The organism is Streptomyces sp. NPDC048171 (genome assembly GCF_043202655.1).
Taxonomy (GTDB): domain Bacteria; phylum Actinomycetota; class Actinomycetes; order Streptomycetales; family Streptomycetaceae; genus Streptomyces.
Genome location: NZ_JBIDAU010000016.1, coordinates 55,352 through 142,316, shown reverse-complemented (window position 1 = coordinate 142,316; position 86,965 = coordinate 55,352). Strand labels below are relative to the sequence as shown.

Below are 86,965 nucleotides of genomic sequence, written 5' to 3'. Positions count from 1 at the left end.
TCCGACTCTATCAGATCTTTCCGACCCGATTTCCTCGGTGCTTTCCAGGTTCCCGCTTTCGCGTTTCCCTTTCCGGCGGTTCCGACTTTATCAGAGATTCTGAGTCGGAATTCCCGCCCTCCAGGGGCGGATCCGATCCACGAAGTGGTCGGGTGCCCGTCCGAGCGGAGTTGTAAACGTACTGGAGCGGGGCGCCCCGATGCAAATCGAGGCGCCCCGCTCCAGGTTGACGTCGCCGGAGATCCGACGGGCCGTCAGACCTCCACCACGACAGGCAGGATCATCGGCCGGCGCCGGTACGTGTCCGAGACCCACTTGCCGAGCGTCCGGCGCACCAGCTGCTGGAGCTGGTGGGGCTCGACGACCCCGTCCTGGGCCGAGCGCTCCAGTGCTTCGGTCACCTTGGGGAGCACCGCGGCGAACGCGGAGTCCTCGATGCCCGAGCCGCGGGCCTGGACGTGCGGACCCGCGGTGATCTTGCCGGTGGACGAGTCGATGACCACGAAGACCGAGATGATGCCCTCGTCGCCGAGGATCTTGCGGTCCTTGAGGGCGGGCTCGCCGACGTCACCGACGGAGAGGCCGTCGACGTAGACGTATCCCGCCTGGACCTTGCCGGAGATCTTCGCCTTGCCCTCGACGAGGTCGACGACGACGCCGTCCTCGGCGATGACGATGCGGTCGTGCGGGACGCCGGTGAGGGCGCCCAGTTCGGCGTTGGCGCGCAGGTGGCGCCATTCGCCGTGGACCGGCATCAGGTTCTTCGGGCGGCAGATGTTGTAGAAGTACAGCAGCTCGCCGGCCGAGGCGTGGCCCGAGACGTGGACCTTGGCGTTGCCCTTGTGGACGACGTTGGCCCCCCAGCGGGTCAGGCCGTTGATCACGCGGTACACCGCGTTCTCGTTGCCCGGGATGAGGGACGAGGCCAGGATCACCGTGTCGCCGTTGACGATGCGGATCTGGTGGTCCCGGTTGGCCATGCGGGACAGCGCGGCCATCGGTTCGCCCTGGGACCCGGTGCAGACCAGGACCACTTCGCTGTCCGGCAGGTCGTCGAGGGTCTTGACGTCCACGACGAGGCCTGGCGGCACCTTGAGGTAGCCGAGGTCCCGGGCGATGCCCATGTTGCGGACCATGGAGCGGCCGACGAAGGCGACCCGGCGGCCGTACTCGTGCGCGGCGTCCAGGATCTGCTGGATGCGGTGGACGTGGCTGGCGAAGCTCGCCACGATGATCCGCTTGCGGGCGCCGGCGAAGACCTGGCGCAGGACGTTGGAGATGTCCCGCTCCGGCGGGACGAAGCCCGGGACCTCGGCGTTCGTCGAGTCGGACAGGAGGAGGTCGATGCCCTCCTCGCTGAGGCGCGCGAACGCGTGCAGGTCCGTGAGGCGGCCGTCCAGCGGGAGCTGGTCCATCTTGAAGTCGCCGGTGTGGACGACCATGCCCGCGGGGGTGCGGATGGCGACGGCCAGCGCGTCCGGGATGGAGTGGTTGACTGCCACGAACTCGCAGTCGAAGGGGCCGACGCGTTCGCGGTGCCCCTCCGCCACCTCGAGGGTGTACGGGCGGATGCGGTGTTCCTGGAGCTTGGCCTCGATGAGGGCGAGGGTCAGCTTGGAGCCGATCAGCGGGATGTCCGGCTTCTCGCGCAGGAGGAAGGGGACGCCGCCGATGTGGTCCTCGTGCCCGTGGGTCAGGACGATGCCCTCGATGTCGTCGAGGCGGTCCCGGATGGACGAGAAGTCCGGCAGGATCAGGTCGATTCCGGGCTGCTCCTCCTCGGGGAAGAGCACTCCGCAGTCGACGATCAGCAGACGGCCGCCGTACTCGAAGACCGTCATGTTGCGGCCGATTTCGCCCAGGCCGCCGAGCGGGGTGACCCGGAGGCCGCCCTTCGCGAGCGCCGGGGGCCGGCCCAGTTCAGGATGCGGATGACTCAAAAGACTCTCCTCACCACACGCGCCACGTACCGGTGGGCACGTGGCGCGCGTGACGTTCGTGCAGAAGCAGTTGTCGTGTGGGGTGCGGGCACCGGTGGCCCGCCTATTCAGTTGTGAAGTCCGTGCGGCCGTGCGGTGGTGCGAAGTCTGTTGTCAGAGCTGTACCCCGCCGGCGGCAAGATCGATCTTGAGCTGGTCGGTCTCCTCGGGCGTGAGACCGACCATCGGCGCGCGCAGCGGTCCGGCGGGCAGTCCCTGGAGGGCGAGCGCGGCCTTGGCGGTCATGACGCCCTGGGTGCGGAACATGCCGGTGAAGACCGGGAGCAGCTTCTGGTGGATCTCCAGTGCCTTCTGTACGTCACCGGCGACGTGCGCGTCCACCATGGCGCGCAGTTCCGGGGTGACGACGTGGCCGACGACGGAGACGAAGCCGACCGCGCCCACGGAGAGCAGCGGCAGGTTCAGCATGTCGTCGCCGGAGTACCAGGCGAGGCCGGAGCGTGCGATGGCCCAGCTGGCGCGGCCGAGGTCGCCCTTGGCGTCCTTGTTGGCGACGATCCGGGGGTGCTCCGCGAGGCGGACCAGGGTCTCCGTGTTGATCGGGACGCCGCTGCGGCCGGGGATGTCGTAGAGCATGACCGGCAGCTCGGCGGCGTCGGTGATCGCCGTGAAGTGCAGGTAGAGGCCCTCCTGCGGGGGCTTGTTGTAGTACGGCGTGACCAGCAGGAGGCCGTGTGCTCCGGCGCGCTCGGCGGCGCGGGCCAGCTCGATGCTGTGCTGGGTGTTGTTGGTGCCGACGCCGGCGACGACGTGGGCCCGGTCTCCGACGGCCTCCAGTACGGCTCGTACGAGGTCCGCTTTCTCCGCGTCGCTGGTGGTGGGGGACTCGCCGGTGGTGCCGTTGACGATCAGGCCGTCGTTGCCTGCGTCCACCAGGTGGGCGGCGAGCCGCTGGGCGCCGTCGAGGTCGAGTGCGCCGTCCGCCGTGAAGGGCGTGACCATGGCGGTGAGGACCCGCCCGAAGGGGGTCTGCGGAGTGGAGGTCGGAGCCATGGGTTACACGCTACTCGTTGCTCAGGGCGGGGTCTGCCTTAGGGCCTGTCGAGAGGAATGTGGAGCCCGGCACTGCCTGCTCGGGGGTTCAAGCAGTGCCGGGTCCCTTTGATCAGGCTAGATGAACTTCTCCAAACGCCGCAATACGGACACTTCGCACGGCTGATGCGCACATGTGTGCCCGGCTTCGGGACGCCCTACGGCGCCACGCGGCCGTTGGCGTTGAAGGCGGCGTGCGTGAGGGGCATGAGCCGGGCCCACTCCGCCTCCATCTTCTCGCCGACCATCTCGATCTCCCGCTGCGGGAAGGAGGGCACCTTCGCCAGCTCGTGCTGGGTGCGCAGGCCCAGGAAGTGCATCAGCGAGCGGGCGTTGCAGGTGGCGTACATCGAGGAGTACAGGCCGACGGGGAGCACCGCGCGGGCCACCTCGCGGGCGACGCCGGCGGCGAGCATCCGCTGGTACGTGGCGTACGCCTGGCGGTAGGAGTCCTCCATGGCGCCGCCCACCAGCTCGTACTGCTCCGGGCTGCCCTCGACGAAGACGTACTTGCCGGGCCGGCCCTGCTGGACCAGCTTGCGGGAGGTGTCCGGGACGTAGAAGACCGGCTGGAGCTCCCGGTAGCGGCCTGATTCCTCGTTGTACGACCAGCCGACGCGGTGCCGCATGAACTCGCGGAAGACGAAGATCGGGGCGCTGATGAAGAAGGTCATCGAGTTGTGCTCGAACGGGCTGCCGTGCCGGTCCCGCATGAGGTAGTTGATCAGGCCCTTGGAGCGCTCCGGGTCCTTGTCCAGCTCCGCGAGGGACTGCTCCCCGACGGTGGAGACCCGGGCGGCGAACAGCACGTCGGAGTCGGTCGCGCTGCTCTTGACCAGCTCGACGGTGACGTCGCTGCGGAGTTCGATCTTGGAGTCGTCGGGGGGTGTGTCGGTCACGGTGTGGAGGGCCTTCCCAGCTCGTCGTTTGGCGGGGCCACTCTACGGCCACCGCTGAATCGGGCTTTCACTGCCGTGCCGCAATGAAGTCGGTGAAACAGGGCACCTGCAGGGGCGTTCGTTCGTCTGTATGAGTAACAGCGAAGCAGTAAGTCCCCGAAGGGAGACGCAGCTCCATGATCCGCCGGCGTGAACCCGTGCCGTTCGCCTTCGTCGCCGAAGCCGACAGGTTCCGCAGCAATGTCACACCCCCTCCCCGCGAGCGGGCGTCCTTCGGCCAGCAGGCCGGACGCTGGCTGCTCGGTCTCACCGTCGTCGCCGGGATCGCGGGCTCCCTGCTGATCGGGATGCCCGCCCTGTCGACCGACCAGCCCTCGCCGCACAAGCAGCCGTCGCAGGCGTCCGAGGGACGCTAGACGGGCCGGGGGACGGCCGGGGGCACCTCCCGTCCGGACCCCCGAGAGTGGTGACCGCAGACACAGGTCGGTAGCCTCACCGGGCACAGCACATGCCATGTGCCATGGAACGAGTGAGGACCAGCCGTGCCCCTGCCCTTCCTGACGGCCGACCGCGCCTTCGACGCGGCCGACGACGTCGCGCTGCCGTACGACGACCGCGACCAGTGGCGCCGGCCCTACCGGCCGGGGCCCTGGCGGGTGGGTGCGGCGGCGGTGATGCTGCTGCTCGCCTCGTTCGTGCTGTTCGCAGCGGTGATCATCGCAGCTACGGGCACGTTGTCCTCGGCCGGCGTGGTCTTCGGCATCGCGGCCGTCGTCATCGCCTGCGCCCTGCGGATGCTGCGCATGGGCGTGTGGGTGAGCGCGCACGGAGTGCGGCAGGTGAGTTTCCTCAGCACCCGCACGGTGGCCTGGCAGCAGGTCGCCAGCATGCGCACGGTGCAGCAGCCGGTGCGCTGGCTCGGGCTGCCGCGCACGGTGCAGGGGCAGGCGCTGCTCCTCGTCCGGCAGGGCCGGTCCACGGACCCGCTGCCGCCCCTGCTGACCACGCACAACTCCGACTTCCTCGCCCGCGAGGGAGCCTTCGACCGGGCGGCCGACGCCGTGGAGGCGTGGGCCGCCGAGTACCGGCGGGCCTGAGCCGCGCAGCGGTCAGGCCGCCTCGGCGGGCTTGCCGTCGTGGAGGGCGATCGCCCGCTGCATCGCCTTGCGGGCCCGCGGGGTGTCGCGGGCGTCGTGGTAGGCGACGGCCAGGCGGAACCAGCTGCGCCAGTCGTCCGGTGCGTCCTCCGTCTCGGCCTTGCGCAGGGCGAAGACCTCGTCGGCCGACTCCCGGTCGACGCGGCCGCTGTGGGTGCGCTTCAGGTCGTCCACGGGCAGTCCGCCCTCGGCGTCGAGTTCCGCGGCGAGCTGGTTGGCCCTGCGGACGAACTGGGTGTTCTTCCACAGGAACCAGAGGCCGATGACCGGCAGGATCAGCACCGCGACGCCGAACGTGACGGTGAGGGGTGTGCCGGCCTCGATGAGCATCACGCCGCGGCCGCCGGCCAGGACGAAGTAGAAGACCAGGACGGCGGCCGTGACGAGGTAGGAGATCTTCGCGCGCATGGGGTCAGGGGCTCTGTTCGGGGTCCGGGCCGGGTCTCAGTTCAGGTCCAGGAAGTGTTCCAGGCCGAAGGTGAGGCCCGGGGTGGTGACCACCCGGCGGGCGCCCAGCAGGATGCCCGGCATGAAGCTGCTGTGGTGCAGGGAGTCGTGCCGGACGGTGAGGGTCTCGCCCTCGCCGCCGAGGAGGACCTCCTGGTGGGCGAGGAGGCCGCGCAGGCGGATCGCGTGGACCGGGACACCGTCGACGTCCGCGCCGCGGGCGCCGTCCAGGGCGGTGGCAGTGGCGTCGGGCGCCGGAGCGGAGCCTGCCTTCTGCCGCGCCTCGGCGATCAGCTGGGCGGTGCGGGTGGCGGTGCCGCTGGGGGCGTCCACCTTGTTCGGGTGGTGCAGCTCGACGACCTCGACGGACTCGAAGTACGGGGCGGCGAGCTGCGCGAACCTCATGGTGAGCACGGCGCCGATGGAGAAGTTGGGCGCGATGAGCACGCCCGTCTCCGGGGAGGCGTCGAGCCAGGAGTTCAGCCGCGCGAGGCGTTCGTCGGTCCAGCCGGTGGTGCCGACGACGGCGTGGATGCCGTGGCGTACGCAGTAGTCGAGGTTGTCCATCACCGAGGCGGGGGTGGTCAGCTCGACGGCGACCTGGGCGCCGGTGCCGGCCAGCGTGTCCAGGCTGTCGCCCCGGCCCAGGGCGGCGACCAGCTCCATGTCCTCGGCGGCCTCGACCGCCCGTACCGCCTCGGAGCCGATCCGGCCCTTGGCACCGAGGACGGCCACGCGCAGCTTGCTCATGTCTCTTGCTTCCTTACCGGGGATCGTTAGGCGACGGCGTCGTGCAGCCGGGACGCCTGCTTGTCCTTGAGCGGGCCGATGACCGACAGCGAGGGCCGCCGGCCCAGGACGTCGCGGGCGACCGCGCGGACGTCGTCCGGCGTGACCGAGGCTATCCGGGCCAGCATGTCGTCGACCGACATCTGCTCGCCCCAGCACAGCTCGCTCTTGCCGATGCGGTTCATCAGCGCGCCGGTGTCCTCCAGGCCGAGGACCGTGGAGCCCTGGAGCTGGCCGACGGCGCGGCCGATCTCGTCGTCGGTCAGGCCGTGCTCGGCGACGTGGTCCAGTTCGTCGCGGCAGATCTTCAGCACGTCGTGCACCTGCGAGGGCCGGCAGCCCGCGTAGACGCCGAAGAGGCCGCAGTCGGCGAAGCCCGAGGTGTACGAGTACACGCTGTAGGCGAGGCCGCGCTTCTCGCGGACCTCCTGGAACAGGCGCGAGGACATGCCGCCGCCCAGGGCGGTGTTGAGCACGCCCATCGCCCAGCGCCGGTCGTCGGTACGGGCCAGGCCCGGCATGCCCAGGATGACGTGGGCCTGCTCGGTCCTGCGGCCGATCAGCTCCATCCGCCCGGCGGCCCGGACGGTGCGCCGTCCGTCGCGCGGGGCGACGGGCGCGGCCACCGGCTCCCGGAAGGCGCCGGCCTTCTCGAAGGCGGCGCGGACCTGGCGTACGACCTTGTTGTGGTCGACGTTGCCGGCGCAGGCGACCACGAGGTGGGTGGGGTCGTAGTGCTTCTTGTAGAAGCGGCGGATGCGGTCGGCGGTGAGGGCGTTGACCGTGTCGACCGTGCCGAGGACGGGGCGGCCGAGGGCGCTGTCGCCGAACATGGTGTGCGCGAAGAGGTCGTGCACGCAGTCGCCGGGGTCGTCCTCGGTCATCGCGATCTCTTCGAGGATGGCGCCGCGTTCGACGTCGACGTCCTCCTCCTGGATCAGGGAGCCGGTCAGCATGTCGCAGACGACGTCGATGGCGAGCGGCAGGTCGGTGTCGAGCACGCGTGCGTAGTAGCACGTGTACTCCTTCGCCGTGAACGCGTTCATCTCGCCGCCGACGGCGTCGAGGGCGGCGGAGATGTCCAGGGCGCTGCGCTTGCGGGTGCCCTTGAAGAGCAGGTGCTCCAGGTAGTGGGTGGCGCCGTTCAGCGCCGGGGTCTCGTCGCGGGAGCCGACGTGGGCCCAGATGCCGAAGGTCGCCGAGCGGACCGAGGGCAGGGTCTCGGTGACGATCCGCAGGCCGCCCGGGAGGGTGGTCCGGCGGACCGTGCCGGTGCCGTGCTCGCCCTTGATCAGGGTTTGGGTACGGGCGACGGCCCGCGCCTCCGAGGAGGTGCGGGCCGTCGCCTTGGAGCCACGGGGCGTCACTTGTCGCCGTCGTCCTTCTTCTCTTCGCCGTCTTCGCCCTCGACCACGGGGATCAGGGAGAGCTTGCCGCGCGAGTCGATCTCGGCGATCTCGACCTGGACCTTCTGGCCCACACCGAGGACGTCCTCGACGTTCTCCACGCGCTTGCCGCCGGCCAGCTTGCGGATCTGCGAGATGTGCAGCAGTCCGTCCTTGCCGGGCAGCAGGGAGACGAACGCGCCGAAGGTGGTCGTCTTCACGACCGTGCCCAGGTAGCGCTCGCCGACCTCGGGCATGGTCGGGTTGGCGATGCCGTTGATCGTGGCGCGGGCGGCCTCGGCGGCCGGGCCGTCGGCGGCACCGATGTAGATGGTGCCGTCGTCCTCGATCGTGATGTCGGCGCCCGTGTCCTCCTGGATCTGGTTGATCATCTTGCCCTTGGGGCCGATGACCTCGCCGATCTTGTCGACCGGGATCTTCACGGTGATGATCCGCGGCGCGTTCGGGGACATCTCGTCCGGCGTGTCGATCGCTTCCATCATCACGTCGAGGATGTGGAGGCGGGCGTCACGGGCCTGCTTGAGGGCGGCGGCCAGGACGGAGGCGGGGATGCCGTCCAGCTTGGTGTCGAGCTGGAGGGCGGTGACGAACTCCTTGGTGCCGGCGACCTTGAAGTCCATGTCGCCGAAGGCGTCCTCCGCACCGAGGATGTCGGTGAGGGCGACGTAGTGCGTCTCGCCGTTGATCTCCTGGGAGATCAGGCCCATGGCGATACCGGCGACGGGGGCCTTCAGCGGCACACCGGCGTTCAGCAGCGACATGGTGGAGGCGCAGACCGAGCCCATGGACGTCGAGCCGTTGGAGCCGAGGGCCTCGGACACCTGGCGGATCGCGTAGGGGAACTCCTCGCGCGTCGGCAGCACCGGCACGATGGCGCGCTCGGCGAGCGCGCCGTGGCCGATCTCGCGGCGCTTCGGGGAGCCGACGCGGCCGGTCTCGCCGACGGAGTACGGCGGGAAGTTGTAGTTGTGCATGTAGCGCTTGCGGGTCACCGGGGAGAGGGTGTCCAGCTGCTGCTCCATGCGGAGCATGTTGAGGGTGGTGACGCCCAGGATCTGGGTCTCGCCACGCTCGAACAGCGCGGAACCGTGCACGCGCGGGATGGCCTCGACCTCGGCGGCCAGGGTGCGGATGTCGGTGACACCGCGGCCGTCGATGCGCTTCTTCTCCTTGATGACGCGCTCACGGACCAGGGACTTGGTCAGCGAGCGGTACGCGGCGGAGATCTCCTTCTCGCGGCCCTCGAACTCCGGGAGGAGCTTCTCGGCGGCGAGCGTCTTGACGCGGTCCAGCTCGGCCTCGCGCTCCTGCTTGCCGGCGATGGTGAGCGCCTGGGAGAGCTCGGGCTTGACGGCCCCGGTGAGCGCCTCGAGGACGTCGTCCTGGTAGTCCAGGAAGACCGGGAACTCGCCGGTCGGCTTGGCGGCCTTCGCGGCGAGGTCGGCCTGGGCGCGGCACAGCACCTTGATGAAGGGCTTCGCGGCCTCGAGACCGGCGGCGACGACCTCTTCGGTGGGGGCCTCGGCGCCGCCCTCGACCAGCTTGACGGTCTTCTCGGTGGCCTCGGCCTCGACCATCATGATCGCGACGTCGCCGTCCTCCAGGGCGCGGCCCGCGACGACCATGTCGAAGACGGCGTCCTCGAGCTCGGTGTGCGTCGGGAAGGCCACCCACTGGCCGCGGATCAGCGCGACGCGGACGCCGCCGATCGGGCCGGAGAAGGGCAGGCCGGCCAGCTGCGTGGACGCGGAGGCGGCGTTGATCGCCACGACGTCGTACAGGTGGTCGGGGTTGAGGGCCATGATCGTGGCGACGACCTGGATCTCGTTGCGCAGGCCCTTCTTGAAGGACGGGCGCAGCGGGCGGTCGATCAGGCGGCAGGTGAGGATGGCGTCCTCGGAGGGGCGGCCCTCACGGCGGAAGAAGCTGCCGGGGATCTTGCCGGCGGCGTACATCCGCTCCTCGACGTCCACCGTGAGCGGGAAGAAGTCGAGCTGGTCCTTGGGGTTCTTGGAGGCGCTCGTGGCCGACAGCACCATGGTGTCGTCGTCCAGGTACGCCACGGCGGAACCGGCGGCCTGCCTGGCCAGCCGTCCCGTCTCGAAGCGGATGGTGCGGGTGCCGAACGCGCCGTTGTCGATCACGGCTTCGGCGTAGTGGGTCTCGTTCTCCACTAGTGTCTTCTCCGTTACTTGTCGTCTTTCGTCCCGCCTCGCCCGTGTGGCGGGGGGACGGTCGCGGAGAAGCGCTCCGTGCAATGCGGGCCGGTCTTCGATCGAAGCACCCGGGGTTCTGCTCCCGGGGGCCACTACCGAGGACCGGCGGCGGCGAAGCGCGCTTCTCCTCGTTTCGTTCCTTGGGTCCTACGTCGTACGTGCGGTGTCCGTAGGTGTTGTGTCCGATACCACACTACAAAGGGACGGCGACACCGCGCACGTACAGCAAAGGGAGCGGCCCCCGAACGAATGGGAACCGCTCCCTTCACGGCGTCCTACTTGGCGCCCGCCGCACCGCGGCGGATGCCGAGGCGCTCGACCAGCGCGCGGAAGCGCTGGATGTCCTTCTTGGCGAGGTACTGCAGCAGCCGGCGGCGCTGGCCGACCAGGATCAGCAGACCACGACGGGAGTGGTGGTCGTGCTTGTGGGTCTTGAGGTGCTCGGTCAGGTCGGAGATCCGACGGGACAGGAGCGCGACCTGGACCTCGGGGGAGCCGGTGTCGCCCTCCTTGGTACCGAACTCGGAGACGATCTGCTTCTTCACTGCGGCGTCGAGCGACACGCGTACTCCTCTTAGTCTGTGTGTGGCCACCGAGTGCCCCCGGTCTACGTCTCGGGGGATCTTCCGTAACTCGGAAGGCGGGGATCCGCTGGGCGCGGCCTCCAGGGCTGAGGCAGGGCTCGGGCTCCGGGGGCGCGTACACATACGGCCGTCACACAGCGTACCAGTCCGGGCGGATGCCCTTGTCCCCGGCCCGGGCGGCCGCCTGGGAGGGCCTCATGGGGGGGGCCGTGGAGGCCGTCACCCGTGCCGGGGACGTACATGGGCGAACCGCTGACCTGGCGTAACACGGACAAGTAGGGTGACGGCACAGCTCGTTGGCACAGCAGGAAGGACCGGACCGCGATGACCGAGGCCGAGGACCAGGAACTCAGGGCACGCAAGGATCGGGAGCGGGACGAGCTCTACGCCCTGGACATCTCCGGCGTCGAATGGCACAGCGCGCCCGGCACCGAGGAGCACGAGGAGCGGGTGGAGATCGCCTACCTGCCCGAGGGTGCCGTGGCCATGCGGTCGTCGCTGGACCCGAGCACCGTGCTCCGTTACACGGAGGCGGAGTGGCGGGCCTTCGTGCTCGGCGCCCGGGACGGCGAGTTCGACCTGGAGCCGACGGCACGGGACGTGGAGGCCGCCGAGTAAAGGCGCGACGAGGGGCGGTACCGGGATTCGCGCGGCGGGGATCGGGCAGATTCGGAAACGAGTAGTGCCGGATTCCGTCCGCATTGTTCACCGGTATCGCCCGCTTTGTTCATTGACAGGGGCCGCCCTTGTCATTTTCCGTCGCACTGTGACGCGAGGGGCTGACGTCGACGGGTGGACGGGCCTGCCGTGGTGGGGCTTGCGGTGATTAGGCTGGGACCGGCGCGACGCCAGAACCCGTGGACCGGGCGTCGGCGTCTCAGGGGGAAGAGCCGGTTCATCGGACGACCTCGAACGGCCTTGGACAACTTCGAATGACAAGCAAGGGTCGCCCCAGCACGGCTTGAGGGTGCTCGACCACACCAGGAGGAACTGTGAGCAGCGACCGGGACGGGAACCGCGGGGGCTGGGCTACACCCGGCGATGACCAGCCCGACGCGGAGTCCTCAGTCGAGACGACCGGCGAGTTCACCATCGACTACGCGCCGCCCGCCTGGTACACGCAGAACGCGTCCGGTGAGAGCGGATCGGGGCAGGAGGACGAGGGGGCGGGGGCCGGTTCGTCGTCCCGTCCTTCCGGCGATTCCGGTGCCTCCGACTCCGCCGCTCCGGCCTCGCCCCCCGCTCCGCCTGCTCCCCGTGGTCCGGTTCCGCCGTTGCCGGGGCTGACGCCTCCGCCGCACGCGGCGCCGGCCGGCGGGCCTTCCGCCGTTCCGGCTCCCGCGCCGGGCGCGCCCTTCACGCCGCCGCCCCCCGCGCCCGCGCCGGGTGCCCCGTACACGCCGCCTCCGCCGCCCGGGCCCGGGGCGCCCTTCACGCCGCCCGCGCCGCCTGCCGGAGGGCCGACCGGGGTGCCGCGGCTGCCGGTCGGGAGCGGGTTCGAGCCGCAGCCGCCGCAGCCCGCGTCGGCGCGGCCCGAGGCCGAGCCTGCCCCGGAGCCCGAGGCGGAGGTGCGGGAGCCGGAAGCAACGGCCGCGCCCGGGACGGACTTCAGCTCTCCGAGCGCCGTGCCGGCCTTCCCCGCGGGAGGGTTCCAGCTTCAGGCGCCCGCTTCCCCCGCGGCCCGGGAGCCCGAGCCGGAACCCCAGCCGGAGCCGGAGCCGCCGACCGAGCCCGAGCCTCAGCCGGAACCCGAGCCGCAGCACGAGCCGGAGCCGCCGACCGAACCCGAGCCCGAGCCCGAGCCCGAGCCCGCCAATGGTGACCTCGAGAGTGGCGCGACCATGCGCTTCTCCGCCGCCGCCCTTCGGCGGGAGGTCGCCGAGCGGGCGGCCGCGGACGCCGGTGCGGACACCGAGGAAGACGCCGAGGACCGGTCCACGACCGGGTCCGACGACGAGGCCCGTGAGGAGGCGCCGGACCAGCCGTTCCCGGTGGCCGAGAATGCCGGAGCGCCGGACGACGCCGCGGAGGGCGCGGACGTCGAGGACGTCGACGACGCGGCCGAGACGCCCGGGGCCCAGCCCGCGCCGGTCGCCCTGAGGGTCGTACCCGAGCAGGAGCCCGAGCCCGAGGACGCCGTTCCGGCGGTGGACGAGCCCCAGGACGCCGTGCCGGGCGACGCCGAGCCCGTGGACGACGCCCCGCAGGACGCCGCCCCGCAGGAGTCGCCGCCCGCGCCGCAGGGCGGGACGCCGCCGCTGCCCCCGTCGTACCCGCCGGCCGCACCAGCGCCCGCCCACCAGTGGCCCGCGCAGCCGGCCCCCGGCGCCCCGGAGCAGCCCCCCGCGCCGGCCCAGCAGCCGCCGTTCCAGCAGCCGCAGGCCCCGCAGCCGGCGCCCGCCGCCTGGAACCCGCCGCCGCCCGCCCCCACCGCGCCGGTGCCGCCGTTCCCGGGGCCGGTGCAGCCCGGATCGGGTCAGGGCTACGGGTTCCCACAGCCGGGCGCGCAGCAGCCTCCGCAGCCGCACTCCCCCGCCCGGCCCGGTGCGTACGGGTTCCCGCACACCCCGCCGCCGGTGCAGCCGCAGCCCGAGGCGGCTCAGGCCCCGCAGCCCGCCCCGCCGCAGCCGGCCCCTCAGGACTTCGCCCCGCAGGTCCCTCCGGTCCAGCAGATGCCGCAGCCGGGCCAGGCACATCAGCCGCCGCAGGCGTCCCAGCACCCGCACCAGCCCCAGCCTCCGCAGGCGATGCAGCCCCCGCAGGCGATGCAGACGGGTGCACCCGTCCAGCAGCCGGAGCAGCCGGGATCGCCCGACGGCCGGCCGCAGCAGCACCAGGCGCCCCAGCCCCCTCAGGCACCACAGCAGCAGCCTCACATCCCCCAGCAGCCCCAGGCGCCTCAGGCGCCTCAGGCACCCCAGCCGCAGCACCAGTACCCGCAGCAGCCGGACGCCCCGCAACCCCCGCAGCAGCCCGTCGACCCCCGGCTCGGGGCCGCCTGGCCGCAGCCCATGCAGCACGACCAGCGTCAGCCCACCAACCCGGGGGCCGCGCCGCTCGGATACACCGCGGCCGTGGAGCTGTCGTCCGACCGGCTGCTCAACAACAAGCGGCAGAAGGCGAAGAGCAGCCGCCCGGCGGCCGGCGGTTCGCGGTTCAAGCTGGGCGGCAAGAAGGAGGAGGCCGAGCGGCAGCGGAAGCTGGATCTGATCCGCACCCCGGTGCTCTCCTGCTACCGCATCGCGGTCATCAGCCTCAAGGGCGGTGTCGGCAAGACGACCACCACCACCGCCCTCGGCTCCACGCTCGCCACCGAGCGGCAGGACAAGATCCTCGCGATCGACGCCAACCCGGACGCCGGCACGCTCGGCCGCCGCGTGCGCCGTGAGACCGGGGCCACCATCCGTGACCTCGTGCAGGCGATCCCGCACCTCAACTCGTACATGGACATCCGGCGGTTCACCTCGCAGGCCTCGTCCGGTCTCGAGATCATCGCCAATGACGTCGACCCGGCCGTGTCCACGACGTTCAACGACGAGGACTACCGGCGCGCGATCGACGTGCTCGGCAAGCAGTACCCGATCATCCTCACCGACTCGGGCACCGGGCTCCTGTACAGCGCGATGCGCGGCGTGCTGGACCTCGCCGACCAGCTGATCATCATCTCCACCCCCTCCGTGGACGGTGCGAGCAGCGCCAGTACGACACTGGACTGGCTGTCCGCGCACGGGTACGCCGACCTGGTGTCGCGCTCGATCACGGTCATCTCGGGAGTCCGCGAGACCGGCAAGATGATCAAGGTCGACGACATCGTGGGGCACTTCCAGACGCGGTGCCGGGGCGTCGTCGTGGTCCCCTTCGACGAGCACCTGTCCGCCGGCGCCGAGGTCGACCTCGACATGATGCGGCCGAAGGTGCGGGAGGCGTACTTCAACCTGGCGGCGATGGTCGCCGAGGACTTCGTCCGCCACCAGCAGTCGCACGGCCTGTGGACGTCCGACGGCAACCCGCCGCCGGTCGCCGCCCCGCCGATGCCGGGCCGGCAGCAGCCGATGCCGGGTCACCCCCAGCCGGGCCAGGCCTATCCGCAGCAGCCCGGCCAGCCCTACCCGCAGCAGCCGGGGCAGGTGCCGCCGCAGCCCGGCCAGCCCTACCCGCACCAGCCGGGCCAGGTGCCGCCGCAGCAGCCGGGGCAGCCCTACCCCCAGCCCGGGCAGCCCCATGCCCAGCCCGGGTACGGGTATCCGCAGCAGGGGCAGACGCCCCCGCCCCCACCGCAGCAGTAGCCCGCCGGAGTCCAGAAGGCCCGCGTCGTCCCGGACGGCGCGGGCCTTCGCGTGTGCGCGGGCAGAACCGGTGAAACACCGGCGCCAGGCTCTCACCAGGGAGGCGCCAGAGGTCTGTGCCAATGAGAGTGACGGGTTGGTCAACTCGCCGTTTCCGCAGGCCACATGGGGTTTGACGGACCGTTGACGGGCGCAGACTGCCGCTGGTAGACACACACTTCATTCCGCGTTCACCACTGTTCAAGCCCGCCTCACACGGGGACGTCCCGCGTTCCCGCGTGCGATGACGCGAGGTCAGGTAGTCATGAGCACACACGATCAGCACGGCAGTGGACGTACCGCCCCCGGCCGGTTCAGAGCCCGGCTCGTCGCCGCGGCGGGCGCCTGCGCGCTGCTCCTCACGTCGGGGGCGGTCGCTCCCGCGGCCACGGCGGCGGACGGCGACGGGGGCGGCGACAAGACGCTCACCGTCGCCGTGGCGCAGAGCGTCGACTCGCTCAGCCCCTTCCTGGCGGTACGCCTGCTCAGCACGAGCATCCACAAGCTGACGTACGAGTACCTGACCAACTACGACGCCAAGGACAACCACGTCATACCGGGTCTGGCGACCGAGTGGAAGGCGTCGACCGACAAGCTGACCTGGACGTACACGATCCGCTCCGACTCCAAGTGGTCGGACGGGCAGCAGGCCACCGCCGAGGACGCGGCGTGGACGTTCAACAAGATGATGACCGACCAGGGCGCCGCCACCGCCAACGGCAGCTTCGTCGGCAACTTCGAGAAGGTGACCGCGCCCAGCCCGACCCAGCTGGTGATCCGGCTGAAGAAGCCGCAGGCCACGATGACCGCGCTGGACGTGCCGATCGTGCCCAAGCACGTCTGGGAGAAGGTCGGGGACTTCTCGAAGTTCAACAACGACAAGGACTTCCCGGTCGTCGGCAACGGGCCGTTCATCCTCACGGACTACAAGCCGGACAGCTATGTGCAGCTCAAGGCCAACAAGGACTTCTGGCGGGGCGCCCCGAAGTTCGACAACCTGGTCTTCCGCTACTACAAGGACCAGGACGCCGCCGTCGCCGCCCTGCGCAAGGGCGAGGTGTCGTTCGTGGCCGGGTCGCCGTCCCTGACGCCCGCCCAGGCCGACTCCCTCAAGGGCGAGGAGAACATCCGCGTCAACGACGCCCCCGGCCGCCGCTTCTACGCCCTCGCCACCAACCCGGGTGCCCGGGCGAAGGACGGCACGAAGTTCGGTGACGGCGATCCCTCGCTCCTCGACCAGCGGGTGCGCAACGCGCTGTTCATGGCGGTGGACCGCAAGGCCATCGTCGACAAGGTGTTCCAGGGTCACGCGGTCGAGGGTGCGGGCTACATCCCGCCGCGCTTCTCGCCGTACTTCTACGAGCCGACGACCGACCAGGAGCTGGCGTACGACCCGGCCGGGGCGGCGAAGCTGCTGGACGAGGCGGGCTACAAGACGAACGCCGACGGCAAGCGCGTCGGCGAGGACGGCAAGCCGCTGAACTACCGCGTCCTGTGCCACGCCACCGACCCGAACGACAAGGCGGTCGGCAAGTACCTCCAGGAGTGGTGGGGCGAACTCGGCATCTCGATCACCCTCGACTGCCTCGACAACGTGACCGACCCGTGGCTGGCCGGCAAGTACGACCTCGCCTTCGACGGCTGGTCCGTCAACCCCGACCCGGACTTCGTGCTCTCCATCCACACCTGCGCGGCGCTCCCGGCGACGCCCAAGGACACCGGCGCCACCGACAACTTCATCTGCGACAAGAAGTACGACGACCTGTACGCCCAGCAGTTGGGCGAGTACGACGCCGGCAAGCGCGCGGACCTCGTCAAGCAGATGCAGTCCCGGCTCTACGACACCGGCTACATGAACGTCATGGCGTATCCGAACGCGGTCGAGGCCTACCGCACGGACCAGATCGAGTCGATCACCACCATGCCGTCCGACGCGGGCAACATCTACGGCCAGGACGGGTACTGGAGCTGGTGGTCGGCCGTCCCCGCGGACTCCGGCGACTCCTCGGGCGGTTCGTCGTCGACGGGCATGGTGATCGGGATCGTCGCGGGTGTCGTCGTCCTCGCCGGCCTCGGGGTGCTCTTCGCCGTCCGCCGCCGGGCGACGGCGGACGACCGTGAGTAGCGCGACGGATTCCGCGCCACTGGCCGCGACCGGCGCCGCGCTCGGCAAGCGGCCGTCCGGGCCGTCGCGGCGCGGGGGCAGCGGCTATCCGCGGTACGTGGCGGGGAAGCTGGGCGGAGCGGTCGTCTCCCTCTTCGCCGTCCTGGTCACGAGCTTCTTCCTCTTCAGGCTGATCCCCGGCGATCCGGTGAAGTTCATGACCGGCGGCCGTCCGGTCTCGGCCGAGCAGCTCGCCGTCTACCGTGAGGAGTTCGGGCTCGACCTGCCGCTGTGGCAGCAGTTCACGGACTACTGCCTCAAGGCGCTGAGCGGGGACCTCGGCACGTCGTACCAGTTCCACGCGCCGGTCACCGACAAGATCGTCGAGGCGCTGCCGAACACCCTGCTGCTCACCGGCACGGCCTTCGTGATCTACACCGCGCTGGGTGCCTTCCTCGGCACCCGGTCGGCGTGGCGGCACGGCGGGCTGGGCGACCGGCTCAACACCGGTCTGGCGCTGACGCTCTACTCCATCCCGTCGTTCTGGCTGGGTCTGCTGCTCATCATCGTCCTGTCGGTCGGCGTGGACCCGATTCCGGGCCTGTTCCCGACCGGCGGCATGGAGTCGGGCAGCGAGGAGGGCTTCGCCCACGTGCTCGACGTCGCCCACCATCTCGTCCTCCCCGTGGTGACCCTGGTCGCCGTGGAGTACGGGCAGACACTACTGGTCACCCGGTCGGCGCTGCTGGACGAGATGGGCGGCGACTACCTGACGACCGCGCGGGCCAAGGGGCTCAGGGATGACCTCGTGCGGCGCCGGCACGCCGTGCCCAACGCGTTGCTGCCGACCGTGACGCTGGTCTTCGTCAACCTCGGCCGGACGGTGGCGGGTGTCATCCTGGTCGAGACCGTCTTCTCCTGGCCGGGGCTCGGCGGGCTGTTCTACCAGGCGCTGAGCGTGCCCGATCTGCCGTTGGTGCAGGGGCTGTTCTTCGTCTTCGCCGCGGCGGTGATCCTGATGAACACGCTGGCCGACCTCCTGTATCCGCTGCTCGACCCGAGGGTGGGCCGATGACCGCCGAGACCACTGAGACCCCTGCGGAGCCTCCCGGGAAGGAGCCCGCCGGGAAAGAGCCCGCCGGGAAGCCGGGTGCGCCGAGTCCGCGTACGCTCGCCCGGCGGCGGCGCCGCGCCTCCGTCGCGCGCTTCTGGAAGGAGTACCGCAGACACCGGGCCGGCCTCTTCGGGCTGGCCGCGCTGACGCTGTTCGTGCTGGTCGCGCTCACCGCGCCGCTGACGGTCGGGTCGGACGTGGACAGCGTGACGGACGCGCCGGGGCAGCCGCTGGAGAGCCCGAGCGGCCGGTTCCCCCTGGGCACCGACCAGTTCGGACGGAACCTGCTCGGCCTGCTGATCTGGGGCTCACGCGTGTCCCTGCTCGTCGGGCTGCTCGCGGCCGCGCTGTCGGTGGCGATCGGCGCGGTCATCGGGATCACCGCCGGGCACTTCCGCGGCTGGTACGCCACGGTGATGATGCGGATCACGGACTGGTTCCTGGTGATGCCGACGCTGGTCCTTGCGATCGTGCTGGCGACGGTCATGTCCCGTTCCCTCGCCACGATCGTGCTGGCGATCGGGGTGACCACGTGGCCGACCACGGCGCGGCTGGTGCGGGCGCAGACGCTGGCGGTGGAGTCACGGCCGTACATCGAACGCGCGAAGGCGCTCGGGGGCGGGCACTGGCACATCATGTCCCGGCACGTGCTGCCCAACGTCATGCCGCTGGTCCTCGCGCAGACCACCCTGATCATCTCCTCCGCCATCCTGGCCGAGGCGACGCTGGCCTTCCTCGGGCTCGGCGACCCGACGGTGGTGTCCTGGGGCGGGCTGCTTCAGGACGCGCGGGAGGCGGGGTCGGTGAGTTCCGGCGACTGGTGGTACCTGGTGCCGCCGGGCGTCGGGATCGCGGTCGTGGCGCTGGCGTTCACGCTGTGCGGGCGTGCGGTGGAGGCCGTTCTCAATCCCAGGCTGGGGGTGTCCCGTTGAGTCTCCTGGAGGTACGGGACCTGAAGGTGACGTACGCCGGTGGCGCGGCCGCCGTGCGCGGGGTCGACCTGCGCCTCGACGCGGGCGAGAAGCTCGGCATCGCGGGCGAGTCCGGCTGCGGCAAGTCCACGCTGGCGCTCGCGCTGCTGCGGCTGCTGCCGGCCGGTGCCCGGACCGGCGGGGAGATCCTGCTGGACGGCGAGGACGTGCTGACCATGAAGTGGGGCCGGCTGCGGGCGGTGCGCTGGGCGGGGGCGTCGATCGTCTTCCAGGGCGCGATGCACTCCCTGAACGCCGTGCACCGCATCGGTGACCAGATCGCCGAGCCCGTCCTGCTGCACCGCGGGGCGACGGCGGCCGGCGCGCGCAGGAAGACGGGCGAGCTGCTGGAACAGGTGGGGCTGCCCGCCTCGCGGGCGAGCGCCTACCCGCACGAGCTGTCGGGCGGGCAGCGGCAGCGCGTGATGATCGCGATGGCGCTGGCCTGCGACCCGCGTCTGATCGTCGCCGACGAGCCGACCACGGCGCTCGACGTGATGATCCAGGCGCAGATCCTGCGGCTGATCGAGGGCCTGGTCGGCGAGCAGAACGTCGGCCTGATCATGATCAGCCACGACCTCGCGGTGCTGGCCGACACCTGCGACCGCCTGGCGGTGATGTACGCGGGCCGGGTGGTCGAGGAGGGACCGGCCCGGCAGGTCTACGAGGACGCCCGGCATCCCTACGGCCGGGCGCTGTCGGCGGCCTTCCCGACGATCGGCGACCCGGCCTCGCGGTTCGCGCCCCGCGGCCTGCCCGGCGACCCGCCCGACCCGACGGCGGTGCCCTCCGGCTGCGCGTTCCACCCGAGGTGCCCGGTCGCCCTGGACCTCTGCGCCACCGAGGACCAGGCACTGCGCGAGGCGGGAGCCGGCCGGCGGGCGGCCTGCGTCCACGTGGGGGCGGGGGACGGCGGAGCGCCCGGCGGCACCGAGGCGGCCGCCGGTCCCTTCGGCGGTGCCGTGACGAACGACGGAGTGAGGAGCAGCAGCCCATGACGAGCACCACACCCCCGTTGCTGAGCGTCCAGGGGCTGCACGTCACCTTTCCCGGCCGGCGCGGGGCGGCCGACGCGCGGGCGGTGGACGGGGTCGATCTCGACATCCGGCGGGGCGAGATCGTCGCGCTGGTCGGCGAGTCGGGCTGCGGCAAGACCACCCTCGCGCGTTCCCTGCTCGGCCTGGTCCCGCCGACCGGGGGCCGCGTCACCTTCGACGGCGCCCCGCTCGCCCGCTCGGGCCGCGCGCTGAAGGCGTACCGCAAGCGGGCCCAGCTGGTCCTCCAGGACCCGAGCGGCTCGCTCAACCCGCGGCACACGGTGTACGACATCGTCGCCGAGGGCCTGCGCATCCACGGTCACGCGGGGGACGAGCGGGCGGCGGTCGCGGGGGCCCTGTCCCGGGCCGGACTGCGGCCACCCGAGCGGTTCTTCCTTCGCTACCCGCACGAGCTGTCCGGCGGCCAGCGGCAGCGGGTCGTCATCGCCGGCGCGCTGGTCCTGGAGCCGGAACTCCTCGTCGCGGACGAACCGGTGGCCTCCCTCGACGCGTCGGTACGCGGCGAGATCCTCGCGCTGCTGCTGCGGCTGCGCACCGAACTGGGCCTGTCGGCGCTGGTCGTCACCCACGACCTGGGCCTGGCCTGGAACATCGCCGACCGGGTGGCGGTGATGTACCTCGGCCGGATCGTCGAGACGGGCCCGGTGGAACAGGTGCTGACGGCACCCCGGCATCCGTACACGCAGGCGCTGCTGTCGGTGCTGCCGGAGGCGCCGGGCACGCCGGTCGTGCTCACCGGCGAGCCCCCGGACCCGTCGTTCATCCCGTCCGGCTGCCGCTTCCACGTCCGCTGCCAGGTGCTGGCCGGCGGTGCGGCGGAGCGGGCCGGGGTGGCCGACGCGTGCCGGCACGGGGAGCTGGAGGTGCTGTCCGGCGGCGACGAGGCCCAGGTCGCCTGCCACTGGGCCCGGTCGCGGGCGGAGCGGCCCACGGCCGGAGCGGGCGACGAGGCGACCGTCCGGCCGGGCTGAACGTCAGGGGCGGTAGACGTCCGAGGCCGCGATGATCTCGCGGCACCTCTGGACGTCCTGGCCCATCTGCTCGAGCAGCGCGTCCAGGGTCTCGAACCTGGCCTGGCCGCGTACGAAGGCGAGGAAGTCGACGGCGACGTGCAGGCCGTACAGGTCGAGGTCCACGCGGTCGATGGCGTACGCCTCCACCGTGCGCTCGGTGCCCTCGAACTGCGGGTTGGTGCCGACCGAGATCGCGGCCGGCATCGCCTCGCCCTGGGCGTGCAGCCAGCCGGCGTAGACGCCGTCGGCCGGGATCGCGGTGTGCGGGAGGGTCTCGACGTTGGCCGTGGGGAAGCCCATCTCGCGCCCCCGCTGGGCGCCGCGCACGACCACGCCCTCCACGCGGTGCGGGCGGCCCAGGATCTCCGCGGCGCCCTCGACGTCGCCCTCGGCGACCAGGCGGCGGGTCAGGGTGGAGGAGAACGGCTCGCCGCCGCCCGCGTCACCGGTCACGTACAGGTCGACGACCTCGACCTCGAAGTCGTAGACCTTGCCCTGCTCGGTGAGGAAGTCCACGTTGCCCGCGGCCTTGTGGCCGAAGCGGAAGTTGGGGCCCTCGACGACCGCCTTGGCGCGCAGCCGGTCGACCAGGACCTTCACCACGAAGTCCGCCGCGGAGAGCTTCGAGAACTCCTTCGTGAACGGCAGGATCAGCACCGCGTCCACGCCCAGCTCCGCCATCAGTTCGGCACGGCGGTGGTGCGCGGCGAGCAGGGGCGGGTGGCTGCCGGGGCGGACGACCTCGCTGGGGTGCGGGTCGAAGGTGACGACGACGGCGGGGACGCCCAGCTCGCGGGCGCGGTCCACGGCGTGCTTGATGATCAGCTGGTGTCCGCGGTGGACGCCGTCGTAGGAGCCGATGGTGACGACGCTGCGTCCCCAGTCCTCGGGGATGTCCTCCAAGCCACGCCAGCGCTGCACTGTGTCTGCTCCTTGGTGGTTTCCGTGATCTCGGTGGGTCCGGTGGTGACCCTTGCGCAGGTCTAAGGGTGCCATGCCGTCCGGGCCGGGGTCAGGCGGGGACCCGGGCTCCCGCGAGGTTCTCGATCGTGCGGCGGGCGCTGGGGCCGACCAGCGCGGCCCAGTCCGGCGGCGCGTCGGCCAGCCAGCCGGTCAGCCGGGTGGCGAAGCCCGGGAGGTGACGGGCCAGGTCGACCAGCCCGCGGTCGAAGCGGGTGGCTCCGTCGGCGGTGCGGACGAGGAGGAGACCGGTGCGGTGGACGAGGGCGCGCTGGTCCTCACCGGCGCACCGGGCGGCCGCGTACAGCAGCGCTTCCAGGACGGCGGGGGCCTGCTCGTGGGCGAGGAGGCGCTCGCGCAGTTCCCGGCGGAGCGGGCCGGCCGCGGCGGTGCTGTCGGCGGGGAGGACACCGGCGAGGGCGGCCCGCGCCGGCTCGGGTCCGTCGTCCAGGAGAAGGGTGACGAAGGGGAGGAGTACGGCGCGGTCGGCGGGGTCCCGGTCCAGGCGCCGGTCGACGTAGGCGGCCAGGTGTCCGGCGGTCTCGGGGCGGTCCGCGACGGCCCACGCCACCAGGGCGGCCACCCGGCGGGCCAGAGCGGGGGTGGCGGCGTCGGCGAGCACGCGCAGCGCCTCCCCCGCGTCCGGGCCGCGCAGCCGGGCCCGGAATGCTTCGAGGACCGCTTCCGGATGGGTGGGCAGGGCGGTGGCCACCGCGCTCGGCGGCAGGTGGGGGTCGCCGGCCGCGAAGTGGTCCAGCGCTCTCGGGAGGTGGCGTTCACGGCTGTCCGGGTCGTGCACGAGCAGGGCGAGCGCGCCGCCGTGCAGCGGGCTGTCGGCGGGCCCGGCGAGCAGGACGAGGGCGGCGTGCCGGAGCAGGGTGCGGTCGGCGGCGGTGCGGGTGTGCGGGGCGGTGCGCAGGCCGTGGGTGACGGCGGCGCTCCGCCGCTCGGGGCGCTCGTCGCGCGCCCACCTCTCGACGGCGCGGCACAGGGCCGAGGGTTCCTCCTCGGCCAGGACGGCGAGCAGTTCGTCGGCCCGCCGGTGGGTGCTGTCGACGAGGACCTCGGTGAGTCCGTCGAGGCCGCGGTGGCGGTGGGTGTGCAGCAGCGCCTGCGCGGCCGTCGCGACGGTGGCGTGCGGGGTGGCGGGCAGCGGCCGGTCGTCGTCGAACCAGCGGACCAGGAGCGGTTGTACGGCCCCGGGTGCTGCGGTGAGCAGTGCCGCGACGGTGTCGAGGTGCCGGGGGCCCGGTTCGCCCGGGGGACCGTCGGCGAGGACCAGGCGGCGCAGCAGGTCCAGCCGGAGGGCCTCGGGCAGCCGCAGGCCCGTCCAGAAGGCGGGCCCGAACTCCGCCGGCGCGGGCCGTCCCTCTCCGCGCCGTTCCGCGAGGCCGTCGGCGAGGAGCCGCAGCACCTCCGTGTACGGCGTCGCGTCGGGCACGCGCGTGAGGACGCGGGTGAGCAGCCGGGGTGCCCACCAGGAGTGGGGGTCGGCGTCCAGGGCGTGCACCAGCTCCTCGAGGGTCAGGGCGAGTTGGAGGACGCCGTGCTGCCGGGCGAGGAGCAGGACGGCCTCGACCACGGGGCCGATGCGGTGGTGGGGTGCCGGGAGGGTGTGCGTGTCGTGCGGGGTGCCGCGGCGGTGGACGAGGGCGCGCAGGGCCTCGTCCAGGTCGAGGTGGACGCCCTGGATCCAGTCGGCCAGCTCCTCGTGCGCGAACCGGTAGCCGGGGCCCGCGGGGACGAGGAGGCCCTCGGCGAGCACGGCCGACGCCCAGCCGGTGCCGCCGCCCAGCCCGGCCGGGGCGGGCCCCCACGGGAACAGCGCCTCGAAGGACTCCCGGTCCAGAGCGCCCTGTCCGGGGCCGAGACTGCGCCGGGCGGCCTCGTGGACCTGCCCGGAGACCTTCGCGACGAGACGGCGTACGGCGGTGCCGTGCAGCCCGTTCTCCCGGGCCAGGCGGGTCGCGACGCGCAGGCACGCGAGGTCCAGGTACGCCTGGAAGACCTCGTCCCGGTCGACGGGTGCCGCGGGCAGGTCGAGGCCGGCGTGGACCTCACCGAGCAGGCGCAGGGTGAGGGGGTGCCGGTCGTCGGGGGCGCCCAGGGCGCCGTCCGGGACGCCATGGCGGGCGCGCGCCTCCCGGGCCTCCTCGTCGCCCAGGTCGCCGAGCGGAACGCAGGGCGGCAGCACCGGCCCGGGAGCCCCCGGTTCCCCGCCGTCGAACCCCGGCCGTGGTACGCCGGCCGCCGTCCCGGCCCCCACCGCCCCGGCCGACGCGCGTGTCCCGGCAGACGCCCAGGACGGCACGGGTACGGCGGCTCCGCCCCGGGCGACCGCCGACCCGGCCGACGACACGACACCGGCCGGCCCGCGTCCCCCGGCCGGCGACAGGGCACCGGCCGGCGGGCGCCCTCCGGCAACCGCCCAGGACGGCACCGGTACGGCGGCACCGCGCCGGCGTGCCGCCCCAGGCGTCGCCCACAGCGTCCTCCCGGCGCCGTCCGCCGCGAAGGGCGCGGGGGCGCGCTCCTCGGGCACCGGGCCGTACAGCAGGTCCCGGGGGAACTCCGCCCCCGTGTGCTCCCAGTACTCCGCCCGGCAGGCGATGACCAGCCGGATGCCCGTCTCCCCCAGCCAGGCCGCGGTGCCCTCGGTCCACTCGGGGAGGCGGTGGGCGAGGACCGGCGGCATCTCCTCGGGGCCGTCCAGCACCAGGAGGATGGGCCTTCCGGCGGTGCGGGCCAGGCGGGCGAGGCGTTCGGGCGCGATGTCTCCGAGGTCGTCGGGGCGGGCGCGGTCCGAGGCGGCGAGGATGCGGGCGGCCCGGTCCAGCGTCCGGCGCACGGCGTCCGCCAGCGACATGTCCTCGTCGCACAGGTCGGCGCCGCGCAGCCACAGCGTGGGCGCCGGTGCGGGGCCCCGGGAGCGGCGGGCGGCGAGGGCCGTCAGCTCGGTCGTACGGCCGCTGCCCGGCGCGCCGACCAGGCCCAGTACTCCGGCGCGGCCGGCGGTGAAGGCGGTGAACGCGCGGGTCACGGCGGGCCGTTCGACCGGCTTCACCACGCGCTCCACCGAGGGTGCGCCGCCCGACGGCCCCGAGCCCTCGACCGCACGGGCGCCCCCGCACTCCCCCGAGGCGCCCCGCGGACCGTCCTGCCCGACCGAGGTCGCGGTGAGGGCGAGGACACCCGCGAGGTTGAGGTCGGCTCCGTAGGCCGGGACCGTCGCGGCGTTCTCGGCGAGGAGGGCGGCGAGCGGGCCCCTGCCCGTGCGGCGCAGCGGTACGGCGAAGCCGACGTCGCTGTGCCCGGAGCTGAGCGCGGTGCCGAGGACCCCGAGGACGGCACCGGTCGCGATGTCGAGGACGGGACCGCCGGCCGCCCCGCCGCCGAGCCGCAGCGCGTCCCGCCCGGAGGTGCCGCAGGCCAGTTCCAGCGCGTCGCCGAGGAGGTGGAAGCGGTCGGTGGCCGTGTAGGTCACGTCGGTGGTGCCCAGGACGCGGGCCTCGCGCCAGCCGCCGGCGGCGATGCGCACGTAGGTGCCGGCCTCGACGCGCTCCCGCGTGGTGACGGGCAGCGGGCGGACGCCCAGGCCCTCGGTGCGGACCAGGGCCAGGCCGTGGGCGGGCAGCGGGGTGACGTCGGCGGCGGCGACCACGCGGCGCCTGTCCCCGGCGGTGCGCAGGACCAGCCGGGAGAGGCCGTCGACCGCTTCGTGGCTGGTGAGCACGGTGCCGTGGTGGTCGGCGACGAATCCCGTGCCGCGGGGGCGTCCGGCGAGGTCGTACACCTGGACCAGGGCGCCGTCGGGCGCGCGCCGGGCCGGATCGGCCACCCGGGCCGGGGGCCCGCCGCGCGCGTCCCGGGCTCCGTCCCGCGGCCCCGGTCCCGCCCTGCCGCCCGCCGTCTCCCGGGACCGGTTCCTCGACGCCATCGCCGAACCTCCCCGCCGTACACCCGTGCTGTGTGGTCGACGGTAGGGGCGTGATGATCAGCGGGACAGATCCCCCGGCGAAAGCGCCCCCTTCCACTCCCCCGGTTCACTCCGAGCGCCTGCCCGGACGGGTGAACAGGAGGGGTCGGTTGGATACACCCTGGGAGGCGGGGGAACCGAGGGGGACCGTGGAGCGGCGACAGTGAAGTCCCCGTGATCGCCGCTCCACGGGCGGATGCCGACGGCGCGTCGGCTCAGCCGAAGACGGCCAGGCTCTTCGCCTTGCCCTTGTGCTCCTCGACGAGCGCGAGGAGTCCGCCCTCGGGCCCGTAGACGGCGACGGCACCGGCGCCCGCGTAGACCTCGGGCATGTCCAGGCGGACCCCGTTGAGGAGCAGCCTGGCCCGTCTGGTGTCGACGTCCCAGCGCGGGAAGGCGGCGCCGGCCGCGTCCGCGACGGGCATGACGGTCAGCTCCTGCTGGAGCTGGTCCAGCGTCCGGGCGGTGTCCAATTTGTAGGGCCCTACCCGGGTGCGGCGCAGCGCGGTGAGGTGGCCGCCGACGCCGAGGCCGGCGCCCAGGTCGCGCGCCAGGGCCCGGATGTAGGTACCGGAGGAGCAGACCACGGACACCACCAGGTCCAGCACCGGGGTGCCGTCCTCGGCGACGGCGTCGCGGACGTCGTACACGGAGAACGAGGAGACGGTGACGGGACGGGCGGGGATCTCGAACTCCTCGCCCTCGCGCGCCCGCTTGTAGGAGCGCACGCCCTTGATCTTGATGGCGCTCACCTTGGACGGCACCTGCATGATCTCGCCGCTCAGTTCGGCGATCCCGGCGTCGATCGCCTCCCGGGTGACCTTCGAGGCGTCGGCGCACCCCGTGATCTCGCCCTCGGCGTCGTCGGTCAGGGTGGTCTGCCCGAGCCGGACGGTGCCCAGGTACTCCTTCTCGGTGAGGGCGAGGTGCCCGAGGAGCTTGGTCGCCCGCTCCACACCGAGGACCAGGACGCCCGTCGCCATCGGGTCGAGCGTGCCGGCGTGCCCGACCCGCCGCGTCCGGGCGATGCCCCGCATCTTGGCGACGACGTCGTGCGAAGTGAAGCCCGACGGCTTGTCGACGATGACAAGGCCGTCGGGCGTGGTGTGCTTCTCGGTCATTTAGCGGTGTCGTCCGTCTCGTCGCCCTCGGCGGCTTCGTCGTCGGCCTCTTCCGGCTTGCGGTAGGGGTCGGCCTCACCGGCGTACGCGGCGCCCGCGGAGGCCTCGCGCACCTTGGCGTCGGACTGGCGCGCCTTGTCGAGGAGGTCCTCGATGTTGCGGGCGGTGTCCGGGAGGGCGTCCATGACGAAGGCCAGGGTCGGTGTGAACTTCACGCCCGCCGCCTTGCCGACCTCGGAGCGCAGGATGCCCTTGGCGCTCTCCAGGCCCGCCGCGGCGGCGTTGCGCTCCTCTTCGTCCCCGTACACCGTGTAGAAGACGGTCGCCTCCCGCAGGTCACCCGTGACCCGGGTGTCCGTGATGGTGACGTGCGAGCCGAGCCGCGGGTCCTTGATCCCGCGCTGCAGCTTCTGGGCCACCACCTCTCGGATGAGGTCCGCCAGCCTTTTCGCCCGCGCGTTGTCGGCCACTGGTCCGTCTCCCGTTCTTTCTTCTCTTCGTGATCTTGCGTGGTCCGGCGTGATCCGGCCCGGTGTCATCCGGTCAGTCGTCGTCGCCGTGGAGGCGCCGTCGTACCGACAGCAGTTCCACCTCGGGCCGGCCTGCCACCAGGCGTTCGCACCGGTCGAGTACGTCGCTGAGGTGGCCGGCGTCGCCGGACACCACGGCCAGGCCGACGACCGCCCGGCGGTGGAGGTTCATGTGCTCCACCTCGGCCGCGCTCACCGCGTACTTCCGCTGGAGTTCGGCGACGATCGGGCGGACCACGGAGCGCTTCTCCTTCAGCGAATGTACGTCGCCGAGGAGGAGGTCGAAGGACAGCGTCCCCACATACATGTATGCAACCGGTTCACCCGCCGGTTCGGGATCGATGGCCCCGCCGTTCACCGGCGGGGACATCAGAACCGTACAACGAACGGCCGGGGCCGATCGACGGATATTGTGCTCCGCCGACCGGCCCCGGGCCGCACCGTCTCGGAAGTCGCGGTGGTTACACCCGCGGCTTCTCGCGCATCTCGTACGTCGCGATGACGTCGTCGACCTTGATGTCGTTGAAGTTTCCGAGGTTGATACCGCCCTCGAAGCCTTCGCGGATCTCGGTGACGTCGTCCTTGAAGCGACGCAGGCCCACGATGTTGAGGCTCTCCGCGATGACCTTGCCATCGCGCAGCAGGCGCGCCTTGGTGTTGCGCTTGACCTCGCCGGAGCGGATGAGAACACCCGCGATGTTGCCCAGCTTGGACGAGCGGAAGACCTCGCGGATCTCCGCCGTACCCAGCTCGACCTCTTCGTACTCCGGCTTGAGCATGCCCTTGAGGGCCGCCTCGATCTCCTCGATCGCCTGGTAGATGACCGAGTAGTACCGGACGTCCACACCCTCGCGCTCGGCCATCTGCGCGGCACGCCCGGCGGCGCGCACGTTGAAGCCGATCACGATGGCGTCGGAGCCCATCGCCAGGTCGATGTCGGACTCCGTGACCGCACCGACGCCGCGGTGCAGGACGCGGATGTCGACCTCTTCGCCGACGTCCAGCTGGAGCAGGGAGGACTCCAGGGCCTCGACGGATCCGGAAGCGTCACCCTTGATGATCAGGTTCAGCTGCTGGACCTCGCCGGCCTTGAGCACCTTGTCCAGGTCCTCCAGCGACACGCGGCGCGTGCGCTTGGCGAACGCGGCGTTCCGCTCGCGGGCGGCACGCTTCTCCGCAATCTGGCGGGCCGTACGGTCCTCCTCGACCACGATGAAGTTGTCGCCGGCGCCCGGGACGTTGGTCAGACCCAGCACCTGGACCGGGGTCGACGGACCCGCCTCGGCGACGTTGTTGCCGTTGTCGTCGAGCATGGCGCGGACGCGGCCGTAGGCGTCGCCCACCACCATCGTGTCGCCGACCCGCAGGGTGCCTCGCTGCACGAGGACCGTCGCCACGGCACCGCGGCCGCGGTCGAGACGGGACTCGATCGAGATGCCCTGCGCGTCCTGGACCGGGTTGGCCCGCAGGTCGAGCGAGGCGTCCGCGGTGAGGACCACGGCCTCCAGCAGGGAGTCGATGTGCAGACCCTGCTTGGCGGAGATGTCGACGAACATGGTGTCGCCGCCGTACTCCTCGGCCACCAGGCCGTACTCGGTCAGCTGACCGCGCACCTTGCTCGGGTCGGCACCCTCGACGTCGATCTTGTTGACCGCGACGACGATCGGGACCTCGGCCGCCTTGGCGTGGTTGAGCGCCTCGACCGTCTGCGGCATGACGCCGTCGTTGGCCGCGACGACCAGGATCGCGATGTCGGTCGACCGGGCACCACGGGCACGCATGGCGGTGAACGCCTCGTGACCCGGGGTGTCGATGAAGGTGATCTTGCGCTCTTCGTCGTTGACCTCGGTCGCGACCTGGTAGGCACCGATGTGCTGGGTGATGCCGCCGGCCTCGCCCGCGATGACGTTCGTCTTGCGGATGGCGTCGAGGAGCCGGGTCTTACCGTGGTCGACGTGACCCATGACGGTCACGACCGGCGGACGGACGACCAGGTCCTCCTCGGAGCCCTCGTCCTCGCCGAACTCCAGGTCGAAGGACTCGAGCAGCTCGCGGTCCTCCTCCTCCGGGCTGACGATCTGAACCGTGTAGTTCATCTCGCCGGCGAGGAGCTGGAGCGTCTCGTCGGAGACGGACTGGGTCGCGGTGACCATCTCGCCGAGGTTCATCATGACCGCGACGAGCGACGCCGGGTTGGCGTTGATCTTCTCCGCGAAGTCGGTGAGCGACGCACCGCGCGACAGGCGAATGGCTTCGCCGTTGCCGCGAGGCAGCATCACGCCGCCGACCGACGGGGCCTGCATGGCCTCGTACTCCTGGCGCCTCTGCCGCTTCGACTTGCGACCGCGACGCGCGGGACCGCCGGGACGGCCGAAGGCGCCCTGCGTGCCACCACGGCCACCGGGACCGCCGGGACGACCGCCGAAGCCGGGACGGCCACCGCCGCCACCGAAGCCACCGCCGCCGGGACGACCGGCGAAACCGCCACCGCCACCGGGACGACCGCCGCCGCCACCGCCACCGGGACGACCGGCGAAGCCGCCGCCGCCACCGGGACGACCGCCGCCGCCGGGACGACCGGCACCGCCGGGACCGCGACCGCCGCCGCCGGGGCCCGGACGCGGGCCGGCAGCGGGACGCTGCGGCATCATGCCGGGGTTCGGACGCGGACCGCCGCCGGGACGGGGACCGCCCTGGCCGCCGCCCTGCGGACGCGGCATCGAGCCGGGGCTCGGACGGTTGCCGCCCGGAGCCTGGGGACGGGGACCGCCGCCCTGGCCGCCGGGGGCCTGCGGGCGCGGGCCTGCGCCGGGGGCACCGGGGCCGCCGGGGCGCGGACCGCCCTGCGGACGGGGTGCCTGCGGGCGCGCCATACCGGCGTTGCCGCCGGAGGTGAAGGGGTTGTTGCCCGGACGCGGACCGCCGGGGCGGCCGCCGGGACGCTGCGCGGGGGCGCCGGGACGCTGGCCACCGGGACGGCCCTGGCCGCCCTGCTGACCACGGTCCTGACCCGGGCCGGACGGACGACCGCCGGGCTTGGGGGCACCGGGACGCGCACCGCCGGGCTTCGGGCCGGCCGGAGCGGGCGTCGAGGCGGCGGGGGCGGCCGGAGCGGCCGGCGGAGCGGTGAACTCCGGCGCGGCGGGAGCCGGACGCGGCGCGGGCTTGGGGCCCGGCGTCGGACGCGGACCCTGGGACGGCGCCGGAGCGGGGGCCGCCGGGGCCTCGGGCTGCTGGGCAGCCGCGGGCTTCGGGGCGGCCGGACGCGGCGCGGCCGGACGATCCCCCGCCTGATCGGCGCGGGAGGGGCCCGCAGCCTGCGCCGGAGACGGCGCGGCGGGCCTGGGGGCGGCCTTCTTCGGGGCGGCGGGGCGACCGGCTGCCCGGCCGTTGCCACCACCCTGCTGGAAGGCGTCTGTCAGCTTGCGTACTACGGGCGCTTCGATGGTCGAAGACGCCGAACGGACGAATTCACCGAGCTCCTGGAGCTTGGCCATGACGACCTTGCTCTCAACGCCGAACTCCTTGGCGAGTTCGTAGACCCGGACCTTAGCCACTTCGCTCCTCTGAGGTCCGGGTTGCGTCCGGACCGTCGCTAGTTCATGGGCGTACTCATCGCGTACTCATCGAGTGCTCATCGCAATCTCGACCTGCTTTCGACTCGCGAGGTACCGGGCCGCGCGGTGGGTTCCGCACGGCTCGTCTTCCTTACCACGTTGCTTACATGCTGCTTTCAGCAACCTTGTGCCTGCTCGACGTAGTGGCGCAACGCCTTTACGTCGAGCGGACCCGGGACGCGGAGCGCCCGCGGGAACGCCTTGCGGCGCACCGCCTGGTCGACACAGACCGGTACGGGGTGTACGTACGCACCCCGGCCGGGCAGCGTACCGCGTGGATCAGGGGTGCAATGACCCTCGTCCGCCACGATGCGCAGCAGCTCGCTCTTGACCGCTCGCTCCCGGCACCCCACGCAGGTGCGCTCAGGGCATGCTCGGGTACGTGTCCGGCCAGACACTCCTAAGTCTACCTCCCCGGGCCGACCTCACCCCTTCGGGGCAAGAATCGAACACGTGCCGCACGCAAAGCTGACGTGATCTCAGCGCCGTGCGGCTTGGATCTATTCCCCTTGCTCGCCCGAGGGCTGCTCGGAGGGCTGTCCGGACGGCTGCTCGGTGTCCGGGCGGATGTCGATGCGCCAGCCGGTCAGCCGGGCCGCGAGGCGGGCGTTCTGGCCCTCCTTGCCGATGGCCAGAGACAGCTGGTAGTCCGGCACGATCACCCGCGCGGAGCGGGCGGCCAGGTCCACGACCTCCACCTTGGAGACGCGGGCCGGGGAGAGCGCGTTCGCCACCATCTCGGCCGGGTCGTCCGACCAGTCGACGATGTCGATCTTCTCGCCGTTCAGCTCCCCCATGACATTGCGCACCCGGCCGCCCATGGGGCCGATGCAGGCGCCCTTGGCGTTCAGGCCCGAGCGGGTGGAGCGGACGGCGATCTTGGTGCGGTGGCCGGCCTCGCGGGCGATCGCGGAGATCTCGACGGACCCGTCGGCGATCTCCGGCACTTCCAGCGCGAAGAGCTTCTTCACCAGGTTGGGGTGGGTGCGGGACAGCGTCACGGAGGGACCGCGCACGCCCTTGGCCACCCGGACCACGTAGGACCGCAGCCGCATGCCGTGCGGGTAGGTCTCGCCGGGCACCTGCTCCTGCACCGGCAGGATGGCCTCCAGCTTGCCGATGTCGACCAGCACGTTCTTCGGGTCGCGGCCCTGCTGGACCACGCCGGTGACGATGTCGCCCTCGCGGCCGGCGTACTCGCCGAGCGTCGCGTCGTCCTCGGCGTCGCGCAGCCGCTGCAGGATGACCTGCTTGGCGGTGGTGGCGGCGATGCGGCCGAAGTCGGACGGGGTGTCGTCGAACTCGCGGGCCGCCTGGCCCTCTTCGAGGTCGTCGGGGTCCTCCTTCGCCCACACGGTCACGTGTCCGGTGTCCCGCTTGAGTTCCACGCGCGCGTGGCGGCGGCTTCCCTCGGTGCGGTGATAGGCGATGAGGAGGGCCGACTCGATCGCTTCGACCAGCAGGTCGAAGGAGATCTCCTTCTCCCGTACCAAGCCCCGCAGGGCGCTCATGTCGATGTCCACGGCTACGCCTCCTCTTCCGTCGTGTCGCTGTTCTGGGTGTGCTCGGTGTTCTTGGTGTCCTTGCGGTTGAACTCGACCTGGACGCGTGCCTTGTCGATGTCACCGAAGGCGAGTCTGCGGGCGGTGGCCTTGCGTCCCTTGACGCCGGGCACCTCGAGGTCGATGCCGTCCTCGTCCACGGCCACGATGCGGGCGACCAGTTCGCCGCCCTCGTGCAGCTGGAAGCGGACCAGCCGGTCCGTGGCGCGCACGTAGTGGCGGTGCTCGGTCAGGGAGCGCTCCGCGCCCGGGGTGCCCACTTCGAGGGTGTACTCCGCGTCGCCCATCGCGTCGCTCTCGTCCAGCTTCGCCGAGAGCACGCGGCTCACATCGGCAATCCGGTCCAGGTCGGCACCGGTGTCGGAGTCGACGACCACTCTGAGCACACGCTTGCGGCCGACCGAGTCCACCGCGATCTCCTCGAGGTCCAGTCCCTGGGAGGCGACGAGCGGCTCGAGCAGCTCTCGCAGCCTCTCGCTCTGGGTGGTGCTCATCCGGGTGACTCCTCGGCCGCGTGTGCTGTTGTGGGATGGGGCGCGTGTCTGGTCAAAGGGTATCGGGTCCCGGGGGGTGTTGCCGTCCACCCCGGCTCGGCGGTGCCGATGACCGGTGCCCGGCCGGGGCCCGGGTACCGTGATCACGGGCCGGCCGCACCGTGGGTCGCCGCCGCGTCGCCGGTCGCTCCGCCCGTCACCGTGTCCGTCGCTTTGCCGCCGCTTCCGTACGAGCCTGTCGAGGACGTCTGCCGTGTCGCTTTCCGCATCGCCGCGCCCGCCGGGGCCGCGCAGAAGGAGTCTGCTCGTGTCGGCTGCCGGGGCCGCCGGGGCCGTCCTGCTCGTCGGGTGCTCCGGCGACCCGGAGTCCGGGGAACCGGCCGCCGAACGGTCCGCGGCCGACGCGGCACGTGCGCGTGCGGGCCGGGACAGCGAGGCGCTGGCCGCGCGGTACGCGGCGGTGATCGCCGCTCATCCCGGGCTGGCGGAGCGGTTGCGTCCGCTGCGGGAGGAGGTGCTGCGGCACGCGAAGGCGTTCGGCGCGAAGGGCACGGGCAGTACGGCCTCGCCGGGGGCGTCGGCGCCGTCGGGGGCCTCGCCTTCGGTGTCCGCGCGGGCCGCCGGGCCGGGGGACGACGTCGGGCGGGTGCCCGCGGACGAGAAGGACGCGGTGGCCCTGCTGGCCGGCGCCGAGCGGAAGCTGGCCGACCGGCGGGCGGAGGCCCTGCTGGATGTCCCGGGTGAGCTGGCGCGGCTGCTGGCCTCGGTGGCGGCGGCCGGGGCGGCGCACGTGTATCTGCTGACGGACGGAGGGTGACGGTGAGCGAGGCGGAGGACCGGGAGCTGGACGCCCTCCAGGCGGCGCTTTCGGCCGAACACGCGGCCGTGTACGGCTACGGGGTCGTCGGCGGGCGGATCGGTGAGGAACGGCGCGGCGAGGCGCGGACCGCGTACGACGCGCACCGGGCTCGGCGGGACGCGCTGGTGCGCGACGTGCGGGGCCTGGGCGGGCGGCCGGTGGCGGCGTCCGCCGGGTACGCGCTGCCCTTCTCCGTGCCGGACGCGGCCGCCGCGGTACGGCTGGCCGGCGAGCTGGAGGAGCGGCTCGCCGGGGTCTACTCCGACCTGGTGCGGGCGGCCGAGGGCGACCGGCGGGCCGCCGCCGCCGGGGCGCTGCGGGAGGCGGCGGTCCGTGCGGCGCGGTGGCGGGGCGGGAGCGTAGCCTTCCCTGGGCTCGCGGAGCGGACCGGCACGTCGTCGGCGCGCACCTCGGCTCCGGATGCCTCGGCTTCGGCCACACCGACTGGGTAACGCGTACGGCTGGACGTACGGGAAGGGAACGGCTCGCGCATGGCTTTCGAAGCGCCGCGGCGGCTGGTCAGGGCGCTCGGCGAGACGGCACCTGGCGGCGACGACTGGCTGGCGGGGCTGCCGGAGGCGGCGGAGCGGGCGGTGGCGCTGCGCGGGCTGAGCGCCGAGCGGGTGCAGGTGCCCGGTGGGCGGAGCAGCCTCGTGGTCCTCGTGCGGGATGCCGACGGGACGCCTGCGGTGCTGAAACTGGCCCCGCGGCGGGCGCGTCCGGAGAGCGAGCGGGCCGCGCTGGCGCACTGGGGTGGGCTGGGGGCGGTGCAGCTGCGCGAGGAGGCCGCTGTCGGGGAGGGCGGCGAGGGGGTGCTGCTGCTGGAGCGGCTGCACCCGGATGTGTCGGTGCGGTCGTTGCCGGAGGCGAAGGCGTTGCTGGAGGCGGCGGGGACGCTGCGGCGGCTGTGGGTCGAGCCGCCGGACGGTCACCCCTTCGAGACGGTGGCCGAGCGGACCGGGCGGCAGGCGGAGGCCATGCGGACGGGTGCGGTGGCGGACCCCGAGGTGGCGCCGCTGGTCGACGCGGCGCTCGGCGCCCGGGAGGAGTTGCTGGCGGGGCCGCCTTCGGCGCGGCTGCTGCACGGGACGTTTCGGCAGAGCAAGGTGCTGGCCGGGGATCGCATGCCCTGGCTGGCGGTGGGGCCGGACCCGGTGGTGGGCGAGACTGCGTTCGATCTGGCGCGGCTGGTGCGGGATCGGGTCGAGGACCTGATCGCGCAGCCCTCGGGGGCCTCGACGACCCGGCGCCGAGTGAAGCGGCTCGCGGAGTCGCTGGAGGTGGATCAGGAACGGCTGCGGGGTTGGACGCTGTTCCGCGCGGTCGAGTCGGGGGTGCGGGCCCGGCGGGTGGGCCGGGAGAAGGACGCGGAGCTGCTGCTGGAGTTCGCGGGCTGGCTTTGAGGTGGGGGGGGGTGCGGGTGCCTGCGGCGGCCTGTGCGGGTTCGGTGGGGGTGCGCGTAGCGCTGTGCGGTGCGTTGTGGGTCGGGGTCGCGCCGGGGGGTGTCCGTCCTCGGAACGGCGCGGAAGCGGTCGGCCACAGAAGTGACGTTCGTTGACGCGCCAACCGCTGCGGGCGCCCCCCCTCGTGACCGCGGGCACATGTGCCGCCTGGGGCGGCACGGGTGGGCGCGGGCGGCACCCGGCAAGCGCCGGACCGCGGCACCCACCCCCGCGCCCGCACCCGCACCGGGTGCCGCCACACGAGGCGGCACCCCCGGCAGGGGTCAGCTGGTGAGGCGGGCGATGGCCTCGTCGACCGTCAGTTCCTCGCGTTCGCCGGTGCGGCGGTCCTTGAGTTCCAGGACGCCCTCGGCCGAGCGGCGGCCCGCGACGAGGATCTGGGGGACGCCGATGAGTTCGGCGTCGGTGAACTTGACGCCCGGGGAGACGCCCGCGCGGTCGTCGACCAGGACGCGTACGCCGGCCGCGGCCAGCTTGTCGGAGACCTCGAGGGCCAGTTCGGTCTGGAGGGCCTTGCCGGCCGCGACGACGTGGACGTCGGCCGGGGCGACCTCCTTGGACCAGACGAGGCCCTTGTCGTCGGCGTGCTGCTCGGCGAGGGCCGCGACGGCGCGGGAGACGCCGATGCCGTAGGAGCCCATCGTGACGCGGGCCGGCTTGCCGTTCTGGCCGAGGACGTCGAGCTTGAGGGCGTCGGCATACTTGCGGCCCAGCTGGAAGATGTGGCCGATCTCGATGGCGCGGTCCAGCTTGAGGCCGGTGCCGCAGTTCGGGCAGGGGTCGCCCTCGCGGACGACCACTACGTCGACGTAGGTGTCGACCTCGAAGTCGCGGCCCGCCACGACGTTCTTGGCGTGGGTGTCGGCCTTGTTGGCGCCCGTGATCCATGCGGTGCCGGGCGCGACGCGGGGGTCGGCGATGTACTTCACCTTGTCGCCCAGGCCCTGCGGGCCCACGTAGCCGCGGACCAGGTCGGGGCGGCCGACGAAGTCCTCCGCGGTGACCAGTTCGACGGCGGCGGGGGCGAAGTGTGCCTCCACCTTGTCCATGTCGACCTCGCGGTCGCCGGGGACGCCCACGGCCACGACCTCGCCGTCCACCTTGACCAGGAGGTTCTTCAGGGTGGCGGAGGCCTCGACGCCGAGGGAGGCGGCCAGGGTCTCGATGGTGGGGGTGTCGGGGGTGGGGATGTCCTCCGCGGCGGGCACGGAGGCCGCGTCCACCGGCTTGAGGGTGTACGTGATCGCTTCCGTGTTGGCGGCGAAGTCGCAGTTCGGGCAGTCGGCGAAGGTGTCCTCGCCGGCCTGCGCGGGAGCCAGGAACTCCTCGGACTTCGAGCCGCCCATCGCGCCCGCGGTGGCCGCGCAGATGCGGTAGTCCAGACCCAGGCGCTCGAAGATGCGCTGGTAGGCGGCGCGGTGCAGGGCGTAGGACTCGGCCAGGCCCTCGTCGGCGACGTCGAAGGAGTAGGAGTCCTTCATCAGGAACTCTCGGCCGCGCAGGATGCCGGCCCGGGGGCGGGCCTCGTCGCGGTACTTGTTCTGGATCTGGTAGAGGATGACCGGCAGGTCCTTGTAGGAGGACGCCTGGTCCTTCACCAGGAGGGTGAAGATCTCCTCGTGGGTCGGGCCGAGGAGGTAGTCGCCGCCCTTGCGGTCTTGGAGGCGGAACAGCTCGGGGCCGTACTCCTCCCAGCGGCCGGTGGCCTCGTACGGCTCGCGCGGCAGCAGGGCGGGGAGCTGGACCTCCTGGGCGCCGATGGCGTCCATCTCCTCGCGGACGATGCGCTCGATGTTGCCGAGGACCTTCTTGCCGAGCGGCAGCCAGCTCCAGAGGCCGGCGGCGGTGCGGCGCACGTAGCCGGCGCGGACCAGCAGCTTGTGGCTGAGGACCTCGGCGTCCGCCGGGTCGTCGCGCAGCGTCTTCGCCATCAACTTCGACATGCGCTGGACCGGTGCGTTGGCCATGGTTCTCGTGTCTCCTGCTGCGTAAGGGTGGTGCTAGGAGGTTAGCCGGGGGGCCGCGCACGGTGGAAATCGGTTATCGGGACGGCCTGCGCAGCGGAAGTGCGGCGCCCATCACCGCGTACGGCTTGGGGGCGCTCGGGAAGAGGACCTGGCGGGCCAGGTCCTGGTAGCCGAGGGAGCGGTAGAGACCGCGGGCCGGGCTCTCGGTGTCGATGGCCGAGAGGATCGAGCGGGGTTCCGTGGCGCTGTCGGTGATCGTGGTGATCAGGGCGCGGCCCGCGCCGCGGTTCTGGTGGGCCGGGTGGACGTGGAGCTCGGTGATGACGAAGGAGTCGTCCAGCCAGGTCTCCGTGCCCTGGGCGCGGAGGTAGGGCTCGACCACGGTGGACCACCAGTGGGTGCGGTCGTTGGGCATGCCGTAGACGAAGCCGACGAGGTCGCCGCCGGCGGTGGCCCCGAGGGCCCGGGCACCCGGGTGGGTCATGTGGCGCAGGACGATCTGGCGGCGGACGGCGACCTCGTCGGGGCCGAGTCCGAACGCCGCGGCTTGGACGGCCAGGGCCTCGTCCACGTGCGCGGAGAGGTCCAGTGGGCCGATCACGAGGTCCATGGCGGGGAGCCTACAGGCCTGCCGCGGGGCTCAGAACAGCACGCTCATGAAGGCGCCGACCTCTTGGAAGCCCACTCGGAGGTACGTCCTTCGTGCCGCGGTGTTGAAGTCGTTGACGTAGAGGCTCGCCACCGGGGCCACGTCCGCGAGGGCGTAGCGGAGGACCGCCGCCATACCCGGTGCCGCCAGGCCCTTGCCGCGGTACTCGGGGGCCACCCACACGCCCTGGATCTGGCAGGCGCGGTCGGTGGCGGCACCGATCTCGGCCTTGAAGACGACCTTGCCGTCCGCGTCGAAACGGGCGAACGAGCGGCCGGAGCCGACCAGTTCGGCGACCCTTGCCTGGTAGAGCAGGCCGCCGTCGCCGGCCAGCGGGGAGATGCCGACCTCCTCGGTGAACATCGCCACACAGGCCGGCATGACCCGGTCCAGCTCGTCCTTGCGTACGCGGCGGACGTAGGGGTCGGGGACGATGTCCCCGGGCATGCGGTCGGTGACCATGAGGGGCTGGCGGGTGCGGACCTCGCGGGCGGGGCCCCAGCCGGGTTCGAGCAGCCGCCACAGCTGGGCGGTCGGGTCGGCCGGGCCGACGATCGAGGAGCAGCGGCGGCCGGCCCGGCGGGCGCGGTCGGCGAAGGCGCGGACGGCGCGTTCGTTGGCGCAGATGGGGACGAGGTTGGCGCCCGCGTAGCACAGGGACGTGAGCATGCCGTGCTCGTACCAGCCCCACATCTCCCCGCCGAGGCGCCACGGGTCGAGTCCGGCGATGTTCACCCGGGCGGCCACGAAGGCGTTCGCGACCGGCTCGCTGTCGAGGATGGCGAGCGCGGCGTCCAGGTCGCTCGGTTCGAGCACGCGGGAGGTGGTCTGCGTCAACACGTGCGGGGGCCTCACCCTGAGATCTGCTGGTCCCCGCACTGTACCTGCCACGCATTTGCCGCGCCGCCCTCCGGGCGACGCGGCCGGAGCGGGGAGGGTCAGCCCGCGATCGAGACGGAGGGTTCGCCGGAGGTCACGCCGTCCTTCTCCATCTGCTCGGCGATCTTCATGGCCTCCTCGATGAGGGTCTCCACGATCTTCGATTCGGGGACGGTCTTGATGACCTCGCCCTTGACGAAGATCTGCCCCTTGCCGTTGCCGGAGGCGACGCCGAGGTCGGCCTCGCGGGCCTCGCCGGGGCCGTTGACGACGCAGCCCATGACGGCGACACGGAGGGGGACCTCCATGCCGGTGAGGCCGGCGGTGACCTCTTCGGCGAGCTTGTAGACGTCGACCTGGGCGCGGCCGCAGGACGGGCAGGAGACGATCTCCAGGCCGCGCTGGCGCAGGTTGAGCGACTCCAGGATCTGGATGCCGACCTTGATCTCCTCGACCGGCGGGGCGGAGAGGGAGACGCGGATGGTGTCGCCGATGCCCTGGGAGAGCAGCGCGCCGAAGGCGACCGCCGACTTGATGGTGCCCTGGAAGGCGGGGCCGGCCTCGGTCACGCCGAGGTGCAGCGGGTAGTCGCACTGGGCGGCGAGCTGGCGGTAGGCCTCGACCATCACGACCGGGTCGTTGTGCTTCACCGAGATCTTGATGTCCCGGAAGTCGTGCTCCTCGAAGAGCGACGCCTCCCACAGCGCGGACTCGGCGAGCGCCTCGGGGGTCGCCTTGCCGTACTTCTGGAGCAGACGGCGGTCCAGGGAGCCCGCGTTCACGCCGATGCGGATCGGGGTGCCGTGGTCCTTCGCCGCCTTGGCGATCTCCTTGACCTTGTCGTCGAACTGCTTGATGTTGCCCGGGTTGACGCGGACCGCCGCGCAGCCCGCCTCGATCGCGGCGAACACGTACTTGGGCTGGAAGTGGATGTCGGCGATCACCGGGATCTGCGACTTCCGCGCGATCACCGAGAGGGCGTCCGCGTCGTCCTGGGTGGGGCAGGCCACCCGGACGATCTGGCAGCCGGACGCGGTCAGCTCGGCGATCTGCTGGAGCGTCGCACCGATGTCCGACGTACGGGTCGTGGTCATGGACTGCACCGACACGGGGGCGTCGCCGCCCACCGCCACGGCGCCGACCTGGATCTGCCGGCTCTTGCGGCGCTCCGCGAGCCTGGTCGGAACGTCCGGCATGCCGAGAGAAATCGCAGTCATCTGCTGTGCAACCCCAAGTCGTGGATCAAGGTCCGGCCCCGTTCTGCGGCGGGCTCCGGCATTCGAGATTACGGCACGCACATGAACGCCGGGGACACGGTGCGCGCGAGATGCACCCTTTGGCGTCCATCTGCCCGACGAACGGAGTGAAGCCCGACCCGGAGGGACAGGCTCTCCGGATCGGGCTTCTCATCGGATCGTTCGGATTGTGCCGATATCAGGAGATCCGTACGGGATTGACGACGTCCGCCACCAGTACCAGCAGCGTGAAGCAGACGAAGATGCCCGCCACCACGTAGGCCACCGGCATCAGCTTGGCGACGTCGAAGGGGCCCGGGTCGGGCCTGCGCAGCACCTTGGCCGCGGCCCGGCGCAGCGACTCCCACAAGGCGCCCGCGATGTGGCCGCCGTCGAGTGGCAGCAGCGGGAGCATGTTGAAGAGGAACAGGGAGAGGTTGAAGCCGGCCACCAGCATGACGAACATGGCGAGCTGCTGGGTGGGCGGGATGTCCAGGGTGGCGATCTCACCGCCGACCCGGGCGGCGCCCACCACGCCCATCGGGGAGTCGGCCTCGCGGGGTCCGTCCCCGAAGGCGGCGTCCCACAGGGCGGGGATCTTGGCGGGCAGGGCGGCCAGGGAGTCGACGGCGTCGCCGATCCGGTCGCCCATCCAGGTCACGGACTGGCCGAAGTCCTGCTTCACCACGCCGGTGGCGGCGCTGAAGCCGAGGAAGCCGGCGGTGACGTACTCGCCCTCGACGATCTGGCCGTTCGCGTCCTTCTTGGCGACCTGGTTGGTGGCGATGGTCGCGTTCAGGGTGACCTCCTCACCCTTGCGCTCGACGACGACCGGCACCTGCTCGCCGGGGTTGGCGCGGATCAGGTTGGACAGCTTGTCCCAGTCGTCGGTCCGTACGCCGTCGAAGGAGAGGATCTTGTCGCCGGCCCGCAGGCCCGCCGCGGCGGCCGGGGAGGCGGGGTCGGACTTGGTGCAGTCGTCGCGGTTCTCCGTCTGTGAGATGACGCACTGGGAGACGGAGCTGACGGTGGTGGTCTGCTGCGAGATGCCGAAGCCCATCAGGACGGTGAGGAACAGCACCACCGCCAGGATGAGGTTCATGAACGGGCCCGCGAACATCACGATGACCCGTTTCCACGGCTTGCGCGTGTAGAACAGGCGCTTGTCGTCGCCGGGCTGGAGCTCCTCGAAGGCGGCCGAGCGCGCGTCCTCGATCATCCCGCGCCAGGGCGAGGTGGAGCGGGCCTCCATGCGGCCGTCGGGGCCGGGCGGGAACATGCCGATCATGCGGATGTAGCCGCCGAACGGGATGGCCTTGACGCCGTACTCGGTCTCGCCCTTCTTCCGTGAGAAGAGCGTCGGTCCGAAGCCGACCATGTACTGCGGCACCCGGATGCCGAAGAGCTTGGCCGTGGAGAGGTGGCCCAGTTCGTGCCAGGCGATGGAGAACAGCAGGCCGACGGCGAAGAGGACTATGCCGAGGATGAACATCAGGGTCGTCATGCACGGGCCTCCGCCGTCTGTGCCGCCAGTTGCCGGGCCCGGGCGCGTGCCCAGGTCTCCGCTTCGAGGACGTCCGCGACGGTGAGCGAGGTTCCCGTACGAGGGGTGCCGTGCTCCTCGACCACCCGCGTGACGGTCTCCATGATCCCGAGGAACGGCAGCGCGCCGGAGCGGAACGCCTCGACGCACTCCTCGTTGGCGGCATTGAACACCGCCGGGGCCGTGCCCGCGAGCTGTCCGACGTGCCGGGCCAGGTTCACCGAGGGGAAGGCCTCGTTGTCCAGCGGGAAGAACTCCCAGGTGGAGGCCTTGCTCCAGTCGAAGCTGGGGGCGGCGTCGGGGACGCGTTCGGGCCAGCCGAGGCCGATGGCGATGGGCCCGCCCATGTCGGGGGGCGTCGCCTGGGCCAGGGTCGATCCGTCCGTGAACTCAACCATCGAGTGGACATACGACTGCGGGTGCACGACCACCTCAATGCGGTCGAAGGGAATGTCGTAGAGGAGGTGTGCCTCGATCACCTCCAGGCCCTTGTTGACCAGGGTGGCGGAGTTGATCGTGATCACCGGGCCCATCGCCCAGGTGGGGTGGGCGAGGGCGTCCTCGACGGTGACGCGGGCCAGCTGGTCCCTGGTCCGGCCCCGGAACGGGCCGCCGGACGCGGTGACAACGAGCTTGCGCACGTCGGCGCGGGTGCCGGCGGCCAGGGCCTGGAAGAGGGCGGCGTGCTCGGAGTCGACCGGGATGATCTGCCCCGGCTTGGCGAGGGCCTTGACCAGCGGGCCGCCGACGATGAGCGATTCCTTGTTGGCCAGCGCGAGGGTGTGGCCGGCCTCCAGGGCGGCGAGGGTCGGAGCGAGTCCGATGGAGCCGGTGATGCCGTTGAGGACGGTGTGGCAGTCGGAGGCGGCCAGCCGGGTCGCCGCGTCCGGTCCCGCGAGGATCTCGGGGAGCGGCTCCCGGCCGTCGTACCGGGCGCCCAGTGCCTCGCGCAGCGCGGGGACGACGTCCTCGCGGGCGACGGCGACGGTCCGCGGCCTCAGCCGGTGCGCCTGCTCGGCGAGGAGGCCGACCCGGCCGCCGTTGGCGGACAGGCCGGTGACCCGGAAACGGTCCGGGTTGCGCAGCACGAGGTCGATGGCCTGGGTCCCGATCGACCCGGTGGACCCGAGGATCACCACGTCCTTCGGGCCGTCGCCCGCCACCGGGTCGTAGACGAGGTGGGGGTCGGCGAGTGGGGCTGGACTGTCGCTCATCCCTCCATTGTGGCCGCAACGGCCCTCCGGGAGGACAGCGCGTCCCTCGCACGGGTGTCGCGGGGAGGGCGTGCGGGGCAGCGGTCCCGGCCACGGGGCCGGGACCGCGGCTGCTTCGCTCAGGGGATGGGGCGGTGGACGTTCTCCCGCTGGGAGGCTCCCGGGGTCGCGTCCGCGATCCAGGGGCCGTCGCCCGACGGGTCGACGATGCCCTGTTCGAGCCACTCGTACGCGCCGCCCAGCACGCCCTTGACCACCTTGCGGTCCAGGTCGTCGGTGTTGGTCCAGAGGCGGCCGAAGAGTTCCTCGACGCGGATCCGGGACTGGCGGCAGAAGGCGTCGGCCAACTGGTATGCCTCGCGGCCGTGGTCGCCGGTGGCGCGCAGGTGTTCGGCGCGGACACAGGCGGCGCTCATCGCGAACAGCTCCGCGCCGATGTCGACGATCCGGCCCAGGAAGCCCTGCTTGGTCTCCATCCGGCCCTGCCAGCGGGACATGGCGTAGAAGGTGGAGCGGGCCAGTTTGCGGGCGGTGCGTTCGACGTAGCGCAGGTGGGCGGCGAGGTCGGGGTGGGCGGAGGGGTGGAAGTCGGCGTAGGAGCGTGGGAGTTGGCCCGGTCCGGCGACGAGCTTGGGCAGCCACTTGGCGTAGAAGGCGCCGGCCTGCGCGCCCGCCTTCGCCTTGTCGGCCAGCGTCTTGTCGGGGTCGATCAGGTCGCCCGCGACCGAGAGGTGGGCGTCGACGGCCTCCCGCGCGATCAGCAGGTGCATGATCTCGGTGGAGCCCTCGAAGATGCGGTTGATGCGCAGGTCGCGCAGGATCTGCTCGGCGGGCACGGCCCGCTCGCCCCGCGCCTCCAGGGAGGCCGCGGTCTCGAAGCCGCGGCCGCCGCGAATCTGGACCAGTTCGTCGGCCATCAGACAGGCCATCTCGGAGCCGTAGAGCTTGGCGAGCGCGGCCTCGATGCGGATGTCGTTGCGGTCCTCGTCGGCCATCTGGGAGGAGAGGTCGAGGACCGCCTCCAGGGCGAAGGTGGTGGCCGCGATGAACGAGATCTTCGAGCCGACCGCCTCGTGCAGCGCGACCGGCTTGCCCCACTGCTCGCGCACCGCCGACCACTCGCGGGCGATCTTCAGGCACCACTTGCCGGCGCCGACGCACATGGCGGGCAGCGAGAGGCGGCCGGTGTTGAGGGTGGTGAGGGCGATCTTGAGGCCGGCGCCCTCGGGGCCGATGCGGTTGGCGGCGGGGACGCGCACCCGGTGGAAGCGGGTGACGCCGTTCTCCAGGCCGCGCAGGCCCATGAAGGCGTTGCGGTTCTCGACCGTGACGCCCTCGGAGGCGGCCTCCACGACGAAGGCGGTGATGCCGCCCTTGTGGCCCTCGGACTTCGGGACACGGGCCATCACGACGAGCAGGTCGGCGACGACGCCGTTGGTCGTCCACAGCTTGACGCCGTCGAGGACGTAGTCGTCGCCGTCGGGGACGGCGGTGGTGGCGAGCCGGGCCGGGTCGGAGCCGACGTCCGGCTCGGTCAGCAGGAACGCCGAGATGTCGGTGCGGGCGCAGCGCGGCAGGAACGTGTCCTTCTGCTCCTGGGTGCCGAACATCTTCAGCGGCTGGGGCACGCCGATCGACTGGTGGGCGGAGAGCAGCGCGCCGATCGCCGGGTTCGCGGATCCCACCAGGGCGAGGGCCTTGTTGTAGTAGACCTGGGTCAGGCCGAGACCGCCGTACTTGGTGTCGATCTTCATGCCGAAGGCGCCCAGCTCCTTCAGCCCCGTGATCACCTGGTCCGGGATACGCGCGTCGCGCTCGATCACCGACCCGTCGATCTTCGTCTCGCAGAAGTCGCGCAGCTTGGCGAGGAACTCCTCGCCGCGCTGGACGTCGTCGTCGGCCGGCAACGGATGGGGGTGGATGAGGTCGAGGCGGAAGCGGCCGAGGAACAGCTCCTTGGCGAAGCTGGGCTTGCGCCAGTCCTGTTCGCGGGCCGCCTCGGCGACCTGGCGGGCCTCACGCTCGGTGACCGTGGGCCGGGAGGAGGGGGTGGTTGCTGCGGACATGAGGCTCACCTCAACGATTCGTCCTGCGCGAACTTGCGGACGTACGTTACTAGTCGGTGCTACCCGATCGTATGTACCCGATACCGGGCGCCCCCACCACCCTTCGTGCGGCCGTTCGGCCGATGCCGCGGCGGGAGGTCCGGAGCGGAGAAGCGGAGGAGAACGCTGTCGAAGCGCTTCGACGGACTATGGACACCCGCCCGCCCCGGGGCTACTGTCGAACCACCCTCATCTGCCCTGCATCAACCCCGCGCGCTGTCGAAGCGCTTCACAACGCTTGGAGAGCTGGATGGTCACCCTCGCCGAGGTCGCCCAGCACGCCGGAGTCTCCGCGAGCACGGTGAGCTATGTCCTCAGCGGCAAGCGGTCCATCTCCACCACCACCCGGCAGCGGGTCGAGGAGAGCATCCGCACGCTCGGCTACCACCCGAACGCCGGCGCCCGCGCCCTGGCCAGCAGCAGGTCGAACATCATCGCCCTCATGATCCCACTGCGCAGGGACATGTACGTGCCGGTGATGATGGAGATCGCCCTCGCCGTCGCGACGACCGCGCGCACCCACGGGTACGACGTCCTGCTGCTCACCGGCGAGGAGGGCCCCGACGCGGTACGCCGCGTCACGGGCAGCGGGCTGGCCGACGCGATGATCGTGATGGACGTCGAGCTGGACGACGAACGGCTCCCCCTGCTGCGGGGCACCGACCGGCCGTCGGTGCTGATCGGTCTGCCGGCCGACACCGACGGGCTGACCTGCGTCGACCTCGACTTCCGGGCGACCGGCGCGCTGTGCGTGGAGCATCTGGCGGGGCTGGGCCACCGCGACATCGCCGTCATCGGCGAGGCCCCCGCGGTCTACGAACGGCACACCGGCTTCGCCGAACGCACCCTCGACGGTCTGCGCGGCGGGGCCCGGGAGCTGGGCCTGCGGCTGCTGCACCGGCCCTGCGAGGGCGGGTACGACGCGATGGCCGCGACCCTCGCCCGGGTCTTCGACGAGCGTCCGGACACCACGGGCTTCGTCGTCCAGAACGAGTCGGCCGTCGAGCCGCTGCTCTCGTTGCTGCGCCGGCAGGGCCGGGCCGTCCCCGAGGACGTGTCGGTGGTCGCGGTCTGCCCGGAACAGGTCGCCACCCACGCCTCGGTACGGCTCACCTCGGTCGCCCTGCCCGCGCAGGAGATGGGCCGGCAGGCCGTGGAGCAGCTCATCGCCAAGCTCGACGGACGCGGGAGCGACGAGGTCGTGCTGCTCGCGCCGGAGCTGACCGTCCGGGCCAGCTCCGGACCGGCGCCCGCGCGGTCGTGAGCGCGGGGCCGGCCCCCGGGGCGGGGTGCGTGCGGCGGGTCAGCCGCCGCTGACCGTCAGGTTGTTGGTGGTGAAGTCGAGGCCGCCGGCGGACGAGGTGATCTCGTAGCCGAACTGCACGTCACCGATGGTCTCGTCGCCCATCCAGCCCTTGGTGTCCTTGATCCACTTCAGGATCGGCAGGATGTCGACCGTGCCGGAGGTGGAGTCCGAGGTGCGCAGGAAAGAGAAGACCTCGTTGGCGCCGTTGCTGCCCTTGTAGACGTTCCAGGAGTGGCCGCCGAGGGTGACGGAACCCTGCGGGCTGCCGAGCGGGCCGACGGCTCCGTGGTGGTTGACCCAGAGCATGATCTCGTAGTCGTAGTCCGTGTCCCAGATGTCGTACGACGTGTTGTACGCGCCGGACGACGGGACCGTGACGTCGTAGCTGCTGCGGAGCGAGCCGAGGGAGCCGACCGGCTTGTTGATCACCTTCTTGGCGTTCGGGTAGGACTTGATGCCGCCCGTGTTCGGGTGGTCGGCCCAGGTGCCCCAGTTGGTGCCGGAGTTGGCCCAGACGCACTGGGCGCCCGCACCGGAGCCCCAGATGTTGTTGTAGAGGATGTAGCCGTCCAGGGTGGTGTTGCCCCACTGGTCGCACGAGTTCCAGACGGCGGCCTGGGCGGGGGCGGAGGCCAGACCGAGGGTGGCGCCCAGGGCGAGGGCCGGGGCGAGGAGGGCTTTCAGCGTGCGGGTGCGTGGTGCCATGGGGTTCCTTCCATGGGTGGGGGGCCGTGCACGGACGTCGCGCTCATGGGGCGGGCTCGGTGAGGACGGCCGCGCCGTGGCGGCCGAGGGTGACGCGGTCGGTGACGGTGGCGTCGGTCAGCAGGTCGCGGTGGGTGCCGGGGACGGCGACGGTGACGGGGTCGCGGCCGTGGTGGAGGAGGAAGAGCAGGCCGCCGCGGCGTACCGCCTCGACGTCGGCCGGGAGTCCGTCGAGGGCCGGGCGGACGCCGGCGTCGGCGGCGATCCGGGCGAGCAGGTCGCGCAGGGCGTCCGGTTCGGGGAGGGTCGAGAGGTACCAGGCACCGCCCTTGCGCAGGACGGCCGGACGTCCGTTCAGCTCGCCGCCCCGATACGGGATCACCTCGTCGGCGGTGGCGTCCGGTTCGATCTCCTCCGACCACAGGACGCCGCGGAAGCCGTCGCAGTCGGCGCGCTCGTCCTCCTCCAGGGGCCACCACTCGTGCAGGGTGCGGATGCCGAACAGCTCGCGGAGCCGGCCGTCCATGCCGCCGGGTCTGATCCGGTCGTCCTGGTCGGCGACGCCGGTGAGGAAGCCGCAGACGAGGGTGGCGCCGCGGCGGACGTGGGCGAGGAGGTTGTCGACCGCGGTGTCGGTGAGCGCGTACAGCTGCGGGACGAGGACCACCTGGTACGGGGTCAGGTCGTGGTCGGGGTGGGCGAAGTCCGCGGTGAGGTGGGCCCGCCACAGCGCGCGGTGCCAGGCGCGCAGAACATCGGCGTGGTCGACGCGGGCGGAGGGGCGGGCCTCCTGGTCGGAGGCCCACCAGGAGTGCCAGTCGTGCAGGACGGCGATGCCGGCGGTGACGCGGGTGCCGGCGGCGTGCGGGCCGAGCTTCGCGAGGTCGGCGCCCAGCCGCACGACCTCCTCGTAGGTGCGGCCACGCGGGCCCGCGTGGGAGACCATCCCGGAGTGGAACTTCTCGGCGCCCTGTCTCGACTGGCGCCACTGGAAGTAGCAGACGGCGTCCGCGCCCCGGGCCACGGCCTGCAGGGACCACAGGCGGTTCAGGCCGCGGGGCTTGGGGTGGTTCACGCCGCGCCAGTTGACCGGTCCGGCCGCCTGTTCCATGAGCATCCACGGGCCGCGTGCCTGGGAGCGGGTCAGGTCCTGGACGAGGGCGCCCTCCTGCGCGCCGTACGGGTCGCGCGGGTCGGGGTAGAGGTCGACGGAGACGACGTCCTCCTCCTCGGCCCAGCGCCAGGCGTCCTGGCCGGACCAGAGCGGCATGAAGTTGGTGGTGACCGGGAGGTGCGGGGTGTGGCGGCGGACGATGTCGCGCTCGGCGACGAAGCACTCCAGGAGCATGTCGGAGGTGAACCGCCGGAAGTCCAGGACCTGTGCGGGGTTCCTCAGGTAGTGGGTGCGGCGGGGCGGCCCGACCTCGGCCCAGTCGCTGTAGCCCTGGCTCCAGAAGGCGGTTCCCCAGGCGGTGTTGAGGGCGTCGAGGGTGGTGTACCGGTCCTGCAGCCAGCGGCGGAACCGGGTGGCCGCGCGGTCGCCGTGGTCGTATGTGCAGTACTCGTTGTTGATGTGCCACATGGTGAGGGCGGGATGGCTCGCGTAGCGCGCGGCCAGGGCCTCGGTGATGGCGGCGGCGTGCCGTCGGTAGGTGGCGCTGGAGTGCGAGAAGTGCTGCCGGCCGCCCCACCACTCGGTGCGGCCGTCCCCGTCGCGGGGCAGGGTGTCGGGGTGCAGGTGGCCGAGCCAGGGCGGGGGCGAGGCGGTGGGGGTGGCGAGGACGACGCCGACGCCGCCCGCGTGCAGCAGGTCCATGACCCGGTCCAGCCAGGCGAAGTCGTGCACGCCGGGCCGGGGTTCGAGCCGCGCCCAGGAGAAGACGCCGACGGTGACGGTGTTGACGCCCGCGGCCCTCATCAGGCGGACGTCCTCGGGCCAGGTCTCCTCCGGCCACTGCTCGGGGTTGTAGTCACCGCCGTAGAGGATGCGGTGCCGGGTCACGTCCGCGAGGTCCGGCATCAGCCCTTCACCGCCCCCGTGAGCATGCCCTTCCTGAAGTGGCGCTGGACGAACGGGGACAGGACGGCGACCGGCAGCAGGGCCATGACCATCACGGCCATCTGCACGGCGAGGCCGGAGAGCTCACCGGTCTTGATGGCCTGGCCGAGGCCGACCGGCGCCTCCTGCTTCTGGACCAGCTGGATCATGACGTTCTGGAGGGGCAGCATGTCCTGGTCGTTCAGGTACAGGGAGGCGTTGAACCAGGCGCTCCAGTAGCCGACCGCGTAGAACAGCGTGATCACCGCGACGACCGCGCGGGACAGCGGCAGCACGATCCGCCACAGGATGCGCAGGTCGCCCGCGCCGTCGATGCGGGCGCTGTCGATCAGTTCCGGGGAGATGCCCATGAAGAAGCCGCGCAGCACCAGGATGTTGAAGACGCTGATGGCGCTGGGCAGGATCAGGGCGAGGTAGCTGTCCATCAGGCCGAGGGACTGCACCAGCAGGTAGGTGGGGATGAGGCCGGCGCTGAAGAACATCGTGGCCAGCAGCAGCATCAGGATCCAGCGGTGGCCGAGGGAGCCGCTGCGGGAGAGTCCGTAGGCGCACAGCACGGACACCGCCATGGAGAACAGGGTGCCGACGAGCGTGACGCCGACGCTGACCGTCGCCGCGCGGGTGACCTGACCGCCGCTGAGCAGTTCCTGGTAGGCGACGAACGTGACGTCCTTGGGGATCATCACCAGGCCCCCGGCCTCGTCGATGGTCTCGCGCGAGGAGAGGCTGGTGACCACGACGATCCACAGCGGGAACAGGATGCCGAGGCAGGCCAGGGCGAGGACCAGGCCCTTGCCGGCCACCCCGGCCGGGCCGGGCTTCTCCTCCCACGCCGGCCGGGGCGGCGCGGCCCACCGACCGGGTCCTCGTACGGGACGCCCGGCGGGCTTGTCGACGACGGCGGTCACTTCTTGTACACCCCCTGCTCGCCCATGAGATGGGCCACCTTGTTCGCGGCCAGGACCAGGCCGAGGCTGATGACGCCCTTGATCAGGCCGGCCGCGGCGGCGTAGCCGAAGTCCTGGTTGCGTACGCCGTTCCACCACACGAAGGTGTCCAGGACCTCGGCGGCGCCGGGACCGACGGCGTCGCGTTGCAGCAGGATCTGCTCGAAGCCGACGGTGAGGGCGTCACCGACCCGCAGCACCAGCAGCAGCGCGATGACCGGGCGCAGCGCGGGCAGCGTGACGTGCCACATGCGGCGCCACCGGCTCGCGCCGTCCATCGCCGCGGCCTCGTAGAGGTCGGGGCTGACGGATGCCAGCGCGGCGAGGAAGACGATGATCCCCCAGCCGGCGTCCTTCCACACGCTCTCCGCGGTGAGCAGGAAGGGGAAGGTGCCCGGGTCGGTCATGATCGACAGACCGTCGTGCCCGTGCTCCCGCAACAGCTGCGAGAAGATCCCGGCCCCGCCGAAGAGCTGCTGGAAGACGGCGACGACCAGCACCCAGGAGAAGAAGTGCGGCAGGTACAGGATGGCCTGCGCGACGGCCCGCACCCGCGGCCTGACCACGCTGTTGATGAGCAGCGCGAGCGCGATGGGGACGGGGAAGAACAGCACCAGCTGGAGGATGAAGAGCACCAGCGTGTTCTGTACGGCGTTCCAGAAGGCCGAGTCCTCGAAGATGCGGTGGAAGTTGTCCAGCCCCACCCAGGGGCTGTTCATGATGGAGACGATGCCGTTGTCGCTGATGTACGGGTCGTACTCCTGGAAGGCGACGACGTTGCCGAGGATCGGCACGTAGTTGAAGAGCAGCACCAGCAGAACGGCCGGCAGTGTCATCAGCAGCAGGACGCGGTCGCGTCTGAACCGCAGTCGCGGGCTCAGCCTGCCCGCGGGCGGTCTCCTCCTGCCCCGCGCGGTGGCGTCGCCGGACGCCACCGGGGTCTTCGTCTCTTCGGCCTCGGCCCTGCTCCGAGGCACCGTGCTGTGCGACACGGCCCTACTCCTTGCCTCGGTGCCCGGTCAGCTCGCCGCCGAACCGTTCTCGTCGAGCAGCTTCCTGTACCAGTCGCGCAGCTCGTCGCCGCCCTTGCTGCGCCAGTCGGAGACGGCCCGCTGCACGTCGCTGATCTTCTTGCGGCCGCGGACGACGTCGTCCTCCAGCTGCTCGAAGTCGTTGGCGAGGTTGGTGTAGCGGGCGGGCTCGACGACCTGCATGCCGTAGAGGGCGGACTTCTTGGTGAAGGCGCCCATCCGCTGCTGCCACTCGACCTGCCCCTTGCCGACCTCGGGGAAGTCGGGGCGGGCGATGGTGGGCGCGGGGCTCGCCACCATCACGTAGGCGTTCATGACCTCGACGTTGCCCTGGTCGGTCTTGGTGGGGACGCCGTCCTCGACGGTGTAGTGGGTGCCCTCGACGCCGTAGTTGGTGGCCATGTACTCCTTGGTGCCGTACGGCGCGGCGGTGACGTTGGCCATGGCCAGCACGTCGCGGACCACCGACTCGGACGCCTTCTTGTTGACGAAGGCGAAGATGGTGGCCGGGTTGACGGCCCACAGCGTGGGGGCGCCGCCGTCGTGGCCGAAGATGTCCATGCCCCAGATCTCGAAGTCGGGGTTCTGGGTGGCCTGCTCGGCGGTGCGGCTCCACCACTGCGACATGTCCTGGTTGTAGATCAGGAACTCGCCGGCCGCGAACTTCGGCCCGGGGTCGGCGGCGTTGCTCTTGCCGAGGTCGGCGTCGGGGTGGGTGACGCCGGCGGCGAAGAGCTTGCGGGTCCACTCCAGCGCCTCGAGGTACTCGTCGGTCTCCACGCGGTTGACCAGCTTGCCGTCGATCTCGTGCCAGCCGAGCGCCTTCTCGTTGCCGGAGAGCACCCCGAAGGCGTTGAAGGCGGTCCACTTCATGTCCAGGCAGGCCCAGCGCTTGGCCCTCGCGCTGGTGGCGTCCTTGGCCAGCGCCATGAACTCGTCGCAGGAGCGCGGTACTTCGTAGCCCTCCTTCTCGAAGACGTCCCGCCGGTACAGGGGCACGATGCCGGTCACGTAGGAGGAGGGCATCGGCAGGCCGCGGAGCTTGTCGCCGAAGATGGAGCGCCGCCAGGCGTCGGTCGGGATCGCGGCGAGGTTCGGGTACTTCCTGACCGCGTCGCCGGAGAGATGGGGGCCGAGGTCGGCGAACTTGCCGATGATGGCGCTGGGTATCTTGCCGGTCATGTTCCAGCCGGGCACGACCACCACGTCGGGCACCTCGCTGGAGGCGAGGACCGCGCCGAGCTTCTGGTCGTAGGTGTTGCCGTCCTGGTTCTGCCAGGCCACGTCGACGCCGATGAGGTCGTTCATCGCCCGGTAGTAGGCGTTGTCCCCCTTGGGCGGCGACCCCCAGAACGGGGACATGACGGTGACCCGGCCGCCCTTGCCGAGCTTCTCGGGCACCGAGGTCTTCAGGTCCGCGAGGTCGAGCTTCCCGGTGAAGCCGACCGCGGAGCCGTTCTTGCTGGGGATGTCGGGGGTGACCACGCCGGCCGCCACGTACGCCGGCAGCAGCTTGTCCGCGTCCTTGCCCGACGTGGTGCCGTCGCGCGAGCCTCCGTCGGATCCCCCGCAGGCGGAGAGCAGCGGCACCCCTCCGGCCACCGCTGCGGTGGCGACCGCCGTGGAGGCGAGGAAACTTCTCCGGCTGGGACCGGAGGCGGCGTTCGGCGTCATTTGCGTCAACCCTTCGTGGCGCACCGGGACACGCGGCGGTGGCCGTCGGCTGCGATGTGGGGAGGCTCAGTCGAAGCGCTTCGATGTTGCTGCGAGGTTAAGTGAACCCCTGGGGGCGCACAAGAGCCGTTCCCAGAATTCCTCCGGGGTGACTGGAGGGCCGCGTCGACTGAACCGGCTTATGTGTCACCTGGGTTGTGGCAGGAAGGCGAAGGTGGGACGCTCCAGCGCCTTGACACCCGCCCGTGCGGCAAATCAGCATCGAAGCGCTTCGAATGCGCCTGGCCGATCCATCGCAAGGGGAACCCCACGTGACCGCATCCACGCCGCCCGCGCCACCCTTCCGTGATCCGCGTCTGCCGTTCGCGAAGCGCGTGGACGACCTGATGTCGCGGCTCACGCCGGACGAGAAGACCCGGTTCCTGCACCAGTTCGCCCCCGCCGTCGAACGGCTCGGCATCGCCGCCGTCCGCACCGGACAGGAGGCGCTGCACGGCGTGGCCTGGATGGGCCCGGCGACCGTGTTCCCCCAGGCCGTGGGGCTCGGCGCGACCTGGAACGAGGACCTTCTGCGCCGGGTCGGCGAGGCGGTGTCCAAGGAGGCCCGGGCGATGCGCGCCCGCGACGACCGGGTCGGCCTCAACGTCTGGTCGCCGACCGTGAACCTGCTCCGCCACCCCCTGTGGGGCCGCAACGAGGAGGGCTACTCCGAGGACCCGCGGCTCACCTCCGCCCTCGCCACCGCCTACACCCGGGGCCTGCGCGGCGGACATCCGGTGTACTGGCGTACGGCACCGGTCCTCAAGCACTGGCTCGCGCACAACAACGAGCGGGACCGGGACACCACCTCGTCGTCCGTGCGCCCGCGCGTCCTGCACGAGTACGACCTGCGCGCCTTCCGCGCGACCGTCGAGGCAGGCGCGGTCGCCGGGGTGATGCCCGCCTACAACCTCGTCAACGGCCGCCCCAACCACGTCTCCCCCCACCTCGCCGGGCACCTGCGCACCTGGACGGAGGACGACCTGCTGGTCTGCTCGGACGCGGGCGCGCCCTCCAACCTGGTCGACTCCGAGCACTACTTCGCCACCCACGAGGAGGCGACGGCCGCAGCGCTCCGGGCCGGCGTGGACAGCTTCACCGACCACGGCACGGACCCCTCGACGATCCTCGCGCGTCTCCGGGGCGCCCTCGACCGGGGCCTGCTGACCGAGGCCGACGTGGACGCGGCCGTGCGCCGCCAGCTGTCGGTCCGCTTCCGGCTCGGCGAGTTCGACCCGGAGCACGACCCCTACGCCGTCACGGCGGACACCGCCACGGAGTTCGACACGCCGGAGCACCGGGCGCTGGCGCTGGAGGCGGCCGAGCAGGCGGTGGTCCTGCTGCGGAACGACGGCGTCCTGCCGCTGGCCCCCGACACCCGCGTCGCCGTCGTCGGGCTGCTCGCCGACGAGTGCAAGCTCGACTGGTACAGCGGCACGCTCATCCACCGCTCCACTCCGCTGGAGGGCCTGTACGAGCGGTTCGGCGCCGACCGGGTGAGCTTCGCCGAGGGCGTGGACCGGGTCCGGCTGCGCACCGCCGACGGGGCCCACCTGCACGTGCTCCCGGCCGAGGGCTCCGCCGACGAGGCGCACGGCGGCGAGGGCGCCCTCGACCCGGCCCTGCTGGCCGGCCGCACCGACCTGCCGCCGCTCACCACGGACGCCGTCGGCACCGAGTTCGCGCTGACCGACTGGGGCGAGGGGGTCCTCACGCTGCGCGCCCCCGACGGCCGCTACCTGTCGGTCGCCGGGGACGGCCGCCTGCGTGCCTCCGCCGACCAGCCCGGCGGCTGGGTCGTGCAGGAGACGTTCCGTCTCGAACCGCACGGGAACGGTCACCTCCTCAGGCACCTGGGAACGGGTCGTCACGTCCGGGTCGCCGCCGACGGCGTGAAGGTTGCCGCCCCGGACGAGGACGCCGCCGAGGTCTTCGGCCTGGTCGTCACCGAACGCGGCGAGGACGCGGTGGCGCGGGCGGCGGCCGAGGCGGACGTGGTCGTGGTGGTCGCGGGCAACGACCCGCACATCAACGGCCGGGAGACCGAGGACCGTACGACGCTGCGGCTGCCCGCCCACCAGGAGCGCCTGCTGCGCGCGGCCCGCGCCGCCGGCCCGGCCACCGTCCTCGCGCTGGTGTCCGCCTACCCCTACGCGGTGGACACGGAGGGGCTCGGTGCGGTGCTGTGGTCCGCGCACGGCGGGCAGGCGGCCGGCACCGCGCTGGCCCGGGTCCTCGCCGGGGACGTCTCACCGGGCGGCCGGCTCCCGCAGACCTGGTACGCGGACGACGCCGACCTGCCCGATCCGCTCGACTACGACGTGATCGGCGGCCGTCAGACCTACCTCTACTTCGAGGGCACGCCGCTGTTCCCGTTCGGGCACGGCCTGTCCTACGCGTCCTTCGGCTACGGCGACCTGGCGGCGCGGGTGGCGGACGGGCGGGTGTCGGTGTCCTTCACCGTCACCAACACCGGGGACGTCACCGCCGACGAGGTGGCCCAGCTCTACGTCCGGGCCGGGTGCGGGTCGGTCCCGCGTCCGCGCCGGGAGCTGCTGGCGCACCGCCGGTCGGGCCTCGCTCCGGGCGAGACGGCCCGGGTCTCGTTCGACGTGCCGCTGTCCGCCCTCGCGTTCTGGGACGTCGCGCACGGCCGGTGGCGGCTGGAGCCGGGACCGTACGCGCTGCTGGTGGGGGCCTCCAGCGAGGACGTGCGCCTGGAGACGACCGTCGTCCTGGACGGAGAGCCGGCCGCTCCCCGCCCGGTGCGCGAACGCGGCCTGGCGGCCGCCGACTTCGACGAGCAGAGCGGCACGGAGATCGTGGACCGGACGAGGGCGGCGGGCGACGCGGTGACACCGGTGACGGACCGGACGGGTGAACTGCTCTACCGCGACTGCGACTTCGGCTCCGGTGTCACCCGGGTGACCGTGTCGGTGGCGGGCGAGGGCACGGTCGAGATCGCCCTCGACGGGCGGCCGCCGGTGGCGGTGCTGTCGCCGGACGCGCCCACGCCGGGGCCGTACGACTACGTGGAGCTCGACAGCGCGTTCACCGCCGGGGGCGTCCACGACGTCCGCGTCGGGCTGCGCGGCTCAGTACGGCTCGCGCACGTCGGCTTCTCCGGCTGAGGTTCCTCGGGCTGAGGTTCCCCCGCCCGCCCGGACCAGGCCCAGTTCGTAGGCCACGATCACGGCCTGGGCCCGGTCCCTCAGTTCCAGCTTCGCGAACACCCGGTTGATGTGGGTCTTCACGGTGTGGTCGGTGATGGTGAGGCGGGCGGCGATCTCTGCGTTGGACAGGCCCCTGGCGATCAGGGTCAGCACCTCCGTCTCCCGGACGGTGAGGTCGCCGGCCGCGTGGACCGGCAGCCTGGACCCGCGCGCGTGGACGAACTCGGCGATCAGCCGCTTGGTGATGCCGGGCGAGAGCAGCGCCTCGCCGGCACCCGGTGGCCGCGCATCGCGGAATCCGCTTGCGCGGGCGCGGAGTTCGGGGCACCGTCGGCGGACACCGGAGAAGGCGAGAAGGATGACCACGCAGACCCACCCCGTCGACCACGAACTCGTCGAGGCCGCGGCCGACGTCGCCCGCACCCGCTGCCGCGGCGACAACCACACCATGGCGGCCGCCGCCCGCGCCCGGGACGGCAGGATCGTCACGGCGGTCAACGCCTACCACTTCACCGGCGGCCCCTGCGCCGAACTGGTCGTCATCGGCGCGGCCGCCGCCCAGGGTGCCCACGAGCTGGAGACGATCGTCGCCGTCGGCGACCGGGAGCGGGGCGTCGTCCCGCCGTGCGGGCGGTGCCGCCAGGTGCTGCTCGACTACTTCCCCGCGCTCCGGGTGATCGTCGGCGCCGGCGACCGTCTGCGGGCCGTCCCCGTCGCCGAGTTGCTGCCCGAGACGTACGTGTGGGCCGACCACCAGCTCGACGCCGGATAGCACGGGGCCCACACGCACCGGCGGCCCGAACCCCCGCACAGTGGGTTCGGGCCGCCGGTCTTCCCGGGGTGCCTCAGAGAGCGAGGTCCGTCAGGACCAGCACGCGCTCGTAGGTGTAGTCGTCCATCGCGAACCGGACGCCCTCACGGCCCACGCCGGACTGCTTGGCGCCGCCGTACGGCATCTGGTCGGCCCGGTAGGAGGGGACGTCGCCGATGACGACGCCGCCGACCTCCAGGGCGCGATGGGCGCGGAAGGCGGTCTGCAGGTCGTGGGTGAACACGCCCGCCTGGAGGCCGTACTTGGAGTCGTTGACCGCGGCGAACGCCTCGGCCTCGCCGTCGACCTTCTGCACGCTGAGCACCGGGCCGAAGACCTCCTCGCGGGCGAGGGTGACGTCGGCCGGCAGACCGGTGAGCACGGTCGGCGCGTATGTGGCGCCGTCCCGCTTGCCGCCGGTGTGCAGCGTGGCGCCCGCGTCGACGGCCTCCCGCACCCACGCCTCGACGCGCTCGGCGGCGGCCTCGCTGACCAGCGGGCCGACGTCCGTCGCGTCGTCGTTCGGGTCGCCGGTCACCTGGGCCTCGACGGCGGCGACGACCCGCGGCAGCAGGCGGTCGTAGACGGCGGCGTCGGCGATCACGCGCTGCACCGAGATGCAGGACTGGCCGCCCTGGTAGTTGGAGAAGGTCGCGATGCGCTGCGCGGCCCGGTCCAGGTCGGCGTCGCTCGCCCAGTCGCCGAGGACCACGGCCGCGCCGTTGCCCCCCAGCTCCAGGGTGCAGTGCTTGCGCGGCACCGAGTCCATGATCGCGTAGCCGACGGTCTCGGAGCCGGTGAAGGAGATGACCGGCAGCCGCTCGTCCTGGACGAGGGCGGGCATCTTGTCGTTGGGCACCGGGAGGATGCTCCAGGAACCGGCCGGCAGCTCGGTCTCGGCCAGCAGCTCGCCGAGGATCAGGCCGGAGAGGGGGGTGGCCGGGGCCGGCTTCAGGATGATCGGCGCGCCGGCGGCGATCGCGGGGGCGATCTTGTGGGCGCACAGGTTCAGCGGGAAGTTGAACGGCGCGATGCCCAGGACCACACCCTTCGGGAAGCGGCGGGTCAGCGCGAGCCGCCCCTGACCGCCCGCGTCGGTGTCCAGGCGCTGGGCGTCGCCGCCGTTGAAGCGGCGGGCCTCCTCGGCCGCGAAGCGGAAGACGGAGACCGCGCGGCCGACCTCGCCGCGGGCCCACTTGACCGGCTTGCCGTTCTCGGCGGAGATCAGGCGGGCGATCTCCTCGGTGCGCTCGGCCAGCCGTCGGCTGACGTGGTCCAGTGCGGCGGCGCGGACGTGGGCGGGGGTGGCGGCGAACTCGTCCCGTACGGCGTACGCGGCGGCCACGGCCTCCTCGACCTGGGCATCGGTCGGCAGGCTCACCGCGCCGACCCGGCTGCCGTCCCAGGGGGAGGTGACGTCGAAGGCGGCCTCGCCGGTGGCCTGGCGGCCGGCGAGCCAGAAGGCGTGGGTGGAAGTCATGTGGCGTCCGGGCCCTTCCGCGTTGGGGGTGTGTACGGGTGTACGGGGGTGCGGGTCCACGGTAGGGCGGGGTTCGGCGGGGAGCGTTTGTCCGGGGTGTAGTGGTGGGGGTGCGTTGTTCGACGCGGTGGCCAGGTGAGCCGGCCGGCGCCGACGGGCTATTCGGCCGACGTCGTCTTCAGGGCCAGCCACAGCTCCATCCGTACGTCCGGGTCGTCCAGGGACCGGCCGAGGATCTCCTCCACGCGGCGCATCCGGTAGCGCAGCGTGTGGCGGTGGACGCCGAGGTCGGCCGCGGCCGCGTCCCACTGGCCGTGGCGGGAGAGCCACGCGCGCAGGGACGCCACCAGGTCGCCCCGGCCGGTCGCGTCGTGGTCGCGCAGCGCCCGGAGCAGGCCGTCGGCGAAGGCGCGCACCGCGTCGTCCGCGAGCAGCGGCAGCACCGATCCGGCCGCCAGGTGCTCGTGCTCCACGCAGACGCGTCCACGGCGGCGGGCCACCGACAGCGCCTGCTCGGCCTGCTTGTAGGCGGCGGACGCGGCGATGGGCCCGGACGGCGCCGACAGGCCGACGGTCAGCCCGTCCTCGTCGCCGCCCGCCGGGTCGGGCGCCGGGCGGCCGGTCTCCAGCGCCGACGCGTACTCGACGCAGGCGGCGACGGCCGCGCCCCCGTCCGTGGCGAGCATGACCAGCCGCTCGCCCTCGGGGACGGCCAGCACCGCCTCCCCGGCACGGGCCGCCGCGGACTCCACGACCTCGGCGAGCGCGCCCAGCCGGTCGCCACCGGTGCCCGCGGCGGAACCGCGCCCGTGCGCCCGCGCGGCGGACGGCACCGACTCGGCGACGATGATCCGGAAGGGCGCGTCCAGCAGGCCGCCGTACAGATCCCCGGCGACCGTCCGCGCGTGGTCCGGTTCGCCGGCCAGCAGCATGCGCAGCACGGCCTCGTCTATGCGCAGTCCGGCCTCGTACAGGGAGCGCGAGCGTTCCGTGGTGAGCGTCAGCAGGGCGACGGCCGAGTGCACGGCGTACCGCTCGGCGGTGCCGAGGGCGGCGGCGGTGCCGACGGCGAGGGCGGAGCGGGGCCGGCGGGAGGTGCCGAGGGAGTGCAGTTCGACCCGGTCGGCGTTCTCCGGGTGCTCGGGGTCCTCGGCCCCGCCGACCACGGCGGAGGCGGGCGCGGGCCGCTCGCGCAGCCGCCGTACGTCGGCGGTGAGCCGGCCGGCCCTGCGTCCGGCCCACTCCGGAGCCGTGGCGACCACGGCGCCCGAGGCGTCGTACAGCGCCGCCCATCCGTCGACCTGGGAGGCGAGCGCGGCCAGCAGCCCCTCCGGGCCGTCGGTCAGCGCCCGCCTGGTCAGCTCCCGCTGGGCGGCGAAGCCCGCGGTGACCGCCCGGTACTGGTCGGCGGCGATCGCGGCGGACACGGCCTTGCTGATGGCGAGGAAGGGCGTGCGGCGGGGCACCTCGAGGAGCGGCAGCCCCTCCTTGCGGGCGGCGTCGACCAGCGCCCCGGGGATCTCGTCGTAGTTGACGCCGACGGCGAACCCGAGGCCGACCACTCCGGCGTCCGCCAGCCGCTTCACGTACCGGTGCATCGCCGCGGGGTCCTCGGCGTCCAGCTTGAGGGCGGTGATCAGCAGCAGCTCCCCGCCCTCCATGTAGGGCACGGGGTCGGCGAGTTCGCTGACATGGGCCCAGCGCACCGGGGTGTCCAGACGGTCCTCGCCCGCGCGCACGGTCAGTTTGAGCGCCGAGTGGTGGACGAGCGAGGCGAGGGTGGGGCGCATGGGGTCCTGGGCCTTCGGATCCGTGTCAGTGGTGTGAGATGGCTGTGATCTTTTGGCCGCCGCGTATGAACGACCTGTGTCGATTCTGCCTCACTGTACGGTCCCGGGCGCCCGGCCCGGACGGTCACCCCCGCAGATCCACCAGCAGCGGCGGCGCGTGCTCGCCCTTGACGGTGGTCAGCGACAGCACCGCGTGCCCGGCCGGCACGGCGTGCGCCAGCTCGGACGCCGACCAGCGCTCACGCTCGACCTGCCGGACGGTGACCGCCCGCGCGGTGGGCGCCTTCCCGGTGATCACCCGGCGCAGCATGTGCGCGGCCTTGCCCGCCGGGGTCTCGGCGATGATCTGCCGGTCGGTGACGTCGCGGGCCTCGGTCCACTCCTTGCCCCACACCTCGGCGAAGTCCTGCCCGTCCCAGGGGGTGAGCCCGGACAGTGCCATGCGGCAGCCGATGGCCCCGAGCAACGGCCCGCGCAGCGGTCGCGGTACGTCGTCCAGGGTGCGCAGGGTCAGCACCGCCCCGGCGCCCGCCGAGCGCAGCCGCTGCACACCCCGTACGGCCTCCGGCGTCACCACGCCGCTCGCGTCGTCCAGCACCAGGCAGGCGAAGAGCGACCGGTCCTCCCGTACCGAGACGCTCGCCGTGAACTGGGCGAGGACCAGCCGGGCCAGCATCCGGGAGGCGTCGGCGTGACCGCGTTCCGGCAGGTCGATGCGGACCCGCACCGGGTGGTCGAGGGACTTGAGGGAGAAGGGCCGGGACTGCCCCGAGGTGTCGAAGAAGGCCGCGAAGGCCGGCCGGTCGAGGAGCGCCACGCGGTCGGCCAGCACACCGCCGACGTCCCCGGGGTGGCCCATCTGCCGCTCGCGCGCGTCCAGCTCGCGCAGCAGCGACTCCTGCCCGGCCGCCCGCAGGCCCTGCCGCAGTTCGGCCAGCGGTCCGGGTGTCCCGTCCAGCAGTTGCCGCAGCTCCGGTACGCCGGGGAAGCGGCCGTGCACCGCGCGGAAGGGGCCGAGCAGCTGGGCGAGGACGGTGGTGGAGCGGCGGGTGTCGCTGCCCGGATGCGGGTCGGCGAGGTCGCCGACCAGGGCTTCGGCGAGCACGACCGCGGCCTCGTCCGGGTCGGTGGTGCCGCCGTACAGGTCGAGGTCGTACACCGAGTCCGGGTGGCCGATCCGGACGACGACGTCGTAGGCGTCGGCGGGACCGAGGTCCGCGCCCGCGGCGCCGACCACGACGACCGCGGCCCGCCCGGCGAGCGCGTGCAGGCACAGCGACTCGGTGAGCGGCCGGACCACGCTGCCGGTCTTGCCGGAGCCCGCCGGGCCGACGGCCAGCAGGGAGGTGCCGAGCAGGTCGGGGCCGAGGGCGAGGCCGGCGCCGCGGTAGGCGTAGGGGTTGCGGGCGTCGTCGGCGGCGGTGCCGATCCGCACCTGTCCGGTGACCAGGTCGTGCCGGGCCCGCCGGGCGGGCAGGTCACGGTCGCCCGAGGGATGCGGGCAGGCACCGGCGCCCGCGCCGAGGACGGCGCCGGTGAAGGTGGCCAGGCTGTGCCGGCCGCGCTGCACGCCCTGCCAGGCCCGTGCGATGCGGGCGTGGTCGACGTCCCGCATCAGCCCCTGCCGGGCCTCGCCGGCGAGCCGCTCGGCGGCCTCGACGGCACCGGCGGCGCGGAGCGCGGGCCAGGCGGCGGGGTCCTCCTCGGGGGCGGGCGGTGGTCCGGCGGCCGGGGTGGCGGGGCGCCAGGCGGGCGGGCCGTAGCGCCGCCAGATCTCGTCCCAGCGACCGAGCCGGCCGACGCCGACCATGATGATGCCGGCGATCAGCGCGTAGTAGGCGTAGACGGCCACGACCGAGCCGAAGCTGTGCGGCTCGGCCCAGGAGTCCGGGATCATCGCGTACAGGGGCAGCAGCCACCAGCCGCCCAGGTAGCCGTTCCACAGCAGGGACCAGATCAGCCAGCCCACCAGGAAGGCGATCACCGCCCCGCTCACCAGCTGCCGTCCCGGTACCCGCTCGGGCTCCTCCGCCGGTCGCGGCCGGTGCCCGAACCGCCACACGCCGGGCAGCGCCTCCGGCCGCGGGGTGCGCAGCCAGGACAGGAAGGCGGAGCCCTCGGGCAGCGGCGGCACCCCCGGTGCCCTTGAGGGCCGCGGCGGCACCCCGGGCATCTCGGGAGGCCCCGCGGGACGCGGCACAGGATTCGCATGCGTACCCCGCGCGTCCCGGTTCCCGTCGCTGTCCATCGCCCTTGCCCCCTGACCAGCCGCTCCGTCCACCATCAGCGAGCCAATCTAACGCCCTCCCAAGGGGAGTTCACCGCTTACGCGGCCGGGCCCGCCCCGACGTGTCCCGATGTCGCCGTACCCGTCATGGGTCCGACACCTGTCCAGGACGGACAACCGACACCACGGACAACGCCCACATGGAGCATGCCCACCCCACCCCACCGGTCCTAGCCTGCGAGAAAAGAAGGCAAGAGTCCGCAAGATCCCGCAAGCCCCAGGAGCCCTCATGACCGCACTTCCGCAGGAGCGCCGCGTCGTCACCGCCATCCCCGGCCCGAAGTCGCAGGAGCTGCAGGCCCGGCGCACGGCCGTGGTCGCGCAGGGTGTGGGCTCCGTCCTGCCCGTCTTCACCGCGCGCGCCGGCGGCGGCATCATCGAGGACGTCGACGGCAACCGCCTGATCGACTTCGGTTCCGGCATCGCCGTGACCTCGGTCGGCGCTTCCGCCGAGGCCGTCGTACGTAAGGCGTCCGCGCAGCTCGCCGACTTCACCCACACCTGTTTCATGGTGACGCCGTACGAGGGCTACGTGGCCGTCGCCGAGGCCCTGGCCGAGCTGACCCCGGGCGACCACGCCAAGAAGTCGGCGCTGTTCAACAGCGGCGCCGAGGCCGTCGAGAACGCCGTCAAGATCGCCCGTGCCTACACCAAGCGGCAGGCGGTCGTCGTCTTCGACCACGGCTACCACGGCCGGACCAACCTGACGATGGCGCTGACCGCGAAGAACATGCCGTACAAGCACGGCTTCGGTCCCTTCGCGCCCGAGGTCTACCGCGTCCCGGTCGCCTACGGCTACCGCTGGCCGACCGGTCCGGAGAACGCCGGCCCGGAGGCCGCCGCCCAGGCGATCGACCAGATCAGCAAGCAGGTCGGCGCGGAGAACGTGGCCGCGATCATCATCGAGCCGGTGCTCGGCGAGGGCGGCTTCATCGAGCCGGCCAAGGGCTTCCTGCCCGCCGTCAGCCGGTTCGCCGAGGACAACGGCATCGTCTTCGTCGCCGACGAGATCCAGTCCGGCTTCTGCCGCACCGGTCAGTGGTTCGCCTGCGAGGACGAGGGCATCGTGCCGGACCTGATCACGACCGCGAAGGGCATCGCGGGCGGTCTGCCGCTGGCCGCGGTCACCGGCCGCGCCGAGATCATGGACGCCGCGCACTCCGGCGGCCTCGGCGGCACCTACGGCGGCAACCCGGTGGCCTGCGCGGGTGCGCTCGGTGCCATCGAGACGATGAAGGAGCTGGACCTCAACGCCAGGGCGAAGCACATCGAGGCGGTCATGAAGTCCCGCCTCTCCGCCATGGCGGAGAAGTTCGACATCATCGGCGACGTCCGGGGCCGCGGCGCGATGATCGCCGTCGAGCTGGTCAAGGACCGCGCCACCAAGGAGCCGAACCCGGAGGCGACCGCCGCGCTCGCCAAGGCCTGCCACGCCGAGGGCCTGCTGGTCCTGACCTGTGGCACCTACGGCAACGTGCTGCGTTTCCTGCCGCCGCTGGTGATCGGCGAGGACCTGCTGAACGAGGGCCTCGACATCATCGAGCAGGGCTTCGCGGGCCTGTAGGACGGGCAGGTGCGCGAGTGCCCGAACGCGCATCTGAGCTGCGTTTCGCACGCCTGGCGAGGGGAGCGGCAGAGCGTGTGAAGAAGGTGTGCGGGGTGGATGGCAGGACGCCGATGACCCTGTCCTGAGACCACCCCCTGCCGTAGGTTCTACGCAGATGAGAGATACACCCGCCCACAGGGGACTGTGGGCGGATCTTTCAGGCCGCGGCTTCCCCAGCTTCGACCTGGTCGTGCCTCGCGCACACAGCCGGAACCCGTGGGTTCCGGGTCTCCTCACCGATCGGACGGTCGCCCGCCCCAAACCCCCCGGGGCGCGCGGCGTTCCGGTCAGGACGGCCGTCTCGGCACCCGGGACGGCGGTTCACCGAAGGGCCGGCACACTCCCCCCCTTGTGCCGGCCCTTCGGTGTGTTTGCCAAGCTGTGCGCCATGCTGCTGCCCGGGCTCCCCGTCCTCCTCTTCGCGCTGATCACCTGGCAGGTCGTCGCCGACGGCCCGCTGGTCGGCGTGGACGAGCGGCTGAGCCGGGCGCTCGTCCGTCCGGACCGCCTCTCCGAGCTGCTGGCCGACCTCGGCAACGTGCAGGTCGCCGTGCCCGTTCTCGCCGTCGCGCTGGCGTACGTCGCGTGGCACGGGCGGGCGCGGGGTGTGGACCGCTGGTGGCTGCCGCCGCTGGCGGGTGCCCTGGCGATGGCGCTGGTGCCGGCGCTGGTGGCCCCGCTGAAGGCGTGGACCGACCGCCCCGGCACCCCGGCGGTGCCTCCGGCCGTCGGCTACTACCCCTCCGGCCACACCGCCACGGCGCTCGTCGCGTACGGCGCGGCGACGCTGCTGCTGTTCGGCGCGCTGCGTTCGCCGGCCGTACGCCGTGTGCTGGTCCTGCTCTGCGCGCTCCTCGTCCTGGGCGCCTCCTACGGGCTGGTGCGCCGGGGCTACCACTGGCCGCTGGACGTGGCCGGCAGCTGGTGCCTGGGGGCGGTGCTGCTGGCCGGGGTGTGGCGGGTGGCCGGGGCGGGACGGGCGGCGGCCCGGCCGCACCCCGGGGGCGGTCAGCCGAAGTAGGCGTCGAAGTTCTTCATGAACTCCCAGTTCCCGAACCGGTCCCAGTTGATCGACCACGTCATCAGGCCGCGCAGGTCCGGCCAGGTGCCGTGGGTCGCGTAGGAGCCGCAGTCGGTCTTCTTGGTGAGGCAGTTCAGCGCCTTGTTCACCTCGGCCGGGGAGACATGGCCGTTGCCCGCGTTGACGGAGGCCGGCATGCCGATCGCGACCTGGTCGGGGCGCAGCGGCGGGAAGACGTTGGCCGCGTCGCCGGCGACCGGGAAACCGGTGAGGAGCATGTCGGTCATCGCGATGTGGAAGTCGGCGCCGCCCATGGAGTGGTACTGGTTGTCGAGGCCCATGATCGGGCCCGAGTTGTAGTCCTGGACGTGCAGCAGGCTCAGGTCGTCGCGCAGGGCGTGGATGACCGGGAGGTAGGCGCCGGCCCGCGGGTCCTGCCCGCCCCACTTGCCCGTGCCGTAGTACTGGTAGCCGAGCTGGACGAAGAAGGTCTCGGGGGCCATGGTCAGCACGAAGTCGTCGCCGTACTTGGCCTTGAGGGTCTTCAGGGCCGAGATCAGGTTGACGATGACGGGGGTCTTCGGGTTCTTGAAGTCCGTGTCGTCGGCGTTGAGCGACAGCGAGTGGCCCTCGAAGTCGATGTCGAGGCCGTCGAGGCCGTACGTGTCGATGATGGCGGAGACGGACGAGACGAACTTGTCGCGGGCGGCGGTGGTGGTGAGCTGCACCTGGCCGTTCTGGCCGCCGATGGAGATCAGGACCTTCTTGCCCGCCGCCTGCTTGGCCCTGATCGCGGCCTTGAACTCGGCGTCGCTCTCCACGTTCGGACACTCTCCCCCACTCTCGGCTTCGCTCGAGCGGGAGGGGCCCCCATCCGGACAGCGGTCGAAGCGGATGTCGCCGGAGGTGACCGAAGTGGGCTCGCCGAAGGCCAGGTCAATGACGTCCCAGCTGTCGGGCACGTCGGCCATCCGCGTGTAGCCGGAGCCGTTGGCGAAGCTGGCGTGGAGGTAGCCGACCAGGGCGTGGGCCGGGAGGTCGCCGGACCCGCCGCCGTCCGGGCGCTCGGCGGTGGTGGCGGTGACCGTCGCCGAACGCGCCGACTCCCCGGCGTCGTTGACGGCGGCGACCTGGAAGGCGTACGCCGTCGAGGGGGTCAGGCCGGTGACGGTGGTGGCGGTGCCGGTGACCGTGCGGATGCGGGTGCCGTCGCGGTAGACGGCGTAGCCCGTCGCGCCGGGGACGGGTGACCAGCTCAGCGCCACGCCGGTCGACGTGACGGAACCGGCCGTCAGACCGCCGGGGACCGCCGGGGGCCGGCCCGCCTCGCCGCCCGGGCCGGTGAGCGAGATGTCGTCGGCGTGGTAGGCGCCGGTGCCGTACCAGCCGTGGGTGTAGACCGTGACGCGGGTGGTGGACGGGCCGGTGCGGAAGGTGGTCGTCAGGCGCTGCCAGTCGGGGGCCGACTGGGCCCAGGTGGAGACGTCGGTGGTGCCGGTGCCGCTCGCGCCGAGGTGGACGTAGGTGCCGCGGACCCATCCGGAGAGCGTGTACTGGGAGTCGGGTTTCACGGTCACCGTCTGCGCGCAGCGGGCGTTGTCGGCGCCCGCCGGGGTGGCCTTGAGCGCCGCCGTGCCGCTGCGCACGGGCGTGCCGACGACCGCGCCCGCCGTGCAGGTCCAGCCGTCCAGGGCGGACTCGAAGCCGCCGTTGCGCGCCAGGTCCGCGTCGGCCGCACGGGCGGCCGACGTGAGCGCGGTCAGTCCGGACGCGGCGAGTGCCGCGGCGGTGAGCAGGGTGACGAGGGGGCGACGGGCGAGCGGTCTGGAGCGTTCCACAAGTGCCTCCGGACATGGGGGAGATGGGGAGGGTGGAGCGCGCCCAACTTGGTCCAGACCAATTCGCTTGTCAACCCCTTGCGCTGCTCACATTCCTCCCTCCTCCCCCGCGAGTGCCGCCGCCGCCTCGTGCATCGCCAGTTCCAGCAGTGCGGGGTCGGTGAGGGTGCCGGAGCCGTCCGGCGGGATCAGCCAGCGGACCCCGCCGGACGCTCCCCCCGGATGCGGCACCACGATCCAGGTGCCGAGCCCGGCCGTCCGGACCCCGGTGCCCACCCAGCGGGTCGCCGTGCCGGCCGGCACGAAGAAGCCCGTCCGCGCGTCGCCGAAGTCGACGAGCACCGGGCCCGGCCGGTCCAGGACGCGGGACAGCACGTCGAGGGTCGGATAGCCGAGCCTGCTCGGCAGGATGAGCACGTCCCAGGCCCGGCCCGCGGGCAGCAGCGCGACACCCAGGGGGTCGCGCTCCCACTCCCGCCGGCAGGACTCGGGATCCGGTGCGACGGATGCCAGCCACGCGACCGCCGTCTTCGCACCAGGCATGTGAAGACCTCCCTCTCGCTCGTTGGACGCGGGGTGCGTCACGAGGGAGAGGGAGGTCACCGCCGGGCATTACGCGAGTCGCCGCAACCCGTTCGGGTGAAGCGGGCCACACGGACCCGGCCGGCTAGCTGTCGAAGCCCAGCCCCAGCTTGTCCATCGCCCGCAGCCAGAGGTTGCGCCGGCCGCCCTGGGCGTCCGCGCGGGCCAGCGACCACTTGGTGAGCGCGATGCCCGTCCAGGCGAAGGGCTCGGGCGGGAAGGGCAGCGGCTTGCGGCGGACCATCTCCAGTTCGGTGCGCTCGGTGCGCTCCCCCGACAGCAGGTCGAGCATCACCTCGGCACCGAAGCGGGTCGCTCCCACGCCGAGGCCCGTGTACCCGGCGGCGTAGGCGACCTTGCCCTGGTGGGCGGTGCCGAAGAACGCCGAGAAGCGGGAGCAGGTGTCGATCGCGCCGCCCCAGGTGTGCGTGAAGCGGACGCCCTCCAACTGCGGGAAGCAGGTGAAGAAGTGCCCCGCGAGCTTGGCATAGGTCTCCGGGCGGTCGTCGTACTCGGCGCGCACCCGGCCGCCGTACGGGTAGACCGCGTCGTAGCCGCCCCACAGGATCCGGTTGTCGGCGGAGAGCCGGAAGTAGTGGAACTGGTTGGCGCTGTCCCCGAGCCCCTGCCGGTTCTGCCAGCCGATCGAGGCCAGCTGCCCGTCGGTGAGCGGCTCGGTCATCAGGGCGTAGTCGTAGACCGGGACGGTGTACGGGCGCACCCGCTTGACCAGGTTCGGGAAGATGTTGGTGCCGAGCGCGACCGAGCGGGCGCGGACCCCGCCGTACGGGGTGCGGACGGCCATGCCGGCGCCGTACGGCCTCAGGGTGAGCGCCGGGGTGTTCTCGTAGACGCGCACGCCGAGGCCGAGGCAGGCCCGCTTGAGGTTCCAGGCGAGCTTGGCGGGGTTGAGCATGGCCACGCCCCTGCGGTCCCACAGGCCCGCCCGGAAGGTCGGGGAGTCGACCTGCTCGCGCACCGCGTCGCCGTCCAGGTACTCGACGCCGTCCGCGAGCCCCTTCGCGCGGATCTCCTCGTACCAGTCCTTCAGCTCGGCGGCCTGGTACGGCTCGGTCGCCACGTCGATCTCGCCGGTGCGCTCGAACTCGCAGTCCAGGGAGTGGCGGGCGACCGCCGTCTCGATCGCGTCGAGGTTGCGGGCGCCCAACTCCTCCAGCCGTTGGATCTCGCCCGGCCAGCGGCTCAGGCCGTTGGACAGTCCGTGGGTGAGGGAGGCGGCGCAGAACCCGCCGTTGCGGCCGGAGGCGGCCCAGCCCACCTCACGGCCTTCCAGCAGCACCACGTCCCGGCCCGGGTCGCGCTCCTTGGCGATCAGCGCGGTCCACAGCCCGCTGTAGCCGCCGCCGACGACCAGCAGGTCGCAGGTCTCGGCGCCGGTGAGGGCGGGCTGCGGACGGGGACGGCCGGGGTCGTCCAGCCAGTACGGGACCGGCTGGGCGTCGGAAAGGGATTTCGTCCAGTCGTTGCTGCGGCTCATGGCGCTAGGGGCCATGATTTCAACTCCCTACGAATGCATTACTCAGTACGCTACGCCTTGCGGCGATTTCGGCGGTTGCCGATGGCCATCGAGGCCAGAACGAACAGTACGGCGATGACGAACATGGCCGTACCGACGACATTGATCTGAACGGGCGTTCCGCGCTGCGCCGAGCCCCAGACGAACATGGGGAACGTGACGGTGGAGCCCGCGTTGAAATTCGTGATGATGAAATCGTCGAAGGAGAGCGCGAAGGCGAGCAGCGCGCCGGCCGCGATGCCGGGGGCCGCGATGGGCAGCGTGACCCGGACGAAGGTCTGGAAGGGACCGGCGTACAGGTCCTGCGCCGCCTGCTCCAGCTTCGGGTCCATCGACATCACGCGCGCCTTGACGGCCGTCACCACGAAGCTGAGGCAGAACATGATGTGGGCGATCAGGATCGTCCAGAAGCCCAGCTGGGCGCCCATGTTGAGGAACAGGGTGAGCAGCGAGGCGGCCATGACGACCTCGGGCATCGCCATCGGCAGGAAGATCAGCGAGTTGATCGCACCCCGCGCGCGGAAGCGGTAGCGGACCAGCGCGAAGGCGATCGCGGTGCCCAGCGCCGTGGCGCCGAGGGTCGCCCAGAGGGCGATCTGGAGGCTCAGCGACAGCGAACCGCACAGTCCCGCGACCCCGCAAGGATCCTTCCAGGCGTCCGTGGAGAACTTCTGCCATTCGTAGTTGAAGCGCCCGTTCGGTTTGTTGAACGAGAACACCGTGACGATGGCATTGGGCAGCAGGAGATATGCGAGCGTCAGCAGTCCGGCGATGACGACCAGATTGCGCTTGAACCAGTTGACGAAGGCCATCTAAACCAGATCCTCCGTCCCGGACTTCCGAATGTAGAGGGTGACCATGGCGAGAATCGCGGCCATCAGGATGAAGGAGAGTGCGGCCGCCGTCGGATAGTCGAGGACCCTGAGGAACTGCGACTGGATCACGTTGCCGATCATTCCGGTGTCCGCCGAGCCCAGCAGCGAGGCGTTGACGTAGTCGCCGGTCGCCGGGATGAAGGTCAGCAGCGTGCCGGAGACCACGCCCGGCATCGACAGCGGGAAGGTGACCTTGCGGAAGACCGTGGAGGGCTTCGCGTACAGGTCGCGCGCCGCCTCGTGCAGCCGCCCGTCGATGCGCTCCAGGGACGTGTACAGCGGCAGGATCATGAAGGGGAGGAAGTTGTACGTCAGACCGCAGACCACCGCGAGCGGCGTGGCCAGCACGCGGTCGCCGGACGTCCAGCCGAGCCAACTGGTGACGTCCAGGACGTGCAGCGTGTTCAGGGCGCCGACGACCGGTCCGCCGTCCGCGAGGATCGTCTTCCAGGCCAGGGTGCGGATCAGGAAGCTGGTGAAGAAGGGCGCGATCACCAGGATCATGATCAGGTTCCGCCAGCGTCCCGCGCGGAAGGCGATCAGGTACGCGAGCGGGTAGCCGAGCAGCAGACACAGCACGGTGGCGGAGGCGGCGTAGGCGACCGAGCGCAGGAACTGCGGCCAGTACTCGGACAGCGCGTCCCAGTAGGTCACGAAGTGCCAGGTGACCTTGTAGCCCTCCTCCAGCGAGCCCGTCTGCACGGAGGTGGAGGCCTGGTAGATCATCGGCGCCGCGAAGAAGACGACCAGCCACAGGATGCCGGGCAGCAGCAGCCAGTACGGCGTCCAGCGGCCCCTCTTGCGCGGGGGCTTCTTCGGCTCGGGCGCGGGCGGGGTGAGCGGCGGTGGCGCCTCGGTGAGGGTGGACATCAGGCCGCCTCCCCCTCGGCGACGCCCGCGTCGATGTCCTGCTCGGCGTCCAGCCCGAACGTGTGCGCCGGGTTCCAGTGCAGGACGACGTCGGCGCCGGGCACGAGGCGGGCGTCGCGGTCGATGTTCTGGGCGTACACCTCGAAGTCGGGGCAGGCCGCGCAGTCCACGACGTACTGGGTGGAGACGCCGATGAAACTGCTGTTGCTGATCTTGCCGGTGATGCGGTTGCGGCCCTCGGGTATGGAGCCGGCCTCGTCCGCGTGGGTGAGGCCGACCTTCTCCGGGCGTACGCCGACCAGCACCTTGCCGCCCGCCTGCGCGGGCACGGCACAGCGGGAGCCGGGCAGGAGCAGCTTGTCGCCGGCCGCGCGCACCACGACGTCGTCGCCGCTGCGGGTGTCGACCTCGGCCTGGATCAGGTTGGAGGTGCCCAGGAAGTTGGCGACGAAGGTGGTCTGCGGGTTCTCGTACAGGTCGGCGGGGGCGCCCAGTTGCTCGACGCGGCCCCCGTTCATCACGGCGACCCGGTCGGCCATGGTCATGGCCTCCTCCTGGTCGTGCGTGACGTGTACGAAGGTGATGCCGACCTCGGTCTGGATGCGCTTCAGTTCCAGCTGCATCTGGCGGCGCAGCTTGAGGTCGAGGGCGCCGAGCGGTTCGTCGAGGAGCAGCACCTTGGGGTGGTTGATCAGCGCGCGGGCGACCGCGACGCGCTGCTGCTGGCCGCCGGAGAGCTGGTGCGGTTTCTTGCGGGCCTGCTCGCCGAGCTGGACCAGGTCCAGCATCTCCTCGACCTGCTTCTTCACCGACCTGATGCCGCGCCGGCGCAGGCCGAAGGCGACGTTCTCGAAGATGTCGAGGTGCGGGAAGAGGGCGTAGGACTGGAAGACCGTGTTGACCGGCCGCTTGTACGGCGGGAGCGCGGTCACGTCCTGGTCGCCGAGGTGCACGGTGCCGCCGCTGGGCTCCTCCAGCCCGGCGATCATGCGCAGGGTGGTGGTCTTGCCGCAGCCGGAGGCGCCGAGCAGGGCGAAGAAGGAGCCCTGCGGGACGGTCAGGTCGAGCGGGTGCACGGCGGTGAAGGAGCCGTAGGTCTTGCTGATGCCGGAGAGGCGGACGTCGCCGCCGCCCGGCTGAGCCTTCGTCGTATTCGTCATCGTCGTCACGCCCCAGTGAGCTTCGCGAACTTCTCTTCGTATGCCGTCTCTTCCTTCGAACTCAGGGAGCGGAAGGAGTGCGACTTGGCCTGCATGGCCTTGTCGGGAATGATCAGCGGGTTGTTCGCCGCGTCCTCGTCGATCTCCGCCAGCTCGTCCTTCACGCCGTCGACGGGGCAGACGAAGTTGATGTAGGCGGCGAGTTCCGCGGCCGGGCGGGGCTCGTAGTAGTAGTCGATGAGCCGCTCGGCGTTCGTCTTGTGCCGCGCCTTGTTGGGGACCAGCATGTTGTCGCTCGACGTGACGTAGCCGCTGTCCGGGATCACGAAGTCGATGTCCGGGTTGTCGGCCTTGAGCTGGACGACGTCCCCGGCCCACGCCAGGCAGGCCGCGAAGTCGCCCTTGCTCAGGTCGGACGTGTAGTCGTTGCCGGTGAAGCGGCGGATCTGACCGCGGTCGACGCCCTTCTGGAGCCGGGCGATCGCGGCGTCGTAGTCGTCGTCCGTGAAGCGGGCCGGGTCCTTGCCCCCGTCGAGCAGCACCATGCCGACGGTGTCGCGCATCTCGGTGAGGAAGCCGACCCGGCCCTTGAGCTTCGGGTTGTCGAGCAGGTCGGCGACCGTCTTCACCTCGATGCCGTCCAGCGCCTTCTTGTTGTAGGCGATGACCGTCGAGATGCCCTGCCAGGGATAGGAGTACGCGCGCCCCGGATCCCAGTCCGGGTTGCGGAACTGGGGCGACAGGTTGGCGAAGGCGTGCGGCAGGTTGGCCGGGTCCAGCTTCTGGACCCAGCCGAGGCGGATCAGGCGGGCCGCCAGCCAGTCGGTGAGGACGATGATGTCGCGGCCGGTCTCCTGGCCCGCGGCGAGCTGCGGCTGGATCTTGCCGAAGAACTCGCTGTTGTCGTTGATGTCCTCGGTGTACGCGACCTTGATACCGGTGCGCTTGGTGAACGCGTCCAATGTGGGGTGGCGCCGGCCGGCCTCGTCGACGTCCATGTACTCGGTCCAGTTGGAGAAGGAGATGCGCTTCTCCTTCGCGGACCGGTCCTCGGCGGAGACGCCGCCCTCGGTCTTGCCGGCCGCCGGGATCCCGCAGCCGCTCAGCATGCCGAGGCCGCCGACCGCCAGCGCGCCGCCCGTGGAGGCGCGCAGCAGTGAGCGACGGGTGAGGGCGGCCCTGCCGCTCCTGAGACTGCGCCGCATGGCGGCCACTTGGGCCGGTGACAGGCGGTCGGGCTCGTACTGCTCCATGCGCGTGGTTGCCCTTTCGGGTGGGTCGGCCGTGGTCGGCGGCCTCTCGACGTGACTATCGGTCCCCGAAGACGGTGCGGTGCCAGTCCTTGGCCGCCACCGCGGTGTTGTCGAACATGACGTGCTTGACCTGTGTGTACTCCTCGAAGGAGTAGGCCGACATGTCCTTGCCGAAGCCGGACGCCTTGTATCCGCCGTGCGGCATCTCGCTGATGATCGGAATGTGGTCGTTGATCCACACACAGCCCGCCTTGATCTCGCGGGTGGCGCGGTTCGCCCGGTACACGTCCCGGCTCCAGGCGGAGGCGGCGAGACCGTACGGCGTGTCGTTGGCCAGCCGGATGCCCTCGTCGTCGCCGTCGAAGGGCAGCACGACCAGGACGGGACCGAAGATCTCGGACTGGACGACCTCGCTGTCCTGCGCGGCGTCGGCGATGAGGGTGGGCCGGTAGAAGGCGCCGTCCTTGAGGTCGCCCTGCGGTGCCTCGCCGCCGGCCACCACGCGCGCGTAGGAGCGCGCCCGGTCGACGAACCCGGCGACACGGTCCCGCTGGACGTGGCTGACCAGCGGGCCGAGGTCGGTGCCCGGCGCGAAGGGGTCGCCGACCCGCACGGTCTCCATGAGGGCGGCGGTCTTCTCGACGAACGCCTCGTACAGGGGCCGCTGCACGTACGCGCGCGTGGCGGCGGTGCAGTCCTGGCCGGTGTTGATCAGCGCGCCGGCGACCGCGCCGTGCACGGCGGCGTCCAGGTCGGCGTCGTCGAAGACGAGGAAGGGCGCCTTGCCGCCCAGCTCCAGGTGCAGGCGCTTGACGGTGGCGGTGGCGACCTCGGCGACCCGCTTGCCGATCGCGGTGGACCCGGTGAAGGAGGTCATGGCCACGTCGGGGTGGGCGACCAGGTGCTCGCCGGCCTCCCGCCCGGTGCCGCTGACGATGTTGATCACGCCGTCCGGGATGCCGGCGGCCGTCGCGGCCTCGGCGAACATCAGGGAGGTCAGCGGCGTGATCTCGGCGGGCTTCAGCACGATGGTGTTGCCCGCGGCGATCGCCGGGAGGATCTTCCAGGCGGCCATCTGGAGCGGGTAGTTCCAGGGCGCGATGGACCCGACCACGCCGATCGGCTCGCGGCGCACGTACGAGGTGTGGTCGCCGGAGTACTCCCCCGCCGACTGGCCCTGGAGGTGCCGGGCGGCGCCGGCGAAGAAGGCCGCGTTGTCGATGCTGCCGGGCACGTCGAACTCGCGGGTCAGCTTCAGCGGCTTGCCGCACTGGAGGGACTCCGCGCGGGCGAAGTCCTCGGCGCGGTCGGCGAGGACGGCGGCGAACCGGTGCAGGGCGTCGGAGCGCTCACCGGGCGTGGCGCCCGCCCACCCCGGGAACGCCTCCCGCGCGGCGGCGACGGCCGCGTCGACGTCGTCGGGACCGGCCAGCTCGTAGGTCAGGACGTCCTCGCCGGTCGCCGGATCGACGACGGTGTGCGTACGCCCGGAGGTGCCCTTCGTCAGGCGGCCCGCGATGTACTGGGCCCCGTCCGCGAAGCGGTCCTGGGCCGGGAATCGGTCCGGGGTGGCGTTGCCCGGGTTGTGCATGTCGGCTCTCCTCGGTCTCCCCGTGGCGGGGGCCGGCGTGGCTCAGGCTCGATGTGAGTGCCGATCCTGACAGAGCACTAGGGCTCCAACAAGTGATTCCGTTGTTGCCATTTGGTTACGCGACGGAATCTGTCGACCAGGTGTCGAGTCGCCACGGAAAAGCACGGACGGAGTGTCAGTGGCGCGTGCCAGACTCGCGTGCATGGACAGGATCACGGGGGCGGCACCGAAGGCCGACGTCATCGACAGCAGGGAGGCGCTGCTCGGCCGGGTCCGCGCGGGCGCCCGGATCAAGTACCTCTGCTTCTGGGGCCACCGGCCGCTCCCCGACGGCCGCGTCGGACCGGGCTGCCTGAGCCAGTGGTGGCCGTCGCCGTTCACCGTCGCCGGCGTGGAGTACGCGACGGCCGAGCACTGGATGATGGCCGCCAAGGCCAGACTCTTCGAGGACCCGGAGGCCGAGCGCCGCGTCCTGGCCGCCGGCCATCCCGCCGAGGCCAAGAAGGAAGGCCGGCTGGTCCGCGGCTTCGATGAGGCGGTGTGGCAGCGGGAACGCTTCGCGATCGTCGTCGAGGGCAGCACCCACAAGTTCGCCTCGGACCCGGCGCTGCGCGCCTTCCTGCTGGACACGGGCGACAGAGTCCTGGTCGAGGCGAGCCCGGTGGACCGCGTCTGGGGCATCGGCCTCCCCGCCTCCGACGAGGCGGCGACGGACCCGGAGCGGTGGCGGGGGGCGAATCTGCTGGGGTTCGCGCTGATGGGGGCGCGGGAGCGGCTGCGGGCCCGAGCGTCGGACTGACGCCCGGCGGAGAGCGTCCGTCCAGGCCACCGTCCCCGTTCGGGGCGACGCGATGCGGGGCCACGCGATGTCGTGCGGCGCGATGCCGTGCGGCGCGACACGGGGCAGCGCGGAAGCCGTGCGGCGCGAAGCCGGGCCTTCAGGGCGCGAGGATCACCAGCAGCCCGAAGCCCACGCCCAGGACCACGCCGACGATTCCGCAGATGACCCCCGCCAGCGCCTGGCCCGCGTTGGTGGCCTCTCCCCGGTTCGCCTTCGCGCGGCCGAGGGAGCCGAAGACGATTCCGAGGATGCCCACGACGATCGCGAGCGGCCAGAGGCAGAAGCCGACGGCGGCGATGATGCCGAGGACGAGGCCGGTGGTGCCCATGCCGTTGCTCGGCATCGGCCCCATCCCGGACCAGCCGTAGTAGCCGTGCGGCTGCGCACCGGGGTATCCGGCCGGGCCGGGATGCCCGTAGCCGACCGGGCCCGGGTAGCCGTAGGGGACCTGGCCGGGGCCGTCCGGCGCGATGGGCGGCGGCGGGACCGGCTGCCGGTCCTGGGCGTACGGCGGCGGCGTGACCGGCGGCGCGAAGGGGTTGGGTGCGCCGGTGCTCGCGGCGGCCGTCGGGTCCGGTGCCGCGAAGGGGTTGGCGGGGGCGGACGGGGCGGCCCACCGCGGAGGCTCCGCGGCCGGCATGGACGTGACCGTCTGCTGGTCGTGGACGGACGGGGGCGGCCAGGACGCGCCGTCGTGGGCAGCGACGGTCGCGCCGGGTCCGCCGTCGGCCGCGGGGGCGGTGTCCGCGGGCGGGGCCCAGGGGTCGGGGGTGGCCGGACCACCGGGGGCCGTCGGCGCTTCCGGCGTGTGCGGCTTGTCGAGGCCGACCCGGGGGGCCGGTGCGGTGGCGCCCGCGGAGGGGCCGTCGTCGGCAGGGGTGCCGGGCGCGGCCGGCCCGGGTGCCGGATCGTTCCCGGGAACCTGAGGCGTGTGCCGCGGGTCGTTTCTCGGCGGCTGCGCGTCGTCGGGCATGTGCGGGTCCCCCTCAGTCGAACGTCCCGTCATGCTACGGCCCGTCCCCGTCCGGCACGGGCCCGGCCTACGATGATCCCGAGTCACCGATCAGCCGATCACCCGCGCCCCGCCGGCCCACGCCGGCCCGGGACGCCGCTGTGGGGAGGAACACCCTTGACCGAGCACCTCGTCGACCCCGACGTCCCGCGTGACCTGCACGCCTTCATCGCCGGACTGCCGAAGGCCGAACTGCACGTCCACCACGTCGGTTCCGCCTCCCCGCGCATCGTCTCGGAGCTGGCCGCGCGCCACCCCGACTCCAAGGTCCCCACCGACCCCGAGGCCCTGGCCGACTACTTCACCTTCACGGACTTCGCGCACTTCATCGACGTGTACCTGTCCGTCGTGGACCTGATCCGCACCCCCGAGGACGTCCGGCTGCTGACCTACGAGGTGGCCCGGGAACTGGCCCGGCAGCAGGTGCGGTACGCCGAGCTGACCATCACCCCGTTCTCCTCCACCCGGCGCGGCATCGACGAGCGCGCCTTCATGGACGCGATCGAGGACGCCCGCAAGGCTGCGGAGGCCGAGTTCGGGACCGTACTGCGCTGGTGCTTCGACATCCCCGGCGAGGCGGGGCTCGAGTCGGCGGAGGAGACCGCGCGGCTCGCCACGGACGACCGGCTGCGCCCGGAGGGCCTGGTCTCCTTCGGCCTGGGCGGGCCCGAGATCGGGGTCGGCCGGCCGCAGTTCAAGCCGTACTTCGACCGGGCGATCGCCGCCGGACTGCACTCGGTGCCGCACGCCGGCGAGACCACCGGCCCGCAGACCGTCTGGGACGCCCTCACCGACCTGCGCGCGGAGCGCATCGGCCACGGCACCAGCTCCGCCCAGGACCCGAAGCTGCTGGCCCACCTCGCCGAGCGGCGCATCCCGCTGGAGGTGTGCCCGACCTCGAACATCGCCACCCGCGCGGTGCGCACCCTCGACGAGCACCCGATCAAGGAGTTCGTGCGCGCCGGAGTCCTGGTGACGATCAACTCCGACGACCCGCCGATGTTCGGCACCGACCTCAACAACGAGTACGCCGTCGCCGCCCGGCTCCTCGGCCTGGACGAGCGGGGCCTCGCCGGCCTGGCGAAGGACGGGGTCGAGGCGTCGTTCCTGGACGCGCCGGGCAAGGCACGGATCAAGGACGAGATCGACACGTACACCGCCTCCTGGCTCTCCTCCTGAGGCGGGCGGCCCCATGCATCCTCCCCTGCGCGACGTGACCGCCGTGGCCCATCGCGGCGACCCGTACCGGCACCGCGAGAACACGCTCGACTCGCTGCGCTCCGCCCTCGACCGCGGCGCGGACGCGGTCGAGACCGACGTACGCCTCACCCGGGACGGCGTGCCCGTGCTGCTGCACGACGAGACGCTGAAGCGGCTGTGGGACCACGAGCGGCCGTTGCGCTCGCTGTCGGCCGAGGAGGTGCGGGGGCTCACCGCGGGCGGGGTGCCGACCCTCGCCCAGGCGCTGGCCGCGACCGACGGCGGCAGGCTGATGCTCGACCTGCCGGGGGCGCCCGGCGAGCGGGCGGTCCGGCGCATCGTGGACGTGGTCCGCGAGTGCGGGGCCGAGGACCGCGTGTACTACACGGCGGGGCCCGTCGCCATGCTCGCCGTACGCGCCGCCGACCCGGCCGCCGAGATCGCCCTGACCTGGACGACGTCGGCCCCGCCCCGGGCCGGCCTGCTGGCGGCGGTCCGGCCGCGGTGGCTCAACTACCGCTTCGGCCTGGTCGACCGTGCCCTGGCCGACCGCGTCCACGCCGACGGCTACCTGCTGTCGGTGTGGACCCCCGACACCCGCCGCACCATGCGCCGGCTGATCGCCCTGGGCGCCGACTCGATCACGACCAACCGGATCGACGTGCTGTGCGCGCTGCGTGACGGGGCGGGTCGGCGCCCGTAGGGGCGATCCCGCACAAGTCCCCCCACTCGTGGGGGACTTCCCGGAGTCCGGGCCCGGGGCCCGCGCCCTCCTCACCGACGATTCCCGACGGGGCGCGGCGCACGAGGATGATCATCGACCTTCCCGCCCGGACCCACTGGAGCCGTCGATGCGTGCCCGTACCTCTTCCGTCCTTGCCGCTTCCCTCGTGCTCGCCCTCGCCGCCGGCCCACTGGCGGCGCCCGCCTTCGCCACCCCGCCCTCCCCCAACGCGTCAGCGGCCTCCGGTCCCGGGCACAGAACGGAGGGCACGAACGGGTCGGACGTTCTGGACGAAGCCGCGCTGCGCGCCGCCGTCGACGCGGTCCCGGACCAGCACGCCACCGCCGCCCTCGTGCGAGTCGGCGCCACCGGCGAGACCTGGCGCGGCAGCGGGGGCGTGCGCGACCTGGCCACTGAGCGCCCGGCACGCGCGAACGCCCGCTTCCGGGCCGGGTCGATCACCAAGGTCGTCACCGCCGCCACCGTGCTGCGGCTGGCGGCGGAGGGCAGGGTGGACCTGGACGCGCCGGTACAGCGCTACCTGCCCGGCCTCTTCACGCCCGAGTTCCGGAAGCCGATCAGCGTGCGCCAGTTGCTGAACCACACCAGCGGCATCCAGGCGGGAGACAGCCTCGGCGAGGACTTCGAGGAGGTGTACGCCCACCGCTTCGACACGCTCACCCCGCAGCGGGTCGCGGCGTCGGCGATCGCTAAGGGACCGGAGTTCGACCCCGGGGACCAGCAGCGCTACCTGAACATCAACTACACGGTCCTCGGCCTGTTGATCGAGAAGGTGACGGGACGCACGTACGCCGCCGAGGCCACCCGGCTCGTCCTGCGCCCGGCCGGCATGCGCCACACCTACTTCCCCGGCACCGACCCCCGCATCCGGGGTCCGCACAACCGGGGCTACCAGAAGGTGGAACGGCCCGACGGGACGACGGAACTGGTCGACGTGACCGAGTGGAACCAGGCGGACCGCTGGGCGGCCGGCGACATGATCTCGACCACCGCCGACCTGGAGCGGCTGCTCACGGGGCTGTTCTCGGAACGGATCGTGCCGCAGCCGCAGTTGGAGGAGATGTTCACGACTCCGGCGGGCCTCCCGGAGGCAACCCGCAGCGCGGGCCTGGAGTACAAGAAGGTGGGCGGCCAGATGTTCTGGGGCAAGTCGGGCTCCCGCTACGGCTACAGCGCCCTCATCGGCGGCACCCGGGACCTGAGCCGCACCCTCGTCCACTCGGTCAACTCCACCGACGCCAAGAGCGCGGAGCGCAACCCGGTCGTCGACGGCATCACCGCGGCCGCGCTGAAGTAGCCCCCGTCAGCCGCCGCGCCACGGTGTGCGCCGCGACCGTCGCCGCGCCCGCGAACCCCAGCCCCAGGGCGAGGTCGCGCGGGCGCGTGGGCCGCAGCACACCGGCGCGGCGCAGCCGGTGCCGGGCCCAGAGGGTGAACGGGACGACGACCAGCGGAGAGGTGACCGACCCGGGCGTGTAGCCGCGGACGAGTCCCGCCTGCGCGAGGTGGACCAGGCCGTGCAGGCCGAAGGCGTCGAGTGCGGTCTGGTACGTGGCCGACCGCCCGCCGGTCAGCCGTCCCGCGACGGACGCTGAGGCCACGACCGCGGCCATCGCCCCGACCGCCACGGCGAACTCCCGCCCGTCGACCGACCCGGCCCGCCGCCAGACGCCCTCCGGCACCGTGGGGAACCGCTCGCGCAGGAGTGGCAGATTGCGGCGCCACCAGCCCGGCATGGTCGCCAGTTCCTCGGCATCGTGCAGGGCCCAGGCGGCCAGCAGCCCGAGCGTGACCGCGCCGCCGACTTCCGACGAGCGTTTTTCACCACTCGATGAATTATCCACCCCGTCAGTCTGCTACACCCCGACGATCCCGTTCCACCGCTTCGCGAACTCCGCCCGCTCCCCCGCCCCGATGTCCCGGGCGATCCTGAGGCGCTCGCGCATCCTGTCGTCCGGGAAGATCAGCGGGTCCTCGGCGAGGGCGGCCGTGTCCGGGTCGTCGGAGGAGGCGAGCACGCCCCGGGCGGCGGGGACCGGGCAGACGTAGTTGACCCAGGCGGCCAGCTCGGCGGCGACCTCGGGCTGGTAGTAGTAGTCGATCAGCCGCTCGGCGTTGCCCTTGTGGCGGGCCAGGTTGGGGATCATCAGCGACTCGGCCCACAGCTCGGCGCCCTCCTCCGGGACGACGAACTCGATGTCCGGGTCGTCGGCCTGGAGCTGGATCACGTCACCCGAGTACGCCTGGCAGGCCAGCACGTCCCCGCTGGAGAGGTCCTTGATGTAGTCGTTGCCGGTGAAGCGGCGGATCTGGCCCTTGCCGACCTGCTTCTCCACCAGGTCGCACATCGTGTGGAAGTCGTCCGTCCGCCAGTCGGTGATGTCCACCCCGTCGCCCTGCATCAACAGGGCGAACGCCTCGTCCATGCCGGACAGCAGGGTCACCCGTCCCTTGAGGTCGGTCGCCCACAGGTCGGACACGTGCCGGATCTCCCGGCCCAGACGGCGGCGGTTGTAGGCGATGCCGGTGATGCCCGACTGCCAGGGCACGGTGTACTTGCGGCCGGGGTCGAAGGCGGGCGAACGCAGCAGCGGGTCCAGGTACTTGGTGACGTTCGGCTGCCGGGAGCGGTCCATCTCCTGCACCCAGCCGAGCCGGACGAACCGGCCGCACATCCAGTCGCTGATGACGATCAGGTCGCGGTCGGTGGACTGGTGGTTCATCAGGGACGGGCTGATCTTGCCGAAGAACTCGTCGTTGTCGTTGATCTCCTCGATGTAGTCGACGGAGATGCCCGTCCGGTCCTCGAACGCCTCCAGCGTGGGCCGCCGGCTCGGGTGTTCGTCGTCGGTGTCGATGTACAGCGGCCAGTTCGCCCAGGTCAGCCGGCGTTCGGCGGCGGACCGGTCGGCGGCGGCGCGGTCGCCCGGCGCGACGTACGCGGCCGGCACACCGCAGCCGGCCAGCGCGCCGAGCGCGGCGCCGCCGCCCAGGCCGCGCAGCAGGGACCGGCGGGAGATCGAGGGCGTCCTCGGGAGCAGGGGCATGGCCGCAGGATCCCGCGCCCGTGCCCACCGGGACAATCGACGCTGCGTCGAGCGCCTTCGGCCAGGCCCGACACCCTGTCGACCGGGGCGCGTGCACGATGCACGCACCGCGGCCCCGGACGGGATTCCCGTCCGGGGCCGCGGTGGGCGAACCGGGGTGTCAGGCGTCCAGCGACGTCATCACGTGCTTGACCCGCGTGTAGTCGTCGAAGCCGTACGACGACAGGTCCTTGCCGTAGCCGGACTTCTTGAAGCCGCCGTGCGGCATCTCCGCGACCAGCGGGATGTGGGTGTTGATCCACACACATCCGAAGTCCAGCTTCTTGGACATCCGCATCGCGCGGCCGTGGTCCTTGGTCCACACCGAGGAGGCCAGCGCGTACTCGACGCCGTTGGCCCACTCGACCGCCTGCTCCTCGTCGCGGAAGGACTGGACGGTGATGACGGGGCCGAAGACCTCCTTCTGGATGATCTCGTCGTCCTGCTTGAGACCGGAGACGACGGTCGGGGCGTAGAAGTAGCCCTTGTCGCCGACGCGGTGGCCGCCCGCCTCGACCTTGGCGTGCGCGGGCAGGCGCTCGATGAACCCGGTGACCTGCTTGAGCTGGTTCGGGTTGTTGAGCGGCCCGTACAGCACGTCCTCGTCGTCCGGCCGGCCGGTCTTCGTCTCGGACGCGGCCTTGGCGAGCGCGCTCACGAACTCGTCGTGGATCGACTCGTGGACGAGCACGCGGGTGGCCGCCGTGCAGTCCTGGCCGGCGTTGAAGTAGCCCGCGGTCGAGATGTCCTCGACGGCCTTGGGGATGTCGGTGTCCTCGAAGACGACGACGGGGGCCTTGCCGCCCAGCTCCAGGTGGACCCGCTTGAGGTCCTTCGACGCGGACTCGGCGACCGACATGCCGGCCCGCACGGAGCCGGTGATGGAGGCCATCGCCGGGGTCTCGTGCTCGACCATCAGGCGGCCGGTGTCGCGGTCGCCGCAGACGACGTTGAAGACGCCCTTGGGCACGATCGAGCCGATGATGTCGGCCATCAGGGCCGTGGACGCCGGGGTGGTGTCCGACGGCTTGAGGACGACCGTGTTGCCCGCGGCGAGCGCCGGGGCGAACTTCCACACGGCCATCATCATCGGGTAGTTCCAGGGGGCGACCTGCGCGCAGACGCCGATCGGCTCGCGGCGGATCATGGAGGTCAGGCCCTCCATGTACTCACCCGCGCTGCGGCCCTCCAGCATCCGCGCCGCACCCGCGAAGAAGCGGATCTGGTCGACCATCGGCGGGATCTCCTCGGAGCGGGTCAGCCCGATGGGCTTGCCCGTGTTCTCCACCTCGGCCGCGATCAGCTCCTCGGCCCGCTCCTCGAACGCGTCGGCGATCTTCAGCAGGGCCTTCTGCCGCTCGGCCGGTACCAGGTCGCGCCAGGCCGGGAAGGCCGCGGCGGCGGCCGCCATGGCCGCGTCCACGTCCGCCTGTCCGGACAGGGGCGCGGTCGCGTAGGCCTCTCCCGTGGCGGGGTTGACCACCTCCGTGGTCCGTCCGTCGGCGGCGTCCCGGAACTCACCGTCGATGTAATTGCGCAGACGACGCAGCTCGGTGCTCACTGCCGGCCCTCCAAGGTTGGGTGTCCAATCACTGAGACACCCACCCTAATCCGTGCACCGACGTTTTCAACACCCCCGATCGCCCCTTGATTGCGAAATCCGCAGACTGAAACCACCTAGACAACGGATTTCATCGATACGGCCTTGCGAAACTGTCGAGACGTCGTGCACAGTGAACCCGTGGCCAGTCGAAGCGCAGACCCGAAGGACTCCCGCGAGTCCAGGAACGGCGGTCCCCAGTTGGACGCCGTCTCCCTCGCCATCATCGAACAGCTCCAGGAGGACGGCCGCCGGCCGTACGCCGCCATCGGCAAGGCCGTGGGCCTCTCCGAGGCCGCGGTGCGCCAGCGCGTCCAGAAGCTGCTCGACCAGGGCGTGATGCAGATCGTCGCCGTGACGGACCCGCTCACCGTGGGCTTCCGCCGCCAGGCGATGGTCGGTGTCAACGTGGAGGGCGACGTGGAGTCGGTCGCCGACGCGCTGACGGCCATGTCCGAATGCGAGTACGTGGTGATGACCGCGGGCTCGTTCGACCTGATGGTGGAGGTCGTCTGCGAGGACGACGACCACCTCCTGGAGGTCATCAACCGACGCATACGGGCCGTGCCCGGCGTGCGCTCCACCGAGAGCTTCGTCTATATGAAGCTCAAGAAGCAGACCTATATGTGGGGAACCCGATAATCGTGAGCACCGACAGCCCCAAGGACCTCAGCAGGACCGCGTACGACAACCTGTGGATGCACTTCACCCGCATGTCGTCGTACGAGAACGCCCCCGTCCCCACCATCGTCCGCGGTGAGGGCACCCACATCTACGACGACAAGGGCAAGCGCTACCTCGACGGTCTCGCCGGCCTGTTCGTGGTCCAGGCCGGACACGGCCGCCAGGAGCTGGCGGAGACCGCCTCGAAGCAGGCACAGGAGCTGGCCTTCTTCCCGATCTGGTCCTACGCCCACCCGAAGGCCGTCGAGCTGGCCGAGCGCCTCGCGAACGAGGCCCCCGGCGACCTCAACAAGGTCTTCTTCACCACCGGCGGCGGCGAGGCGGTCGAGACCGCCTGGAAGCTCGCCAAGCAGTACTTCAAGCTGACCGGCAAGCCGACCAAGCACAAGGTCATCTCCCGCGCGGTCGCCTACCACGGCACCCCGCAGGGCGCCCTGTCCATCACCGGCCTGCCCGCCCTCAAGGCGCCCTTCGAGCCGCTCGTCCCGGGCGCGCACAAGGTGCCGAACACCAACATCTACCGTGCCCCGATCTTCGGCGACGACCCCGAGGCCTTCGGCCGCTGGGCCGCCGACCAGATCGAGCAGCAGATCCTCTTCGAGGGCCCGGAGACGGTCGCGGCCGTCTTCCTGGAGCCCGTGCAGAACGCGGGCGGCTGCTTCCCGCCCCCGCCCGGCTACTTCCAGCGGGTGCGCGAGATCTGCGACCAGTACGACGTGCTGCTCGTCTCGGACGAGGTCATCTGCGCCTTCGGCCGCCTGGGCACGACCTTCGCGTGCGACAAGTTCGGGTACGTCCCGGACATGATCACCTGCGCCAAGGGCATGACCTCGGGCTACTCCCCGATCGGCGCCTGCATCATCTCCGACCGCCTGGCCGAGCCGTTCTACAAGGGCGACAACACCTTCCTGCACGGCTACACCTTCGGCGGCCACCCGGTCTCCGCCGCGGTCGGCATCGCCAACCTCGACCTCTTCGAGCGCGAGGGCCTCAACCAGCACGTGCTCGACAACGAGGGCGCCTTCCGCGCCACCCTGGAGAAGCTGCACGACCTGCCGATCGTCGGCGACGTCCGCGGCAACGGCTTCTTCTACGGCATCGAGCTGGTCAAGGACAAGAACACCAAGGAGTCCTTCACCGACGAGGAGACCGAGCGCGTCCTGTACGGCTTCCTCTCCAAGAAGCTCTTCGAGAACGGCCTGTACTGCCGTGCCGACGACCGCGGCGACCCGGTCATCCAGCTGGCCCCGCCGCTGATCTCCAACCAGGAGACCTTCGACGAGATCGAGCAGATCCTGCGCGCCACGCTCACGGAGGCGTGGACGAAGCTCTGATCATCCGTCCAGATGATCATCCGGTAGTTCCAGAAGATCACCACGAGCCCCGGTGCCGTCCGTTCGAGTGAGAACGGCGGCCCGGGGCCGCGTGCTTTCCGGCTTCCCCCGCGGCGACTCCCTACCGTGCCCAGTGACCGATCGGCCCCCTCCTCGTTCCCCCGGACGGGGGAACGTGACCGGGGAAACACGGATCAGAACCGAGGTGACGCCCATGGAGGCCCCGCCGGACAACGACGTGCTCTGGGCCCGCGCCCTGCACTTCCAGCACCAGGACGGCTCCCCCGCGCTTCAAGGCGTGTCGCTCGGCGTCCGCGAGGGCGAGATCCTCGCCGTGAGCGGCCCGCGCGGAAGCGGCAAGACCACGCTGCTGCGCTGCCTGTCCGGACTGGTCCGGCCGCAGGACGGCGAGGTGTGGTTCAACAGCGTGCCGGTGCACACCATGGGACCGCTCAGCCGCGAACGGCTGCGCCGCGACCGCTTCGGCTGGATCGACCCCGCGCCCGTGCTGGTCCCGGAGCTGAACGCCTGGGAGAACGCCGCCCTCCCCCTCATGCTGCGCGGCACCGGCCGGCGCCGCGCCAAGACCGCCGCCCTGGAGTGGCTGGACCGCCTCGACGTCGGCGACAAGGCACGGCGACGGCCACGGGACCTCCAGCAGGCCGAGCGGCAGCGTGTCTGCATCGCCCGCGCGCTGGCCGTCGCCCCCGCGGTCCTCTTCGCCGACGAGCCCACGGCGCCGCTGCACCGCGCCGACCGCGCCCAGGTGCTGCGCACCCTCACCACGGCGGCCCGCTCGCACGGCATCACCGTCGTCCTCGCGACGCACGAGGCGCAGACCGCCGGCCTGGCGGACCGCGCGGTGGCGCTGCTGGACGGACGACGGGTCCGGACCGTACATCTGCCCCCGCTCGCCGAGACCACGGTGGCCACAGGCGCCGCCGGGGCCTCCGGAACGGAAGGCCGGGCCGCGTGCTCGCTCTCCGCCTGACCCGCGCCGCCCATCTCGCCGTCCACCTGCGCCGTCTGCTGGTCGCGGTGGCCTCGGCGGGCACGGGCTTCCTGCTGCTGTGCGCGTTCGGACACGCGATGAGCCATCCGGACACGCCCGGTTCCTCCGCCCTCCGCCTCGCCTGGTGCGCGGCGCCGCTCGCCGCCACCGTGTACCTCGCGGTCGCCGTGGCCCGCACCGACCCCGGCACCCGGCCCCGCTCGGGGCTGTCCGCGATCGGCCTCGGGCCGGGCCGGCTGATGGCCGTCTCGGCGACGACCACGGCCCTGTCGGGCGCGTTCGGCTCGGTGGCGGCCCTGCTGCTCTTCCTCCACCTGCGCGGCGACCTGACGGGCCCGCCCTCCGACCGCGTCCCGGCCGGGGCGCTGGCCGTCGGCCAGTCCCTCCCGGCCCCGGCGATCCTGACGCTGCTGGCCCTGGTCCCGGCCGCCGCCTCGGCCGCGGTCGCGTACTCCCTGCGCCCCCGCGAGCCGCGCCGCGCCCCGGCCGCCGGCGCCCGCGGCTACGGCCGCTTCGGGGCGTACGGC

The 86,965-nt window shown here is 72.1% G+C and carries 70 protein-coding genes (1 of these 70 only partly in view); 25 read left to right on the top strand and 45 right to left on the bottom strand.

Annotated elements, in window-relative coordinates; genetic code table 11:
* Window positions 1-254: 254 nt before the first annotated feature.
* From ACGF3J_RS35335 to thyX, 3 genes are all read right to left on the bottom strand, one after another.
* Window positions 255-1,940 (bottom strand): ribonuclease J, encoded by a 1,686-nt coding sequence (locus ACGF3J_RS35335; protein WP_122615089.1) that lies wholly within the window; start codon window positions 1,938-1,940, stop codon window positions 255-257.
* A gap of 153 nt (window positions 1,941-2,093) precedes the next feature.
* Complete coding sequence (gene dapA / locus ACGF3J_RS35330) at window positions 2,094-2,993, bottom strand: 4-hydroxy-tetrahydrodipicolinate synthase (protein ID WP_161328557.1); 900 nt, start codon at window positions 2,991-2,993, stop codon at window positions 2,094-2,096.
* 197 nt (window positions 2,994-3,190) lie between these two features.
* On the bottom strand, window positions 3,191-3,931 hold the full coding sequence (gene thyX / locus ACGF3J_RS35325) for an FAD-dependent thymidylate synthase (protein ID WP_122615091.1): 741 nt from the start codon (window positions 3,929-3,931) through the stop codon (window positions 3,191-3,193).
* A 176-nt stretch (window positions 3,932-4,107) separates the two neighbouring features.
* On the opposite strand from thyX, the gene ACGF3J_RS35320 reads away from it, so the two are divergent.
* A complete protein-coding gene (locus ACGF3J_RS35320) occupies window positions 4,108-4,347 on the top strand; it encodes a hypothetical protein (protein ID WP_125492860.1) in 240 nt (79 codons plus the stop codon).
* A 126-nt stretch (window positions 4,348-4,473) separates the two neighbouring features.
* The gene (locus tag ACGF3J_RS35315) at window positions 4,474-5,028 is read left to right on the top strand and encodes a hypothetical protein (protein WP_393855621.1); all 555 of its coding nucleotides are present in this window, start codon (window positions 4,474-4,476) and stop codon (window positions 5,026-5,028) included.
* Between the two features lie 12 nt (window positions 5,029-5,040).
* Here ACGF3J_RS35315 and ACGF3J_RS35310 read toward each other — a convergent pair whose 3' ends face one another.
* The 5 genes from ACGF3J_RS35310 to rpsO form a co-directional block, all read right to left on the bottom strand.
* Complete coding sequence (locus tag ACGF3J_RS35310; RefSeq protein ID WP_393855620.1) at window positions 5,041-5,496, bottom strand: hypothetical protein; 456 nt, start codon at window positions 5,494-5,496, stop codon at window positions 5,041-5,043.
* A 36-nt stretch (window positions 5,497-5,532) separates the two neighbouring features.
* The gene (dapB, locus tag ACGF3J_RS35305) at window positions 5,533-6,285 is read right to left on the bottom strand and encodes a 4-hydroxy-tetrahydrodipicolinate reductase (protein ID WP_393855619.1); all 753 of its coding nucleotides are present in this window, start codon (window positions 6,283-6,285) and stop codon (window positions 5,533-5,535) included.
* Window positions 6,286-6,311: 26 nt separating this feature from the next.
* Window positions 6,312-7,691 carry a M16 family metallopeptidase gene (locus ACGF3J_RS35300; RefSeq protein ID WP_393855618.1) on the bottom strand — a complete coding sequence of 460 codons (1,380 nt, stop codon included), beginning with the start codon at window positions 7,689-7,691 and terminating at the stop codon, window positions 6,312-6,314.
* On the bottom strand, window positions 7,688-9,904 hold the full coding sequence (locus ACGF3J_RS35295; protein WP_161328552.1) for a polyribonucleotide nucleotidyltransferase: 2,217 nt from the start codon (window positions 9,902-9,904) through the stop codon (window positions 7,688-7,690). Before ACGF3J_RS35295 ends, ACGF3J_RS35300 begins: the two co-directional genes overlap by 4 nt.
* Before the next feature lie 317 nt (window positions 9,905-10,221).
* Window positions 10,222-10,509: a 30S ribosomal protein S15 gene (rpsO, locus tag ACGF3J_RS35290; protein WP_064730122.1), complete on the bottom strand. Its 288-nt coding sequence runs from the start codon at window positions 10,507-10,509 to the stop codon at window positions 10,222-10,224.
* A gap of 345 nt (window positions 10,510-10,854) precedes the next feature.
* Here rpsO and ACGF3J_RS35285 point away from each other — a divergent pair, with 345 nt between their 5' ends.
* From ACGF3J_RS35285 to ACGF3J_RS35255, 7 genes are all read left to right on the top strand, one after another.
* Window positions 10,855-11,148, top strand: coding sequence for a DUF397 domain-containing protein (locus tag ACGF3J_RS35285; protein WP_161328551.1), 294 nt, complete (start codon window positions 10,855-10,857; stop codon window positions 11,146-11,148).
* A 374-nt stretch (window positions 11,149-11,522) separates the two neighbouring features.
* On the top strand, window positions 11,523-14,816 hold the full coding sequence (locus ACGF3J_RS35280; RefSeq protein WP_393855617.1) for an SCO5717 family growth-regulating ATPase: 3,294 nt from the start codon (window positions 11,523-11,525) through the stop codon (window positions 14,814-14,816).
* 304 nt (window positions 14,817-15,120) lie between these two features.
* Window positions 15,121-16,980: an ABC transporter substrate-binding protein gene (locus ACGF3J_RS35275; RefSeq protein ID WP_393855616.1), complete on the top strand. Its 1,860-nt coding sequence runs from the start codon at window positions 15,121-15,123 to the stop codon at window positions 16,978-16,980.
* Window positions 16,973-18,034: an ABC transporter permease gene (locus ACGF3J_RS35270; RefSeq protein ID WP_393855615.1), complete on the top strand. Its 1,062-nt coding sequence runs from the start codon at window positions 16,973-16,975 to the stop codon at window positions 18,032-18,034. The genes ACGF3J_RS35275 and ACGF3J_RS35270 overlap by 8 nt, the downstream gene beginning before the upstream one ends.
* Window positions 18,031-19,005, top strand: coding sequence for an ABC transporter permease (locus ACGF3J_RS35265; protein ID WP_161331785.1), 975 nt, complete (start codon window positions 18,031-18,033; stop codon window positions 19,003-19,005). Before ACGF3J_RS35270 ends, ACGF3J_RS35265 begins: the two co-directional genes overlap by 4 nt.
* Window positions 19,002-20,042, top strand: a complete 1,041-nt coding sequence (locus tag ACGF3J_RS35260; protein WP_161331788.1) for an ABC transporter ATP-binding protein — start codon at window positions 19,002-19,004, stop codon at window positions 20,040-20,042. Before ACGF3J_RS35265 ends, ACGF3J_RS35260 begins: the two co-directional genes overlap by 4 nt.
* Entirely contained in the window at window positions 20,039-21,073 is a 1,035-nt protein-coding gene (locus tag ACGF3J_RS35255; protein WP_393855614.1) for an ABC transporter ATP-binding protein, read from the top strand. The genes ACGF3J_RS35260 and ACGF3J_RS35255 overlap by 4 nt, the downstream gene beginning before the upstream one ends.
* 3 nt (window positions 21,074-21,076) lie before the next feature.
* On the opposite strand, the gene ACGF3J_RS35250 is transcribed toward ACGF3J_RS35255, so the two are convergent.
* The 9 genes from ACGF3J_RS35250 to rimP all read right to left on the bottom strand — a co-directional run bounded on the left by ACGF3J_RS35250 (window position 21,077) and on the right by rimP (window position 33,375).
* Window positions 21,077-22,036 (bottom strand): bifunctional riboflavin kinase/FAD synthetase, encoded by a 960-nt coding sequence (locus ACGF3J_RS35250; RefSeq protein ID WP_393855613.1) that lies wholly within the window; start codon window positions 22,034-22,036, stop codon window positions 21,077-21,079.
* Window positions 22,037-22,127: 91 nt separating this feature from the next.
* Window positions 22,128-26,012: a trypsin-like peptidase domain-containing protein gene (locus ACGF3J_RS35245; RefSeq protein WP_393855612.1), complete on the bottom strand. Its 3,885-nt coding sequence runs from the start codon at window positions 26,010-26,012 to the stop codon at window positions 22,128-22,130.
* A 254-nt stretch (window positions 26,013-26,266) separates the two neighbouring features.
* Window positions 26,267-27,172, bottom strand: a complete 906-nt coding sequence (gene truB / locus ACGF3J_RS35240) for a tRNA pseudouridine(55) synthase TruB (protein WP_161331796.1) — start codon at window positions 27,170-27,172, stop codon at window positions 26,267-26,269.
* Window positions 27,169-27,642, bottom strand: coding sequence for a 30S ribosome-binding factor RbfA (gene rbfA / locus ACGF3J_RS35235; RefSeq protein WP_161331798.1), 474 nt, complete (start codon window positions 27,640-27,642; stop codon window positions 27,169-27,171). Before rbfA ends, truB begins: the two co-directional genes overlap by 4 nt.
* Before the next feature lie 73 nt (window positions 27,643-27,715).
* The gene (locus tag ACGF3J_RS35230) at window positions 27,716-28,009 is read right to left on the bottom strand and encodes a DUF503 domain-containing protein (protein WP_064730112.1); all 294 of its coding nucleotides are present in this window, start codon (window positions 28,007-28,009) and stop codon (window positions 27,716-27,718) included.
* 154 nt (window positions 28,010-28,163) lie between these two features.
* On the bottom strand, window positions 28,164-31,259 hold the full coding sequence (gene infB, locus ACGF3J_RS35225; RefSeq protein ID WP_393855611.1) for a translation initiation factor IF-2: 3,096 nt from the start codon (window positions 31,257-31,259) through the stop codon (window positions 28,164-28,166).
* A gap of 176 nt (window positions 31,260-31,435) precedes the next feature.
* The gene (locus ACGF3J_RS35220; RefSeq protein WP_125493785.1) at window positions 31,436-31,717 is read right to left on the bottom strand and encodes a YlxR family protein; all 282 of its coding nucleotides are present in this window, start codon (window positions 31,715-31,717) and stop codon (window positions 31,436-31,438) included.
* Window positions 31,718-31,819: 102 nt separating this feature from the next.
* A complete protein-coding gene (gene nusA, locus ACGF3J_RS35215; RefSeq protein WP_161331259.1) occupies window positions 31,820-32,842 on the bottom strand; it encodes a transcription termination factor NusA in 1,023 nt (340 codons plus the stop codon).
* 2 nt (window positions 32,843-32,844) lie between these two features.
* Window positions 32,845-33,375, bottom strand: coding sequence for a ribosome maturation factor RimP (gene rimP, locus ACGF3J_RS35210; RefSeq protein WP_161331258.1), 531 nt, complete (start codon window positions 33,373-33,375; stop codon window positions 32,845-32,847).
* 253 nt (window positions 33,376-33,628) lie between these two features.
* On the opposite strand from rimP, the gene ACGF3J_RS35205 reads away from it, so the two are divergent.
* The 3 genes from ACGF3J_RS35205 to ACGF3J_RS35195 are packed head-to-tail and all read left to right on the top strand — an operon-like array spanning window position 33,629 to window position 35,637.
* Window positions 33,629-34,192: a hypothetical protein gene (locus ACGF3J_RS35205; protein WP_393855610.1), complete on the top strand. Its 564-nt coding sequence runs from the start codon at window positions 33,629-33,631 to the stop codon at window positions 34,190-34,192.
* Between the two features lie 2 nt (window positions 34,193-34,194).
* A complete protein-coding gene (locus tag ACGF3J_RS35200) occupies window positions 34,195-34,686 on the top strand; it encodes a ferritin-like domain-containing protein (protein WP_161331256.1) in 492 nt (163 codons plus the stop codon).
* Window positions 34,687-34,725: 39 nt separating this feature from the next.
* On the top strand, window positions 34,726-35,637 hold the full coding sequence (locus ACGF3J_RS35195) for an aminoglycoside phosphotransferase family protein (RefSeq protein WP_161331255.1): 912 nt from the start codon (window positions 34,726-34,728) through the stop codon (window positions 35,635-35,637).
* A gap of 323 nt (window positions 35,638-35,960) precedes the next feature.
* On the opposite strand, the gene ACGF3J_RS35190 is transcribed toward ACGF3J_RS35195, so the two are convergent.
* The 7 genes from ACGF3J_RS35190 to ACGF3J_RS35160 form a co-directional block, all read right to left on the bottom strand.
* The gene (locus ACGF3J_RS35190; RefSeq protein WP_161329091.1) at window positions 35,961-37,664 is read right to left on the bottom strand and encodes a proline--tRNA ligase; all 1,704 of its coding nucleotides are present in this window, start codon (window positions 37,662-37,664) and stop codon (window positions 35,961-35,963) included.
* Window positions 37,665-37,737: 73 nt separating this feature from the next.
* Complete coding sequence (locus tag ACGF3J_RS35185) at window positions 37,738-38,274, bottom strand: GNAT family N-acetyltransferase (protein WP_161329090.1); 537 nt, start codon at window positions 38,272-38,274, stop codon at window positions 37,738-37,740.
* Window positions 38,275-38,304: 30 nt separating this feature from the next.
* Window positions 38,305-39,153 carry a GNAT family N-acetyltransferase gene (locus ACGF3J_RS35180; RefSeq protein ID WP_161329089.1) on the bottom strand — a complete coding sequence of 283 codons (849 nt, stop codon included), beginning with the start codon at window positions 39,151-39,153 and terminating at the stop codon, window positions 38,305-38,307.
* Window positions 39,154-39,251: 98 nt separating this feature from the next.
* The gene (gene ispG, locus ACGF3J_RS35175; RefSeq protein ID WP_386934002.1) at window positions 39,252-40,409 is read right to left on the bottom strand and encodes a flavodoxin-dependent (E)-4-hydroxy-3-methylbut-2-enyl-diphosphate synthase; all 1,158 of its coding nucleotides are present in this window, start codon (window positions 40,407-40,409) and stop codon (window positions 39,252-39,254) included.
* A 217-nt stretch (window positions 40,410-40,626) separates the two neighbouring features.
* The gene (locus tag ACGF3J_RS35170) at window positions 40,627-41,919 is read right to left on the bottom strand and encodes an RIP metalloprotease (RefSeq protein ID WP_202559030.1); all 1,293 of its coding nucleotides are present in this window, start codon (window positions 41,917-41,919) and stop codon (window positions 40,627-40,629) included.
* Between the two features lie 8 nt (window positions 41,920-41,927).
* A complete protein-coding gene (dxr, locus tag ACGF3J_RS35165) occupies window positions 41,928-43,184 on the bottom strand; it encodes a 1-deoxy-D-xylulose-5-phosphate reductoisomerase (protein ID WP_161332372.1) in 1,257 nt (418 codons plus the stop codon).
* A gap of 119 nt (window positions 43,185-43,303) precedes the next feature.
* On the bottom strand, window positions 43,304-45,250 hold the full coding sequence (locus tag ACGF3J_RS35160; RefSeq protein WP_393855609.1) for an acyl-CoA dehydrogenase family protein: 1,947 nt from the start codon (window positions 45,248-45,250) through the stop codon (window positions 43,304-43,306).
* A gap of 289 nt (window positions 45,251-45,539) precedes the next feature.
* Between ACGF3J_RS35160 and ACGF3J_RS35155 the strand changes: the two genes are divergently transcribed.
* A complete protein-coding gene (locus ACGF3J_RS35155; RefSeq protein WP_393855608.1) occupies window positions 45,540-46,553 on the top strand; it encodes a LacI family DNA-binding transcriptional regulator in 1,014 nt (337 codons plus the stop codon).
* Between the two features lie 39 nt (window positions 46,554-46,592).
* On the opposite strand, the gene ACGF3J_RS35150 is transcribed toward ACGF3J_RS35155, so the two are convergent.
* The 5 genes from ACGF3J_RS35150 to ACGF3J_RS35130 are packed head-to-tail and all read right to left on the bottom strand — an operon-like array spanning window position 46,593 to window position 53,011.
* Window positions 46,593-47,300, bottom strand: a complete 708-nt coding sequence (locus ACGF3J_RS35150; protein ID WP_161332369.1) for a hypothetical protein — start codon at window positions 47,298-47,300, stop codon at window positions 46,593-46,595.
* Window positions 47,301-47,343: 43 nt separating this feature from the next.
* Window positions 47,344-49,320, bottom strand: coding sequence for a beta-galactosidase (locus ACGF3J_RS35145; RefSeq protein WP_393855607.1), 1,977 nt, complete (start codon window positions 49,318-49,320; stop codon window positions 47,344-47,346).
* The gene (locus ACGF3J_RS35140) at window positions 49,320-50,267 is read right to left on the bottom strand and encodes a carbohydrate ABC transporter permease (protein ID WP_393855606.1); all 948 of its coding nucleotides are present in this window, start codon (window positions 50,265-50,267) and stop codon (window positions 49,320-49,322) included. The genes ACGF3J_RS35145 and ACGF3J_RS35140 overlap by 1 nt, the downstream gene beginning before the upstream one ends.
* Window positions 50,264-51,298 carry an ABC transporter permease subunit gene (locus tag ACGF3J_RS35135; protein ID WP_161332367.1) on the bottom strand — a complete coding sequence of 345 codons (1,035 nt, stop codon included), beginning with the start codon at window positions 51,296-51,298 and terminating at the stop codon, window positions 50,264-50,266. Before ACGF3J_RS35135 ends, ACGF3J_RS35140 begins: the two co-directional genes overlap by 4 nt.
* 27 nt (window positions 51,299-51,325) lie before the next feature.
* A complete protein-coding gene (locus ACGF3J_RS35130; protein ID WP_393855605.1) occupies window positions 51,326-53,011 on the bottom strand; it encodes an extracellular solute-binding protein in 1,686 nt (561 codons plus the stop codon).
* A gap of 311 nt (window positions 53,012-53,322) precedes the next feature.
* Between ACGF3J_RS35130 and ACGF3J_RS35125 the strand changes: the two genes are divergently transcribed.
* Window positions 53,323-56,181 (top strand): glycoside hydrolase family 3 C-terminal domain-containing protein, encoded by a 2,859-nt coding sequence (locus ACGF3J_RS35125; RefSeq protein WP_393855604.1) that lies wholly within the window; start codon window positions 53,323-53,325, stop codon window positions 56,179-56,181.
* On the opposite strand, the gene ACGF3J_RS35120 is transcribed toward ACGF3J_RS35125, so the two are convergent.
* Window positions 56,146-56,589 (bottom strand): response regulator transcription factor, encoded by a 444-nt coding sequence (locus ACGF3J_RS35120; protein ID WP_393855603.1) that lies wholly within the window; start codon window positions 56,587-56,589, stop codon window positions 56,146-56,148. The genes ACGF3J_RS35125 and ACGF3J_RS35120 overlap by 36 nt on opposite strands.
* On the opposite strand from ACGF3J_RS35120, the gene ACGF3J_RS35115 reads away from it, so the two are divergent.
* Window positions 56,582-56,995 carry a cytidine deaminase gene (locus tag ACGF3J_RS35115; RefSeq protein ID WP_386934015.1) on the top strand — a complete coding sequence of 138 codons (414 nt, stop codon included), beginning with the start codon at window positions 56,582-56,584 and terminating at the stop codon, window positions 56,993-56,995. The two genes, ACGF3J_RS35120 and ACGF3J_RS35115, sit on opposite strands and share 8 nt — an antisense overlap.
* 73 nt (window positions 56,996-57,068) lie before the next feature.
* Here the strand turns inward: ACGF3J_RS35115 and ACGF3J_RS35110 are convergent, their stop codons facing one another.
* The 3 genes from ACGF3J_RS35110 to ACGF3J_RS35100 all read right to left on the bottom strand — a co-directional run bounded on the left by ACGF3J_RS35110 (window position 57,069) and on the right by ACGF3J_RS35100 (window position 62,552).
* The gene (locus ACGF3J_RS35110; protein WP_161329201.1) at window positions 57,069-58,514 is read right to left on the bottom strand and encodes an aldehyde dehydrogenase family protein; all 1,446 of its coding nucleotides are present in this window, start codon (window positions 58,512-58,514) and stop codon (window positions 57,069-57,071) included.
* Between the two features lie 158 nt (window positions 58,515-58,672).
* Window positions 58,673-60,304: a PucR family transcriptional regulator gene (locus ACGF3J_RS35105; RefSeq protein WP_393855602.1), complete on the bottom strand. Its 1,632-nt coding sequence runs from the start codon at window positions 60,302-60,304 to the stop codon at window positions 58,673-58,675.
* Between the two features lie 124 nt (window positions 60,305-60,428).
* Window positions 60,429-62,552: an ATP-binding protein gene (locus ACGF3J_RS35100; RefSeq protein WP_393855601.1), complete on the bottom strand. Its 2,124-nt coding sequence runs from the start codon at window positions 62,550-62,552 to the stop codon at window positions 60,429-60,431.
* A 268-nt stretch (window positions 62,553-62,820) separates the two neighbouring features.
* On the opposite strand from ACGF3J_RS35100, the gene gabT reads away from it, so the two are divergent.
* The gene (gene gabT / locus ACGF3J_RS35095) at window positions 62,821-64,155 is read left to right on the top strand and encodes a 4-aminobutyrate--2-oxoglutarate transaminase (protein WP_393855600.1); all 1,335 of its coding nucleotides are present in this window, start codon (window positions 62,821-62,823) and stop codon (window positions 64,153-64,155) included.
* 430 nt (window positions 64,156-64,585) lie between these two features.
* On the top strand, window positions 64,586-65,218 hold the full coding sequence (locus ACGF3J_RS35090; protein ID WP_393855599.1) for a phosphatase PAP2 family protein: 633 nt from the start codon (window positions 64,586-64,588) through the stop codon (window positions 65,216-65,218).
* Here the strand turns inward: ACGF3J_RS35090 and ACGF3J_RS35085 are convergent.
* The 8 genes from ACGF3J_RS35085 to ACGF3J_RS35050 all read right to left on the bottom strand — a co-directional run bounded on the left by ACGF3J_RS35085 (window position 65,206) and on the right by ACGF3J_RS35050 (window position 74,924).
* Window positions 65,206-67,056 carry a chitinase gene (locus tag ACGF3J_RS35085; protein ID WP_393855598.1) on the bottom strand — a complete coding sequence of 617 codons (1,851 nt, stop codon included), beginning with the start codon at window positions 67,054-67,056 and terminating at the stop codon, window positions 65,206-65,208. The genes ACGF3J_RS35090 and ACGF3J_RS35085 overlap by 13 nt on opposite strands.
* Before the next feature lie 87 nt (window positions 67,057-67,143).
* The gene (locus ACGF3J_RS35080) at window positions 67,144-67,599 is read right to left on the bottom strand and encodes a hypothetical protein (RefSeq protein WP_122615133.1); all 456 of its coding nucleotides are present in this window, start codon (window positions 67,597-67,599) and stop codon (window positions 67,144-67,146) included.
* Between the two features lie 124 nt (window positions 67,600-67,723).
* Window positions 67,724-69,151 carry an NAD(P)/FAD-dependent oxidoreductase gene (locus ACGF3J_RS35075; protein WP_393855597.1) on the bottom strand — a complete coding sequence of 476 codons (1,428 nt, stop codon included), beginning with the start codon at window positions 69,149-69,151 and terminating at the stop codon, window positions 67,724-67,726.
* 35 nt (window positions 69,152-69,186) lie between these two features.
* Window positions 69,187-69,987, bottom strand: a complete 801-nt coding sequence (locus ACGF3J_RS35070; RefSeq protein ID WP_393855596.1) for an ABC transporter permease — start codon at window positions 69,985-69,987, stop codon at window positions 69,187-69,189.
* Window positions 69,988-70,920: an ABC transporter permease gene (locus ACGF3J_RS35065; RefSeq protein ID WP_376358348.1), complete on the bottom strand. Its 933-nt coding sequence runs from the start codon at window positions 70,918-70,920 to the stop codon at window positions 69,988-69,990. It lies immediately after the preceding gene.
* Entirely contained in the window at window positions 70,920-72,080 is a 1,161-nt protein-coding gene (locus ACGF3J_RS35060) for an ABC transporter ATP-binding protein (RefSeq protein WP_393855595.1), read from the bottom strand. Before ACGF3J_RS35060 ends, ACGF3J_RS35065 begins: the two co-directional genes overlap by 1 nt.
* A gap of 5 nt (window positions 72,081-72,085) precedes the next feature.
* The gene (locus ACGF3J_RS35055; protein WP_393855594.1) at window positions 72,086-73,333 is read right to left on the bottom strand and encodes a spermidine/putrescine ABC transporter substrate-binding protein; all 1,248 of its coding nucleotides are present in this window, start codon (window positions 73,331-73,333) and stop codon (window positions 72,086-72,088) included.
* Between the two features lie 55 nt (window positions 73,334-73,388).
* Window positions 73,389-74,924 carry a gamma-aminobutyraldehyde dehydrogenase gene (locus ACGF3J_RS35050; RefSeq protein ID WP_161330786.1) on the bottom strand — a complete coding sequence of 512 codons (1,536 nt, stop codon included), beginning with the start codon at window positions 74,922-74,924 and terminating at the stop codon, window positions 73,389-73,391.
* A 202-nt stretch (window positions 74,925-75,126) separates the two neighbouring features.
* Here ACGF3J_RS35050 and ACGF3J_RS35045 point away from each other — a divergent pair, with 202 nt between their 5' ends.
* A complete protein-coding gene (locus ACGF3J_RS35045; protein ID WP_393855593.1) occupies window positions 75,127-75,723 on the top strand; it encodes an NADAR family protein in 597 nt (198 codons plus the stop codon).
* A 139-nt stretch (window positions 75,724-75,862) separates the two neighbouring features.
* Here the strand turns inward: ACGF3J_RS35045 and ACGF3J_RS35040 are convergent, their stop codons facing one another.
* Window positions 75,863-76,738, bottom strand: coding sequence for a hypothetical protein (locus ACGF3J_RS35040; RefSeq protein WP_393855592.1), 876 nt, complete (start codon window positions 76,736-76,738; stop codon window positions 75,863-75,865).
* 156 nt (window positions 76,739-76,894) lie between these two features.
* On the opposite strand from ACGF3J_RS35040, the gene ACGF3J_RS35035 reads away from it, so the two are divergent.
* The 3 genes from ACGF3J_RS35035 (at window position 76,895) to ACGF3J_RS35025 (ending at window position 80,019) form a co-directional block, all read left to right on the top strand.
* On the top strand, window positions 76,895-77,956 hold the full coding sequence (locus ACGF3J_RS35035) for an adenosine deaminase (protein ID WP_161328380.1): 1,062 nt from the start codon (window positions 76,895-76,897) through the stop codon (window positions 77,954-77,956).
* A 13-nt stretch (window positions 77,957-77,969) separates the two neighbouring features.
* Entirely contained in the window at window positions 77,970-78,680 is a 711-nt protein-coding gene (locus tag ACGF3J_RS35030; RefSeq protein WP_161328381.1) for a glycerophosphodiester phosphodiesterase, read from the top strand.
* Between the two features lie 148 nt (window positions 78,681-78,828).
* On the top strand, window positions 78,829-80,019 hold the full coding sequence (locus ACGF3J_RS35025; protein WP_393855591.1) for a serine hydrolase domain-containing protein: 1,191 nt from the start codon (window positions 78,829-78,831) through the stop codon (window positions 80,017-80,019).
* On the opposite strand, the gene ACGF3J_RS35020 is transcribed toward ACGF3J_RS35025, so the two are convergent.
* The 3 genes from ACGF3J_RS35020 to ACGF3J_RS35010 form a co-directional block, all read right to left on the bottom strand.
* On the bottom strand, window positions 79,997-80,566 hold the full coding sequence (locus ACGF3J_RS35020) for an HXXEE domain-containing protein (RefSeq protein ID WP_393855590.1): 570 nt from the start codon (window positions 80,564-80,566) through the stop codon (window positions 79,997-79,999). The genes ACGF3J_RS35025 and ACGF3J_RS35020 overlap by 23 nt on opposite strands.
* A 12-nt stretch (window positions 80,567-80,578) precedes the next feature.
* Window positions 80,579-81,769 (bottom strand): spermidine/putrescine ABC transporter substrate-binding protein, encoded by a 1,191-nt coding sequence (locus ACGF3J_RS35015; RefSeq protein ID WP_393855589.1) that lies wholly within the window; start codon window positions 81,767-81,769, stop codon window positions 80,579-80,581.
* Window positions 81,770-81,929: 160 nt separating this feature from the next.
* Window positions 81,930-83,369: a gamma-aminobutyraldehyde dehydrogenase gene (locus tag ACGF3J_RS35010; RefSeq protein WP_393855588.1), complete on the bottom strand. Its 1,440-nt coding sequence runs from the start codon at window positions 83,367-83,369 to the stop codon at window positions 81,930-81,932.
* Window positions 83,370-83,534: 165 nt separating this feature from the next.
* Between ACGF3J_RS35010 and ACGF3J_RS35005 the strand changes: the two genes are divergently transcribed.
* The 4 genes from ACGF3J_RS35005 to ACGF3J_RS34990 all read left to right on the top strand — a co-directional run.
* Entirely contained in the window at window positions 83,535-84,050 is a 516-nt protein-coding gene (locus tag ACGF3J_RS35005) for an Lrp/AsnC family transcriptional regulator (RefSeq protein ID WP_122615146.1), read from the top strand.
* A 2-nt stretch (window positions 84,051-84,052) separates the two neighbouring features.
* Entirely contained in the window at window positions 84,053-85,426 is a 1,374-nt protein-coding gene (locus tag ACGF3J_RS35000) for an aspartate aminotransferase family protein (RefSeq protein ID WP_161328385.1), read from the top strand.
* 214 nt (window positions 85,427-85,640) lie between these two features.
* The gene (locus ACGF3J_RS34995) at window positions 85,641-86,417 is read left to right on the top strand and encodes an ABC transporter ATP-binding protein (protein ID WP_161328386.1); all 777 of its coding nucleotides are present in this window, start codon (window positions 85,641-85,643) and stop codon (window positions 86,415-86,417) included.
* Window positions 86,399-86,965, top strand: the start of a protein-coding gene (locus ACGF3J_RS34990; protein WP_393855587.1) for a hypothetical protein. It continues 834 nt past the right edge of the window; the window shows 567 of its 1,401 coding nt (coding positions 1-567); its start codon is at window positions 86,399-86,401; its stop codon lies off the right edge, out of view. The genes ACGF3J_RS34995 and ACGF3J_RS34990 overlap by 19 nt, the downstream gene beginning before the upstream one ends.

Excerpts from the sequence above, each read along its gene's own strand:
- ACGF3J_RS35045 (WP_393855593.1), top strand. The coding sequence starts at position 75,127 with ATGGACAGGATCACGGGGGCGGCACCGAAGGCCGACGTCATCGACAGC.
- ACGF3J_RS35195 (WP_161331255.1), top strand. The coding sequence starts at position 34,726 with ATGGCTTTCGAAGCGCCGCGGCGGCTGGTCAGGGCGCTCGGCGAGACG.
- ispG (WP_386934002.1), bottom strand. The coding sequence starts at position 40,409 with ATGACTGCGATTTCTCTCGGCATGCCGGACGTTCCGACCAGGCTCGCG.
- ACGF3J_RS35070 (WP_393855596.1), bottom strand. The coding sequence starts at position 69,987 with ATGGCCTTCGTCAACTGGTTCAAGCGCAATCTGGTCGTCATCGCCGGA.
- ACGF3J_RS35100 (WP_393855601.1), bottom strand. The coding sequence starts at position 62,552 with ATGGACAGCGACGGGAACCGGGACGCGCGGGGTACGCATGCGAATCCT.
- ACGF3J_RS35040 (WP_393855592.1), bottom strand. The coding sequence starts at position 76,738 with ATGCCCGACGACGCGCAGCCGCCGAGAAACGACCCGCGGCACACGCCT.
- ACGF3J_RS35310 (WP_393855620.1), bottom strand. The coding sequence starts at position 5,496 with ATGCGCGCGAAGATCTCCTACCTCGTCACGGCCGCCGTCCTGGTCTTC.
- ACGF3J_RS35185 (WP_161329090.1), bottom strand. The coding sequence starts at position 38,274 with ATGGACCTCGTGATCGGCCCACTGGACCTCTCCGCGCACGTGGACGAG.
- ACGF3J_RS35255 (WP_393855614.1), top strand. The coding sequence starts at position 20,039 with ATGACGAGCACCACACCCCCGTTGCTGAGCGTCCAGGGGCTGCACGTC.
- ACGF3J_RS35030 (WP_161328381.1), top strand. The coding sequence starts at position 77,970 with ATGCATCCTCCCCTGCGCGACGTGACCGCCGTGGCCCATCGCGGCGAC.
- truB (WP_161331796.1), bottom strand. The coding sequence starts at position 27,172 with ATGACCGAGAAGCACACCACGCCCGACGGCCTTGTCATCGTCGACAAG.
- ACGF3J_RS35150 (WP_161332369.1), bottom strand. The coding sequence starts at position 47,300 with ATGGCACCACGCACCCGCACGCTGAAAGCCCTCCTCGCCCCGGCCCTC.
- ACGF3J_RS35230 (WP_064730112.1), bottom strand. The coding sequence starts at position 28,009 with ATGTATGTGGGGACGCTGTCCTTCGACCTCCTCCTCGGCGACGTACAT.
- ACGF3J_RS35115 (WP_386934015.1), top strand. The coding sequence starts at position 56,582 with ATGACCACGCAGACCCACCCCGTCGACCACGAACTCGTCGAGGCCGCG.
- ACGF3J_RS35320 (WP_125492860.1), top strand. The coding sequence starts at position 4,108 with ATGATCCGCCGGCGTGAACCCGTGCCGTTCGCCTTCGTCGCCGAAGCC.
- ACGF3J_RS35105 (WP_393855602.1), bottom strand. The coding sequence starts at position 60,304 with ATGCGCCCCACCCTCGCCTCGCTCGTCCACCACTCGGCGCTCAAACTG.
- ACGF3J_RS35245 (WP_393855612.1), bottom strand. The coding sequence starts at position 26,012 with ATGGCGTCGAGGAACCGGTCCCGGGAGACGGCGGGCGGCAGGGCGGGA.
- ACGF3J_RS35265 (WP_161331785.1), top strand. The coding sequence starts at position 18,031 with ATGACCGCCGAGACCACTGAGACCCCTGCGGAGCCTCCCGGGAAGGAG.
- ACGF3J_RS35055 (WP_393855594.1), bottom strand. The coding sequence starts at position 73,333 with ATGGAGCAGTACGAGCCCGACCGCCTGTCACCGGCCCAAGTGGCCGCC.
- rimP (WP_161331258.1), bottom strand. The coding sequence starts at position 33,375 with ATGAGCACCACCCAGAGCGAGAGGCTGCGAGAGCTGCTCGAGCCGCTC.
- ACGF3J_RS35145 (WP_393855607.1), bottom strand. The coding sequence starts at position 49,320 with ATGCCGGACCTCGCGGACGTGACCCGGCACCGCATCCTCTACGGCGGT.
- dapA (WP_161328557.1), bottom strand. The coding sequence starts at position 2,993 with ATGGCTCCGACCTCCACTCCGCAGACCCCCTTCGGGCGGGTCCTCACC.
- ACGF3J_RS35170 (WP_202559030.1), bottom strand. The coding sequence starts at position 41,919 with ATGTTCATCCTCGGCATAGTCCTCTTCGCCGTCGGCCTGCTGTTCTCC.
- ACGF3J_RS35130 (WP_393855605.1), bottom strand. The coding sequence starts at position 53,011 with ATGACGCCGAACGCCGCCTCCGGTCCCAGCCGGAGAAGTTTCCTCGCC.
- dxr (WP_161332372.1), bottom strand. The coding sequence starts at position 43,184 with ATGAGCGACAGTCCAGCCCCACTCGCCGACCCCCACCTCGTCTACGAC.
- ACGF3J_RS35275 (WP_393855616.1), top strand. The coding sequence starts at position 15,121 with ATGAGCACACACGATCAGCACGGCAGTGGACGTACCGCCCCCGGCCGG.
- ACGF3J_RS35075 (WP_393855597.1), bottom strand. The coding sequence starts at position 69,151 with ATGGCCCCTAGCGCCATGAGCCGCAGCAACGACTGGACGAAATCCCTT.
- ACGF3J_RS35065 (WP_376358348.1), bottom strand. The coding sequence starts at position 70,920 with ATGTCCACCCTCACCGAGGCGCCACCGCCGCTCACCCCGCCCGCGCCC.
- ACGF3J_RS35190 (WP_161329091.1), bottom strand. The coding sequence starts at position 37,664 with ATGGCCAACGCACCGGTCCAGCGCATGTCGAAGTTGATGGCGAAGACG.
- ACGF3J_RS35060 (WP_393855595.1), bottom strand. The coding sequence starts at position 72,080 with ATGACGAATACGACGAAGGCTCAGCCGGGCGGCGGCGACGTCCGCCTC.
- ACGF3J_RS35160 (WP_393855609.1), bottom strand. The coding sequence starts at position 45,250 with ATGTCCGCAGCAACCACCCCCTCCTCCCGGCCCACGGTCACCGAGCGT.
- ACGF3J_RS35080 (WP_122615133.1), bottom strand. The coding sequence starts at position 67,599 with ATGCCTGGTGCGAAGACGGCGGTCGCGTGGCTGGCATCCGTCGCACCG.
- ACGF3J_RS35110 (WP_161329201.1), bottom strand. The coding sequence starts at position 58,514 with ATGACTTCCACCCACGCCTTCTGGCTCGCCGGCCGCCAGGCCACCGGC.
- ACGF3J_RS35015 (WP_393855589.1), bottom strand. The coding sequence starts at position 81,769 with ATGCCCCTGCTCCCGAGGACGCCCTCGATCTCCCGCCGGTCCCTGCTG.
- ACGF3J_RS35090 (WP_393855599.1), top strand. The coding sequence starts at position 64,586 with ATGCTGCTGCCCGGGCTCCCCGTCCTCCTCTTCGCGCTGATCACCTGG.
- ACGF3J_RS34995 (WP_161328386.1), top strand. The coding sequence starts at position 85,641 with ATGGAGGCCCCGCCGGACAACGACGTGCTCTGGGCCCGCGCCCTGCAC.
- ACGF3J_RS35025 (WP_393855591.1), top strand. The coding sequence starts at position 78,829 with ATGCGTGCCCGTACCTCTTCCGTCCTTGCCGCTTCCCTCGTGCTCGCC.
- dapB (WP_393855619.1), bottom strand. The coding sequence starts at position 6,285 with ATGAGCAAGCTGCGCGTGGCCGTCCTCGGTGCCAAGGGCCGGATCGGC.
- ACGF3J_RS35285 (WP_161328551.1), top strand. The coding sequence starts at position 10,855 with ATGACCGAGGCCGAGGACCAGGAACTCAGGGCACGCAAGGATCGGGAG.
- gabT (WP_393855600.1), top strand. The coding sequence starts at position 62,821 with ATGACCGCACTTCCGCAGGAGCGCCGCGTCGTCACCGCCATCCCCGGC.
- ACGF3J_RS35155 (WP_393855608.1), top strand. The coding sequence starts at position 45,540 with ATGGTCACCCTCGCCGAGGTCGCCCAGCACGCCGGAGTCTCCGCGAGC.
- ACGF3J_RS35050 (WP_161330786.1), bottom strand. The coding sequence starts at position 74,924 with ATGCACAACCCGGGCAACGCCACCCCGGACCGATTCCCGGCCCAGGAC.